The organism is Alteromonas sp. G4i35, from assembly GCF_054960375.1.
In genome coordinates this window covers 1-115,343 of record NZ_JBHNZD010000012.1, presented here as the reverse complement: position 1 = coordinate 115,343, position 115,343 = coordinate 1, and the positions used below count along the sequence as shown (strand labels likewise).

Below are 115,343 nucleotides of genomic sequence, written 5' to 3'. Positions count from 1 at the left end.
GACCGAGTAATCGTAATGGGTGACCTAAATGCTTATGCGAAAGAAGATCCAATTCTTGCTCTCGAAGACGCTGGTTTCAGCAACTTGGTGAACCTCTTCCACGGCGAAAGTGCTTATTCTTATAGCTTTGGCGGCGAAATGGGCTACTTAGATCACGCGCTATCAAGCTCAACTTTGACTGAGTATGTGGCAGACGCAACGGTTTGGCATATCAATGCCGATGAGCCTCGTGTCTTCGACTACAACGTTGAATATAAGTCAGAAACACAGCTTTCTAGCTATTACGGGGCTGATGCTTATCGTTCGTCAGATCACGATCCAGTAATTGTTGTGCTGGATTTCCCTGAAACGAGTGAGCCGGAGCCAGTAATTGGTGATTTTGATGGCGATAGTGACATAGACAACACCGATATTGTGGCGTTCTACACCTTGCTTCTGCAACGTCAAGCGACGGTTGAAGAGCACGACTTTAACAATGACGGCAGATTAAATATCTACGATTTATACGCGTTAATGTCTATGTGTACACGTACCGCATGTGCAGTTCAGTAGTTGGAAAGAAAATGAAAAAAATTATTTTAATGGTATTGGCAATTGCTACTTTTAATGCAAATGCCGCAATAATTGAAATCTCTACGGATAAATCAATTTATCAAGTAGGAGAAACTATCACGGCGACGGTAAGCTTTTCTAATGAAGATGCTTTTTTAGGTATCGTACCGTTTCCTCAACCGTTTGATGTATATAACACGACAATTGGTTTTAACGATTCGCTCTTGAGTTTTATTGGCGCTTCTACGTTAAATCCTTTTGGCTCAGTTAGCAGCTTGGGGAACCCAGTGTTAGAGATGTTTCTACCTCCTTTTCTACCGGGGGGAATTTTAGAGATAGGTTCACTAGCTTACTTGGAACAAATTGATTTGTTCTATCAACTGCAGACACCAGTGATTGGTTTATACACCGTGCAATTTATCGCACAGTCTGTTGGTGACATTACAATTGATGGGTTGTCAGGTTCTTACATTTTTCAAGGCACTCAAGGGGGGCAGCTGACGCCTATACAGGTGAGTAGCGCAAGTTTCAGTATTGCAGAAGTACCTGCACCAGGTACCTTCGCGCTATCGCTTCTGGCTTTAGGTGGTATGTTTTTCGCCCGCAAACGTGTGAAGTCATAAACCTTAATGGCTAAAAGTTTAAGCCCAGCCGCGTGCTGGGCTTTTTTATTTCTATTGCTATTTACATACGGCTTTAAATAAACCACACTGAATAAAAATACAATAAGTGCGCACCATGTTAGAAACCATTTCTTTTTCTCAACGCCAACGACTGGCGTATATCGACTTCTGCCTTTTGTTTAAAGGGGCTATCCATCGCCAAGACTTAATAAATCGCTTTGAAGTGGGACTATCGGCTGGTTCTCGTGACTTTACACTATACAAAGAGCTCGCCCCTGATAACTTAGTCTACGATCCAAGGGAAAAACGTTACTTTCAAACAGAAAGCTTTATTCCGGTTTTTGAACACGATGCAAAGCGAACCCTTGTGAAGCTTGCCAACGACATATCAGATGGATTTGATGCGATCGGTGACATACATTTCCCTGTTGAAAGTGCATCTTCACTTAATATTCCTGATATTTTTGTGGTGGCGAAAGTGGTACAAGCCATCGTGAACAAAAAGGCGATGAGCGTAATCTATACGTCGCTTTCAAGCGGCAGTGGTGCAAGAGAGTTAGTGCCTCATAGTATTGTTGATAATGGTCAACGCTGGCATGTTCGCGCATTCGACAGAAAATCACAAAGTTTTAGAGATTTTGTGCTAACTCGAATTAGTAAGGTAACGGTTAAAGCAGAACCTGAAATCCATGAATGCATAGATTGTGATGAAGAGTGGGGAAGACTTATCTCACTTGAAATTGTGCCGCATCCTAAGAATATTAAATATGCCACCGCAATAGAGCTTGATTACGCCATGGAAGAAGGCGTGCTTACATTGGAAGTACGGGCTGCCATGGCGGGATACCTGCTTAGACGTTGGAATGTTGATTGTACAAAACATGCAAGCTTACGTACCGGAGAGTATCAACTTTGGCTTAGGAATCAGCAGAGCCTTGCGAATACCGACAATTTAGCCATCGCGCCAGGGTACATTGCAGAGCAAGAACCCTATACCGTATAAAATGTGGAAGTGGCCTGCCAAACAGCTCCTTGTTGAGTGTTAGTACATGCAGCTAACCGATATATTTCTTGATACAAACCAGTAGCGTGTCTTTGTCTAAAGGCTTGGCTAAAAAGTCAGTCATGCCGGCAGCCAAGCACTCTTCTTTGTCTTCTGCGAAAGCGTTTGCAGTGAGCGCAACAATTGGTGTATCAACCTCCAATGCTTTGCGTAATATTGTTGATGCCTCAATTCCTCCCATGGCGGGCATATTGCAGTCCATCAAAATAAGGTCGAATTGATGTCGCTTGCCCACATCTACGGCATCTTTTCCGTTCTTAACATGTAGGAACTTATAGCCTTCTGACTGCAATATAGTCTTCACGATTTCGGCATTGATTTCGTTGTCTTCAGCTAGCAGTATGCGTTTCTTCTTATTGCCTTCTTTAACATCATTATGAGATACGGGTTTTGTCTCAATTAACCTTCCTAAATCATGCTCAAGTTCTCGACGATTAATGGGCTTAGCATGCGTACGCCAGATAAGTTCAGAAACATCATTTTCATCTTCTAGTCGTTCCAGTTCAGCAGAGATAAGAATGATTTTAGGAAATTTATCTGGGTTCATCGCCTTCAACTGTTCTAGCAAATCGACCCCGCTCATCTCTGGCATAGACAAATCAAGAATAATAACGTCGAAAGCCAGTGGGCTGTCTGATAGGTAGGCTTTTGCACTATCATAACTTTGGGGCACAATCGACATGGAGGTAACGACATGCTCAAAATATTCGCGGCTGGTTTGTAAGTCATCAACTATCGCACAGCGCAAATTAGCACTGGGTTCAACGTTAATGTCAGGCAGCTGAGATTCTTCCGCTGCCATGGTAAAACTGAAGGTGCTTCCTTGGCCTACAAATGAGGTTACATTGATGTCGCCGAGCATGAGTTTCGCCAACTGCTTCGCAATACTTAACCCTAGCCCTGTGCCCCCGTACTCACGGGTGGTGGATTGGTCGGCTTGCTCAAATTTCTTAAAGATATTATCAAGCTTAGATGACTCGATACCAATGCCGGTATCAATAACATCGAAGCTTAAATAATTGCCGTTTGGGCGTTTGGTATAGGTGACCTTTAACGTGACAGAACCTTGTTCAGTAAACTTAATTGCATTACTTAACAAGTTGTGCAGAATTTGCGAAATACGAGTGATATCGCCTTTAATGACGTGAGGTAAGTCAGGGTCTTTTAAGTAATGAAATTCAAGGCCTTTTCTTTGGCAGTAAACCCGCTGTAACGACACCACATCGTCCAAGACTTGTAATAGGTCGACTGGCGCCTGTTCAATTTTGATTTTGCCTGCTTCAATTTTTGATATATCGAGAATATCGTTGATTAACACAAGGAGTTGCCTACCAGCAGTTTTGGCTTTTTTAAGGTAAATGTTGCTTTTGTCAGGGTTGTCTATGGCCAACTCGATCATGCCAAACAGGCCGTTCATTGGTGTGCGAAGTTCGTGACTCATGCTTGAAAGAAACTCTGATTTTGCTTTGCTTGCTCTACGAGCCTCATCAGCCGAACTTTCCGCTTGCTCTTTCAAGCTCGTTAGTTTGGCAAATGACCGTTTAACGGTGCGCTCCATAGGGGAAAAGATGAATGCTGCCTCGATACATAATAGAGCGAGTGTGGCTAGCCATAAGTAAACTTCAATCGAAAGAACCACATCTACTCTAGCAGTGGCGTCTTGCTCGAACCGCGCGACGACATAATCAAGCTGTTGTAATAGCGATGTCAGCGCTTGAATATCTAAAAGCGTAGTGGGCTGACACTGTGCTGCATCTAAAATTTGATCGGCGCTTTGTATGTATCGGTTTACTTTGTTGTCGAGCTGGCCTTCGTTAAAGTAAGTATTAGAGATAGAGGCGGGAAGGTTATCGAGTGACACAAGCTGTTGATGATTTTGTTTGAAACGTGCTAACGATTGCGCCAAATACCTTTGCTCTTCACTGTCTTCGCAAATGTTTGGTGTAGAGGTGAGCAACGCAATACGCTGTGAAAGCATGCGTTGCTGACCCGCGATATTGATAATTTCAGCATCTTTCTTCTGATCACTGATTAATTCGTACAGAACAATAAAAGAAAGAGTGACGAGTGTAGCGGTTAGCAATAACGCAACGATATAACGAACACGTATAGACATAAGGGTAGTAGTGGCACAGTGATAACTAAAAGATAATAGATACCAAGTGGTTACGCAATGTGCCGAGCAATTTACTTACGCTTATGTTGCTCTATTTAATATCTTTCGGGATGTTATTAGGCACCCAGCCTCGCAATACCGCCTCTTTAGTGTAAAAAGCCGCGTTTTTATCATTCAGAAAATGAGAGTTTATTGCTGGTGAGGAGACTGCTTTAGGTGCACCTTCTCCATGAGATTGGTACTCGGAAAATCTTGCTTCTGTATGGGGATTAAATGGTCTCTTTGTACCTGATGGCGTAGTTCCACCCATAGTAGTCCAGCGCTTTTGGATGATATGACCTGCCATATAGGTGTTGATAAACGTGGTTTTACCTACAGCGTAAGGGTTTGCATATCGGCCATCTGAAAAGGTGGTTGTAGGATGCCAAGGCCTTCCCAGTGCCACGCTTTCATTTGGAACGCCGTGTTCTCTTTCAAGCCTACAGTTATTGAACGTTAACCCATAAGGACGCTGTAAATGAGTGCTTGGGGCGGTGATGTAGCCTGTTAGTCCTTCGCTATCACCGCCAGAAAAACGTGTACGGGAAACAATAGAAACGCTTTCAAAAAACGCGGTGCCCTCACCAAAAATAAAGTCAATATGTCCTGCTATTGTTCCGCCTTCAATCAGAGCGCGGTCACCTTTTAAATAGAGGGTATCTTGGTAACCCCAGAGTGCGACATTTTTAAGGTAAGTGCGATCTGAGTTCACATCGGTTTTAAGCGCTACTGCCTGCGTACCTGATAATCGAGTAGGGTCGTCTTTTGCTTTGACCTCGTTACCGGGATAATCAAAATCATTGGTGATAGTGATATTTTCCAGAGTGATATTATCACCTAAAATCTCCACAGTGGCAGTGCGACGAGTTCCCCATTTTTCTTGAGAATTCTCTGCGACTTGTTGACCTGCATACCGATTGAAAACGATAGTCGTTGTTTCTTGCGACTGGCCCACAAAGTGAACATTATCAACGTTTATGACGACACGCTCTCGATAAATGCCTTCGCTAATAAAGACGGTCCATACTTTATCTTTTTGTGGCTTGTGAGACGCGATATAAGCAACAGCTTGGGACACAGAGTTAAAATGAGGTAAAGCGCCCTTACTTACGTCACTGTCATCGTCACTGTCATGTGATTTAGCTACCACTACATCCGTCGTTGCTGGCATTGCCGCGCTTAATCCACTGAAAAGTATACCTGCCAGCAACACAAAGGCTAAACTAAGACTGACACGTGCTTTATTAAATTCCATAGTATTTATTCTTCTACAGCCCGTGCTTGTTAAATGGTTGGCTATTAATAAACACATTGTTTATTGAAAGATGCGCTACGTTTTCGATAACGGCATCTTTAAGCGCACGTTTTATCGTTATGTTATTCAACGTCAACCCAGAAATAGGCGTATGGTCATACCCGCGAAGCACAAAGGCCCGGTTAGCTGACGCAACGTTTAAGTTCTCTATAGTGATATCTTCCAGTAGTGGAGGGAAGTTACCGGCATCACCTTCTTCGTAGAAGAAATTCACGACAACAGCGTCTTTCACCGTCCCAATATCGATATTGCGATAGTTTAGATTTTTTAGGTGACCACCCCGAATACTGTTGGTTTTAATTCTAATGCCGCGGTCTAAATCAGGGCTACTCATGGTGCAATGCTGAGCATAGAGATTCTCTACACCGCCGGATATTTCACTGCCGATTACAACACCGCCATGGCCAGCCTTCATCTCGCAATGTTCTATGACGATATTACTGCAGGGAACGTTGACCCTTCTGCCGTCTGCATTGCGTCCAGATTTAATGGCAATGCAATCGTCCCCTGTATCAAATGTACAGTTAGAGATAAGAACGTTCGTGCAGCTTTCAGGGTCGCACCCGTCCGAATTTGGGCCGAAACTTTTACAGTACACGTCGTTAACGGTGACGTTCTTGCAAAGCACAGGGTTAACTAACCAAAATGGAGAGCGCAGGATGGTAACACCCTCGATAAGTACATTTTCACAGCGGTAAGGTTGTATAAACGGAGGGCGCAGGTAATTATTTTCAAAAACGCGGTCACTAACGGGTGTCCCGTTTTCTACCATTACTTGCAGCGTGTCTCTGGTATATTTTTGGTTCTCAACCGGATCATCACCCCATGTTGAAGCCTTCCACTTACCTTTCCATGGCCACCAGTTGTCTTTCGCCGCGCTACCGTCAAGCGTACCTTTGCCGGTAATTGCGATATTAGTTTGCTCAAAAGCATAAATAAGAGGGGAGTAACCCATTAACTCCATACCTTCCCAGCGAGTAAAAACGTATGGTTTGTAATCATCAGGATTGGTAGAAAATCGAATTGTTGCGCCTGCCTCAATATGCAAGTTTATATTCGACTGTAAGTGAATTGGGCCGGTGCATAGCCAGTCGCCTTTTGGCACAACCACTTTGCCACCACCTTGGCGTGCGACTTGGTCGATAGCTGCATGTAACGCTTGCTTAAAGTCACTGCCATTTTCATTTAAAAAGTCGGTAACATTAGCTTCGCGCTTTGCAAAGGTGGGGCGCTTTATCATCCCTTTAATAAGGTTTGCTTCGGCGTCCCACTGGCGTTGAGTCCTTCCCGTTTCGGTCACATTTGCACATCCGGATAGGAATGTAGGAACACCTACAGCCATCCCAGAAGCTGCAACAGTGGTGGCGAGACCAGACTTTAAGAAGTGACGTCTGGCATTCGGTGAGTTAGGTCGGACCATCATATACCCCTTTTATTTATAATTTAGCGCTTTTTACTTATTCAAATAATGTGCAGCCAGAATGAATGGGCCTACACCTTTCGCGTCGTTTGCTCTGATTGGCTCACTCATGTAGTAGTCGAATGAACCATCTCTATATGGATTTCCACCAAGACCAGCAACAGCGCAAACTTGCTCAAGGCTGATAACGTTAGTTTCTGGATTAACCGAAATCATTTGATCAAGAAGTCCAGCAAACCCTTTTTCTGCGTGAGCTTTGTATTCCTCAGGAAGAAACTTAAGGCTTGCACCTTTAGCCATAGCGTAGGTCAACATTGCTGTACCTGATGCTTCAAGGTAGTTTCCTTCACGGCTTCCCAAGTCAGTAACCTGATACCAGGTGCCTGAATTATGTTGATAGGTAAGCGTAGCGTCGATAAACGCTTTAAAGCGCCCTTGTAGCCACGGTGTTTTTGGGTGTTCGGCAGGAACAACTTCTAGCACATCCACCATTGCCATAGCATACCAACCTAGCGAACGTGACCAGTGATGTTGAGAAAGACCTGTTTCTTTATCAGCCCACTTTTGCTTTTTAGATGCGTCCCAGCCATGTAAGGGGAGGCCTGTTTTTTCGTCGTAAAGGTGCTCTTCAATGAGTTCAAATTGCAAAAATACATCGTCTAGCTCTTTCATATCGCCGTACTTAACAATGTATTCAGCGTAGAAGGGAGCCCCCATGTATAGACCATCAAGCCACATTTGGTCTGGATAGCGTTTCTTATGCCAAAAGCCACCTTGCTCGGTACGTGGGTGAGTAGTAAGCTGCGTTCTAAGTAGGTCAGCGGCTTTTTTGTACTTAGGGTTGCCGGTTTCTTCATAGAGGAAAAACAGCACTTTACCAGGGTTAACCATATCAATATTAAACTTATTGATATCATAGGTTTTGATACTTCCGTCTTGTTGAACCAACATGTCGTAGTAACCTTTTACATAAGACAGGAGACGGGGATCTTTAGTCTCTTGATAGACTTCTGTTATGGCAAGAAGGTTGAGACCGTGAACGTAATCCCATTGTGGCTTCTCATCCCAATCGATTTGCCAAGCTTCTGGGAAACGCACCATCTCAGACTCTATCATTCTCATAGACCATGATTGTGTGTTGTCGAGAGGCATTTGTACCCAATCATTTGCATTAGCAGCGGAAGAAACAAACGCCGTGCAAGCTACAACGGAAGCTGCGCGTAGAATACCTTTTAGCATAACAAACCCTTATTTTTATAACATTGTAAATACACTCTGTGCTACCGGTAGCATAATGGTTTTTATTTGCTCATATGTCAACGGATTTATTTACATTTTTTAACTTTTATTTTACGCATCTAAAAAGTGTTCAATGTGACGTAAATAACTGTATTTAAATGTTTTAATTAAAGCGTTTATTCTGCTTTGGTTGGTTTCTATAGTCTCTTCTTCTTTCATCATTGCATATCAAATTTCTACTTATTGTAAATTTTTTCAACAAAATTGTTGCCACCGGTAGCATAACTGTTTAGGATGTAAACCAAATGTAAAGCTTGAGTGTTGTTTTCGGGGTTTACATTATTGCCGAAGAGAAGTTTTGCTCTAATTAAAATATACAGCTGTACCCTGCAACTCTTCTTATTCAAGGTTTCGGTGATTGACGAAATCACTGTAGAGAATGAATTAGATTTGACGCGTTTTCGCTTCCTTAACAGCCAAGACGTGCTATTGGATAAATGTAAAACATAGGCGGTATTTCATACCGAAATGTTATCCGGTGGCATAAAAGGAAGTGAGATGATTAAATACGAAAAATGTTTAAATTGTGTAAACTTAAAGAGTTTATACACGCTTCACAGGCATTTTTATCGTTAGTCAGTATGCGCGTCTCTTATAAATATAAAAACCGGAGAAACAACAATGTTACCAAAGAAAAAGCAACTCGCTGTTCTTGTTACGCTAGCGTTGTCAGGCGCACACATTCATGCGCAAGAAGCCACAGACGAACAAACCAGTGAAACCGAAGCGCAAAATATGGAAGTCATCGAAGTATCAGGCTTTCGTGGCTCACTTAATAAATCACTGATGGAAAAGCGAACGTCAGTAAACAGCAAAGAATCAATTGTTGCGCAAGACATTGGTAAATTCCCGGACTTAAACATTGCAGAGTCTATTCAACGTGTACCCGGTGTAGCGATTTCTCGTGAAGGTGGGGAAGGGCGTCAAATTACCTTACGTGGTTTAAGCCCTTCGTTTACCCGCACAACACTTAACGGCATGGAAGTACCAGCTAGTACAGACGGGACAGATTCAGGTGGCGGCGTAAACGGCGGCCGCGGCTTCGACTTTAATATTTTTGCTTCTGAATTATTTAATCGTGTCGATATTCAAAAGTCTCCTACAGCTTCAATGGAGGAAGGCGGTATTGCAGGTACAGTTGATCTGTACTCAGCAAAGCCCTTCGATTACGACGGTTTCAAATTCGTTTCATCTCTTCAAGGCGGCTATAACAGTATCACTGAAGAGACTGACCCTCGTGCAGCATTCATGATCAGCAATCGCTTTGCTGACGACAAAGTTGGTGTACTTTTCTCGGCTGCGTTCTCTGAGCGCACAGTAAGACAGGAAGGCTTTGGTACCGTTCGTTGGACTACACCGGTTCGCGATGGCGGTGGCATTTACGGCGATACATCTAACACTGTTGTTACCGGCACGCCTGATGTAGACGATTGTCAGTATGAGGGTGAATCGGTAGATCCTATCAACTGTTTGTGGACCCCTCGTCTGCCTAGACCTGACTACTTCGGTAATGATCAAGAGCGTGTGGGTTTCACCGGTTCAATTCAGTGGGCTGCAACAGACAACTTCACACTAACGTTAGACGGTTTAGTGTCCAAGCTTGATAACACCCGTACCATGTATAACTTCTTCCATATGTTCAGAAGTACATTTGAAGAAATTACGCCAACCTCTATTACTGTTCATCCTAATGGTCAACAGGTATTGGCTGGTACTTACGACGGTATCAAATCGCGTATCGAGAGCCGTTTACAGGAATCTACCACTGACTTTAGCCAATTTGTTATTTCTGGCGAGTGGTTTATTGGTGAAAACCTGAAACTTGACATGATGGCTGGCACTGCAGAGTCTGACGCACGTTCAGAGCAATATCGCTACAATATGACGCTGTTGGAAGAAACAAGCTACGGCTTTGATTTTAGCAACAACAGCAACGCGCCTGAAGTGACCTACGGTTATGACGTTAATGACGCAAGTAATTACAACCTTAGCGATGGTCGTTTACGTGCCACTGATGTATTGCGTGAAAACGACACAGTCAAATTTGATGCGACATACTTAGGTGATGAAGTCACGATTAAGGCGGGCTTTGCCTACAACGACCGTGTCGTCACTTATAGTGAAGAGCAAATAAATGGCTTCCCAGATCAAGATTCGGCTGTAGGTTTTGCTGAAATGATGCCGGTAGACGATTTCGGAAGTGGCTTTGATGGCCCTCTTGACCCCTTCCTTGTTGCTGACTTTGACGCCATTAATAGCCAACTGTTAGATGTTGTTTGGACACCGCGTTCTGCACAAAGCTGGCAAGTAGGCGAAGAAACATCGGCCATGTACCTTGAGCTTGATACGAGCTATGAAATTGCCGACATGTTACTTCGTGCTAATTACGGTGTGCGTTATGTGAAAACAACCACAACCTCTGAAGGCTTTATTCAAGGTGAAACGGTACAAATCGAAAACGAGTACAATAACTTTTTACCAGCAGTTAACTTAGCGCTTGAAGCAACCGATGACGTTGTTGTTCGCCTTGGCTTAACGCAGTCAATGACACGCCCGAGTTTGAACTCGTTGAACCCTGGTAATCCTAGCTTCGACTATATTAACGGCTCAGTGAGTGTAGGTAACCCGTTCCTTGACCCGTTTACGTCAAACAACGTTGATTTTGGCGTTGAATGGTACTTCGATGACGAAGCGCTACTAGCAGCAACCGTGTTCTACAAAGACATTGATAACTGGATTGTTCGCGCATCAGAAGAGCGTTTAGTCGACAGTGCTTACTACGACTTTATCGACAACGATGCACAGTTTGACCCTGTAATTGCGCTAGACCCTCGCACTATCCCATACGAGCATAGCAGTCCAATTAACGCTGAAGACAGAAGTGTAAGCGGTTATGAGTTAATTTATCAGCAGCCGCTAAGTTTCTTACCAGGACTGTTCGAAAACATGGGTATCGTGTCGAACTACACTCACGTTAACGCTGACGACATCGAAGGTATGAGTGAAACATCGTACAACTTTACGGTGTATTACGAAACAGACCAATACGGTGCGCGTGTGTCAGTTAACAAACGCGACGATTACCTGACAGACTTTACTGGCAGCAATGGTAACGTTGCACACGGCACGACTGGCCCAACGCAGGTAGATTTCTCGTCATTTTATAACGTAAACGACGAGCTAACGTTGACCTTTGAAGTCATTAACCTTACCGACGAGTACGAGCGCTTGTTTACCACGGGTGATGGCTCTTTGAACTTGGTACGTGAGTACAACCACACGGGCCGTCAGTTCTTCCTTGGCGCTCGTTATACTATGTAAAAAAACAGGCCGACCAATTATGTTGGCCGGCCGGAGATAATAATTAAATGTTGTGTTCCGTGAAGACGGGTGTGTTTGGCCATCGTAATGATGGCCTTTTTTATGTGCGACATGGCGACATTGCGGACTGTTCCTGAATGCGTCTATCTGCTTTATCACTTAACTGGAGCGCAACTCTACTAATGTCGAGAAGGAGAAAAGGTGTGAGAAATTCAAGTAAACCCGCCACAGGGAAAATATTCAACGCGCTTCGCTACAGTTTTGCAAGCGTCATTGCTGTATCGAGTACTCTTGCATTGGCAGGCCAAGAAAGTACGTCGGTTCTTCAAAGCAGCTACGTGTCTCATTCAAGCACTTTTGTTCTCGCTAGCTCAAATGCTCACTTTGCTAAGGAACAAAGTGCTGGAATTGCAGAGAACGAAGGGAGTGTAAAAGCTCCACCCTACAAAAAGCCGGTTACCCTACATTTGGTTGGCGATTCAACCATGTCAGACAAGCCAATGTTGTCATATCCAGAACGTGGTTGGGGGCAATTACTTCCTGAATTCATGCTTCCAAATATAAATATTAAAAACCACGCAGCTAACGGCAGAAGCACAAAGCGATTTGTGGACGAAGGGCGTTGGCAAGTGCTGTTATCTGATCTTTCTGAAGGTGACTTTGTGGTAATTCAGTTTGGTCACAACGATCAAAAACAGTCGGACCCCGCTCGCTATGCCGACCCGGAAAATGCCTATCCTGCTTATTTGAAACAGTTTGTGCAAGACGTTGAAGCGAGAGGCGCATCAGTTATTATTGCAAGTAGTATTTGCAGGCGTCATTTCACCGAGGAAGGCGTGTTGAAACGCACGTTGTTGGCGTATGCCGATGCTGCGAAGAAAGTAGCACTGCAAGCTAACGTGCCATTTATTCCTATGAATACACTAACCTGTGACTTTCTTGCTCAGATTGGCGAACCTAAAAGTAACCATTACTTCATTAAGGTGCCTGCCGACTTATATACGCGCTACCCTGAAGGTAAGAACGACGACACTCACTTGAATGTAGTCGGTGCTGCAAAAATGGCGCAGATATTCGTTCGAGAGCTAAAAGCAACAGCGCATCCGCTGGCAAAATACGTTTATCGAGACACTCTATAAATCAAACTAAACAAAGTGGTGCGCCGCGCCTATTTAAACTAACGCACAGCAACCTATCTTAGCTAACTTGCTGAGGCATCGTTATCAATTGTGTATGTGGCGAGCGATTAGTGAGGAAGAGGGAAGAGAAAAGAAAAAAGGGAAGGTCACATACCGACTATAAGGACGGTATGTGATTAGTGAAGGCATCACCAGATATAATGGCACCGGGGTAGGTTATTACCGTGGCTGCCACCTTTGCCCCATAGCTTGCGCTTTCAACAGGCTTTCTACCTGCAAGTCGAGCGGCCATATAACCGCCATTAAATGCATCGCCAGCAGCTGTGGTATCCACCACCTGTTCAACACGTTCTACCGGCACTATACATTGCTCTTGTTGGCGGAGTATATGAACGCCAACAGCACCGTTTTTCATTACGATTTCTTCAATCTGTTTGTCGGCTAAATAGCTAAATATTTCATCAGCATTGGTGTGGCCAAACAGCATTAAATGGTCGTCTGCGCCAGGGAACGCTAAGTCTGCTTCAGCATAAGCCTTACCCGTCCAGTATTTGGCATCTTCTTGAGACGACCAAAGGCGTGCTCGATAGTTAGGATCAAAGGCAATCTTACTGCCTTTGGCCTTGAGGGACGAAATCAGTTCGAATAGTGTAGCACGCTGTTCGTCGTCTAAAATGGCAATAGAGATACCGCTCAAATAAAACCAGTCACACGCAAACTCGGCGCCCTTCATGATGTTGAGCGTCTGTGTTGCCGCAGACTGGTTACGCCAATATGCAAAGGTTCTTTCACCTTCGTTGTCGTTGCGGATCATATACAGACCAAGATTGCGCGACGACGAGCGAAACACTAAATCAGTGTTAATTTCGTGCTCACCCATTTTAAACAGCAGCTCATCGCTTAAAAAGTCAGCACCTATCGCTGTTAAGTAGCTAATGGAAGATGAAGGCAAGCAGCGCTTTAGATAAACCGCAGTGTTGTAGGTGTCGCCAGCAAAGCTTTTCGCCATAAGGTTATTATCTGTGTTGTCATCACACGTACTAATTGATGATTCACGCTGAGTGCTTCGAAGCTCTACCATGCACTCGCCAAAAATAACCATTCTTTGGTTGGTATCAACTATGCTCATGCCGCAGCCTCATCAAACAATGTTAGGCTTTGTTGACATGCCAAAGTTATAGCTTGCCAATTTTTTGCTTCAATGGCTGCCTTTGGCATCATCCATGTACCGCCTACTGCTCGAACATTGCCAAGCGAGAGATACTCATTCGCGTTGTCGCCATTAATGCCGCCGGTAGGGCAGAAGGAAACATCGCTAAATACGCTTGAAATCGCTTTAAGAAAAGGTGTTCCGCCGCTAAGACTCGCAGGAAAGAACTTCATTTCGCGAATGCCTTTTTGGTGCGCCAAAAGAATATCGGCAGGTGTAGCGACACCTGGCAAAAAGGGTGCATTTGAAGCGATCAGTGTATCGAGCAATACCTCTGAACTGGTTGGCGTTATCAAAAATTGCGCGCCCGCATCTAACGCTTCGAATACGTGGGTGCGATTTAACAATGTACCCATGCCCACTACAAGCTCAGGAAACTGTTTTCTAATCGCTGACAGAGCTTCAAATGCTGCGTCGCTGCGTTTCACTACTTCTATGTTGCACAGGCCGCTATTTGCAATTGCTTCTGCCAGGTGAAGCCCCTCGTCTACAGATTTAGGCTGAATAATAGGGAGTAATGGGGCGCCTTTAAGCATGGAAAAAGTACTTTTCATCACGCGGTTCCTTTTAGTGAATCTAGCGAACTTTCTGTTAACATAGTGGTAGCAGAGCCTTGCTTACTTTCGTTGCTATTTTCGTGCGATAAAATATCAAGTAGCTGATTAACTTTCTCGAGCACCTTTTCCTTAAACGTATTATTTACCGACAGTTCGGCGAACATGGTATCGAGTGATAGCAATTTTTTAGCAAGTTCTATCGCCTGAAAGTCTACCGATTTCGCTGTAGCCCTTAACGTACTATCTAGCGGGTCGGTAATGGTTTCGTTTAAGCACGCCTTGCTGTTCACAAATAGACACCACGCCGCAACAGCACTACAGAGCAAATCGATGTTTCGTTTTGCTTTTAGGTTATCGCGTACTGTGTCGAGAATTCGAAATGGGATTTTCTGTGACCCGTCCCAGGCAATTTGCGACAACAGGTGGCGAATATGCTTATTCTCGTAGCGCTTAACAATATCTTGTGCGTAAGCATTCAGGTCGAAGTCTTGTGTACCGCGATCCGCATTCTCGTTTTCACTGGAAAGAGAGGGAACAATTTCTTCTTTCAACATGGTTTGAATCAATTGCTTTATGGCTGGGGTACGCATTGCGTCGTATACGGTTTCCTTGCCAAGCAATAACCCTATGTAGGCTAACGTTGTGTGTGTGCCGTTCAAAATGCGAAGCTTTGCTTTTTCAAAAAAGCTCACATCATGAGTAAACGTAACGCCTACTTTATCCCATGCGGGTCGTGGGCCAGAAAAATTATCTTCAACCACCCATTGCGTAAAAGCCTCACGCTGAATAGGCCAGTTATCAGTTAAACCCAACTCATTGGTAACGTTGGCTTTAAAGCTGTCTTCAGTTGCTGGCGTGATACTGTCGACCATAGTGCAGGGGAAGGCGATATTCTCGGTTATCCACTGGCCTAATGATTCATCCGTTTTATTGGCGAACTCGGTCACCGCTTTTTGCAGCTTTTTACCGTTGTCTGAGACGTTGTCGCAGCTGATAATAGTAATATCGGCATAACCTGCCTGCTTACGTTGTGCCAGCGCTTGCACAATAAGGCCAACTGCACTTACCGGTGTTTCTGGTGTGACTAAATCAGCTTTAATATCCGGATGATCAGTATCTAGATGACCTTGTGCATTAAGGCAATAGCCCTTTTCTGTCACGGTAAGCGTAACAATTTTAGTTTGTTTATTTACCAGCGCAGCAACAATGTCATCACGGTCATGTGCCAATGTAGAAAGGGTTTTAATTGCACCAATAATATGGGTTTCAGGCTCGTTATCAACAATACACAACGCATAGAGATTGTCTTGTGTACTCAACGCTTCCTTAAGTGATGCACTGCGCATTGATACACCGTGAATACGCCAGTCACCACCGTAAGCCAACGCTTTCTCGGTGTAATACGCTTGGTGCGCACGGTGAAAGGCTCCTGGGCCAATATGCACAATGCCACAACCGGTAGCTTCCAGATCGTAATTTGGTTTACTTACGCTGTCACTTAAAAGAGGTAGCGTTGAAATTGATAACGGCTTTGTCATGATTACCCCAGTTTGTACGCTTGTTTAGCAAAATCATAAGTCAGTTTTCTGGCAATACTAGCCGCTTCTGTTTCACTGATGCGGTGCTCCACAACTAGCTGTGCAAGGAAGCGACAATCAATGCGTCTGGCAACATCATGACGTGCTGGAATAGACAAGAACGCGCGCGTATCGTCGTTAAAACCAACCGTATTGAAGAAACCTGCGGTTTCTGTCACTTGATGTCTAAAGCGCAACATGCCTTCAGGGCTATCATGGAACCACCAAGAAGGACCGAGTTTCAGGCAAGGGTAGTGGCCTGCAAGTGGCGCTAATTCGCGGCTGTACGTGGTTTCATCTAATGTGAACAAAATTATGTCGAGGTTAGGCTCGTTACCGTATTTACCGAGTAACGGGCGAAGCGCTTTAACAAAATCTGTTTGCATTGGAATGTCGTGGCCTTTATCGCGACCAAACTGTGTAAACAGCTGACTATTGTGGTTTCTAAACGAACCAGGGTGAATTTGCATCACCATGCCGTCTTCTACGCTCATTCCTGCTAATTCGGTAAGCATTTGGGCTCTAAATAGCTCTTGCTCTTCAGCGTTACTGTTTCCGCTTCTCACTTTATCGAATAAAGCAATGCACTCTGCTTCACTTAAATCAGCAGTGTTTGCTGTTGGGTGTCCGTGATCTGTTGCTGTCGCACCGTGCTCTCTAAAGACGGCACGTCGTGCACGAATTGCGTTCAGGTAGCCCTGCCAGGTTGCCGTGTCTTCACCGGTGAGCTCACCAAGTTTCTCAATGTTTGAAACAATATCTTCGCGTGAAGCATCGACTACATCATCAGGTCTAAAGGTGGTAATAACCCGCTTTGCCCACGGTGTATCTTTAATCGCTGCGTGATGGGGAAGGGCATCAAGCGCACCTTCAGTGGTAGCAATCACTTCAATATTGAAGCGGTCCATCAGTGCTCGGGGTTTAAAGTCATCCCCTTGAAGCTGCGCAGTGATGTGGTCGTAATAATGCGTGGCGTTGTCGCTACACAACATTTCTCGTAAGCCAAACACATCGTGAAATACGGTGTCTAACCACAAACGGGACGGTGTGGCAGCAAATAGATGGTAGTTATCTGCCAGAAGTTTCCAGATTTTACGTGGATCCTTTTCCGTTTCGCCGCCGTCCCAACGTGGTACACCAATATCAGTTAATTTAATACCTTGGCTATACAGCATTCTGAACACATAGTGATCAGGGGTGATAAATAGCTCGGTTGCATTGGTGAAATTGTTGTTTTGTGCAAACCAACGTGGGTCAGTATGGCCATGTGGACTTATGATAGGGAGATCTCGAATTTCCTTATACAGCGCCTTTGCAACACTTCGGGTTGCTTCATCGGCAGGAAAAAGTCTATCTTCATGTAATAATATCGATTCCATAACGCTCTCTTTTAGAGGGTGACGCCACGTTTCCAAATAGCAATCTCATGGCTGCCATTCTTCTCGTTGCAGGTTTGTTGACCAGATGCCACTGCCAAACAATGTTGGAGTAGCGCTTCGGCACACTTATCGATAGATACGCCTTCCAGAACTTGTCCAGCGTTAAAATCTATCCAATGTGGCTTCTTATTAGCGATATCTGAATTTGACGATATCTTGACTGTGGGTACAGGAAAACCAAGGGGCGTGCCTCGGCCTGTGGTGAATAAAACGATATGTGCCCCCGATGCTGCCAACGCCGTTGAACTAACGGCATCGTTACCAGGTGCTTGTAATAAACTTAAGCCTTTATCTTGCTTGGGCTCGCCATACTGCAAGATAGACTGAATAGTAGACGTTCCACCTTTTTGAACCGCGCCGAGAGACTTTTCCTCTAGTGTGGTTAAACCGCCTGCCTTATTGCCTGGAGACGGGTTTTCGTAAATAGGTTGGTTGTGGGCGATAAAGTAGTTCTTAAACTCATCAATCAGCGAGTTAAACGCCTCAAATACGTCTTTGTTTTTAGCGCGATTCATTAAGAGCTGTTCGGCACCAAACATTTCTGGCGTTTCGGTTAAAATGACCGAGCCACCTAGATTACACATTAAATCGGTAACACGCCCTACTGTTGGGTTGGCAGTAATACCGCTAAAAGCATCGCTACCACCGCACTTCATGCCTAAGGTTAATTCGCTAGCGTCGATAGGCTCACGTTTGTCATTAGCCATTACTTTTAACAAGTCATAAACTGCGTTTACGCCTTCTTCTAACTCATCTACCACTTCTTGTGCGTTGTAGAAGCGAACCCGATTTGCCGGTTTATCAACGTGAGGCAGTAAACTCTTAAGCTGATTGTTTTCGCAACCCAAGCCTACAATTAACACCGCACCAGCGTTCGGGTGAGATGCGAGAGAGGCTAAGATAGTGCGCGTGTCATCTAAATCATCGCCCAGCTGAGAACAGCCAAAAGGGTGGGTAAATGCGCGGAACCCGTCGCACTCGCTAGCGAAACGGCGATTACATTCGTTAGCAATACGGTCTGCTGTTCTATTTACGCAGCCTACGGTATTGATGATCCATACTTCATTGCGAATACCCACTTTTCCATTTTCTCTTCTGTAGCCCATGAACTGTAACCCAGAAGTAAGATGGTTTTGTTTTGAAGCGGTATTTGACGGCGCGTAAACGTATTGTTCAGTGCCTTTTAACTTAGTCTTTGCGTTATGGCTGTGAACATGTTCACCAGCATTAATTTGGCTTGTTGCAGCACCAATGCTGAAACCATATTTTACGATGTCGCCACCGTCTGACAGGGTAACTAAGGCAACTTTATGGCCAGCAGGAATGTCTTGGCTAACTGTAATGTCATATTCAGCGATGTAAGTGCCAGCCACGATAGGGCAGGTTGCAACCGCAACGTTATCGTTATTATGCACTTTAACTAGTTGTGTTTTAACGTCCATTACAAGTCCTGCTATATCTTTACGGCTTATTTAACCGCTAAGCGTTGTTAAATAAGCACTGTGTATTTAAAAAGAGCGATAGATTAGAAAACGTTGCTTTTTACGCTCTGTTTACAAATTGTTTATTTTTAACATTCTTTTTTATTGTCGTGCCACCGGTGGCATAATAGGTCGAAAAAGAAGTGTTAGCAACACTTCATTGTAAAAAATCACACTTTTTTGATTGAATCGCGAATAATTAGGTGAGGTTTGACCAGATACGTTTCGGTTTCACTAACTTCACTGCCTTCGATGTGCGCGATGATTTTACGCGCTGCAATGGCTGCCATATCGCCAACGGGACGTTGAACAGTAGTAAGGGCAGGGATTACACGGGCAGCAAGTAGGTTGTCATCGAACCCCGCGACGGATAGTTCGTCAGGTACGGTTATTCCCATTTCATGAGCCACTTTCAATACGCCTGCTGCCATTTCATCGTTGTTTGCAAAAATAGCTTTAACTCGTGGTGACTGAATAAGCAATTGACGCGCGCATTCTATACCGCTTTCGAAGCTGTTTTTACCCTCAATTACCCTGTTTTTAGGTACATCGACACCCAGGCCGTTAAGCGTTTCAACAAAGCCTTCCAAACGCTCTTTTGAGGAATAATACTGTTGCGGACCGCTGATGATACCAATGTCTTTATGACCTAGTGAAACCATATAGCGCGCTAAGTCACTTAAAGCAGCTCTGTCGTCACTCACTACGATATTTTGATGGTCATCTAAATCTACTGACGCCATTCGCACATAGTTAATGCTCTTTTGTTGCAGCGCGTCGGCTAATAACTTCGATTCGGATACCGGTGGCAATATGATGACACCATCTATGTTTGAACGACGCACAAAGTTAATACAGTCTTCTACAAAACCTTCGGCATTATAACTACAAGGGTGTACAACTAACTCATAACCCTTTTGAGAACATATGCTTAACACGCCTCTTTGCACTTGGTCGATATACAAGGCATCGGGGTTGTCGTAAATTAGGCCTATCAAGTATGAGCGGCTAGTACTTAAACCACGCGCTTGCTTGTCAGGGGCAAACCCCGTTTCTTGAATGACCGCTTCAATGCGCTCACGTGTTGCTTTTCCCACATTGGTCGCACCGTTAATGACGCGTGACACGGTACGCTTTGAAACACCTGCTAGGGCTGCAACATCATTGATAGTCGGGCGCTTGTTCATAATTCTCTGTTTTTCCGCGCTATTATGTCGTTACTTCCGATATTACCACACAAATACGGGCAATATGTTTTTGTTACTCAAAAGTGAAAGTTCGTGTGATCAAACTCCGCCTGACCACACCTTTCAGTTTTGATGATTCTACCTTACTAAAATCCTAGTGCACGTGGCAGCGCTTCGCTGAACCATGCGACATACGTAACTAGCATAAGAACGACAAACATAGCCACATATAAAGGTATTAGCGGTCGAATGATGTTCTCAAGTTTGGTTTTGGCAATGGCACAGGTAATGAAAAGTACGGCGCCGACGGGCGGTGAGCACAATCCAATAGACAAGTTGAGTACGAGCATGATGCCGAATTGCAGTTCGCTCATTCCAAGTTCTAAGGCCACCGGCAAAAATATGGGCGTAAAAATAAGTACGGCAGGTGTCATATCCAAGAATGCACCAACTACGATAAGCAATAGGTTGATTAAGAGAAGAATAAGTAATGGGTTATCGCTTATCGACAACAGTGCGTTACTTAAGGTTTGCGGAATGTTCTCAAACGACAATAGCCAAGACATCGCTGTTGAGGCCGCGATAAGCAGCATTACAATTGCCGTCGTTTCTGCCGCCTTCAAGAAAATATCAGGTAGGGCTTTCGCATCCACTTCTTTATAAAACACCACAGCTAACAGCAATGAGTAAACCACCGCAATGGCACCAGCTTCGGTAGCGGTAAAAACGCCGCCCACAATGCCGCCAATCACTAAGAATATGAGGAATAGGGAAGGGAGTGCTGCGATAGTTTTTTCGACAACTACTTTAATAGGAAGCCGCGGCGATAGGGGGTATCCCTTCATTTTTGCGTAGATAAAGCACACCAGCATGAGCGCTAGACCCACCATAATGCCTGGAATATAGCCAGCCATAAAGAGGGCAGCGATGGATACGCCACCGCTAGCGATTGCGTATACAATTAGGATATTACTTGGTGGAATTAACATTCCCGTAGTTGATGCTGCGGCAGTGACCGCTGCGCTAAAATTCGGCTCGTAGCCCGCTTTTTTCATTTCGGGCAACATGAAGCTGCCAATTGCAGATGTAGTCGCTACCGCAGACCCTGAAATTGCACCAAACAGCATGCAGGAAACAACATTCACTAAGGCTAAGCCACCGGGAAGGGCACCAATAAGCGCCATTGCACATTCAATTAATCGCTTGGCTATCCCGCCGCGTCCCATGATAAGGCCAGATAAAACAAAAAATGGGATTGCCAAGAGCGCAAAGCTATTAAGACCACCTGCCATACGCTGGGCAATAGTAATGGTAGCCGGAGCAATGTCCATGCTCATTATCATAGCAAGCAGCGTGGCTACACCAATGCTGATTGAAATGGGAACATTTAAAAGAAGGAGTACAAAAAAGGCGACGACTAAGATAATACCGGTCAGTTCCATTACGCTGACTCCTTATTGTTGTTTCGCCAAAGTGCAGTAATGTTAACCAGTGCATAGGCAATGATAAGGCCTCCAGATAAGGGAAGCACGCTATAGATAAAGCCCATTTTCACACCTAGCGCTGCTGAGATTTGCTCTAGCTCTAATGTAAGAGACACTAGTTCAGCGCCGCCGTAAACCATCACCAAAACACAGAAGATAATGACAATGACTTCAACGGAGGTAAGTAGAAGGCGTTTCACTTTACGAGACTGACGCTCAACAATTAAGTTGAACCCCAAATGCGCGTTTTGGCGATAGGCGTAGGCCGCACCTAAGATGCCAATCCAAATAAGTATGAACCTAGACAACTCTTCGGTGACCGAAGCAGGGTCTTTAAGTACGTAACGTGAGACCACTTGCCAAATTACGGTAAGTAAAATACTTACCATGGCAATAATAAGGGTGCCGGCTAAGGCTTTATCGATGAGGCGTATTATTGTCATTGTTACATCGCTTTTATTTGCGTAATTAAGTCGCCAATTGGCGTGTTTTCAAAGCTCTTATGAAAAGGCTTTACCGCTTCAACGAAAGGCGCTTTATCAGGCGTAATAACTGTGACGCCTTCGGCTTTTACCTTTTCTAAAGAGGCTTGCGTAGATGTTTTCCAAAGTTCGCGTTGGTATTCAACAGAGTCTTCCATTGCTTTGGTTAGCCACGTTCGCTGCTGTTCATTCAAACTTTCCCATACCGGCAGCGATGCCAGCATGACGTCTGGAACACTGGTATGCTCGTCAAGGCTGTAGTAACGGGCAATTTCATAATGACGTGAAAGGTAGTAGCTGGGCGGGTTATTCTCTGCGCCGTCTACAACGCCTTGCTGAAGCGCAGTGTACAGTTCTCCCCAGGCAACGGGGGTTGCAGCTCCTCCAAGTGCGCGAACTGTTGCTACTGCAGTAGGGCTGTTCAATACGCGAATTTTGAGCCCGTTCAGATCGCTTGGTGTTTCTATTGGTTTGTCGTTGGTGTAAAAACTGCGGCTTCCCGCATCGTAATAGCCGAGACCTTTAAGTCGGAAGTCTTCAACACCAGATAGCAGCTCATCGCCTAAATCGCTGTTTAATACACGCCAGAAGTGTTCGTTATCGCGGAAAATGTAGGGAATGCTAAAAATCTTCATTTCGGGAGCAAACCCTTCCAAAGGACTTGCCGACACCTTAGTCATGGCGAGTGAGCCAATCTGCAGCAGTTCTACCATCTCCCTCTCGGTTCCCAGCTGGCTGCTCGGGTAAATAACCACACTCATTGTACCGTCAGAATAGTAATCTAGGCGCTCGCCAAGATATTCCATTGCTTTATGTACTGAGTGTTGAGTGTCTAACGTATGCCCCAAGCGCAATACGGTGACTTCGCCTTTCAGTTCATTTTGCGAACACGCCGAGGCTAGCAACAGGGCCGTGGCTGACAGTGTGAGTTTTATATACCGCAACATAATCATTACACCTATTTAGAGCAGGGCTGCTTAACGCAACTGTGAAGGCGGAAACTTATCCATATCATCGTAATCCAGGTTTTCACCTGCCATTCCCCAGATAAATGCATAGCTTCCAGTACCTACACCACAATGAATGGACCAAGGTGGCGATACCACGGCTTCTTCATTTGCTACAAAAATATGGCGAGTTTCGTGAGGTTCGCCCATGAAGTGACATACGCGGCTTTCGCTATCCATATCAAAGTAAAAGTACACTTCATTGCGTCGGTCATGTTGATGAGCTGGCATGGTGTTCCAGACGGAGCCTGTGTGCAGACGCGTTAGTCCCATTTGAAGCTGACAAGTATCGACAACAGTATTGATAAGTAACTGTTTGATATCACGCTTGTTGGAGGTTTCCTGACTGCCTAAGTGAAGGATGTTTGCATCTGTGCTGCCTATTTTTTTGCAGGGATAGGCGTGGTGAGCCGGCGCCGAGTTTAAGTAATATTTGGCAGGATTGGACGCATTGTCCGACTCAAAAATGACTTCTTCATTGCCTTGTCCGATGTACAAGGCCTCTTCATTATCTAGGTGATAAGTGGTGCCTGAAACAGTAATGGTTCCAGGCCCGCCGATATTAATTACACCGACTTCGCGACGGGCGGTAAAGAACGGCATCTTTAACTGATCTTCAATGGTTTCTAGCGTTAGCGCTGACGTTGTCGGTACGGCACTTCCAAGCATAAAGCGTTCGTAGTGGGTGTATATCCATACGACTTCACCTTGTGTCATTAGGGTGTCGACTAAAAATGCGTCACGCAATTCTTGCGTGTTGTAAGCATTGGCCTCTTTACGACCGATAGCATATCGGGTGTCTATTTTCTTGCTCATGTCTTTTCTATCGCTCATGCTTTTTTTGTCGCTCATGGCTGTATCCCCCGTTTATTAGTTAACGTGCCAGAAAGCCGCCGTCGACGGCAAGGATGTGGCCGTTAACGTAATTGCTGGCTGCGCTCGCAAGAAATACCGCCGCACCTGCTAAATCATCACTTTCCCCCCAGCGATTAGCTGGAATGCGGGCACAAATTTCAGCACTGCGCTTTTCATCATCTTGTAGTGCTTGGGTGTTATCAGTTTTAATGTAACCGGGCGCAATCGCGTTCACCTGCACATTGTATTGGCCCCATTCGTTTGCAAGCGCTTTGGTAAGACCTGCAATGGCATGTTTACTTGCAGTGTAAGCAGGAACAGTAATGCCACCTGTGTAACTCAACATTGATGCAATGTTGATGATCTTACCTTGACCACGTTCTACCATTGTCTTGCCAATAGTTTGGCTAAGTAGGAAAGCTGAATCGATGTTGACAGCAAGCACGTTTCTCCACTCGTCAAAAGGAAAGTCGGTAGCTGGTGCTCTGAAAATAGTGCCGCCGTTATTCAGCAGGATGTCGATGTGTCCTTTAATGCTTAATGCATCTTCAGCAAGTTTAACTACCGCGTCGGCATCAGCGAGGTCGGCATCTAATGCCATGGCTTGACCACCTTCACTTTGAATTTTACGTAGTGTCTCGTCACATCCACCTGGTCGAGAACTGGCGCAGATGACGAAGGCGCCAGAAGTGGCGAGTGCTAAAGCAAGCGCTTGGCCTATACCTCGACTTGCTCCGGTCACTAATGCGGTTTTACCTTCTAGGCTAAAGTTGACCATGTAATTTACCTTTCACTAAATGGTTCATGGGTATGACGAATTTTATCGACATACTAAATTGAAAAATCTCGTTAACAAAATTTAAAATAATTGCCACCGGTGGCATTTGTCAATATATTGTTTATAAATATCGTTAATTAGTTAAATGCGTTAACAACCGATGGAGAGCATAAAAGTGATGAAATTTAGTAAGATAGGTCTAATTTTGGTGCCATTATTGGCAAGTTGCTCACAAGGGGATATAAATTCGGCTTTGTCTGTTAAGGTGAAAAATTCGGCAGACGGTGGTAGTGGCGATCAAATTTTTGAAGTATCTCTGCCCCCGCAATATTCGGGGTGGAAGTTAAAGCAATATCCGTCAGAATGGATTGAGAATAGCGAAGGGCAAGCGGTGTTACTAGGTGCAGCATCCATTGCGCCAGGAAGTAGTGCGTCATTGGAACTTATGCCACCTGAGCAAGCTACGAATGTTAACCTCCAAGACCGGGCGCACGCTGAACTTTCCGTAAGAACAGGAGGAGAGTGGCAAGACGCAGTATATAGCGCTGAGGGTTTTTCTTTTGAAGAAGTTACCTCATTCACATCGCCTCCGCAATTGACCGATCATTCTTACTTTTTGCGTTACGAAGGACCAGGCTGGGAGTCTGATCAAATGGGCTATCGCCTTTATCTTGATTGGCGTAACGCTATTGATGTCTTTGTTAAAGCGAACGACAGTGTAGTATTACCTGAGGTGGGGCAAGACGGCTACGATAGTTATCATAATTTATCTTCGTGGGGTGGAGACGCGCTTAAAGTTGGTAAATCGTTGGGCGTGGGTGCGCTAGGTCGATTAACAGAACAAGAAACCCAAGACTCCTCAACGCAGACAGTTATGCACTTTCAGCATGTAGAGAATACACAATACCAATTAGTCTCGAACTCTCAGTTGCGGGCTGAGTTCGAGGTTGGCTACGAAGGGTGGTCATCGTCTGATGCGAAAGCGGACAGCATCGACGTTACCACGCACTATCGAATTGATGCGTTTGACCCCACCACCCACATCAGCGTTTCTGTATCAGAGCCATCGGATAATATTGTCGCAGGTCTAGTGGCGCATGATGGAATGCAGGTGATTAAAGCCGAGCGTGGTGAGTGGGGCGTTGTAGCGACTTGGGGAACGCAAAGTATCTTGGCAGATAATGACAACTTAGGATTGGCCGTTGTTTATCGATTAGATCAGGTCGAAAAGGTATTCGAGGGTGAACATGACCACCTTGTATTGTTCAAACCTTTAACCGCTTTAGATTATAAAATTCTCGCGGTTTGGCCTAAGCGCAGTAGTGATGTACAAACTGCAAAGCAGTTTGAAGATTATCTGGTTAATAAATTAAAGATGTATAATCATCCTCTTACCGTCTTAAACTAAGTATTACTTAGCGACCAGGCTAGCGGGCCGTAGCGAAATGCGTAGCCCGTTAGCTTATACCATGCCTTTCTCTAATTGCCTTCTCCAACTACCCTCTTTTTCCATTTTAGCCCATCCAACTTTCAAGCAGTTATGTCCTGTTGTGTTCACGGGCACAAAGCTCTGACCAGTATTGTGAAACAAATAATTCATAAACTGACTGAGTGGTTTAGGTTTTCTTGATTGAGCATTCAATAATCCCAATGATTACAGCGCCTTCGTAAATCTTCGCATTTGTTTTATTCGTTTTTTCAGACCCTTGTGTCAACAAAGCTTCATTTTGGTGTCAATTCACTGTCACCGGAATGTCACAAATGTCCTCCAGACTTTCGCCCGCTAAGACCGTTTACTGAGGTGAGTCTTCTGCTTACCTCCACTCAACATCGAAAACAAGTATAAGCAAGGAACTATAATGAAAAGCGAAACTCTTCGTGGAATTAAGTATTCAGCGATAGCACTGGCTGTAACACTAGGGATGACTGCCTGTTCACTGGAAGGTGACGATGGCGAAGACGGTGTACAAGGCCCTGTAGGTGAGCAAGGCCCAGTAGGAGATCAAGGCCCGGTGGGCGACCAAGGTCCTCAAGGTGATAGTGCAGGTACGCTAACACGTATCGCTACGGTTCCACTTGGTGCAGAAGTGACCGGTATATTCTTAACAGACGAAGGCGATTTATTTTTTAACGTTCAGCACCCGTCTGGCACTAATGCGGCGACAACCAGTGTAAATGCAATGCCTATCAACACCGGCACAGTGGGCGTGCTTGCAGGTGCTAATTTCAACAATCTGCCAGTAACATTACCAAATTCACCTGTACCAAGCTCAGATGAAGAAAAAGAGCTGGTGGTTTCTGCCATTGGTCAATATCAAGTACTCGGACAAACGGGCGACACTTTCGGTACTGACCTACCAGAAGGCTTAGGTCACATCTACACATTGGATGGCGAAGAGTTGGTTCTTGAAAATGACATGCCTGATTTTAACGGCTTCATCTCAACCGCCGAAGGCGAAGGTTACCTTTTCTCGAACTGGGAAGAGCTTCCTGGCGGTATGAGCCGCATGAAAGTTGAAAAAGACGAGTTCGGTATGTGGGAAGTAACTGAAGCCATGATGCTGGACTTCTCGCCAGTATGGGGAACGGCGGCAAACTGCTTTGGTTCAATGTCACCTTGGGGTACACCGCTTACTTCAGAAGAGTGGGTGGTTGATTCGGCGGTGGATACGACAACATCACCAAGCTGGAATAACCCAGAGGCCGTTTCTACAGATGCGCGCTTAAGTCGTATGTGGCAAATGACGGCGCCAGATGCGCCAAACCCTTACAACTATGGCTACATTGCGGAAGTAACAGAGCCGTTGGCTGATGAGCCGGTTATTGTTAAGCATTTTGCCATGGGCCGTTACGAGCATGAGAACTCAACGGTCATGCCTGACGGCAAAACGGTTTACCTTTCTCAAGATGATACGGGTGGCGTACTGTTTAAGTTTGTCGCAGACACAGCTGAAGACTTATCGGCAGGTACACTCTACGGCGCTAAGCTCACTCAGGATGCAGGTCAGAATGATCCTGCGACAACTGGTTTTGCGGTTGAATGGGTGGAATTAGCTAGCGGTGATAACCTGACTATTCGCGCGTGGATTGATGAATACAATGGTATTGGCACCGACGATTACGTGGATGGACAAAGTTCTTACATTACTATGGCCGACGTTCAAGCATGGGCTGATGGCGATGCGACCTATCCAACGGTAGAGGAAGGTGGCTCTAGCGTAACAGCAGGACAGCCAATGGATAACCGCGTAGCGTTCTTAGAGAGTCGCGCAGCGGCCCGTCTTAAAGGGGCTACCGCAGAGTGGAGAAAACTGGAAGGTATCTCAATCAACCAGAAACGCGCAAAGGAAGCGGTTGAAGGTGTAGATACTATCGAAGGTGAAGTGATACAGAATGCATACCTTTACATCGGCATCGCTGATATCGACAACACAATGATTGACGGTGAAGGCGATATGCAGCTTTCAGCCCGCGTTAAAGACTGTGGTGGCGTTTATCGTGCCAAGCTTGAAGAAGGCTATAACATCTCTCGTATTGAACCTGTGGTGATGGGCGGTACGTACCGTTCAAGCCTAACTGGCGCCGAGCGTTGTGACGTTGAACAGCTTTCTCAACCAGATAACGTAGTGGTGATGAACGACGGCCGCATTCTTATCGGTGAAGACGGTTTCCAAGAAAACAATACGCTGTGGATGTATGAGCCAGCAGATAAGTAAGTTTTCTTTTTAATTTAAAAATACTCCGGGCACTTATGTGCCCGGATTTTTCCGTTGTGACGATTATGAAAATGTTAAAAATAACTTCAGGTGTAAGCATTCTGCTTTCACTACTTATCAGTGTAGGATGCACTGATAACACGGGTACTGACGTGAACAATCAGTCAAACTATGAGCAAAACTCAACAAGCTTTACAGTTGACACACAACTGCCTACTTCTACTCACGAAAAGACCGACAGCACCCACGCTTATCCTTATCGAGAAGGCGATGCTATTCCCGCTCTGGCATATATTGAACACGATGAAGTGTATAACCCTGAATCGGTTATTCCTCCCCAGTGTTACACCAAAACAGAAGGTGTTAACAACCCATGTTATGCATGCCACCAAAGTTACGATTCAATGGAAAAGCGTCCTAATCAAATGGGCGATGGTACGTTACAGGGCAACTACGAATTTTCTGACGTAGGGTTAACAAACAGCTGGAAAAACCTGTTTATTGACCGTACATCACTAATTGCGGGCATTGATGATGCCACGATTAAAAAATATATAGCGCAAGACAACTATACCGCTTCGCTTAACAATGACGCCATGCCAGACTACATGCGTATTGAAAATTTGAGCGCCGCTGACAAGGCATTTGATGGCGACGGTTTTGCTAAAGATGGCAGTGGATGGGTGTCGTATAATTACAAGCCTTTCCCAAGTACTTTTTGGCCGACTAACGGGTCAACCGGCGATGCTATGATCAGACTTCCTGAAAGCTTTCAAAGGCTAAATAGCAAGTATAATAAGGCTATCTATATATTGAACCTAAGCTTGGTTGAAATGGCGCTTAAAGAGCTGGATACGTTAACTGTGGCGCCGGTCAACGAATTAGCGTTGAACCTTGACGTAAACCAAGACGGAAAACTTACCAATTCAGTGACTGAAATCGCTCGTTTGTCGCATTATGTTGGCGACGCAAGCGATGTTCCGCTAGCGCACATGCTTTACCCCGAAGGTACAGAATTCTTACATACCGTGCGCTACATTGGCGTGGATGAAAACGGGAATATTTATAACGCGCCGCGTATGAAGGAAGTGCGCTACATGAAAAAGCATATGTTCAGAAGCAGAGAAAGCTTAGCATCTGCCTATTATGCGGAAGCAAAAGATAAGCATTTTGAAAAGCTGCCCCAAACCCGCTACCTAGGTGAAAAAGGGATAGACAACGGCTTTGGCTGGACAATTAATGGCTTCATTGAAAATGAGCAGGGCGAACTTCGTGCACAGCACGATCAAGAGCTTGCGTTTTGTAACGGCTGTCACAAAACAGTAGGGTCAACCTTCGACCAAACATTTTCATTTGCACGGAAAGTTCCCGGACAAGCAGGGTGGGGCTATATAGACCTGCGTGAAATTGAAGATGTGCCAAATATTAACGAGGAGAAAGGCGAGTTCCTTACTTATATGGAGCGCGTGGGCGGTGGCGATGAGTTCCGTCAAAACGGAGAAATGCTGGCCAAATGGTTTGATGAAAAAGGCATGGTCAAGGTGGAAGAAGTGCAACGTGCCAAGTCAGTGTACGACATCATTACTCCTTCACCAGAGCGCGCGTATGCGTTGAACAAAGCGTATTTGACCATAGTGAAAGAGCAAAGCTATTTGTTCGGTCGCGACGCAACGCTGACTAAGGCGACTAACGTGTTAAGCACTATTGATGCCGAACAGCCACCGCTTAAGCCTGAACATCGTTTCAAGTGGGATATGCGACTTAACTGGCAACAAGAAAAGCCAAGCGCCATTGCAGAAGCTCGGTAGCGCTTGTTTATTTAGAAGATAACGCTCGCGGCTAGATGTTAGCCGCGGGTAAAATTTCAAACTGAATCGGTTTGTAACGGAAGTTATTTGACTCGCCCGCTGAACACGCGGTTAACCCTACGATTAGATCCATCATTGCTTCAAATATTGTGTAATCACCGGCATTAGACTTAGGAGGAAGAACAGATATTTTACCCTTGGCGTCTACCTCCACATTCATAAAGGTATTGAATGTGGTACAAACGTGATGCTCTGGGATGTCAAACTCTGAAAAAGCCGCGACTAAATTGCCGTGGCACCCAGGTACAGGCTCTTCATTGGGATAAAAATGCTTAAACGTGTCAACACTGCAAGGAGTCAAAAGAAAGTCATGGTCTTCTACAGTGTCTTCAATAATTTCGAGCATCACGTTACTTTGATTAGAGTATAGCAAGCTGCCTTTTTTGAATTGGATGCTTTCATTGTAATCTAAACTTCGTCCTGAAGAGATAAACTCATTTTTATCGTGTTCATTGAACGCATAGAGGTCGGCCACTTGTTCACCTTCTGGATCAATAACTTTAAGTCTTTCCCCTTTTTTCATAGTAAATGCAGTGCCGCTTCTTGGCTGTATAGTTTGTAACATTATGTGACTTGTCCCTTTTATTTAGGTTTAGTGCTTAATCCGCTTGAACGGGCATTCCCAGTTTTCGGAATGTTTTACACCACTATATTGATATACCTCTGAGCTATCACCATGGTTTGCGAGTAGCTCATTTTTACTTCCGCAGTACGCGGTATCTCGTTTACGAATGTGGTCTTTGAATGCTTCAAAACGCTTCTGCTTTCTCAACATGTCAAATTGCTCGTGTAAATTAAACACGATGGCAGGGTAGGGAAATCGACGGCTTTTTCTTGATGCATTTGGATGCAGTCCAACTACAAAGAAACCCTTTCCGCCTAAACTCAAGCTAAACTGAGCGTTATGAGGGTCACTTGATACTTTACTATCCCAAGGTTTTAAACAGGCGTCAATCTCGTGTAAACGCTGCAATTTTTCCCATAAAACCCGATCAAATTCAGTTTCGCTTATCGTATCTGGAAGCTCAAAAGTTGCGACCAAAGAGGAGTACATGTCCCGTTCAAGATCAAACGACTCTACAAATTGGTGAATTGACGCCAACATATCTGTCTCGTTGAGAGGACAGCGAATATCGTCGTATTGATTCACATGAATTTGGCTTTTATTGAGGGCTGTTTTGGCTCCGACGCAGGGGAAATCGGCTTCCCCTACAAACGACAAAAAGCGCTCGGTTAGATTCGGTTTCAATAAAGACATTCCATATCTCCCTGAAAGCGTTTTATGCGGTCGTGCTTAAAAGGTCAGAGCCTTTCTCCGGCGAATGAAAAGACGTAAATTCAACATTGTTTTGGGCGTTGGTTACCGTTAATTGCTCAACCGGCGCGTCCGCCTTGTCTTCCTCTACCTGCTGGGGGAGGTGCTTGATCTTAATGCCGTTTTGCTTGAAGTCAGCATTAATAAAACCTTGGTCTGCATACGCGTTCAATACATTGACGCATGGGTAAAATCCCCACTTCGAGTGAAAACGCTGCGCATTATGAACAAAGTCTAAAAGGTGATTTATCGGGCATTGATAATTAGGCCGGTGTGGTGCAAATGTTCGCGTGGGCAATTGCTCTAACGAAATCCCTAATGCCCTACAGTTAGTGAAGAAATCTTCGTCGTTTAGTCCGAAACCCGCGTAGCCTTCATCGAAGCCGCCGGTTTTCTGAAAGTCTGCCTTACGAATAAAAAACACTGTAGAACAAATACTATCGTCACTAAACTTTCCATGATTAATTTCCTGATCTCTTGAAGGTATTTCGTTATTGTCGTCTTCGGGTAACGTGTCGTCATTACTTGCTAAATAACCGATTTCTTTTTCATCTTTTGAAATTTGTCGGTAGGGCTTACAACAGCGCTCGTTGGGTAAAAACACCACTGATGTGAACACTACGGTGTTGTCACGAAGCGCAAGCAAGCCATCTCTAAAAAGCGATGGGGCAATAACTGCGTCTACGTTTAGGTAAGCTAAATTCGCGTGCTTGGCCGCTGACATACCCTTGTTGCGCGCTTTCGCTATCGGAAGAGCATCTTGAGTCACAAACTTGTGAACAATGTCGAATTTGTCACTGCGTACGAGTGACAAATCAGAAGGAGGTGCCATCCAAACAATGACTAGCTCATCTGGCGTTGGAGAGCATTGCTCTAACTGAGTAATCAAATTGGCCAGTTTCTCAGTTCTGCTCTTAACAATAGTTACTGCACTTATTGGTGAACGCATACTCTTCCTCCCTTTCTAATTTGTTGAACCTGTAATAACGACGACATGAAACGTTGAACGTTATACTTTCGTATAAGCAAAGAGTGTTCCTGTTTTGTAAATTATTGATTGTTGGTTAAAAAGCTTAATTTTAAGTTCTGTTTTCGAGAATTTTCAGCAATGGTTGAGCGCCAAGGCAAGCAAGAGGTGCAAAGTGAGAGAAAAATTTACAAACGAATGTATGGAGGCCAACAGCAGTTTTTTATGTTAGTTCTTGGTGGTCTGTTCTAATTTGCAGATTAACATGACGCTTCTTTTCATAAGTCTTGTTTTACTGTGCATCTAGCGCGTAATTGCTTTGCCGTTCCCACATATTTTGATATGCTTGGTGAGTAGGTTAAACATTACAATTCAATAGTTTAAATATTCCTACAAATATTGCTTAACACGTTTTCTTTCGAGTAGAACTAATCTCATGTTATTGGTTTTTACTCACTCAGAGTGTAGGTAAATCTTCAGCCTTACTTGTAACGTATTAATTTCTGAATTTCGTATTTTTTCTGGTGGACAAAGGCTGTGGAATCACAATCGTCTGTATTCATTCGACACTATGACAAACAATCATTAAAGGTGGTTGATGTTATATCTGGTATCTCACCAAATGCTATGCGCAGAGTATTTGGCGGCTGGATATTTTTCGCAGCTGTTGTCGGCGTTATTGTAAGCGTAGCACCAGATTTGAGCGCTCAATTTATCGGTTTAACACTTTTCGTTCTTGTTGCCTTTACACTCGTAATGTTTGGACAGAGCAGAATAACGGAAGGCTGGCCAGCTATAATTTGCGACAACAACTACATCGGCGTGGTGAGAGACCCTGTTAAGAGAGAGTATATTTGTGTGAACTCTGCTCTGGTCAAAGAAGCTAACCCCACATTAATAAAACCCAACAAAAAAGCGGTTGAGATTGTGTTAGATAGCGAACAACTATCGGCAGAAGATCAAGAGGTGCTAAACCAAGCGGTTTGGCCTCGGGATAACAAGCTAATAGGGCTAGCCCATTTTAAAAAGCGTGAAGAGGCGTGTGATAGCCTCATGTGGTGTGTCAAACACCGTAGCTCTCATTAGATTTACAGTCTTGAGTATTACTCCTTGTCCGTGATTAGCGCTAGTTCGGTATAAAGCGGGTAGTGGTCTGAGCCTATGCTTTCAAGCTTCTCTATATTGACCAATGCAAAATGTTCCGAGTGAAATACGTGGTCTAACGGCCATTTCACTAAAGGATATTTCGCGTGAAATGTATTGAAAAAACCGCGCCCCTCTCGTGGGTCTAAAAGTCCGCTTATTTTCTTGAACTTTCTGGTAGTAGGTGACCAAGCCACATCGTTAAGATCGCCAGCGACGACAATAGGGCCCTCTGTTTTAGCTATTTCTTCCCCCACAACAGTAAGTTCTACGTCTCTGGGCTTTGCATACGTGTTTTCTGTTGGGCTTGGTGGTTTTGGATGAAGAAAATATAGCATGACATCTTGTCCGTGGTGATTGATTTTAACTTTCATAGACGGCACATCTTCTTCTATTAGAAATCGCAATGAGACCTCTTCAAAGGGAAGCTTACTATAAAGATGCATACCGTAGAGGTTTTCGAGTGGGCAAAATTTACGATACGGGTATTCAGATTCAATTTCACTGATGCCTTTCTGCCACTTCTCATTAGATTCCAACGTTACGAGAAAATCAGGTTGCTTATTACGTACATGTTCAATGAGCTTGCGAAAATCGTCATTAGGCATATACACATTGCTTGATAAAACACTTAGCTTTTGGCTCGCACTCTCAACCTCGACGTGCCTAACTTCTCTTTTATACAGAGGGGTATAAGGAATGATCCAGATAACCTGATAAATAAGGCTGACTGTTAATCCAGCGACAATAATTACTGCTAGGCTATCTATCTGTGCGTAATAGGTTGATTCAAAAATATGCCCAGCAATTAACAAAGAAATGATAGCTGCTATTTGTAGTCGCGGAAATTCCCACACTCTTACTAACCAATGAGAAGAAGGAAGCAAAGGGGCCCAGCTTACGGCTATAAATAAGACTGAAACAGCAGTAAGTGCAGTATCCATGTCTAGTTGGTCCTTGAGTTTAATTAACGAAAAACACTCCACCTGTTGCTTCTGTCTGCAAAACTAAATTGATGACTATAGCTAGTGAAGCGACACAAATCGTTATAACTACGGCAGCTTTGTGAAATAAGTTTAACCTAAGTATCACTGTAACTTAGCGGCGGCCAACGACAAAAAGTTATCCCCTAGTACAATTGATAGGTGCTTTTCTTAAGTGAAGTTGACGAGTTTTGGGCATTAACAAAATTAAGTAAAAAGTTCTCAAACAAAGGCAAAGTTTGCAAAACAAAACTTACTTAACTAGCCCTGGATATTAATATTTATCATATAAAACAATGTCTTATTTTGTTGGCAAGGAATTGGCATGACTATCTACGAGTTTCGACAAAGGAGAAATGTTATGAAACGTTCACTTATTTCTATGATTGTTGCTACAACTTTGACTACAGCTGCATATGCAGGTGACATGGACACAGACAACAAATGGGAGAAAGGTGCCAAAGACGCATGGATTGATGGCAAAGCAGAGGCAACGCTGTTGTTCAATGGTAACCTTGATTCATTCGACATTAACACTGACGTTAAAAACGGTAATGTCGTTCTTACTGGTAAGGTTGAGAACTCTGTTGATAGAAAGCTAGCGGAAGAGCTAGTAGCGAATATTGACGGTGTAACGTCTGTAGACAACAAGCTAACGGTTGTTTCTGACAAAGATATGGAAGGCGACATGTCAGATGACATGGAAGATACTGTTGACGAAGGCACAAGCGAGTTAACTGACGCCAAAATCGCCACAGTAATCAAAACCCGTCTTCTTATGGATACCGATATTTCAGGTTTCGACATCGATGTTGACGTAGAAAACGGTGTAGTAACACTGACTGGCGACGTTGATTCTGATGCTGAGCGTGATCTAGCTGTGGAAATTGCCAAGAATGCATCTGACGTAAAAGATGTTGAAAGCAACCTTCGTGTAGTTACTGAAACTGCGATGAACTAATATCATTGTTGCTTTATACAAAAAAGGGGCCTCGGCCCCTTTTTTTGGTCACGTTTTACAGAGCTTTCCAAATCGCAATAAACAAAGGAAGCACAGCTGCTAATATTTGTCAGGAGAACTTATTCACCATTCTCCACCTTTTTTCCATTTAGTATCATCCTACGTGCTCTAGCATCCGAGTGGCGTATCATATCGTTAATAAGCGACGTCTCAGGCATATTCTTCCAGTATTTTTTGGGCATTGAACTTAACATTGCCTTTGTTTTTACGCGGGCAGGATTAAATATATTTGCATAATACGTAAGCCAGTATTTTTCAATTCTGTCATCATTTGGAATGATACTAGGGTCAGGATTATCTTCCAAAACAAGTGTTTTAGTATTCCAATGCGCAGCTCGATAAGGGGTAAGTATTGACCAACACATATTTTTAAAACGAGTCTGAAAAAAATCGAGCTTCATTTCCAAGCTGAAGTGTTCTGGTTCATACCACGCAATAAAATGCTCTTGTCCGTCAACTACGACTTCTCGAAATCTCAAAAAAGCACTTATCTTATATGCATCGCGTTTTACTGCTTTAGCCAGCATGGTGAGACGCAACACATCTTCGTCAGTTTTTAAGTGAATAAGGTTTCTGTTTTCGAAAACTACTCGCCATAAAACGCGGTAACATAAAGCGAAACGATCGGGGGCTTGGTGGCATAACGCATACTTCAACAGCGTTAAAACTGATCTGGGAATTCTGTAATTCGTTTGGCTTTCACCAATAGCGTTGGCCGAATCGGTCACGGCAAACAAGTCGTCTTGGTTAGATTGCGAAGTTTGCCATGTAACGTTCTCGGGAGGTATGTGTTGGGCTAGACATTCTCTCGATGCTTTTCGCCATTCGTCGTATCCGGGCACTGATGAAATTGTTACTTTTTTCATTGTGGTACCAATTAGATTAAGCGCTGAACAATTCAAACTGTTTTGGTTGTTTAAATTGCTGTTCAAAGTTACTGCTATCGAGCAAATGGATAGCGGGGGAATAATCACTAACAGTAATGAACGGTTTTAATTTTTGTAAGGGCAAACGCATTTTTGTGAGATCGAACCAGCTAAGCTTTGTGTAACGTCGAATAGCCAGAATTTTTTGTACTGTGCGTGCTCCCAGTCCAGGAACTCGCAATAAAAGTAGCTTGTCAGCTTTGTTTAAATCGATGGGAAATATGTGGCGATTGCGTAGCGCCCACGCAAGCTTGGGGTCGTGCTCCATATCTAGCATGTCGTTGTGTACGATTTCATCTAAACCAAATCCATAAAAGCGCAGGAGCCAATCGGCCTGATAAAGTCGGTGTTCACGGATAAGTGGCGCCGGTTTAAGAGGCAAGACTTCAGACGCATCTGGGATAGGCGAAAATGCAGAATAGTAAACGCGCCGCAATTTTTGTTGACCATACAGTTTGACACTCGTGCCAAGGATAACTTTATCATTTGAGTCATCGGCTCCTATGATCATCTGAGTGGACTGTCCGCCAGGAGCAAAGCGAGGTGGGCGTTTACCCGAGAAGGTTTTATCTACTTTGTGTTCATTTATTTTGTTTTTCAATGTATTCATTGAACCGTGAATTTCACCAAGGTCTTTTTCCGGGGCGTATTTGTTCAACGAATTTTGTGTCGGCATTTCGATGTTTATACTTAGCCTATCGGCATATAAGCCAGCTTCAGCCTGTAGTTCAGGAGATGCATTCGGAATGGTCTTAAGATGAATGTACCCTTTAAATCCGTGATCAATGCGAAGAGACTTCGCGATGCGTACCATGCTCTCCATAGTCAGGTCGGGAGAGCCGACAATACCGGAACTTAAAAATAATCCCTCAATGTAGTTACGCTTATAAAAATTAAGCGTTAAATCAACCGTTTCTTTAACGGTAAAACGCGCTCGTTGAACGTTGCTAGACACCCTATTGATGCAGTAATGGCAATCGTATATGCAATAGTTGGTCATTAGGATCTTAAGTAATGATACGCATCGACCATCAGGGGTAAAGCTGTGACATATCCCTGACCCTCCTGTGAGCGATCCTATTCCTTTTTTGTCAGTTTTACCTGCTTTTCGTTTACCGGCGGAGCCACTTGCGCAAGAAGCGTCATACTTAGCGGCATCTGAAAGAATTTCGAGTTTTTGAATGAGTTTGTCATGCATCGCAAATGGTCACTTTCTCTAGGCAAATGTACGTGGTAGACGGTCTGAAAAAAAACAAGATTCCATACCAGTACTTTGCTTGTTGTGGTATATCTCAATACTGTATAAGTGTACAGTATTGAGGGAAGTGAGTTTATTAAATTTGAAAGGAAAATTTTATCTTGCTGTGTGTAGAAAGTACCTTATACAACTTTAGTATAAGTTTTGGGTTGATCTAAATTACTGAAAAATAAAGATTAACTATATGGTGCGGAAGGTGCATATGGTTAAGTAGATATGAGTGAATTACTTGATGTATTGAATAGACGAAAGTTTGTATTGTCAGGCAGAAAACATCTGCTGCAACGTGAAAGCTAGAAACTTAAATAGTCGAATGACTCAATACATTGGTGATAAATACTTCTAATTAAGTGGATTGTAGCGAGCTTATCGATACAAGTGCAAAATCGTTCAAGGAGTGGGGCATGAACTTTTTAAAGTGGGTTTATTCAGGCTTAGTGGTATCAGCAATCATTGTTATAGTCGGTGTAATTGGGCAAGGAAAGCTATCCGTAAGCCAAGCATCAGCTGATGACGAACAGCGCCCCGTTCACATGGATATTCAAAAAGTACAGCGCAACTTCTCATTGGTAGAATTTGATTTGTCGAAAAAGGCACATCTATTGAGAAAAACGCGTCTAGAGCACTACATTGCACAGGCTAAGCAAGCCGATTTAAGAGGTTGGAAATTTAAGCGTGATGAGTTTGTTGAGCGCGCCGAAAATATTCTAAATCATCATCTTACTCAATACGCGAATGATGTTAGTCAAGATGCGGAAACTTATACCGCTCAAGCAATCTAATACAAAGGCTATACATGAAAACGCGCCTTACATTCTTGCAATGTAGGGCGCGTTTTTCGTTTGAGTGTTTTCCAAATTTATTCCGACAGCGCAGAAATATAAGCTCTTACCACTTTTTCAACAAAGGCCTGACAATCTTTGGCCGTGGTTGGGTCATATTCACCATGGTTGGTAATATTGTTCGACAATACGCGAATACCTAAAAAGGGAACGTGGTAGGCATGTGCAATCTGCGCTGCAGAAGCGGTTTCCATTTCTTCCACACTCGTTCCCATATTCTTATGGAGCCATGCTATTCGATCTAACTCGTTATTCCAAAAGTTACCGCTGCCAATCGTTCCTTTAACGACGTTCCCGCGTTTGTACTGCTTGGATAGCGATAGAGCTAGGTTGATGAGCTGTTTGTCTCCTAAATAAAAACGCAACTTTTCTGCGTCCTTAGCGCTACTCCCTTCTCCCGCGCTGCCTTCTGACGCCATAAGATCCATCGGCAGCCAATTAAACGGTTGAGAACCTTCTCCTTGAGCCAGCTTGGGCGTTTTAAAATTGGATGCATTAATACTGCGTTCGCCAAGAACAATATCACCAACTTTTAAGGAAGGATCGTGGCCACCTGATGTTCCCTGATTGATGATAAGGCGAGGGTGGTATCTCTCTATGCCAATAGCGGTGGCGGCCGCAGTATTTTCTAAACCCTTACCGGTTTTAGCTACCACAATGGGGTACCCGTTTAGTGTCCCTTTATAGAATACGGCATTACCTGAATACTCTGTTGAAGTGTTATCCAAAAGCGCAGCAAAGTATTCAGCTTCAATGGGCATGGGGCCTTGAATCATTATTGGCTGTAATGGAGCGTTCTGTGAAGCTACTTCTACACGCTTCATGGTGTGTACGTGCTGTGTATTTGCCCATACGCTATGAGTGAAAAGTGCCAAGAGCGTTATAATTGCTGAAAAACGTGTGTAGCGATTGAAAATGAGCTGCATATCTATCCTTATTTTTGTCGTTGTTGTCCCGAGGAGTGTTAACGAATTCTCGTTGTTTGGTTGGATATGTTTTTTGTAATTTTGATAATGACTTAGTTGAGTGTTCTTATTATAAGCGTCAGCTTACCACTGCTTTAGTAAATTACAGGCAAAAAAAAGCGAAGCATTTGCTTCGCTTTAATAGTGTATTCGTTGCTATTCGACTTCTACGATTTTAAGGGTATTGGTCGCGCCCACTTTTTCCATTTCATCGCCGTAAGTCAGGATGATACTGTCGCCGCTTTTCACTAATCCTTTCTCTTTAAGTGATGCAATAACATCGTACTTCAATTTGCCAGGTTCACTGTTTGAAGAGTCAAAGAAAACCGGCTTAACGCCGCGGCAAAGCGCCATTGTGTTAAGCGTTGATTCGTGACGAGACATCGCAATAATTGGCAGAGATGTAGTAATGCGAGACATTAACGTTGGTGTAGTTCCACTTTCAGTTAAACCTACAATCGCTTTAACACTAGGCAAGTGGTTCGCAGCGTAAACCGCTGACAGAGCAATTGACTCGCTAGTAGAAGAAAACTGCTGATCCATGCGGTGCTTGGAAATTTTAACGCTTGGATGTGTTTCCGCGCCTTCACAAACACGAGCCATAGCTGCAACTGTTTCAATAGGGAAATTACCCGCCGCTGTTTCAGCTGAAAGCATTACCGCGTCAGTGCCATCTAGTACAGCGTTTGCAACGTCCATTACTTCTGCACGTGTAGGCATAGGGCTGTCAATCATCGACTCCATCATTTGCGTCGCGGTGATCACAACCTTGTTGAGCTGGCGAGAACGGGCAATCAGTTTCTTTTGAACACCAACAAGTTCCGCATCGCCAATTTCTACACCCAAGTCACCACGAGCAACCATTACCGCATCTGAAGCGCTGATGATATCCGTCATGGCTTCGTCAGACGCCACCGTTTCAGCACGCTCGACCTTTGCACAAATTTTTGCATAGCAGCCAGCTGCTTCGGCAAGTTCTCGCGCGTAGTTCAAGTCTGCGCCGCTGCGAGGAAATGACACTGCAAGATAATCAACACCAATTTTCGCAGCGGTTTTAATGTCTTCTTTGTCTTTTTCGGTAAGTGCATCTGCAGAAAGACCACCGCCTTGACGGTTAATGCCTTTATTGTTTGAAAGCTTGCCGCCTACTGTTACTTCAGTAATCACTTTGCGGCCTTCAACGCCAGTTACTCGAAGCTGAATACGACCGTCATCAAGAAGCAGAATATCGCCTGCTGATACATCATCAGGAAGCGCTTTGTAATCAATACCTACTTGATTAATATCACCTTCGTCGCGGCCTAATTCAGCGTCTAGAATGAATTTTGCGCCAACCTCTAAACGAACTGCACCTTCGGCAAAACGAGCAACACGGATTTTAGGGCCCTGAAGATCACCTAAAATCGCTACGTATTTACCTAGGTTCTTTGCTGCCTGACGAACGCGCTTTGCACGTTCAATGTGGTCTTCGGCTTGTCCGTGTGAAAAGTTCATGCGCACAGTGTTTGCGCCTGCGGCAATAAGTGCCTGAATCTTTTCAAGTGAGTCGGTTGCAGGTCCTAGGGTGGCAAGAATTTTCGTTCTTCTGGTCATGTGATTCCGTCGCTGTTTCTAAGTTAGAAAAGACAAAGAGTGATAGGCTACGCGTTTATACGGTATGCCTGTAATCGCTTTACGTAATTTTATTACAGAATAATAGTTGAATTTGACAAAAATGTGAATGAAATAAACAAAAACGCCTAACTGGCTCGACCAGTTAGGCGTTTTCGCTGATTTATTGAACCAATATTGCTACGGTAGGTGGTTCTTATTTGATCACGTGGGAAGAAAATTACTCACCACGCTTTTCATAACGTGAACCACGCAGCGTATCCTTTACTCGCTTCAGATTCTCTCTGAACTTGTTGCCGCGGCGCAGTGTAAAGCCGGTTGCCAGGACATCAATTAGCGTGAGTTGCGCGATGCGAGAGGCCATAGGCATATACATATCAGTATCTTCCGGCACTTCCAGCGATAACACGTAACTGCATTCCTGTGCCAGCGGACTATCTGCTGAGGTAATTCCTACTACAGTAGCGTCGTTCATACGGGCAATTTGCGCTATTTCTACTAAGCTTTTAGTTCGGCCCGTATGGCTAATCAATACAACAACATCGCCATCAGAACAGTTCATGCAGCTCATGCGCTGCATCAGGATATCTTCAAAGTAGACCACTGGAACATTGAAGCGGAAAAATTTATTTAGTGCATCGTGTGCCACTGAAGCTGAAGCGCCTAAACCGAAAAATGAAATTTTCTGTGCCTGTGTAAGTAAATCAACAACGCGATTTACCACGTTCACATCCACAGATTGGCGCGCCACTTCCAGGGACGCCATGGTCGATTCGAATATCTTATTGGTATATTCGTCTGGGCTGTCGTTTTCATCAACATGGCGGTTTACATAAGGCGTGCCGTTAGCCAGGCTCTGCGCTAAATGCAGTTTAAAGTCTGGGAAGCCTTTAGTATCAAGTCTTCGGCAGAAACGGTTTACGGTAGGCTCACTAACATCCGACATCTTAGCGAGGGTTGCTATACTCGAATGAATGGCCGTTTGTGGGTTAGCTAGAATTACTTCAGCTACCTTTTTCTCAGATTTACTGAATGCCGCTTGGTTTTGTGTGATTTTTTCTAAAATGTTCATACAGATATAGCAATTAGTTAGCACAATTTATTGTAAGGTACACCCGTAATAGTACCCAATGTGACGTCTGTGACAAGAAAAATGTAATTTTTTGACAATTTTTGTTATTTCAATCGGGTTAAATGAGGGTAAACTGAGGGAAACAGTAAAGATTCAGATCCTATAGTTGGTACAAGTTGTAATTTTACTACATTTGGTGTTAACTATACGGTAAAAATAGTCGTTAGTGTTGTAAATAACTGTACAATACGCCGCGGACACATACATTTAAAAGGTCGACGAATATGGTATTGGATAATTCCTACGAACCCTGTGATTTTGTACTTTTCGGTACACTGGGAGATCTTTCACGACGCAAGTTGTTGCCTTCTTTATATCAGCTTGAAAAAGCAAACTTGATGCACCCAGACACCACTATTGTGGGTGTTGCGCGTCAAGAAATGGAGCTGGATGCCTATATTGAAGAAGTTCATGCCAACCTAATCAAGTTTGGCGAGAAGAACTTGTGTGAAGCCACTTGGGAAAAAATGAAAGCGCGTTTGCACTATGCATGCGTAGACATGAAGGACGTTGAAAGCTATTGCGTATTAGACGACCACGTTGACCCAAGCCGCACCATGGTGTGTTATTTAGCGACGCCACCGGCGATATACGGTGATATCTGTCGTGGCCTGCATAGCTGCAAAATTATCGACTCAAGCGTTCGCGTTGTGCTAGAAAAGCCAATTGGTCACGATTTGGCATCGTCAAAAGTGATCAATGAGCAAGTTGCAGAATACTTCGACGAAAAGCAAATTTACCGCATTGACCATTACCTTGGTAAAGAGACAGTACTAAACCTAGTATCACTGCGTTTTGCCAATTCTATTTTTGCTACTAACTGGGACCACAACTGCATTGACCATGTTCAAATCTCAGTTGCAGAGTCAGTGGGTATTGAAGGGCGTTGGGGTTACTTTGACGACGCGGGTCAAATGCGAGATATGGTGCAAAACCACTTGCTACAAATTCTAAGCTTGGTAGCGATGGAGCCTCCGACAACGCTCGACGCTGACAGCATTCGTGACGAAAAATTGAAAGTGCTTAAAGCGCTTCGTCCGATTAACTCGTTTAATATTAATGACAGCACAGTACGCGGTCAGTATACCTCTGGTTTCGTGAAGGGCGAAGAAGTGCCTGGGTACCTTGAAGAAGAAGGTGCTAATACGCAAAGTAAAACCGAAACCTTTGTTGCTATTAAAGCGGAAATTGACAACTGGCGTTGGGCTGGTGTGCCGTTCTACCTACGCACAGGTAAGCGCATGCCAACTAAGGTGAGTGAAGTTGTTATTTACTTCAAGCGTCAGCCACACAACTTGTTCGGTGACAGCTTCAAGAATCTCCCACCCAATAAGCTCGTTATTCGTCTACAGCCAGACGAAGGTGTAGAAATCACCGTAATGAATAAAGTACCTGGCTTAACCAGCTCAGGCTCTATGGATCTACAAAAATCCAAGTTAAACCTAAGTTTCTCTGAAGCGTTTGCCGATGAGCGTATTCCTGACGCATACGAAAAACTCCTTCTTGAAGTTATGTTGGGTAATCAGGCGCTATTCGTTCGTCGTGACGAAATTGAGCAAGCTTGGACGTGGGTAGACTCAATTCTTGAAGCGTGGAAGCAATCGAGCGAGCCGCCAGAACCGTATCAAGCAGGTACGTGGGGGCCGGTAGACTCTATAGGTCTTCTTGCTCGCGAAAATCGCAGCTGGTACGAGAGCAAAACAGGGAAGAAAAAGTAATATGGCGTTAACAACTCTATCATTTGAAACACCTGATGCGCTGACTGATGCATTTGCGCAAGACTTAGTCAGCATTTTAAAAACAGGTATTAAAACTCGCGGTCGAGCTTCGCTTGTCGTTAGTGGTGGTCGTACACCGCTGGCGCTTTTTAAACAATTAAGTGAAACCGAACTTGAGTGGGATAAGGTTGATATCACCCTTGCCGACGAGCGCTGGGTTGAAGAGGGCCACGAGGCCAGCAACACCAGCCTAGTCAAAAATAATCTAATTCAAAATAAAGCCGCAGCAGCTCGTTTTATCGAATTGAAAAGCGATGCTAATGATGCAAACGAAGGCGTAAATGCCGCAGAGTCAAATCTGGCTAGCATGTCACAACCTTTTGATGCATTGATTCTTGGCATGGGGGAAGATGGTCACACTGCATCGCTTTTCCCTTGCTCTGAACAAGTACTTGACGGCTTAGATATGAGCAGCGGCAGAACCTGCATCGCTGTTCAACCTACAACAGCACCTCATCAACGTATTTCATTAACGCTACCAGCGTTACTCAATAGCCGTAATATCTTTTTGCATTTAACAGGCGAGAAGAAAAAACAAGTCTTACTTGATGCTATTGAAAATGCCACCGAAGCGCAAAAGCCCATCACCGCCGTAGTTAACCGCGCGCCGGTTACTTTGATGTGGGCGCCATAGGAGACAAACATGAATCCAAAAATTGCTGAAGTTACGCAACGAATTATCGAGCGTAGTAAAGAAACGCGTAAGGCGTATCTAGAAAAAATTGAGAGTGCACGACGTCAAGGACCACACCGTGGTGTGTTGTCATGCGGTAACCTTGCTCACGGCTTTGCAGCATGTGGAACAAGCGAAAAATCAGATCTTCGTTCAATGACCAAAGCCAACGTGGCAATTGTGTCTGCGTATAACGATATGCTTTCAGCGCACCAGCCTTACGAGACGTATCCTGCGCTCATTAAGGATGCAGTGAAAGAAGTAGGCAGCGTAGCCCAGTTCGCAGGTGGTGTACCTGCTATGTGTGATGGTGTTACGCAAGGCCAGTCTGGCATGGACTTAAGCCTAATGAGCCGTGATAACATTGCTCAGGGTGCTGCCATTGCGCTTTCTCACAATATGTTCGATAGCGCACTGATGCTAGGTATCTGCGACAAAATCGTTCCTGGGCTTCTAATGGGCGCACTAACGTTCGGTCATTTGCCTACGGTTTTTGTGCCAGCAGGTCCAATGCCATCGGGTCTTCCAAACAAAGAAAAAGCCCGTGTTCGTCAAGAATTTGCCGAAGGTAAAGTAGGGCGTGACGCGCTGCTTGAAGCTGAATCTCAATCTTACCACTCTGCAGGTACCTGTACGTTCTACGGAACGGCAAACTCGAACCAACTAGTGGTTGAAATGATGGGCTTGCACCTTCCTGGTTCGTCGTTTGTTAATCCGGGCACTCCTTTGCGCGACGCGCTAACTAAAGCGGCTGCGGTTCAAGCAACACGCTTAACTGACCTTGGCGACAACTATACGCCAATTGGTCATATTGTAGATGCAAAAGCCATTGTGAACGGCCTTGTAGGTCTTCTTGCTACGGGTGGTTCTACTAACCACACCATGCACCTTATTGCGGTAGCACGCGCTGCAGGTTACATCGTAAATTGGGACGACTTCTCAGATATCTCTAATGCTGTGCCTCTTCTTACTCGCATTTACCCGAATGGCTCAGCTGACATTAACCACTTTGTTGCAGCAGGTGGTATGTCATTGCTAATTAGACAGTTGCTTGATGCGGGTCTACTACATAACGATGTTAAGACCATTTGTGGTGAAGGCTTAGACTTCTACACTAAAGAGCCTGTGCTTAAAGACGGCGAATTAGAATGGCGAGACGGCCCAACGGAATCCCTTGATAAAGAAGTGCTAGCAACTGTTGACGCACCGTTTAAGCCAGATGGTGGTTTGAGTGTGCTTGACGGCAATCTTGGTCGTGGTGTTATTAAAACCTCAGCACTTCGCACGCCTCACTGTAATATCAAAGCACCAGCAGTTGTGTTTGAAGACCAGTTTGAACTCGATGACGCGTTTAAGTCTGGCAAGTTAGACAAAGACTGCATTGTAGTTGTTCGCTTCCAAGGTCCTTCAGCGATTGGTATGCCAGAACTTCACCGCTTAACGCCACCTCTTGGGGTGCTTCAAGATCGCGGCTTTAAAGTGGCGCTAGTTACTGACGGTCGTATGTCTGGTGCATCAGGTAAAGTTCCTGCAGCTATCCACGTGACTCCAGAAGCTTATAAAGGCGGTCTACTTGCTAAAGTGCAAGAGGGCGACATTATTGAGCTAAACACACAAACTGGTGCACTAACACTGCATGTGGACGATGAAACACTGGCTGCACGTGAAGCAGCGCCAGCGAACTTAGCTAAGCATCACGTTGGAATGGGACGTGAAATGTTTGCGGGTATGCGCGCTATTCTGACGGGTGCAGAAGAGGGTGCATGTTCACTGTTTTACACGCAGGAGCAAGCATAATGAGCCAGAAGTTTGTGGCTGATGTTGGCGGTACGAATATTCGTGTTGCAAGGGTAACCGAGTCAGGTGTAGCCGACATCAAAAAATATATGTGTAATGATTTCGCCAGCATAGACCTTGCTATTGCACAATACTTTAGCGACATGCCGGAATACAGCTTTTCGCAAGGTTGTATTGCAATTGCATGTCCAGTATTGGGCGATCAAGTCGAGATGACGAATCACAGCTGGGCATTTTCTCAAAATGCACTTCGCTCTCAGCTTAAACTAGACGCGTTGTTCGTTATCAATGACTTCACTGCCGTAGCGCACTCTTTGCCTGTATTGGGCGAAGAGCAAGTGGTACAAATTGGCGAAGGCACTGCGAAAGAAAATGGCAATATCGCTGTTTTTGGACCTGGTACAGGATTGGGTGTTGAGCATATTACAATGACCTCAACTGGCTGGCAGACGCTGGACGGTGAAGGTGGTCATGTAGACTTTGCACCGGTAGATGAAACCGATGTTGTCGTATGGCGTCACCTTCAATCTACCTTAGGACGTGCTTCTGCTGAAGAAGTAATGTCTGGACGCGGTCTGCATAATATTTACACCGCGCTAGCAAACCACGCATCAGCACCAGTTGTATTTACCGAGCCGGCTCAAATCACTGACGCTGCGCTGAACGGTACCTGTAAAATTGCTGAAGCGACGCTTACCCAATTCTGCCGAATTATGGGAAGCTTTGCGGGTAATTTAGCACTTAACATGGCGACCACGGGCGGCATCTTCATTGGTGGTGGTATTGCTAACCGTTTCCCTGAATTTATTCAAAATAGCGATTTTAGAGCGCGTTTTGAAGCGAAAGGGCAAATGAAGCACTACGTGAAAGACATTCCCACCTATTTAATTGCAGAGCCTGATCATGGTTTATTGGGTGCGGCTGCATATCTGAATCAAAATACAGCGAGCTAAATTATGACAACGAAATGGAAATACTCTCCAGAGGAAATTTTTGCGGCCGGTCCAGTTGTACCTGTTTTGGTAATCAATGACGTAGAAAAAGCGGTTCCTCTGGCAAAAGCGCTGATGGAAGGTGGTATTAAAGTACTGGAAGTAACGCTACGTACCCCTGCTGCTATTGACGTGATTAAGCGAATTGCACAAGAAGTGCCTGACTCGCTAATTGGTGCTGGAACCGTGACTAACGCCCAGCAGCTTAAAGCGGTAGTTGAAGCTGGCGCTAAGTTCGCAATTAGCCCAGGTATGACGGCTGATTTGCTAAAAGCGGGTATGGACTCAGAAATTCCACTTATCCCTGGTATCTCTTCAACTTCTGATTTGATGAAGGGTAAAGATGCGGGTTATACCCACATGAAATTCTTCCCAGCAGAGGCTTCAGGTGGCGTTAAAGCCATTAAGTCAATCAGTGGTCCTTTCCCTGATGTGACGTTTTGCCCAACGGGTGGCATTGGTCCAAACAACTACAATGACTATTTAGCGCTTAACAACGTTAAATGTGTAGGTGGTTCGTGGCTTGCCCCTGACGACGCAATTGAATCAGGTGACTGGGCGCGTATTACGCAGCTAGCAAAAGAAGCTGTTGCGGGTGCTAAACAGTAATTTGCTGAACCTTTAAATGAAAAAACCTGCTCATTGGCAGGTTTTTTTATATCTCTTGATCGTGAACTGCGACTGTCTACCTTCCAAAGTGTCAGCGAAATTGCGCTTGCACTTCAAATAATTTACTTCGGAACAATAGTTTGTTTCAGTATGTGGCTAGCACCGGGGGACAGTGTCTTTCCCTGAGTTAGCGATGTTTCTACGCACAACATATGCTTATAGCCAAATGGGTCCATGTCTGAAATAGACGCGGCGCCTAACCACGGGTTCCACACTACCAAAGAGTCATTGCCGTCGGATACCACTTCCGTGAACGCGTTGCCTTCGACTTCAATTTCTGCCGTTTTAATCGGCGCAACATGAATGCGATCCGTTTCGCCTGTGATGGTGTAAGGACTCGGTGTCGTCTTAAGTCCCCAGTCGTCAAGTTTGTCTTTATATTGACCTTCAATTCCAGTTATTTGGGTATGTTGAATGTGATCAACGTGGAAATATGTATGTAGCGCACAGTTAAATTCGAATGGTACAACACCCGTATTTTCTGTAGTTAACGCAACGTCCATCGTCTCACCAACGGTAATTACCATGGTCACGTTACAATCATTCTCAAACCCTTCTGCTCGGGTAAAGCTTGGCGAAAGCGTAATCGTTGTTCCGCTTTCTGTATCTTCTGAATGAATCAGCTTCCACACTTGTGTTCTCAAAAAGCCGTGAGCGGGGAGGGCACCTTTTTCTCGACCGTGATCATCGCTAAACCAAGGCCAGCACACCGGAATACCACCGCGAATAGGTCGCTCTCCGTTCAAGTAAGCATGGGGGCTTACCCAAAGACGCTCTCTGCCATCGCTTTTAGGCACATATGACAAGATATGACCGCCAAATAGGCTAATACGCGCAGAGGCAAACGCATTATCTACGTCTAAAAAGGTAAGTCCATTAGACTCACTAACGGTAACTGAACTCACAGGTGGCATAAGCCCTCCTTGGACTAATAAGAAAACAACAAAGGGTAAGCGACGGGAAAGCGTATGTCGCTGGAATATCGTTATTATGCGTGTTTACGACCACGAAAAACAAAAAAGGTGCAAACGCCGTGTTTACACCTTTAGATTAACTCAACTTTAGCGTGAATAGTTTAACTATTTTAGCTTAATACCGTTAATTACTTAGAAATGTGAGCCACAAGGTCTAGAACCTTGTTTGAGTAGCCCCATTCGTTGTCGTACCAAGAAACGAGTTTAACGAATGTATCAGTAAGTGCGATACCTGCAGTGGCGTCAAATACCGATGTGCGAGCGTCGCCAAGGAAGTCGTTAGACACAACCGCATCTTCTGTGTAACCCATGATACCTTTAAGCTCGCCTTCTGAAGCTTCTTTCATTGCTGCACAAATTTCATCGTAGCTAGCAGGCTTCGCAAGGTTTACAGTAAGGTCTACTACTGAAACGTTTGGCGTAGGTACACGGAAAGCCATACCTGTTAACTTGCCGTTAAGCTCAGGGATAACTTTACCTACTGCTTTTGCTGCACCGGTTGATGATGGAATGATGTTCTGACCAGCACCACGACCACCACGCCAGTCTTTCATTGAAGGACCGTCTACCGTTTTCTGTGTTGCAGTTGTTGCGTGAACCGTTGTCATCAAACCGTCTACAATGCCAAATTTATCGTTAAGCACTTTGGCAAGTGGAGCAAGACAGTTAGTTGTACAAGACGCGTTTGAAACAATAGTTTCGCCAGCGTAGCTTTCTTGGTTAACACCCATAACGAACATAGGCGTGTCATCTTTAGAAGGTGCAGACATAACAACTTTTTTCGCGCCAGCTTCGATATGCTTCGCGGCAGTTTCTTTAGTCAGGAACAAACCTGTTGATTCAACAACTACGTCAACGTCTACTTCATCCCACTTAAGTGCAGCTGGATCTCTTTCAGATGTAATGCGGATAGTTTTGCCGTTTACAACTAGGCTATTGTTATCTACTGTAACTTCACCGTCGAATAAACCGTGAGTCGAGTCGTATTTCAATAGATAAGCAATGTAGTCCGTGTCTAGTAAGTCGTTTATTGCAACAACTTCGATGTCGTTGCGCTCTGCTGCTGCGCGCATTACTAGGCGTCCAATACGGCCAAAACCATTGATACCGATGCGAATTGTCATAACGTACCCCGATTATTTAAATAAAATGAAAATAAATTACGTAAAGTATGGATCAAAATGCCATAATTAGCAAAATAAAAAGCCAAAGTGTTGCAAAATTACGAATAAGTGCTATTGCAATCGTATTCAGATATCGCCAAGCCCTTGTTTCTAGAATAATGTTAAAAATTTGTTTGTAGACGCACTATGCTTAATTTGCTTTGCGTCTTTTACCGAATAACAGGAATGACACACCATGACACAACAACTTCTGCAACAACTGGTTGAAATGCGGGGAATTGAAACCCAATACGTCGACGCATGGGGAAAGCCAGCAACCATCGCAGAATCAAGTAAAGCAAAACTGCTTAACACACTTGGCTATGACACCAGCAGTGATGAAAAAATTCAGTCACAAATTACACAAGATATAAAGTCGGTATGGTTGTCGCCGTTAAATCCTGTTCAAGTAGTTCGCAATACCCAAGAAATTAATCTAGCAGTTCGTTTACCTATCGAGTTAGTGAACGATGATCACACGCTCACGGTGACCTGTGAAAATGGTGACGTGCTCACTCATCAATTTACGCCAGTTGACCAAGAAATGACGACGATGGCGCATATCGACGATGTAGAGTTTCATGAATACGTAGTAACACTGCCTTTAGATTTGCCCCTTGGTTATCACGATGTAGCCTTAAGCGCTGATGACGATGAGTTTGCGCGTTCTCGCTTAATTGTGGCTCCAGAAGCGTGCTACACGCCAAACGAAATTAAAGAAGGCAAAAAAATATGGGGCTTAAGCGTTCAACTTTACTGCGTTCGCAGTGAAAAGAACTGGGGGATTGGTGATTTTTCTGATTTAGCTCTGCTTATTGAAAAAGCCGCTGGTGTGGGCGCAGACTTTATCGGACTTAATCCTATTCATGCGCTTTACCCTGCAAATCCCAACGCGTGCTCGCCTTATGGGCCAAGCTCACGTCGCTGGCTTAATTATTTGTATATCGATGTGACTGCCATTGACGGCTATGACGATGCATCAGTACAAGCGGTAGTGAGCAGTGATGAGTTTAAAGCCACGCTTGAACATGCACGTAACGTAGAACATGTAGACTACGAGGCAGTCGCCCATGTGAAATTGGCTGCGCTTAAAGCAGTATTTGATGTTTACGATGCCAAATACCTTCGTAAAAGCACAAAGCAAAATAAAGCGTTTAAAGCCTTCGTAGAAGCGGGCGGTGAAAGCTTAGACATGTTAGCGGTGTACGACGCCCTGCAATCGCACCTAAAAGCTGAAGGTAAAGACAGCTGGGGATGGCCGGTATTCCCACAAGAATACAAAGACTATTACAATCCAGCCGTGGCTAAGTTTAAGAGTGCAAACGAACAAGACGTCAAATTTTACTTGTTCCTACAGTGGATTGCCGCCCAACAGCTTGAGCTTGCAAGCAACAAAGCTACTGATGCAGGCATGACCATTGGTCTTTATCGGGACTTGGCGGTAGGCGTTAGTGAAGGCAGTGCGGAAATTTGGGGTAACAAAGACCTATACTGCACAGGCGCAAGTGTAGGTGCTCCACCGGATATCTTGGGCCCACTAGGCCAGAACTGGGGGCTGCCGCCTATGGACCCTCGTAAGCTGTATGAACAGGGTTACCAGCCCATTATTGACCTGTTTGCGTCTAACATGGCGTCGTCAGGCTCATTGCGTATCGATCACGTCATGGCGTTGCTGCGTTTATGGTGGGTTGTGAAAGGTGATAACGCTAAAGATGGCGGCTATGTTTATTATCCTGTAGACGATTTACTCGGTATTCTAGCGCTAGAAAGTCACCGCAATCAGAGCCTGGTTATCGGTGAAGACTTGGGTACTGTACCCGAAGAAATTCGCAGCAAGCTTGCTGATAATGGCGTGTACTCATACCGCGTATTTTTCTTCGAACAAGCGGAAGACGGTGGTTTCTTCTCACCTAGCCATTACCCTGTTCAGTCTATGTCAACGTTGACTACTCACGATATGCCAACGCTGATTGGTTACTGGCACTGTTTAGATTTAGAGCTAGGCAAAGAAATAGGGCTTTATCCAACAGAAGAAATCCTTCAAACGCTTTTTGCGGATCGTCATGAAAATAAACAGGCAATACTTGATACGTTGCACGGCCACGGTTCAATTGGCGATAATGTAGGCCGCGATGTTAATCATACGGGTATGAATCGCGAACTGAATAACGGTATGCAAGTGCATATGGCAGGTGGCTCAAGCGCATTATTGAGCCTGCAATTGGAAGACTGGTTAGAAATGGATAAGCCGGTCAATATTCCTGGTACTTTTGACGAATATCCAAACTGGCGAAGAAAACTCACAGAGAATATCGAGTCGATGTTCGATAGACATGATATAAATGAGTTGGCGTCTAAACTTACTCATGCCAGAAAGCAAGCAAGCCAAGGTTAATTGCGATTATCAAAGAAATGATAATAGGCGGTTGCCTGGGTAACTTAAACGAGTAAGATAAAGTACCAAGACGGTACTTGATAGAGCTTAAATGTATACAACGCATTTAAGCTCACAATTCAACCCGCTGCCATGCGGGTTTTTACTAGGAGTAGCGAATGCAATTAGCGCAGCAGTTTGAACAGGTATTATGTTCTCAGCCGTTTTCCCATTTAGGTGTAGTTAAAAATCAGCAGAAGTCGGTACTTCGCGTTTGGCATCCTAATGTCAGCAAGATAACGATTAAATGGGAGAATGCAGCGCTAGCAAATGTAACCGTTACCTCCAAAAATGGCCTTTTTGAAACACCGCTGCCTAAAGAATATCAGGGTGAGGTTTATCGCGTTATCGCCGAAGGCTTGTATGACGATAAGGGCTATATCGATCCTTATCAATTCTCCGAGCAGGCGTATCATGCGGTACACTACATCGATAGCAAGCCTTCAAACTTGTATGAGCAAGCGGGCGCGCAACTTTTAACACTCACTTCTTCAAAAGGCGATGCGATAAAAGGTGTCAGGTTTTGCGTTTTCGCGCCCAATGCAAGCACGGTGTCGCTCATTGGCGATTTCAATCAGTGGGATGGCCGCACGCATCCTATGGAAAAGACCTCTATGGGATACTGGGTACTGTTTGTGCCAGAACTCGCAGAGGGAGAGCGCTACAAGTATCACATTAAAGATGCACACGGCCACGACCTACCTCACAAGGCTGACCCACTTGGCTTCAGTGCAGAGCAGTATCCTTCTCATGCTTCGAAAATTTACAACCACAATAACTATGAGTGGAATGATAGTGCATGGATGGAAAAGCGAAAGGGGAACAAATACAACAGCCCAATGAGCATTTATGAAGTGCACCTTGGCTCTTGGAAGCGCCCGGGTATTGAAACTGATGCGCGCTATCTTACTTATAAAGCGCTGGCCGATGACTTAATAAGCTACGTCAGCGATATGGGTTACACTCACGTTGAATTGCTGCCTATTTCCGAGTTTCCTTTCGATGGGTCATGGGGCTATCAGCCCGTGGGAATGTTCGCACCAACGAGTAGATTTGGAAACCCAGATGAATTTAAATACTTTGTTGATAAGGCTCACCAAGCAGGTATAGGCGTAATTATCGACTGGGTACCTGCACATTTCCCGGAAGACGGCCATGGCTTGGCGCGATTTGATGGTTCTTGTGTTTATGAATATGAAGATCCGAGGAAAGGTTGGCATCCGGATTGGAATTCTTGCATTTACGATTTCGGCAAAGACACAGTTCGTCAGTTTTTAGTTGCAAACGCACTGTTTTGGCTAGACAAATTTCACGTTGATGGACTCAGGGTTGATGCAGTGGCATCCATGCTTTATCTCGACTATTCACGCAATGACGGAGAGTGGATCCCGAATGTGGATGGTGGCAACGAAAACTACGAAGCCATCAGCTTACTGAAATGGATGAATGAAGAAGTGTACAAGCACTTCCCAGACGCCATGACAATTGCCGAAGAATCAACGTCGTTTCCCAAGGTTTCTCGCCCAGTATTTGATGGTGGTTTGGGCTTTGGCTTTAAGTGGAACATGGGGTGGATGCACGACTCATTACACTACATCGCTAAAGACCCCGCCTATCGCAACTATCACCATGGCGATATTACCTTCAGCATGGTTTACGCGTTTGACGAAAACTTTGTGCTGCCTATCTCGCACGATGAAGTGGTACACGGCAAAGGCAGTATGCTGCATAAAATGCCTGGCGATGAATGGCAGCAAGCTGCTAACCTGCGTTGTTACGCGGGCTTTATGTACGGTCACCCCGGCAAGAAGCTTAACTTTATGGGGAACGAGCTTGCGCAGGCACGAGAATGGAACCATGATAGTAGTTTAGACTGGCACTTGCTCGATTACGAAAAACACAAAGGCATTCAAGCGCTTTATAAGGCGCTCAACAACCTCTATACGTCTACGCCAGCGCTTTACGAGCAAGACCACGAACCAGGGGGCTTTGCTTGGCTGGACCACAATAATGCAGACCAAAGCGTGGTTTCATTTGTTCGTATGTCAAAAGATGCGAAGCAAAAAGTATATGTGGTATCTAATTTTACGCCTGTGCCACGTCAGAACTTCAGAATAGGCGTAGATGATGCATGCACGCTAACGCTAGCACTAAACACTGATGATGGTGCATATTGGGGTAGTGACTACGACGTTGCTTCTACTGTAAATACGCAACCCATACCTTGGAATGAGCGTACTCACTCTGCAGAAATCACGTTACCGCCGCTAGCCACGGTATTTTATGTTACCAATGTGGATTAATCCGACTAGAGCGAAACGCCCTAGTGAAGAGATAAATTGAGAACCAAGTGAACGAAATTCGAGACACCGCACTAATTGTAGAAAGTGGAATAGGAAAGGCATATCCACTTGGCGCAACAGTTACACAAGATGGTTGTAATTTTGCCGTATACGCGCCCGATGCGAAGGCGGTCGTGTTGTGTTTTTTCAATAGTGACACAGAAGAGGCGGTGAGTGAGCATCCATTGCCTGAGAAAACTGGTGATGTTTGGCACGGTCGTTACAACGGCGTTAGCGCAGGACAATACTATGGTTATCGCGTAGAACGCGGTGAGGGAGGGTTACATGCGGTACCCACCGACAAACTGCTAATCGACCCTTACGCCAAGAAAATTAGTCGCGCAATAAAATGGGACGCTAGGCAATACAAACACGACTCTCAGTTTATGATCCCAAAGTGCATAGTAATTGATCAAAATGACTATGCGCCGAGTCATGTTAGCGCGCCTGTTATACCGAAACACAAGCGAGTAGTTTACGAAGCACATATTAAAGGGCTCACAAAACTCCATCCCGATGTACCTAAAGAACACCGTGGCAAATTTATCGGTGCTGCCCATCCGAGTGTCATCAAGCATCTCAAAGCATTAGGCATAACCACGGTGCAATTTATGCCGTTGTGTTCATTCATGCCTGAACCATTTATTACAGAGAAAGGCTTAACCAATTATTGGGGATATAACCCGGTTAACTTCTTTGCACCTGAACCACGCTACGGTGTGTCAGATGCGCTTGCTGAACTGAAGTCTATGGTAGATGCTTATCATACTGCCGGACTTGAGGTTATTGTTGATGTGGTATTTAACCATACAGCAGAGGCAGGCAATGGCGGTCCTATTCTTTCTTATAAGGGGTTTTGCCCTTACCAAGCGTACTTATTAGAGCAAACGAAAAACGGAGAATTGGTTTATTCCAACCACTCTGGCTGTGGTAACACGGTAAATACCGCGCAGCCATTTATGATGGGACTTATTTTAGATGCCATGCGCCACTGGGTATCCGTAATTGGCGTTGACGGCTTTCGTTTCGATTTAGCAGTATGCTTGGGAAGAGAGCCACAAGAATATAGTAAAAAATCTGGGCTGCTGAGAGCCATTAGTAGCGACCCTGTTCTAAAAGAGAGGGTATTGCTTGCCGAACCCTGGGATATTGGGCCTGGCGGCTACCAAGTGGGTAACTTTCCGTCCCCGTGGTTAGAGGTGAATGATAAATACCGCGATACGGTGCGCGCCTTCTGGCGTGGAGACGATGGCGTTACCGCGGACTTTGCTACCCGTTTAATGGGCTCACGAGATATATTTCACAAAGGCCATCGACATATCAGTACGTCGGTAAATAACGTGACATATCACGATGGGTTCACGCTGCACGATATGGTGACCTACGCCGAACGTCACAATCTCGATAACTTAGAAGAAAATCGAGATGGCCATGGACACAACCTGTCTGCCAATTATGGTATTGAAGGGGAAACGAATGACGAGCAGATACTCGCTATGCGTGAGCGTCAAAAGCGCAATCTCTTTGCAACGCTGATCTTCTCGCAAGGTACACCGCATATTCTTGGTGGCGATGAATTAAGCCGCACCCAAAATGGCAATAATAATGCCTATTGTCAGGATAATCCTATTAGCTGGATGAATTGGGAATTAAACAAGCGCAAGCAAGATTTTCTTAGCTTCTGCCAATATGTGATCCGTTTGCGTCAGTCCTCTTCACTGTTAAGCGAACTAAAGCTGCACGATGATACTTTTACGCTCTCACGAAATGTAAAAGAAATAAATTGGTATAAGCCCGATGGTTCTGACAAAGCGTCTGAAGACTGGAATGCGCATCATAACAAAGCGTTTGGTGTGGAAATAAAAGGTTGTGTAACGGGCGACCAGAAGCCAGAGCACTGGTTTTTGTGTGTTAATGCAAGTGAAAGCGACGTGCGTTTTCACCTACCTTCTGTCATACCCAGGGGAGGGTGGACCATGCACTTGGATACGCGCTACAGCTCTCTTGAAGAACAGCCTTCAATTTGCATTCAGAAGGTGTTTTTACAGGCCAGCAAATCGCTAACGTTGTTCAGTTTTTCTCAGTTCTCTGGATAGAATAATGGCTTACAATACGACCTTATACTTGGTTAAGGATGCCTTCAAAGAATTTAAGAGTACCGCTAAACGGCTCTAAACTCAGTGCACGTTAGCTGAATAAGAAACAGAGTCTTTACCTTTGTGTGAATTTCATACAGCATGGGCGAGAGCGCGTAACACAGGTGCTGAATGCGTGCCAAAATCTCGGCTAAACTAGCTTACAAAACCCGTTAATGTTTACCGCTGGTGACAATTACACCACTGCGCACTAAATTGTTAGCTTAGACTGTTCTTTATTCTTTCAGGTGGTATCATGCGCAGCCATCTGAAATGTGAGGGTGTTCCTATGCAAAAGAAAGGTGGTAATTCGCACGAAGACAAGTCGTGTGATATTGGTTTTATCGGTTTAGGGGTGATGGGTAGTAACCTAACCATGAACCTAGTGGACCATGGCTATCGTGTAGCGTGTTTCGATTTAGACCAAAACAAAGTTGAGTCTATTCTTGCAAAAGACGCAAGCGAAAGAGCTGAAAATACTGAGCCTCGTGTTGAAGGCTGCAGTTCTTACACCGAGCTTTTAAGCAAGTTAAAAGCCCCGCATCTTATTATTATCTCTGTGCCTGCTGGCGATCCTGTTGACCACGTTTGCAATCATCTTATTGACGCCGGAATTCACGCTGACGATATCGTGGTTGATACTGGCAACAGTTTGTGGACAGACTCTGTAGCACGTGAAGAGCAGTACAAAGGTAAATTTATCTTCTTCTCTACCGCCGTGTCAGGTGGTGAAGTAGGCGCTCGTTTCGGGCCATCTCTTATGCCTTCAGGCAACCCTTATGCATGGACACGCATTGAGCCTGTTCTTAAAGCGATTGCTGCAAAGGTTGACCCAGAAACAGGTAAACCATTAGAAAGCCATACGCCAGGTCAACCAGTGTTGGAAGGCGAACCATGTGCGACCTACATCGGTCCGGTTGGAGCCGGGCACTATGTAAAAATGGTGCACAACGGTATCGAATACGCCGACATGCAGCTTATCTGCGAAACTTACCATGTTATGCGCGAAGCGCTACATATGGCGCCAGCTGAAATAGCAGAGGTGTTTCGTCGCTGGAACGAAGGCAAGTTGAATAGCTACCTGATGGAAATTAGTGCTGAAGTTCTTGAGCAAATGGATCCAGAAACACAGCAGCCGTTGGTTGATGTGATCTTAGATAGAGCAGGTCAAAAAGGTACAGGCCTTTGGACTGCAGTAAGCGCATTACAGGTAGGTAGTCCGGCACAGACCATCACTTCTGCGGTATTCGCGCGCAGTATTTCTAGTTTGAAAGACGAGCGTGTAGCTGCGAGCAAGGTTCTTGCTGGCCCTGATGCGCCATCGTTCAGCGATGATGAGAAAATGTCGATCATTAACAAGCTAGAGCAAGCGCTTTATTGCTCTAAAATCTGTGCGTACGCACAGGGCTTCCAGTTAATGGCTATGGCAGGCAAAGAACACGGCTGGACACTGGAGTTTGGTGAAATAGCGAAAATATGGCGTGCAGGCTGTATTATTCGCGCCGTATTTCTTCAGTCTATTTCTCAGGCTTACGAGAATAACGAAGACTTAGCCAACTTGCTATTGGACCCGTTCTTTGCGGAACAAATTACGCAGTATCAAGCTGACTGGCGTGAGTCAATTGCACAGGCGACACTGGCTGGCGTGCCTTGCCCTGCAATGATGTCGGCTCTTAGCTATTATGATTCGTATCGCACAGCCGTGCTACCTGCTAATTTGCTGCAAGGCCAGCGCGATTATTTTGGCGCACATACTTATCAGCGTGTAGATAAGCCAGCAGGCAAAAAGTATCACATCGAGTGGAGTGATCCTGCACGTCCGCAAACCGCTATCAAAAAATAGTATGAACTAAATAGTGTTACACGCGCTCATAATTGAGCGTAAACTATCGAAAGGTGTATTTGTTTTCAAATACACCTTTTTTGTTTTAAGAGGTAAGTTATGTCGACAGATGAAAAAGCAAACGCATCAGTAGCTAAAAAAGACTGGAAAACTGAGCTCACTGACGAGGAATATTATGTATGCCGCGAAGCGGGTACTGAGCGACCTTTCACTGGAGTATTGCTAGACGAGCAGCGAGATGGATTGTACGTGTGTAAGTGCTGCGAAGCGCCACTTTTCCCCTCAGATACTAAATTTGATGCTGGTTGTGGATGGCCTTCTTTCTATAAGCAGCTTGATGACGGTAATGTAGATTACAGAGAAGACTTGAGTCACGGTATGCGTAGGGTTGAGATTTTTTGTAAGCAGTGTGGCTCGCACTTAGGCCATGTATTTCCAGATGGTCCTGCGCCAACGGGTCAACGCTACTGCGTAAATTCGCTATCTATGACCTTTAAAGGCGAAGATGATACACAAATTAAAGGTTAAAAAGCCCTAGGTGAGCGCTTGATTAAGGTAAACATCTGATTAAATTTTGACCTCATGTGGAAAGTAGAGAGATCCAATCATAAAAAACCGCCCATAAACGGCGGTTTTTTTAATTATTTACCAATGAAATTGTGTAATTGAGTTTCAAAAAATCAGAGCTTATCCAGTTTCAATGAATCTGCGTTGAAGGTCGCGCTATTCAAGTTACTGACTATTTCATCAACAATGTTATCTAGAATGCCTACTGGAAGGGCATAGCGTTGTCCAAGTTGAACACGCTGAGTGTCGTTAAGTCTCTCATCGAAGGCTTCAGCCACACCATACCAAACATAGGCAAGGCGATAGTTGTCCATATCCATTCCCATTGAAGCAAGCGAGTAGAAAATGCTGACATCAATGTCGTCGCTATCTGTATATAAACTTAGCGCGCGATATAAGGTTTCAATAGTACGCTTTTGGTCTGTTTTAATCTGAACAGAGGCCAGTGCGACCAGCAGCTTTGGATCGCTTACGCGGTTGCTGGCAGCGTAGCGCTCAAAGCGATGAAAAGCCTCTTTGTCGTTATATCGTGTCCAATGATAGTAAGAAAGGTAAGGATCAAGGGAGTCTTTCGTCTCGCGGCTTAGGCGTTTAATTTCACGCTGAGCAGTAATAACGCCTTTTAGCCGTGTCGCTTCCTTGCCTTTGCGTTTAACGTGTTCGATATGTTGCACTTCTTCGACGCAGGTTAGATACTCTTCGAAGTTTAGAAGAAGAGGATACTTGTAAGCGTCGTCTTTTGAATCTTGATTGTAGTAACGCAAGCGAATAATCTCAGCTCGCTCGCCGCGACAACGGGCATCCAAACTCAAATCTAAGCAAATCTCGCTGTGAGATTCACAAATTTCACTGATAGTAGGTTCAAAAAGATCGCCACAACCCGTCAGTGTTGTCGCTGCTGCCAGCCACACCGTCGTTACATAACCTTTTGTTGGAAACTTACTAAATAAACTCTCTGTTATACGAGTTTTCATAGAGGTTTTGAAACTTATCAACAATTTGGTCTTCCTTGCTTGTTTATTTAAGATACTGCTCGTCACCGTCAGGCGAAAACTCACCTAGTGTACCCTAAAAATAATAAAAAGCTGACGCGTAATTAGGATTAGTTGTACGTGTTTGTGCCACAAAAAAAAATTGGCCGCGCATACAACAATGACAACACCGTTAAATTAATATCGATGAAGGCAGAAGCATGAATCAACAGTTTGAGCAGGAATTACAAAGCAGCTGGCAAGAGCGTCAGGAATACGCAGAAATGATGTTGCCCCTTATTGGTAAATTGTATCGCAATAAGGCAGTTGAAATTTCGGTTTATGGACGCTCGCTACTGAACGCCAGTGCTATTGATGTTATTAAAGCGCACCGCAAAGTGCGTCTGCACGAAGGTATTAAGCTACGCCTACGCGAAAGCTATCCAATCTTAGAAGCCTTGAGCAACATGAAGCTTGCTCCTGCACAAATTGATATTGGTAAATTGGCTTTTGATTTTCACTACGGTTCTGCGGTCGACAACAACGACCTTACGGCCTACCTTAACGAAAAACTAAACGACGTTGCCGATAAAGAGGACGATCAGAAACCTCAGGACGTTGTACTATATGGTTTTGGCCGTATAGGTCGTTTACTTGCTCGCTTGCTTATTGAACGCCAAGGTAAAAACAATAAGCTTCGCTTACGTGCCATTGTGGTTCGTGGCGGGCGCGATGGCGACCTAGAAAAACGCGCAAGCTTGCTGCGCCGCGATTCAGTGCATGGGCCATTCAACGGCAGCATCACAGTTGACCACGAGCGTAACGCGCTAAAAGCAAACGGTTCATACATTCAAGTCATTTATGCCAACAGCCCAGATGAAGTGGATTACACGCAATATGGTATCGATAACGCTATCATCGTAGACAACACGGGTATTTGGCGTGACCGCGATGGCCTTGGCCTACACCTTAAAGCTAAGGGTGCAGCGAAAGCTATCCTTACTGCCCCGGGTAAAGGTGACATCAAGAACATCGTACACGGTGTAAATGACGAAGAAGTAACACCAGAAGACACAATTGTATCTGCTGCAAGCTGCACAACTAACGCAATAACGCCGGTACTTAAAGCGCTAGACGAAGAATATGGCATTGAAAACGGTCACGTTGAAACCGTTCACTCTTACACTAACGACCAAAACCTTATCGATAACTACCACAAAGGTGATCGTCGTGGACGTAGTGCGCCACTTAATATGGTTATTACCGAAACGGGCGCTGCGAAAGCCGTTGCCAAAGCGTACCCGAAACTAGCAGGTAAACTTACCGGTAATGCTATCCGCGTACCTACACCTAATGTGTCGCTAGCGATTTTGAACCTAAATCTTAAAACGCCGGTGGATCGCATTGCAGTTAACGAGTTCTTGCGCGATACCGCGTTGTTCTCAAAGCTTCAACACCAAATTGACTACACGGCAAGTAAAGAGATTGTATCAACAGACTTAGTCGGCTCTCGCGCTGCGTCTGTTGTTGACTCTCAGGCGACCATTGCCGCAGATAACCGCCTGACACTATACGTGTGGTATGACAACGAGTTTGGTTACAGCTGTCAGGTACTACGTGTAGTCCGTGATATGGCAGGGCTTAGTTTCCCTACGTTGCCGCTTTAAGCAACACGCAGTTTAATTAACTGTATAAAAAACCGACCTAAGTGGTCGGTTTTTTGATGGTGTAAACATTTTGTATACTTTCGATAGTACAAAACCCGCTGTGTGCGTGGAATTTGTGTTTACGTCTATGCTAAATTAGCGCTCAAATAATGAGGAAAACGACAGTCTATGCATATTTCCAGTCAATTCGACAGCGGTAACATTGAAGTTGTTAGCGCACAATCACCAGACGATATCCGTCTAACCATTCCCAACGACAACCAATCTGAATTTGCTCAGTGGTTCCATTTTCGTTTAGTGGGCGAAACTTTTGTAACTCACACAATGACGATTGGTAATCTGGCTAAGTCAGCGTATCCAGAAGGTTGGAAGGGATATAACGTTCTAGCGTCTTACGACCGTCAAACTTGGTTTAGAATTCCTAGCGAATTTGACGGTGACAATCTTACGTTCTCACTAACGCTAGAACAGCCAAGTGTTTACTTCGCGTATTTCATTCCTTTTAGCTACGAACGTCACCTTGACCTTGTACACGACGCGCAGATGTCACTACTGTGCGAGCACAAATTCCTAGGCCTTACCCTTGATGGCCGTGATATGTCTATGCTGGTTATCGGTGAAGAAACACCAGAAAAGAAAAAAGTCTGGATCACGGCACGTCAACACCCTGGCGAAACCATGGCCGAGTGGTGTGCCGAAGGTATTATTTATCGTCTGCTCGACGAGCAAGATGGTTTGGCGCGACAGTTGCTTGATAATGCTGTTTTCTACATTGTGCCAAACATGAACCCAGACGGCAGCGCACGCGGTCATCTGCGTACCAACGCTGTAGGAACCAATCTAAACCGTGAGTGGGCAACGCCTTCGCAAGAAAAAAGCCCAGAAGTACTTTACGTACTGAATGCAATGAGCGAAATTGGTGTAGACATGTATCTTGATTTGCACGGTGATGAGGCATTGCCGTACAACTTTGTCGCAGGAAGTGAAGGTAACCCTAGCTACAATGACACCATCAAAATGCTTGAAAATACGTTTAAAGATGCGCTGTTGAACGCTACGCCAGAGTTTCAAGATGAATTTGGTTACGATAAAGATGAGCCAGGCAAGGCTAATTTAACCGTAGCGTCAAATGCGGTGGGCGAGAAATTCAAATGTATGGCATATACGGTGGAAATGCCATTTAAAGACAATGCAGATGTACCGGACGATATCTACGGTTGGTCGGTACAGCGTAGCCGTCAATTAGGTGAAGATTTACTTATTGGTGTGAATGCAGTTGTTAAAAAGCTTAAAGCATCAGAGCAATAAAATAAAAATAAGGAAGCGAAAGTTTCCGCAAAAAGGCCTCGACAAAAAGAGGCCTTTTAATTATTAAAATAAAACAACAATTAAACATAATAAAAAAGGGGAATAACGTTGGAAGGGTTATATGGTTTTCTAACTATGCTCGATGGATTCTTAGGAGGCGCGTTCTGGTTTCCTTATGTACTGTTAGGCGTAGGTCTTTTCTTTACGGTTTATCTTAAATTTCCGCAAATTCGTTTCTTTAAACATGCTTGGCAGGTTGTTACCGGTAAGTTTGATAAAGAAAGCGATCCAGGCGACACCACCCATTTTCGCGCGCTAACTACCGCACTGTCTGGTACCGTAGGTACAGGTAACATCTCAGGTGTTGCATTCGCTATTTTCCTTGGTGGCCCCGCTGCACTATTTTGGATGTGGGTAACCGCCTTTTTAGGTATGACTACAAAATTCGTTGAAGTTACTCTGTCGCACAAATATCGCGTAAAGACAGAAGACGGCACCATGGCCGGTGGCCCTATGTATTACATGGACCGTCGCCTAAACATGAAGTGGTTAGCGGTTGCATTTGCTGTTGCAACGGTAGTCAGCTCATTTGGTACCGGAAACCTTCCTCAAAGTAATGGTATCGCGCAAAGTATCGAAGCAACATTTGGCTTCGAACCTTGGATGGTAGGTAGTGTACTGGGTATTCTCCTAGCCTTGGTAATTCTTGGTGGTATCCAACGCATTGCCGCGTTTACAGCGCGTGTTGTTCCAGTTATGGCTGTTATCTACCTTATCGGTGCGCTAGCGGTAATTCTCGCTAATCTAGACAACATTGGGCCTTCGTTTGCCGCAGTTATCGGTGATGCGTTTACTGGTTCAGCTGCCGCAGGTGGTTTCTTGGGGGCTTCATTAGCTTATGCGTTTAACCGTGGGGTTAACCGAGGCTTGTTTTCAAACGAAGCGGGTCAAGGCTCTGCACCTATCGCTCACGCAGCGGCAAAAACGAAAGAGCCTGCGTCAGAAGGTATGGTGTCACTGCTTGAACCCTTTATCGACACTATTCTAATTTGTACCGTAACGGGTTTGGTTATTTTGTCGTCTGGCGTGTGGAAAGAAAAACACGAAAACGTATTCGATCGTTCAGACATGTACTTTGTTGCAGGTCAATACGACGACTCGAATCAGGATGACGTAAACAAACTATATGGTTACTTGAATGAAATTGAAGGTAACAATGTACAGCCTTACACTGGCTCAATTACCGTTGTTAACGGCACGGCGGTAAGCGATGGTTTTACACTGCTTAACGCTAGGTCTGTAGCAGAAGACGTGAAGTATGCAGTAGGTAGTGAAGATTTGTTCACCGGCACGCTTAAGATTGTTGACGGAAAGCCGGTTAAAGAGAACCTTGAAGTAAGCGGTAAGTCACTGGTTCACTCGGCAGCGCTCACCACCATTGCCTTTACTCGCGGTTTCTTTGGCGATTTCGGTCAATATATCGTGTCAATTGGGCTTATGCTGTTTGCGTTCTCAACCGCCATCGCTTGGTCATATTATGGTGATCGCGCTATGACATATTTGTTCGGTCCTCGCTCCGTAATGCCGTATCGCGTCATCTACGTCGCCGGTTTCGTTTGGGCTGCATTCTCTGACACCACATTAGTTTGGGCACTTTCAGCTGTGGCTATCGTGGTAATGACCTTGCCAAACTTGTTCGGCATCATGTTGCTTTGTAAAGAGATGAAAGAAACGGTTAACGACTACTGGTCTCGACATAAAAAATAAGGTGAGTATTGCCTAAAGCATCGCCCCCTCTTGAGTTTCACTGAAGGGAAATGCAACTTGGCTATCAGGTAAAAATGCGTAGCGGTGAACTTTGTATAAAAGTTAACACCCTGCGCATTTTTGTTTTATAGCGATAAGGTTAATCCACAGAATCGACTTCATTGTTGTGATGAACTTAAGTATGATACCCATCCGCGTATAAATGCGTCTTCGCTCAATAGCGAGTTGCGCATTTCCATTTCGCACCCAATAAACAGGAGCAACATATGGCATTAGTTGACTGTCCTTCGTGTAATAAAAAAACGTCTGACAAAGCGAAGACGTGTCCTCACTGTGACTTTAAAATCGGTGATGCGACCTCTGAAGATATAGAGCGCAAACAAAGCTTACAAAGATTTAAAAAGTTAGCCAGTATCCAGAACCAATCCCTTCTTGCTATGCTGATATTCGTTGCGAGTTTTGGCTTCATGTATTGGGGCGGAACACGCCCAGGTGATTTGCAACATAATTTAGCTATTTTGGGCGCAGTGGTTGGCTTTGTTTGGTACTTAGTAAACCGCGCGCGTATTGTTTACATAAAGCGTTTTTCCTAAATGAATATAGAAGCACTTTTAGCCAGCATGACGCCGGAGATTTACGAGCGTCTGCGTCAGGCTGTTGAAACCGGTAAGTGGCCAGATGGCACGCCTTTAAACGAAGAGCAAAAAGCAAGCAGTATGCAGGCTGTTATGCTGTATCAAGCAAAAATAGAAAAGTCCTCTGAGCATATGACAGTAGGTGAAAGCGGCGAAATTGTACATAAAAGTAAAGCCGACTTTAAACGCTCGTTACGCGATGAGCAGGATGATAATAATACAATAGCGCGGTTTAAACAGGATGATATTTAGTCGTATATTTGCGCCTTCACACCAAAGCCCAAAGCCTGAAAAACGGATGCAGGCAATCGAGAGTCTCTCTCCCGAAAAGGCACAGGAAAAAACAATTCTTCACGAACTGGCATTTAATGACGAAGATGCAAATGTCAGTTTAGCAGCACTCGAAAAGCTTAATAGCTTTGTGCTGTGGCTTAAAATGTCACAAATTGCCAAGCAGTCTCGCGTTAAAAAAGCGGCGGAGAAAAAGGTAAACGCCGCTTTGTTAGGCGAGGGGGATGTCACACTCTCCCGCCAAGAGATATTCTCTTTTTTAACTGAAACAGCCAACGCCGATTTGGTAGTGCAGTTAGTACCACAAATGTTGAAGAAAGAGCCTATGCTCTTACAAGATGATGCGCTAGCTAGCGCGCTAATCGAAAAAGTAGCGAAGCCATCTTTCACCCAGTTTGTTTTTTTAGAAGGCGCAAGTCCCCAACTGCAGACTCAACTAGTCAACGCACATTCAGACGTATCAGATCTGCAAAAGCTTGCTAAGAAAGTGTCAGATGATGCCCTTGTTACGAAAATTAATGCGCGGATAGATGCTATCAAAGAGGCTGCAAAGCGCCCAGTGGAGCTTAAAAAGCAGCTCACTCTGGGACTTTCAAAATATCAGGCTTTACTCGACAAATCAGATGTAGAAACCATTGATGAAAAGCGCAACGAACTTGAGAGCGAATTGACAGGGCTATTTGCTCAAATTGATTTACTCACTTCAGAAGAACGCGCTGATTATGAAGAAAAGCGCGCGCGTATTGGTGAGCAGCTCGAGCGATATTTAAGCCGTATACGCCCGGCATGGGAAGAGAAGCAACAAGCGTCGCAACGTGCCAATACCAAAGCATTGTGCGAACAGCAGCTTACTCATGCCAAGGAGCAGGTAGCTTGGTTGTACAATAACAGGCTTTGTGAAGCGACGCTTGCTGATGTTGCTACGGTTAATGAAAGCGTGCGCGGTGTTGAAGCAACGCTCGAACAGCTAGCGCGTCTCGATGATGAATCTGCAACTGATAAGCGAATTACACAGATTAAGCACTCTGTCGACGAACTAAACGAGCAGCTTGATCGCTTCTCTATGCAGCAGCAATACGGCCAAAAGCTACTGATAAAACTTCAGTCGCTCGAAGACATTGCCGCTAAGATCGTTTCGGCAAGCGATAGCGAGTCGGGTAAAGATACCCGTGATGTGAGCGTTGAAGAAGCTAGCGCATCGACTGAGAATTTGAGTCAGGTAAATGGTGGCGACGCATTACAAAGCAGTAGTGTAGTGGCTCTTAAAGCGGAGTTTGACGAAGCACGTCAAGCGTATAAAGCGCTTAGTCGCGAAATCGATGCCATTCCTAAGGCGTTGTCTAAACGTTTCAACGCAGCGACAAGCAGTGTAAATGCCAAAGAGCGTGCTCAAAAATCCAAAGAAAATGAGCAAGTAAAACACATTAGAAAGCACATTAGCGTTATCGATAACTTAATTGCTCAGGGTAAATTCCGCGTTGCTATTTCAAAATTTGCAAAGCTTCAGGAAAGTTATGCTGCGCTTCCTGGTTCAGCGAAAAAGTATGTAGAGAAGCGTTTTGAAAAGACCGCTGGTGATGTGTCGCGCTTAGAAGGATGGCAGGATTACCTTGCTGCGCCGCGCAAACCCGCTCTTGTAGAAGAAGCAAAAGCGTTAGCCAGCGCTGATGCAGAAAATATTAAGCAAAGAAGTGAGGCCATTAAGTATCTGCGTAAGCAATGGTTATCACTAACACCGTCATCGTCAACGAGTGAAGAAAGTAGTGATGACGCGTTGTTACAGCAGCAATTTGATGATGCACTTGAAAAGGCCTTCGAGCCTTGTAGAGCGCATTACGCGAAGTTAGATGCACAGCGGGCTGCTGCGCGTGAACAGCGTATGTCGATTATCGCTACCGTTAAGGCAATGGACATTAACATGCCGGAAGCGGAGTTAGTGAAAGTTTTCGATAGAGTGTCTAAACAGTGGCACGCTGCAGGTCAGGTTGAACGTGAAATTTATGAACAGCTGAAGCAAGAATGGAAGGCGGTATCATCGCCCATTCAGGCTAAAGTAAATAAATGGCAAAGCGACAACCAAGCCCAAAAGCGTGCGTTAGTCACCCAAGCTTGTCAACTTGCTACGGAAGAAGATGTTGCTGGCGCTGCCGACAAAGCTCAGCAATTGCAAAGCCAGTGGAAGCAAATAGGCCATGCAGGTAAACGTGAAGAGAGTAAGTTGTGGGCAGAATTTAAAGCTGCCAATGACACCGTATTTGAACGTTTAAAAGCCGAGCGGAAAGTACAGAATAATGCATTTAACGCGTTAGTAGATTCGCTACTCAAGCAAGTGGAAGCTGTTGACATCAACAGCGATGATGTAACGTTCAGTCAATCAATAAGCGACGTTCGCGCTCAGTTAACCGACTTGCCTAAAGCGCAACGTACGAAAGTAGATAAAAAGATTGATTCACTTGAAAGTAAGCGCGCGGCGCAAGCGAAAAATGCACAATCTCAAGCCCGATTGGCGCGAGCTCAGGCTCTGATTTCTTTACTACAGCTAAGTGTAGGTGAGGGAAGTGGTGATGAGCAATCTCTAGCGGAAACGTTAGGGAAGCGTTGGTCAAGCGTATTGGGTCAGTCAACTGGAAATAAAACAACTCAGCACGATAGACAATGGTTGACGGTAGCATTAGAAGTCGCAACTGGTATGCCAAGCCCAGATGCAGACGCATCTATACGCTCTAGCGTACAGCTACAAATGATGACATCTAAGTTGGAACAAGGCGAAGCGGCAACAGCTCCCGACATTCTTGCTGACTGGTTATCATACGACTCGATAAGCGAAGAAGATAACCATTTGCTGCAACGAGTTGTTTCAGTTATTGATACTCATCCTGAAATTGTTGCTTAAACGGAAAGCCTAAATGGAAAACAGTGTTGAGTTTCAATTTGAAACAGAAATGTCTGCCTATCGCTTTTTGAATACCGTGAAGCATATTGACGCAGAAGGGTTAAGAGTGAAGTTCGGGCGTACGGATCATCACGTGAGTGTAAAATACCGTTACGGCGTAGGTGAATTTGATTCGACGCTATCTACACTAGACGATCTTGCTCGTGAGTTAGGTGGTGAAGAAGTGTCTTAACTAACCAGTTAGGTCAAACCACGTCGACTGTAAACACAAAAAGGGCCAGACAATTGTCTGGCCCTTTTTTGATAAAAACGTGATTAACAGTCTTTATCTTCAGCGTCTACGCCTTCTTTCACATCTTCACAAGCGTCTTCAACGGCATTACCTGCATCGGTAACAATTTCGTCTAGCTCTTCGCCTGCGTCTTCCGCTTCACCGTCACCGCAAGCTGCTAGTGATAGTGCAAATGCTGATGCTACTAGTACCTTTGATAAGTTTTTAAATGAAAACATATCCTTACTCCTTTTTCCTATTAAAATACTTCTAACTCTTAGGCTCTTGGTGCTCTACCACGTAACGCATTTGCGATAAGTGAGATTACGAGCAACGCGATAAACACAAAGAAAAGAAACTGTGCGATACCTGTTGCTGCACCTGCTATGCCTCCAAAACCAAAAACTGCTGCAATAATGGCGATGATAAAAAATGTGATTGCCCAACCTAACATAACTAAATCCTCGTATTGCTTCCGTTACTTTCACTTTAACTAATGCTATCTTTGTGCCTGTTTTTTAAGTTGTTGAAATATATTGATATAATTTAATTTTTCTCTGGTTTTCAGGCCGTAACTGCAGGCAATTAACGTCACGATTACACGTACGAATGCATTTTTTACATGATCGAGTAAGGCCCTAGTCACCCAACTTTACTCTTTGTGTGTTAAGGGCCTTTGGCTGGAGTTATTCTTTGATCCTTACCAGCTTCCGAAGAACGTGAGTGCAAGGTTGTGGTTTGTTATGGCGTCTGAATTGGCGCCTGGCGACGCAATATGATTATGTAAGTATCCCATCTCAACGCGCCATTTCTTGTTGAGGTGATAGGCCGGTCCCACATAAAGTCTATTTTGATCAAACCCGCTATTTTGGCCCCAGTCTGTGTCGTTCAAAGCCCAAAATACCTCGTCCCAAACGACCATTGACCATTGCTCATTTAAAGGTTTCGACCACCGTATAAATTGTCTGAACCTATAGCCTGTATCACCGCCTTCATCGCTCCTGAATCGCTGCTCCAAACGACTTCTACCTGAAATGGTACCGCCCATAAATTTGCTTAATGAATACGTAGCTTGCTGCCACACCCTGTCTTCTTCAATTGAACCGTTGTCTGAGTCTATCGTTACTCTTGCAACACCCAGCCACAAGGTCGTATCGCTTGATAGTTTGTAGCCGACACCGGGACGAACGATAGAAACGCCTAGGCGAGATGCGTCGTCTTTAAAGCGTAAATGACCGTCAAACCAAAATTGCCATTTACCTTTATCATCGGCATCTCCAGTGAGTGCGAGGGCGTTCCAAGATTGAAAATCTGACTCGGCGTGTGACTTAATGCCGGCTGTCATCGCCATCACAAGTAGTAAGACGCAACGCGTCATAATTCGTTTTGCGCACATAGTTTTTCTCGTTGAAAATAAAAAAGAGGCAAAGCGAAAGGGAAGGGACGCCTTGCCTGCAAAGGGAGAGTGTTTCGCCCCTCACACTTCCTAAGAATGGAGGGGCAATGGCCTATTTAGTTACCGTTTGGGTTGTAAGGTAACGAAGATTGGTGAGCAACAATACGCAGGTCGCCGTCACTATCTTTGACATAGGCAAACGTGTATTCCACCTTCGTTTCGCCACCTTTTGTATCGGTAAAGAAGTAGTTGCCCATCGCCACGGCCATGCGACAGCTGTTGTTGATAATACCCACATTATCGAATTTCACATTTGTGTATGGCTTTATAGCAAAGCCTTTGTCCTCTTCGTAAGCGTCATTACCGCCAACAAAGTATGAAAGCGCAGCATCGAAGCTTGAACGGAACTGGTCGTTAGCTGCAAGCGTTGGTTTAAACAGTACGCTGCTTAAATCGTAACCATACATAGCTTGGATGAAATCTGCGGCTTCGCCAGAGTAATCACCATCATTGCTAAATACTGCACCAATTCGCACTATGCCGTCGCCCCACATCTTTTGTGCCGTTACCACTTCTCGCTCAGTAATACATTCGTCGGAATAAAGTAATGCGTTGTCGAGTGCTTTAGCTTTTAACGCCGGAACATTCGAACTAGCTGAATGCTCCATCTGCGGTTTTGCCACTGCACTGCAACCAGTCACCAACATTACTGTAGCTGCTACAAGAGTAGTTTTTGTCATTAACGTGCTTAGCTTTCTCATCGCCTGACTCCTTAGTCATTTGCAAAATAAATATGTGCTATTACCTGATTCAATTGCTTAGAGCAGTACCGCTACAACGTTGTTGCTAGAGGTTTATAAATCTGCTCTGCAGTTCATGGGTTTAATGATAGCTAGCTATGATGACGGAGACTTTTGTACAACATTAATAGAAGATTAACGGGCCATTAAAAATCCAGGAAGCACTTCAGGAGAATGGATAACAGCTATAAATTAGAAAAAAGAGCTGTGATAGCAGCAGTGTCATCGACTTTTTCAAGAAGAAACGAATATGACACCGGTCAAGTTTGTAGAAAAGTGAAGAATGCAGTTAGCCAGTGGTCTGTTAGCCACAACAGAAAAGTAATAAAGACTAGTGCACAGGTTGTTGGCTTTAATACACATTACGGTTTTGCTCATGTGTTTGAGCGATGCTTTTCAATAATTGCAACTAGGGCCTGAAAAGCATTTCTATTAAAACTGATGTTTTAGAGCATAAGTGAGCGGCAAAACGCTCAGCTAGTTGCCATTTTTTGGCTCAAGAGGCTCTGATAGTACCTCTAAGACAGTAAAAGCATTTTTACCTAGACGGGTTTTATCATTCGCCATCATTACATTAATAGTAAAGTAGATGTCGTTAATTTGAGTTTTCACAACGTCGTTTGAGCTTGGGACGGCCATAGGCTGTGCCACTTCATCGCAGCCTGACATAGTGCACTGCCTGTCTGTTTGAAATGCCACGGGCTCTTCCTTGTTCGCCATAACTTCTCGCGCAACAACTGGCTTTTTATCCACGTTGGTTTTAACAATAGCTAAATAGGTAAAGCCTTGCTTTTCAGCAATTTCCGCTGCTCTGTAAAGGGCATATTGCTGTACTTTATCAGCAGGAGTTTTGTCTGTTGCCTTAAAAAGAACCTTGTATTCGTTCTCAGAAATTTTTTCGCTCGAATAGCCGTAGGCAGCTTTGGAACTCGCTGACTTATAAGGGGTAGGGGCTGCTACAGGGGTCGATGAACAACCTACTATTGCAAGGCTAAACGCCACACCAACACAGGCAAGCGTCAAACGACTTTTCTTCATATTTTTTTTGTTGTTCATCTCACATATTCCTTAATACTGTGATCATTGAAATAACGACAATAGCGCAGTCCTACTTATTGCCATTAGGGCTTGATTGCGTTTTGCTTTGGGTTTTGCATCTACCGCACCCTTGTATGCGCCAAGGGTTGCGATGCCAAGCAACGTTTCAGGCTTTCCCATCATCAGTTTACATTGCCTCTTTGCTTGTGTAAGTGCAACATCTGCATGATGTTTTTGCGAAAAATAAGCATGCTCTTTCTGTGCTATATCTTTCATATTCGATTTTAAAAAAATGTTCATCGCTTTTCCTCACTATTGGCGGTGGCTTTTTACGCAATGGTAAGCATTTTCACTATCCGAAAACCCGTCGCCACGTTTGTATGAGTCTGCTAAAGCTCAGGTAATTGAATGCATTTTGTGCAAGCTTAAATAAACAAAAGGCCGCAATGCTGTTGAACACCAACAACAGGAGTGGAACTACCACATAGCTAACGCCCACACTATGAAGTATAGCGCCAATGGCGATGTTTAAAATGAGCCAACATACAGTGCCCACTGCAAATGCCGCTAGACATGCAAAGACTGTAACAAAGAAACTCTTTTTAATGAGCATCAATTCACTGTTAGTGAGCTCTAGAAATGCCAAACCCTGCGCTTTTCGCTGGGTCAATGCTTCGGAGAATGCCGAGAAGATATCCGAAAACGATGGGTCGGGGTAATTCTGTTGCGTTGACTTGTTCTGTTGTGTTGACTTGTATTGTGCAGAGTGTTCAGAGGTTGCTGATGCAGCGTTAGCATTGTCACCGTTGCTCGTAACATTAGGATTCGCCTGCGCCGCGGGCGGCGTCAGGCGAAAAGGATTTTCTGTGCACAAATTGAAATTTGCTCTTCGAAAATCTGGTACAGTCATCGTATTACTTCTTACGTAAAAGTGACGTCACTAACATTCCTGCTGCGAAAGCGATACCCGCTGTCGCTACTGGGTTCTCAATGGCATATCTACGTACTTTCGACGCCTGCCATTTTTGCTGTGCCAGACGCTTTCTCGCTGACATGTTCTCTGCAGACGATGTCGCAGTGCGACGAATGTTTTCCTCTGCAATGCCTGCACTGTCTGCTAACTTGTCTACTGACGCATGAAGAGAATCTTTCAGTTGATCCGTTACTGGGTGACTCGGCTCAGCCACGCCGTTTGTACCGTTACGTTTAACTGTTTGCGATTTAGCTGAAGCTTGTGTAGCCATAATACTCTCCTTAATATTTTGGGTTCACATAGATAGCTGCAACTGGTATACCAAACTATTATCTTACTGTTTTATATAGCTTAATTTTATTTTTCTATTGTTGCGTGAGGTACTTATGTGCAAGTCTCACACACTGTTGTGTCTTACGTCTGTAATATTTTCTTGGTCTTGATGATGCGCTGCTCAACCTCCGACATTCGGTACAGGTTGGCAGCGATAAAATTAACTTTTCAGCCCACTACCGAGGCTAAATCGTCTTTGGTGACAGGTTTGAGCAATGCACTGTTGATCCCTATGGTTGTCATCGCTTCGGAGTCCGCTTCGTGACCGCTTACAATAGTAAGAATGGCATCTGGTAGCTTTTGCTTGAGCTCACTCGCTAAGTCGTAACCGTTATAATCGGGAAGGGTAAGGTCCATAAGAATGTGATCGAAACTTTGATTTTCTGCAGCCTGTAATGCTTCAGCACCGCTGTACTGAGTAGTGACCGTATGACCTAAGTGGGAAAGAAACAATTGCAGTAACTCCGCCGCATCCTCATCGTCTTCAATCACAAGTATGTGCTTATTGGCAGGCTGATCTGAATTACCATTTGAATCAGTAGACTGGATTTTCTGCTCTGCTTGCCCAGGGTTTGCAAGCCCTCGATAAGCGGTCTCTTCCTCTGGAGCATACGGCTTGTTCATTGGCATGTCTGCAACTTGGGCTTCCACGTTGGTAAATGTTACGTGATTACCTGGCGGAAGGTATTGCGAAAGCAAGTTAGCCAGTGCAAACCGGTCAATGGGCTTTCCAATTACGTCGTTAAACCCTTCGCGAATTAACGATTCTCTTAAGCCTTTGCGGCTTGCTGCTGTCACGGCAATCACTGGGATATCCTGCCCATGTCGTCTAATCGCATGTAGGGCTTCTATGCCATTCATCACTGGCATATGAATATCCATTAAAACGAGATCGAAGGGCTGGTTGTGTTCATCCGCCTGCAAAACGGCTTCTAGTGCTTTTACGCCATTTTCAGCGTAGCTAATGTCAGCTTGAGATTGACTCACAAGGTGGCCAGTTAGGCGTCGAATTTCTCGCAAGTCATCAACAATTAATACGCGTCCAGTTACGTTTAAATTGATGCTACTAGACTCGACAGGTTGAATTTGGCCTAATTCAAGATCTACACGAGGCTGCTCGCAAACATCGCCAGGGTTTATATCAAATGTAAACGTGCTGCCTTCTCCCAAACGAGACTTAACATCAATGTCGCCGCCCAATTTAGTGACAAGCTCTTTACAAATGGCAAGTCCCAGTCCTGCTCCGCCATGATTGGCACGCATCACATCTTCTATTTGTTCGAAAGGCTGAAAAATATTGATGAGCTTATCAGGCGGCATGCCGATACCTGTATCATCTACAGAAAACCGCAGCAGTGTTTGACTCGAATCGTTTTCAGACGGCTCGTCGAGAGAGATGGTAAGCGTGATACTGCCCTTATCAGTAAATTTCACGGCATTCGAAATAAGGTTCAATAATACCTGACGCAGGCGGGTAGGATCTGTGTGTATAAACTCTGGTATTTTTGTTTTTGAAACAACGTTAAGGCTTAGTCCTTTGTCTTTGGCATTTAAACGCATTAATGAGTGAATATCCGTCAAAAACGCGCTTAAGTTCACTTCTTTAATGTTGAGTTCAAGTTTCTCTGCCATTATCCGCGACATGTCTAGCAAATCATTGAGTAGGCTTAACAGGTGCTTGCCATTAGAGTGAATAATAGATAACTCTTGTTGAAAAGGGCTGTTTCTCGCATCGTCTAAAAGCAGTTCGGTGTAGCCAAGAATAGAGGTGAGGGGGGTGCGCAGTTCATGCCCTAAATGCGCAAGGAACTTATCTTTGGCCTTGTTCTTTTGCTCTACTTTGTTTCGCTCAATTCGCTCGTTCTCGATGTCACGGCGAACCATGGCGTATCTAATCGTGCGCATAAACCGCGGTGATTCAATTTCAGATTTTTGTAAATAGTCTGCGGCACCTGCTCGCATGACCATTTCATCCACCGTAGCATCCGACTGTCCGGTAAGTATCACCACGGGTAAATTGAATTGGTTAGATTTTAAAACACCCAGTACATCAATCGCGTTCTCAGCACCCAGTAAGTAATCTAACAAACACAGGTCGAAACTTTGTGTCTTTAGTACCTCTACTGCGTCTAAGCTATTCGTCACCCACGTCAACTCAAACGTAGGTGACTCGCACTGTGCTAGATAGTCAGAGGTTAAGAAGTAATCATCTTCATCATCCTCTACCAATAAAATTTTTATTACCTCTGACATCTAGTACCTCGTTTACCGATGCGGTATTTTTGAAATTTTATTGAGTAACATGTTTGGGTTGTCAAAAATTCAACTAACCCTTATTTGTTTACTCGTGTGGTAATTCTACGAACTCTATCCAGTAACGTCCGAGCGCGCGCATTAGTTCAACCAATCCTTCAAAGTTCACTGGTTTTGTAATGTAAGATGCGCAACCTAGATCATAACCGCGAAGCATATCTTCCTCTTCTTTAGAGGTGGTGAGAATTACCACTGGGATACTGCGAAGCTTGGGGTCGTTTTTCAGTTCTTGCAGCGCCTCTCTACCGTCTTTTCTTGGCATATTTAAATCCAGTAAAATAAGACTAGGTCGCGGTGCCGATGCAGGATCTGTATATTTACCTTCATGTCGAAGAAACTCTAATAATTCAACGCCATCTTCAACACAAAACAGATTGTTTAGAACGCGGCTCTCTTTGAGCGCGTCAACCGTAAGTAGGCGGTCGTCTTCGTCATCGTCCGCCATAAGTATATTGATAGGCTGAGTTTGTTTACGCGTCATTGTGTGCTTCTCCATTATTGTTGCTAGAACCAAACGGTTCACTATTTTTGGGTATTATTATCGAGAACGTTGCCCCTTTTCCGGGAGAACTAACTGCGGTTATTTGACCGTTGTGCCGTTCTACAATACGACGACAAACGGCAAGCCCAATCCCCGTACCTTTGTATTCACTTCTACCGTGAAGGCGTTGGAAAGGGGCAAATATTTTTTCAGCAAACGATTGCTCGAACCCTATACCGTTGTCTGATACGGTGATTTTTGTCCAGTCATATTCTTCAGCAAGCAGAATGTCTTTCGTTTCTTCTTCCGTCGCGTCCCTTGCAGATATCGTTACTTCTGGCCTCACGCCCTCGCTCTGAAATTTCAGTGCGTTAGACACTAAGTTTAAAAACAGCTGCTCTAATTGCGATTTGTCACCGCGAATAGTCGGCATATCGCTAACATGTATTTGCGCAGACTTTTCATCGATAGCGATTTCCAAATCGCCCATGATGCTATCCACTACGGTGTCTAGATTAACGTCGTCAAACTCTTTACCTCGTGTGGAAACGCGAGAAAAGGCGAGAAGGTCTGAAATAAGCATGGACATCCGCTCTGCTGCATTGAGCATGCGCGCAAGATAATCTTTGCCTCGTTCGTCTATCACGTCGTTGTAGCCCGATTCTAAGCGGTTACCAAATGCCCGAATTTTTCTTAATGGTTCTTGAAGATCGTGTGACGCCACAAAGGCAAAATCTTCCAACTCTCTATTACTTCGTGCTAATTCGTCTGAATAAACACTTAACTCTTGCGTTCTATCTGCTATCCGAGATTCTAGATCTTCGTTAACAGACTCTAGATCAGCTTGGTATTTCTCATGCTCACGGGAATTTATTTTGAGCAATAAAAATACCGTAATAATCAGTAGCAGAGTCGTTGCAGAGGAAATGATCAGCGTATTAACGGAGTCCCTTCTTAGGCTCATTAAGTTGGCCAAATGCGTGCCTTGCATATCCCGTTCTGAACCGTCGATTTCTCTAAATAAGGTTTCAAACTGTTTGTAGAGTTTTATACCCTTATCACTATTCACTAAAATGACAGCTTGTTGCTCTTTCCCTTCTTTATACAGCTCAACTACTTCAATGACTTCATTGATTTTTGCTTTGGTTAAAGACAAAAGTTCTTCGATGCGAATGGACTGGTCGTTAATATCTGAAGAGAAGGAGCTTACTTCTACCTCATCCATTAATTCGCCGATTACGCTTAACGTTTCGGTGTAGTCGGTAAGATATTCTTCATCGCCAGTTAGCATATAGCCGCGCTGACCAGACTCCACGCGAAGTACAGCAACGTGAAGGCGGTTAACTGCATTGATAACCCGGTTCGTAGTGAACAGCCGCGCTTCCAGAGCAGAAAGGTCATTCAATGTACTAACTACGTAAAATGAATTAGCAGTTATTACAATAATGACCAGAACAACTAAAATTATCCAACTGTATAGTGAAGACAATACTTTAGTAATCATTTACTTAATCCGAAACATTGCCACTTAACTCTGATGTCATTTCAGCAAGAGTATGGCTGCAGTCTTTAGCACTGCTTATTATTTTATCCAACGCCACCAATGCCTTTTGAGGTGGAACGTCACCGTTTAATGCCATTTTTACTAGCTCAGCTTGCATTGATATTCTGTTTAATGGTTTGCGTGCATCATGCACATAAACACTTAGTCGAGAAAATTCTTCGCTAGTCATGCCGAATACCTCTTACTTAGTCGTCTTTACTTAAGTCACCATATGCATGAAGACGGTTGTAAAGCGTTTTCGTACTAATTCCCAGCATTTCTGCTGCGGTGGTCTTATTGCCATTCACTTTTTCCAACGTGGCATAAATTAGCTCTTTTTCCACGTCTTCAATGGTTCTACCGGCTTGAAGTGCCGGTGTCGTACTCTGTTTTTGAGCAAATGGTGACTCAATGGTTTTTGGTAATTCAATCTCACTCTTTTCAGGGTCGCTCATAATGGCAGCGCGATGCACAAAGTGTCTTAGTTCACGCACGTTACCGGGCCAGTCGTAGGCTTGTAACGTATCGAGTTGACTATCTTCCCACTTAAATTGCGAGCCATTATCTTTATTGAATTCAGCAATAAAGGTTTTTGCTAGTAATGGAATATCTTCCTTTCTTTCACGTAGCGGAGGAATGGTGATTGGGAACACCGCAAGTCTGAAGTAGATGTCTTCGCGCAGTACTTTGCTTTGCGCAATCTCTTCCATTGTTCGGTTCGTGGCAGATACAACGCGGCAGCTCACCGGGATGGTCTTCGTTCCGCCCACACGAATAACAACCTTGTTTTCTAAAACGCGGAGTAAGTTGGGCTGCATATCAATGGGCATTTCTGTGATTTCGTCCAAAAAGAGCGTGCCGCCCTCAGCTTGTTCGAAAACACCTTCTTTACGTCCTACAGCGCCGGTAAATGCTCCTTTTTCGTGACCGAAAAGTTCGCTACCTATTAGTTCTTTTGAGAATGCACCACAGTTGGTTGCAATATAGGGACCTTCACTTTCTGAAGCACGATGAATTGCGGCAGCCACCACTTCTTTACCTACACCGCTTTCACCAAGCAGCATTACGTTAGCGCTGGTTTTACTCACTCTAGAAATCAGCTTGTAGAGCTCTTTCATAATTGGTGATTCACCAATCAGCAAGTCAAAATGTTTCTCTATTTTTTCTTGTGCAGGTGCTTTTTCTTTTGGCTTTTGACTTAATACGGCCTCTATTTCCTCCCGTTGAATTGGCTTAACAAGGTAGTCGACCGTGGGGCCACACAGACCCTTTATCACGCTTTTCACAGAAGGGTGACCCGTTATCAAAGTAACGCGAGGGCGCTTAGGAAGTGCATCTAATTCATTGAACAAGTGCGCGCCGCTTCCATCGGGTAGCATGAAATCAAGCAGTACATGGTCAAAGGTTTCTTTCTCTAACCAGTCGCGGGCTTCTTTGAGTGTGGCAGCGGTAAGTACTTCGTGGCCAAGAAATTCGATGATAGTACAAGCTACTTCTGTGAACTCGGCGTCGTCATCAACTAAAAGTACGGTAAGCACGTGGATGTCCCTCTCTTCTTTCGTTTCCTATTCAGAAAAAATATGGAATAGAATCAATGTTATAGTTTTATCATACGCTATTAACAACTGAATGCTAAAGCGCATATTTAAAGTTTATTTGTACGCTGGTTTAAATTGATAAGGCGTAAGCGCATCGGAAAATATCTAAACGCTTCAAGCAACCCGGAAATCTTGAACATTTGCCTAGATGCCAGGGATAGTCGGTTGCGCTACGTTCTTCTAATTTATCAACTCTTTGCGATCAGCGGTACACATCGCACTAAAGTACAGAATGTCTATATCTGTCTTTGTTTTATTAGGTGATTTTATTCTACTTATCAGGGGCATTTGCAAAAAGTATTCCTGTCTTCAACACACCGTCACATGCAATCGATGGCATATTTTTCGCACGATTTGCCTGTCTAAGGTTACTTGCAATCTCACTATGGCAAATCGAGTAGGTGCAAGAAATGTATATTAATTAGGCGAGGAGCCCGTCTGATTAATGCGACGTTCGCTGGTAATGTGATATCAAAGGAATTGAAGATGTGGGGAAAAACAGCTGTAAGATCAATGACCTTGTACGAGTTGTTGGGGAAAATGCAGCCGCGAGCAAGACAAGATACGTTCGAGTTTGCTGAGTTTTGGGATGTGATGGAGAAAAGAGGCTTTGGACCAATGTTGGCGCTGCCATCTTTTATCGCTTGCACACCGATTGGGGCCATCCCTGGGATCCCATCTTTAGCGGGTGGGACAATTTTACTCATCGCGTTGCAAATTTTACTCGGTCGTAGGCATCCTTGGTTACCGCAAAAAGTGATGCAACTAAACTGTGACGCCGATCAGCTTCGCTACATTGTCGAAAAGGTTAAACCGTATGCAGTACGCGTAGACCGCTTTTTAGTTCCTCGGTGTTTTTTCATGCGCCAGCCTGTGTTCAGATCACTCATCGCATTATGTTGTGCAGGTTGCGGACTTGTAATGATTCCTCTGGAGCTTATTCCCTTTATGGGCCTTATTCCCGCTTTTGCTGTTTTTATTATGGCAATAGGCATGGCCACAGACGATGGTGCTGTGGCGTTAGTTGGTGTTTCATTATCGCTATTTGGCTTTATACTTGGATTTGAACGCCTTGCAGTCGCTCTAAGCTGATGGACAAACTACTCAGTACACGAATCGAGCATAAAATCTGACGATGGAAGGTTCATTGTTTGATATCGTAGCTCACCAATAAAAGCACGGGCAGCTGGCCCCAACGTATCGCCGTCTTCAAAAGACAGATAAAGGAGCGCCTTACGCAATGCTGCATTATTATCCAGGGGAAGGGGAACGAGTGTACCGTCTTCAAGCTCATCTTTAATTATTGCTATAGGCAGCCACGCAAAACCCAACCCCTGAGCAATAATATCTAATGACGTTCTAACGTGGCTTACGGTCCAGCGTTGCTCTGCACCTAACCAGCCCACATCAGCTTTACGTTCCGCGGATGAATCCCTTACCACAATTTGACGATGCGCTTTTAAGTCTTCCAGTGTGAGCGTTCTATCTAATTGGTGTAGTGGATGGTCGGCGTGAGCGACAGCTGCAAACTCAATTTCGCACAAGTCTTCGCTAAAACCATTTGGAAATACGAAAGGAGAGATGCCTAAATCAACTTTACCATTGCTCAAAAGTGAATTTGCGCCACTGAGCACAGTTTCTTCTATCTCGATACGAAGCAGCGGAAACTCAGCAGAAACTTTCGCTAGCACGTTATAAAGCAATTCAGACGGAAAAATAATATCCACCGCTATGCGTAAAGTTGTTTCTGTGCCAGATTGAAGGCTATTGGCAACGGCCTCGAGCTTGTGTGCTTCGCTCAGCAAAAAAGAGGCACGGCGATACATAAGTTCGCCTTGCGGCGAAAGCTGGACTTTACGTCCAATATTCTCAAACAACGACACACCAATGGCGTTTTCAAGCTTTTGAACCGCGTGGTGAACGCTCGATTGACTTTTGTGAACTTCAGCAGCAGCTTGATTAAAGCCGCCTGCATCGACGACGGCTTTGAACATTCGCCATTGTTCTAACGTAGATTTCAGCATACAGCGCCTTAAAACTCTTAATTAACGATACTTATAGCATACACGTGGTTAAGAAGTCATTTTCGGTTTGCTTGGTTTATCGTGGGTACAGGGCATGTCACAACCGAAACGTTCTCATAGCCCATTTTTATAAGTTGCTCTGCTGCTAGTTTTGCTCGAATGCCCGACGCACAGTGAATATAAAGTGGCGCTGAAGCATCTTTAAACTGTTCCAGTGCCTTCATTTCGAGCACGCCGCGTGGTATGTGAAGCGCAGAAGGTACGGGCTGATTGGCAACTTCGGCACTCTCCCGTACATCAATCAGTATACCGCTATTGTTTCGGCACTCACTGGCCGCTTGCTCCGCAGATACAGTGCGTAAGTTATCGTCTATGTTTTCTATTCGAGTCTTCATATCTATAAGCATACTTTTCCTTTTTGCCTAAACTTGGTTAAAATAAGTAAAATCTAATATATTGATGTCAGCGTAATAAAACAATGTAAAATACAGGGATTCGTCGCATAAATTGGCAGGTCGGCAAAATGTCTTATACTTTAGTATAGTAAATGGCTAAATTGGTGCCGAAATACTTTACAGATAGAGAGTGCTTATGTCCGAGGATATGGTAATAGGTTCAGATGATATAATGGAACACGCTGCGGAAGCCGAGATCTTCCTAAAGCAATTCGCGAATAAAACACGCCTTATGGTACTTTGTTCGTTGCTGAAAGAGGAAAAATCGGTAACCGAACTTCTCGAAGTTGTTAGCGTCTCGCAGCCAGTGATTTCTCAGCATCTTGCTTTATTGCGAGAATCAAAAATGGTGGCCACAAGAAGGGAAGGTCAAACTATTTACTACCGCTTAGCAGACGAGCGCGTCAAGCGTTTGATTGCTTTGATGTACGAATTTTTCTGCGAGTAATCTTCTTTTTGTATCCTAAGCTACAATGTCCGCCTTCAACAACGGACATTGTAAAGTTCCTAACTAAAAATCGCCAACAGTGACATTCTTCGGTTATTAATTTCCGTTTTTATTCAGTTGCTCGCAAAGCATAGGCACATAGCCTTCTTCAGATATTTTTTCACTTTCCACTTCAGGTCTATCAACCAATTCGTCGTGACTTAAATTGACTACTACGCTGTGCGCCGCCCAGTCGATACTTTCGATATCGCTAGGTAGAAGTGCGAGATGTTTGCCACCCGGAAGCCAGTTGTTGGTATCTACCACTAGCATGATTATCTTCCAGCTCTCGGTGTCAATGACGAAGTTACTGATGTGGCCCACGTTATCAGTGGTTGTAGCAACTTCATACCCACCAACTTCGCCCACTGCTCTTAGGTGGTTGGTGCTCTTTTTCGGGTTTTCAGTTTCAGACTCTTCAGCGCGCTGTAATTCGACCAGTTCATTTGGATGTGCGAACTCCCCCCAAGCTCCTGGTCCAATCCAATAGTATCCGTAACCAAAATATTTGAAGAGATTTTCTTCGTATTCACGTGACACAGGCTTATGTTCGTCAATAGAGGGGCTGTTTTTTAATGTATCAACTGTCATATTGATATGAACAGACTCACTATCTTCATCTAACTGTTTGACAGATATAGGTGATATCACCACTTTACGGCTAAGCGGTAGCCAAGTATTGGTATCTGCGACCAAGTAGCGAACAGTGAAGGTTTCGTCATCGAAAAGGATATCGCGGATGCCGCCCACTTTGTCATCAAGGGCATGTATAGAAAAGTGAGTAAGCTGTTTTGAACTAATGATCATCGTTGCGCCTCCTTTGCATTGGCTCGTTTTTCAGAATGAAATGCATGATTCACTGCACATCACTCTGTATTACTACTAAGTGTAGACAGTCCTTAATGTTTCTTCATTTTGTTCTTGTCTGAAGTTGATTGAGATCATTTGTTCAATAACAAAAAAGCTCGCCGGAGCGAGCTTTTTAGTAATGCTGTAGCATTATGCTACATCGAATTCTTCATCAGAGTAGTCTTCATCATAGTCTGATTGGTTACTCGCACTGCTGTGAAGGGTGTAGAAGTGCTTTTTGCCCCTTGCTAATCTGACGTATTTCGCCCAGGCTTTTTCTAGGTTATTGCTAGCTTCAACTTTACCTGTAACGAATTCGACGAAATGTCTCTCATCATCACTTTCAGGCGACAACTCGCCACTTTCAAGTCCTAGCAGTGTTTTGCCGTAGTGGGTTAGAAGATCGGCTTCAGTAATACTGAAGTCACCTGATTTACGAAAACCGTATGGAAACTTCTGACGGTCAATATAAGGTTTTGCAGATTGTCGAATAGCTAAACTTTTCATGTTGTACCCAACGTAATGTTTTGTTCAGCGCACTTTTAAGATAATTAAAAACGAAGATAAAACAAAAGATTTTTCTCTTATCAATAAAAAATTTTTAACGGTATAAAATCTAACACTAAATTTTAGATTACGTTTGAAAAGTATACAGAAAGTGCGAGGGGATAACCTCAAGCGTGATATGTCTAAGCTTTTGAAATTAAGGTGAAATGTAAGTTTTTATTTATTGGCCCTGCAATGGGTGTCGCTATTACACGAGCGTAAATGAGTCGGACGTTAAAAGTCTATGAAAATCACTGATGGGAATAATCAAAAATTCTTGTCGCTACGATGATTAAAATTCGTTTTCTATTTTGTCGCTTAAGATAATAATTGAGGTGTGTTAACAACCCAGAGAAGTCAATGAGTAAAGACTATCGTTACCAGCGTGATGAATGGGACTCGGTAGAAGAGGAAGATTTTCACGCTAAAAAGCCAAATTCCAAACGTCAAAGTACTGTAAAGGAAAAGCAGAAGCGTGACCTGCAACGCCGTGACAAACAGCGTCGCCTGCACCAAGAAGAGTATTAATTCAGCGAGTTGGTGAAATTTTAATAAAGCGTACCGTTTATAGCGGTGCGCTTCTGTGCTTTTGTGTTTACTTGCCGTATTATCTGTGTCAATTTAGACCCACTTTGATTCGGTTGTACAATAAGCATGGATATACGCTTTCTCACCACCTTTATAGAGGTGGCAAAAACTCGTCACTTTGGTAAAGCGGCTGAAAACCTTTACCTTACTCAATCTGCAGTCAGTGCGCGCATAAAGCTACTTGAAGAGTATTTTCATACCACGCTTTTTATTAGGCAACGCAACAGTATACAGCTCACTCAATCTGGTGAGAAACTTCTGCCTTACGCTAGGCAATTATGCGCAACGCTAAACGAAGCAAAACAAGAGCTCCAAATTCAATCCTCTGAATATGTTGTTTGCGGCGCAACACAGCTGGCGAGCGAGCTGTTATTGCCTCAGATGCTCAGTCACCTACACAACTCGTTTCCCGATTGGTCAGTAAAGGCTGAAGTTCTTACGTTAGATACCCTTTCGCGACAATTGCACGAAAGGGTGACAGACTTATCATTCTCCACTGAACCGTTGAAATCTGAAGAAGTAAACAGTGATGTATTGCTAGAGCAGGATTTGGCGCTATATAGAATTGGACAAGCGTCTGAGACTATTGATGCAGCAGATTTTGTGGCTATTGATTGGGGAACTAAGGCAAGAGACTGGTTGCTTACTGCTTACCCTCAACTTCGCGATGCAAAGTTAAGAACCAATTCGTTGAATCTTGCGCTCAACAATTTACAGAGCGAAGGTGGTATTGCCGTATTACCGACCAACGTTGAGAGTCAGTTACCCGGTAGTGTGATAGTGACCAGAATTGAAACGTTAGAAAACGTATCGTTTAAGGTGTATGTGCACAGCATGAAGCAAGTCAGACGAGTGGGTCTAGCAGAGATAATAGAAAGCGTGTCTAAAGCGTGTTAACCGCTGCCAATAAATTTACCCACGGTGCCTAATTTAAAGGCATGTGAATCGCAGAATTAAAGAGAGAAACTTATGTCACAATTACATCCTTTATTGGAAAAAAACGCATTTCAACGACTAGAAGCAAGCCTTGCAACAATTAAAGCGGAAGAGAAACTCTTCATTCTTAAAGATGAGCACGGCTGCGTAATGCTAACTACTGATGAAGAAGATGGTGTTCCGGTTTGGCCTGATGCTGAGTTAGCACTGTTGTGGGCAACCGAAGACTGGGCACACTGTGAAGCGATGGAATTAAGCACCGAAGAGTTTTTGACTAAGTGGGTGCCGGGCATGACGCAAGATGAATTAATGGTCATTGTATGTCCTGTACCTGCTGAAGAAGGAGAGGTGATTACGCCAGAAGAGTTCGCTGACTACCTTTAAGATGTGATCTCAAGGGGAAGACAAAGGGTAATTATCCAGTAAGCAAATGGGGCATAAAAAAGTTAGTTGGGTACAACGTATCTGGCGTTTATTGTGCCCTTAATTGATAACCCAAGGAGGCGTTATGTTTACTGAGCAACCCACAATGAATAGTCTATTCAGCCAACTAGGTTTAGGAAGTTCAGACGAAGAAATTGCTGAATTTTTTGAAACACATCGAGGGCTGAATAAGAGCCAACATCTTCATGAAGCGCCTTATTGGAATGAAAGTCAGTCTGCATTTTTGAAAGATGCCATTGTTGAAGACGCTGCGTGGGCCGAAGTGATAGACCAACTTAATGCTGAATTGCACGAATGATGGCTCTGCGCTCATAGATTTAAACGTCAAACTAATATTCAATGCTCTGAGAAAAGGTAATAGCCGTTTTGTTGCACCCATCTGCTGATGATTTGTGGTTTCTTCCGTTAGGCGGAACGGGCGAAATTGGGATGAACCTCAATTTGTATGGTCACGATGGTCAATGGTTAATGGTTGACTGTGGGGTTTCTTTTGATGAGCCTCTCGTACCTGCCTACAAAGGCGTCAGCCAAGCGTCTAACCAGAATACCTTCAAAGCCACTACGCATCGCGTTGTGGCTCCGAACCCTTCATTTATTGCTAAACAAAAAGAAGCACTGGCTGGCATTGTCATTACCCACGCCCATGAAGATCATGTAGGCGCAATTCCTTACCTTTGGGAACGTTTCCAAAAGCCAATTTATACTACGTCTTTTACCGCCGAAGTGTTAAGGCGAAAGCTTGCAAGGAGCAAATTGGCTAATCGTATTGCCATTAATGAAGTCGATGCAGGCGATACCAAGCAAATTGGGCCTTTTAGCGTTAACTGGCTAGCCATTACTCATTCGCTTCCAGAACCCTTCGCACTAAAAATCAATACACCAGTAGGCACAGTATTGCATACAGCAGACTGGAAAATTGATGCCAACCCCATAACAGGTTTACCTTTTGACGTTAGCCTTTACAAGCGACTAGGCAGTGAGAATATTCTTGCCATGGTTGGCGACTCTACCAATGCAACAAAACCGGGCTTTTCAATTTCAGAGAGAAATTGTTACGACGGCCTATTAAGCACTATCGCGCCGTTAAAGGGGAGAGCGGTGGTAGGATGCTTTGGTAGCAATATAGCACGGCTAATTTCGCTGGCTAAAGTCGCGAAGAAAACTAAGCGCTACATGGCGCTGTACGGTCGTTCGTTAATGAACATGTACGGCATTGCCAAGCAACAGGGCATTTGGCCAGACGATTTACCTGTGACCGATCCCCAACATTTAGGTTATCTTCCCCCCCATGAAGTTTTAGCCGTAGCGACAGGCAGCCAGGGCGAGAAAAATACCGCGCTGGCGCGTTTTGCAAAAGACACTCACCCTCACCTTAGTTTAGACAAAGGGGATACTGTGCTATTTTCTTCGATAGTTATTCCTGGAAATGAAGAAAGTGTAGGCCGACTAAGTAAAGCGCTGCAGGAAAAGGGAGTAACGGTTATTCACAGTGAAGATAGCACGCTGCCAATTCATGCCAGCGGTCACCCCTGTGAAGAAGAATTAAAGCTCATGTATCATTGGGTAAAACCTACCATAGCTATTCCGGTTCACGGCGAGCATCAACACCTTCAAGCACATGCAAATATTGCTAAAGCGTGCGGTATTAAAAAGACCTATGTAGGCCAGAACGGTGATTTGTACAGGCTAGCGCCACAGCCAAGCATTCGCAGACAGGTTGTTTCAGTTGGTCGCATTCCTGTACAGCAAGAGTAAAATAAAAATATCGAAATAGCCCTAAGTGTATTTAGTCGGACGCGCCTTTTGCTTTTGTTCATATTGTACGCTTTAGAAAAATTAATATTTATTTATCAATGCGATAGATGTTTCCTTCACGTTTATAAAAACCTCATTTTAGAAGCTGCCCAAGTTTAAAACATTCTGTTACACTTGGGTTTATAATAAAAATTTAAAACGTGCGACCCATTTTTGATGAGATATTTCAACTATCTTTTACTGCTGGTTTTAGTTGTAAGCCTACAAGCGGTGGCCTCACCGCGATTATCTAATCCCGTCTTTCAGTCTTTATCGACCAAAAATGGCCTTCCGCAAGATATCGTCAACGACATTGTTATAAACGAAGATGGCTTTGTGTGGATAGCCACAGAAGGTGGTTTGGTTCGTTGGGATGGAGTAAGAACTAAACGAGTAGCAGGTCCAGACAATTCTCTTATAGACTCATCCATTTATCGACTTGCCCTTCAAGGTACTGAAGCGTTGTGGTTTAGCGTGTACGGCAGAGGAGTTTATTATCTCGATTTAGCCACTCAGGATGTGGTGCAATTAGAGCCAACGTACTACCACGACTTTGAAGGTTTTGTGCAACATGCGGAAACCTTTCATTGGCAAGATGACACGCACCTTATCATTGCACTGACAGAAGAAGTGCATAAATTTAACACGCAAACTAAAACCCTTGAGCGAATAGCAAAGCTCCCTGAGCCGCTGTTGGGTAATAGCCAAAGCATCCGGGCGGCAATCACCGTTGAAGACACCTTACTGGTAGCCACTACCTCGGGGGTGTACGTCAAAAATATCAACAATTTAGAACAGCCTTTACGTCGACTTGATTACCTGGGGGATATTCCCGAAAACCTCGATAACGGCAATGCAAAGTTTCTACTTTTAGACGATAAGGATAGGGTGTGGATTTCAACGGTTTTGGGCGTATTTGTTGCTCAGAAACAAGATTTTCTCAAGCAGGTACAAGGCGAAAAAGAACATGTCTTTACACAGGTCGTATCCGACAGAAACGTGTGGACGTTGGTTCAGTACAAAGACAACGCTTTTTGGATGGGCACTAATAAAGGGCTATATCAGCTGAGTAAAAAAGCAGGTGGTTGGGAATACGAACACATCTTAGAACCGCATAACGGTTTCACCGAAATTTCAAACAAAAAAATTATCGCCATTGCCAAAGATGAATCTGACAACCTCTGGTTAAGTTCAGTCTATGCTGGCGCGCTGTATTTCGGTGTGAAAAGTGCGGATATTTTTGCCATCCAGAATGAACGAGCAGGTGAGGCTAGTGTTTTGACTAGCCATGTGGTGTGGTCGTTTGCCGAGACTGAGCCTAATAAAATTTGGATAGGTACAGAAAATGGGCTTAATCACTATGATTTCACGACAAAAAAGTCTGAGAAGTATCTGTATTCAAAAAGTGAAAGAGCGATTATTGGTGAAGGAGCCGTAGACAAAATTGTTCCAACCCAAAGTGGCGAATTGTTTCTCAATACGTACAACGGAATACGGTTGTTTGATATGGAAACAGGGGAGGCTAACCGGCCAGAGGTATTAAAAGGTGGCGATGACACCATATTTGATGCGTATGGCACGGGAATGATGCTTTCAGATAAAGGGGATTTGTACTTTATTGGCAACGAAGGTTTTGTAAAGTATGACGTGGACGAAAAAGAAATTTCCTCTTTAGAGCTGGACCCTCGTGTTTTTGACATAAATTTTTCATTGGGTTTCTTGGGGCAGTCTCATTACCACAATGATCGATTATTTTTTGCTACCGAAGGTGGTTTGTGGTTAATCGACCCAGAGACGTTTCAGCATGAATTGGTCTATCGATTCTCAGAGCTACAGCGTGGCCGAGATCGCTCTATATCGTCGTGGGTTATCGACGATATGGGGGTGCTGTGGCTTGCATACAGTGGCGTAGGGTTGGTTGGTATAGACGCAGACACGTTTGAGCCGTTGTACAACCTAAACGAATCGAATATTTTATTATCAAACATTGTTTACGGGCTGCAAAAAGACGAAGCAGGCAATATCTGGTTTAGTTCGCACAAAGGGTTACACAATTACGATCCGTCTACCGGCCAAATCAAGAACTTTATCTACGGACGAGAGCTAAGTGTTTCTGAGTTTAACCAGGGGGCTTCGCTAAAGCTTAAGGACGGTCGACTGGCTTACGGTTCGACGAGCGGCGCTGTGGTTTTCTCTGCATCGCAATTGGAAAGCTTGGAAGTTGGAAGAAGTTTGCTCAGTAAGCAAACTGCTATAACGGAAGTTGCCGTAGACAATAGGGTGCTTAATCAGCCGCTTAAAAACCTAAGTGGACATCATTTCGATCTCGATTACGAAGATTATGGGTTAACAATCCATTTTTCGTCATTAGCGATGTCAGGCATAGGAAAAGTAAAGTACTACTACAAGCTGTTGAACGGTGATCGCGTCGTTACAGAAGGCGTGACTGACGATGCAAAAATAACCTTTACCAACATAGAACCGGGAGACTACGTTTTTTCTGTTGCCCCTACGCCAGGTAGTTTCGACTATAACGTGCTACCGGCTGAAATTACGCTTTATATGCCACATGCGCCTCTGCGTTCACCGCTTGCATATACTATTTACGCAGCGCTCATCGTAAGTTTATTCGTAGCATATTTACTCTCCCGTCAACGCCAACTGTTTAGACTACAAAAAGCTCAGCAGCAGGTAACGCTATTCAGTGACGCTTTTAGACAAACTCGAGACTGGGTTTTAATTTTTGATAAAGAAAAGCGTTTAGTTGCCGCGAACCCAGCTTTTGAACACGTGTTCGGCTTTAATAATAAAGAGCCGTTACCCAAGCAGTTGGCACGACTTTATTTGCGTTACCCAACGTTGAATAGACACCTTTCTGGCAAATTACCGGAAATGCAGGGAGGGGATTTTTGGAAAGACGAGGCCGTGATCGATGGTGCTGATGGCAAGCGCTACGACGTGCTTATTGATATAACAGCGGTAAGTGGCGAAAGTAATACTGCAGAGCATTACCTAATTGTTATTTCCGACATCACAGAACAAAAAAATGCTGAGCGCAAACTTCTGAAAATCGCGACCTACGATGGCTTAACAGGCTTGGTCAACAGAACATTGCTGCTAGACAGACTGGAGCATGCTATTGGGCTTGCCCGTCATCATGAGCATCGTGTGGCGGTGATGTTTGTTGACTTGGATAGATTTAAAGGTATTAACGACTCACTTGGGCATGACTACGGTGACAAACTGCTGCGCATTGTAGCCAACCGAATGCGAAACCTTGTGGCTGAGTCGGGCACCGTTGCGCGATTAGGCGGCGATGAATTCGTTATTGTTATTGAGGAAGTTAATGCCAATGACGACTTGAGCTCATTCGTGGCACAAATCATTGAATCAGTAGAAACGCCTATATCGTTAGCAGAGGAAGTGCTTCGTGTTTCGTGCAGTATTGGTGTGGCGTTTTATCCCGAAGACGCCTCTGAGCCTGCTGAGCTTATCAAGCAGGCTGATGTGGCTATGTATACGGCGAAGAAGGACGCATTAAGCGGCTTTACCTACTTTACGACAGACATGAATGAACGTGCCAAAACGCGTTTACAGCTTGAAAATAAAGTAAAACGAGCCTATTCAGATGACTGCTTCTTCAATCACTACCAGCCAATTATAGATGCCAGAACCAATACCACTATTGGGGTTGAGTTACTGCTGCGAGGAAAACTGGATAACGAGCCTCTTTTCCCCGATCAGTTCATTCCGGTACTTGAAGAATTGAAGTACATAATAGAAGTTACACGACAGGCAATGCGAAGAGCGGCAGAGGACTTGTCGTCCTGGTACAGCCAAGGCTTCACGGGGTTTGTCTCTATTAATCTATCTGCACTTCACTTCAAAACCGAATTCGACTTAACCGGTGTGCTAACCCTGCTTGATGAGTTCAATCTACCCAAAGAAGCGTTTCGATTCGAGATTACCGAAGGCGTATTGATGGATGACAGTGACAATGCGTTAAGACAGATTAATCGGTTTGTGAAAGAAGGTTTTGTATTAGCCCTTGACGATTTTGGTACAGGTTACTCGTCTTTAAGCTATTTAAAGCGTTATCCGTTGTCGGTATTAAAAATCGACAAGAGCTTCGTTAACGAAATGGCGCCGGGTAATGCAAACGAAGCGCTGGTAACAACAACCATTACGTTAGCGAATAACTTGAATATGAGTTGTGTTGCGGAAGGCGTTGAAACAAAAGCGCAAGCAGAAGAATTGATTGGAAAAGCGTGTTATTTCCACCAAGGCTATTTCTACGCCAAGCCTTGTACCGCCGAGGAAGTTGTACCGCTGTTATTTAAAGCGTGGTAAAACGTCGATATTTACCGCGTTTTTCTAACAGATAAGACCATAAAGATTCAAAAGCCAAATCTATAAGAAAACTAAATTTAGCCTCTAAAGCCTTGTTATTCGTCGCATAGAATGTAAACGCTTGTTTAAAAAGCTTGTTTTTCAATAAAAAATAGGGCTTATTAGAAGTCTGTGAAATCATTGTAAAAATGAGCTACATTATAACAACATATGAGTGACTTATGCCGCTAGACATGACAGCAAACGCAAATACCACGGAAGTAATAACATCGCCATTAAGTATGTTGTACCACTGGGAACAGAGCCGTGGGAACGACGTATTTCTTACGCAGCCTATTAACGGTGAATACCACGACTACACATGGAAGCAAGTCGCCGAACAAGCCAGAAAAGTGGCAGCACGTTTACGTGAATTCGATTTCCCGCAAGGCAGCCGTATAGGTATCTTTTCAAAAAACTGTGCTGAGTGGTTTATCGCTGATCTGGGCATTATGATGGCAGGTCACGTGTCGGTACCTATTTTCTCAACAGCCGGTCCAGACACAGTCCAGTATGTATTGAAACATGCTGACGTACAGCTATTGTTCGTTGGAAAACTAGATAATACTGCGGAACAAGTTGCCTCTATTCCTTCAGAATATTTAACGGTTGCCTTTCCTTATCCAAACATTGCTACTAAGCAACAGTGGAAAGCGTTTATGGATATCGCGCCCATAACAGACTCGCCTGTACCTGATATGGATGATTTGATGACAATCATTTATACGTCTGGTAGTACTGGTCAGCCTAAAGGGGTGGTGCACAGTTACAATACAGCTTGTTGGGCAGCGCGTCGCTCGCTCGATCAATTGGGTATTAACCAAAACGATCGCACAATGAGCTACTTACCACTTGCGCATATTACAGAGCGTGTACTGGTCGAGCTTTCAAGCTACTACAGTGGTGGCAAAATTCACTTTGTAGAAGATTTAACTACCTTCCAACGGGATGTAGGTCACTGTCAGCCAACGCTATTTATTTCGGTACCGCGTTTATGGACAAAGTTCCAGATGGGCGTGTTAGCGAAAATGCCGCAGAAGAAACTGGATACGCTGCTTAAAATTCCAATTTTGAACAAAATTGTTGCGAAGAAAATTCGCGATGGCTTGGGCATTAATAACGCACGTTTGTGGGCAAGTGGTTCGGCGCCACTTGCACCAGCAGTCATTGAATGGTTCGCGAAAATTGGTATCTACATTTCTGAGGGATGGGGAATGACCGAAAACAGTGCCTATGGTACCGGCAGTGTACCTTTCCGTCATGATAAAATCGGCTGTATCGGCAAGCCATACGACGGCGTAGACATTCGCACGTCAGAAGAAGGTGAGATTCAAGTTAAGTCGCCGTGCAACATGCTGGAATACTACTTGGAACCACAAAAAACGGCTGAAGTCTTTACTGAGGATGGTTATCTGCGCACTGGCGATAAAGGGGTCATTGATGCTGATGGCTACGTTAAAATTACTGGTCGTTTAAAAGACATCTTTAAAACCGCGAAGGGTAAGTATGTTACGCCAGCGCCGATTGAAGCAAAATTCATGGAAAACCCTATTGTTGAGCAAGTGTGTGTAACGGGGACTAATTTGCCTCAACCTGTGGCTTTGCTAGTGCTTAGTGAAGAAGCGCAGAAAAAAGACAAAGCGGGCATTGAAGCAAGCCTTAAGAAAACATTCGAAGCTATCAACGCAAAACTGGAAAGCCATCAAGTTATGGATCGCGTTATCATTATGAAAAACGAATGGAGCATCGAAAACGACTTGCTGACTCCGACGCTCAAAGTAAAGCGTCATGTTTTAGAAGACCGCTTTGTTGATATTATCCAAGGTAGCTATCGCGACAAATTAGTTTGGGTTGACGCGTAAAATCCTCGTTGAGTCTTTTGCTTTGGCACTAATTGAAAAAGCTCTGTCCATGACAGAGCTTTTTTGTTATTAGCAGGAGGCGCAATAAGCATTGAAACTGTGTTGGGCTATAAGCATTACAGCGGCGCTAAATTGCGTCAAACGAAACGCAATGGTCGCTTTAAGAAGGGTAGCGAGAGCGTAACCCTTCATACACTAAGTCGCTAAACTCTGGCTTCGTTAAATCTAGGGCATCCATTACTTCTACCAGGTGCTCGTTGTCTTCACGACCTTCCCACACCTTTATGTAAGTGCCTTCTTTATAGCCGTTATCTTGGCGGAAAAAATTGAGCACATTTTTACCTACGTACTGACGATAAAGTTCGTCAGCTGACATTTCACACTGGCTTACGATGAACATGAATAGTGGCACGCTAAAGCGTTTGGCGGCGCAAAGGCCCGTCATGAGCTCTAAATTATCAAGAAGCGACAGATTTGACGCGTCGTAGTCCTTTCCATCGAAGGTTACTAGCGTTTTGCCACTTGCTAATTCAGAAGCAATACTTTTTGCAGATTCAGCGATATCGCCTTTATATTCAATAATGCAGGCACTTAGTGCAAAGTGCCAGATATCCACCAATTCCATTTGAAGCTGTGGCAAGTCTTTTTGCTGTGCTTTCCACCATTTCCAGCCGTGATGTTCAATTGCTTCAACTGACTCTACCATTGCTGCACGCAAGTATCCGTAACCAGCATTTAGCCAGTCTGGGTTTACTTTGGCGTTCATTTTATCCTGAAGAGAAAGCATAGTGGCGAGTTGTTGCGCGGTTAACATTGTTGCTCCTGACCGTGAAATTGTGTTGCGTTTCGTAAAGGCGAAATTGTACTTGAATGACGCTTCGGGAGAAACTGCTAAATTTACGGCAGCGAGAGTAAAGCGCTTTCTTTAATGTCTGCTTGCTCGTGGTGCACTTGCACCACGGTAAAACTATGACTTATTGGTCATGTTTTCTCGTTTCGTGTAAGTTGTTGATACTTAATGATTAAAAAGTTGGCATTCAACCTGCTAAACATAAAGCGTTAACAGTGCTGCTCAGTAGCGCTAACGTGAATGAGTGCCAGGCAACGCTTATTCACGTTGTTACTGAGTAGACCGTAAACCTTACCCATACAGATTTTTCGTGTCCTGAGGTCTGTGTGGGTTTTTTTTGTCTGAAAATCGCCCACACGCTTCTTTGTACTCTTTCGCTCCGCCATATCTTTGTATCACTTCGTTAATGAATTATTCGGAGGTTGTTTTCGCCATGCCCCTCGGTATTTGTTCTATTATCAAAAGACATTTGCTTATCTAAATTTTGGAGAAATAACTTAACTACTGAGCACAATGCGATACACTAAATTATAAGGTCGACGATACCTGTACAGTCTTTGCACAGTATCTAAAAGCACGTTCTACAAAGGATTTTTCGATTGCTTGCGCTATATCCCTCTAATAAATTAGAACACTTAAGTTTTCTTCTCACCACGCTTTTACGTCAGCAGCCCATGGGTGTGTTTACGCCAGAAACCATCTTGGTTGAAAGCCCGGGAATGCAGCACTGGGTCAGCATGCAGCTTGCCATAGAACACGACGTGGCAATGAATATTGATTACCCTTTACCAGTGCGCTTTATGTGGAATACAGCACGTACGGTATTAGGACAGGACAAAGTACCCAAGCAATCTCCCTATCGTCGTGAAGTACTGACATGGCGAATCGACAATATTCTCCAAGATGGCTCGCTGATGAGCGCAGAAGCCTTCGAGCAAGTTAACCGGTATTGGCAAAGCGCCGGTAGTGAACAAGAGCAAGGGTTACAGCGCCTTCAGCTAGCTACCGCTCTGGCCGACGTGTACGAGCAATACTTGTTGTACCGCCCAGACTGGTTGTTTAAATGGGAAGCTAACGAACGCGCTGTATTTGATGACATGGAGATATGGCAAAGCGAAATTTGGCGCATATTGGTCAAAGAGCAGCCGTTGCATCCTGCACGTTTGCATCAAATGACGCTCGATGCGTTGGAAGCTGGTCATTTACCAAGCGAACCAACGAACAAGTTGCCTGATCGTGTGATAGTGTTTGCTATTAATACTATGGCCCCACAGCTTATTGCATTTTTTGACGCCCTCGCGCAGCACATTGATATTCATATATTTCATTTAAATCCTAGCGTTAATTATTGGGGTGAAGCGAAAAGCAGTAGTGAACAGGCGAAGCTATTGCGCTTAGAAGGCCTTAAGAAATGGATGGAAGAAGATCAGTCAAACCCGCTGCTTGGCAACTTAGGTAAACAGGGCAGAGAGCTATTCAACTTAATTACTGAGCTAGATACCTTTGAGATTAGTGCGTTTGATTCACCGGATTTTGAAGAGGCTTCTAACAGTGGTGAGAACGTTCACCGTTATGGTCTACTCGAATATATTCACAACGATATATTGCAAGCCGCTCAACCGAAGCCACTTACTCATGATTTAAGAGAAAAAGACGATAGCGTTACTATCATGTGTACCCATTCCGCACTACGCGAAGTGCAGGTTTTACACGACCACTTGTTACACTGGTTATCTCAAGATAAAACGCGCACCCCATCTGATATTCTGGTGATGTGCCCCGCCATCGAAAACTACGCGCCATTTGTTGATGCTGTATTTCACAGAGTAGGCACAAAGGCTTTGGCTGGCAGAGGGCAGGTTAGGCTTCCGTGTACCATTGCAGATAGAAGCCCAATGGATGCAGAGCCGTTGATTGCGGCGTTTATGGCGCTGTTACAGCTGCCCGATAGCCGCTTTGGTGTGTCGGACATTATGGATTATCTGCAGCTAGATTCAGTGCAAAAGCGTTTCTCAGTGTCACAAGATGATATCGAGCAAATGGTGGTTTGGCTAAAACAAGCTCATATTCATTGGGGTCTTAATAGCGCCCATAAAACGGCCGTTTCAGAAGGTGTTGATCTAGACGACGCTTACAGCTGGTGGTGGGGAATACGCCGATTACTTATGGGCATGCTGGCACCAGATAGTGAAGTCATTGTGAGTGACTTACTTACTATTCCCGACGTTGAAGGACAAAGTGCGCTTACGCTAGGCAAGCTTATCGACGTTGTGGCGCTGTTAGGTGAGTTTGCCCAAGTATTGACAGCCCCAAGGACGGCCGCGCAGTGGTCTAAAGCCTTAATATCGCTTAGAGATGCGTGTTTTATGCCGATAAAAGAGCAGCAGCAAAGTTGGGATCTTATTGCCAAAGTTGCTGCCGATCTTGCTGCACGGTGCGAAGAGGCAGGTTATGAACACGAACTCACCCTTCGTCAGGTTCGCGACCTGCTACTCAATCGATTCTCGTCGCCAGATGCCGGTAACCACTTTATGACCGGTCAGGTTACGGTGTGTTCAATGCTGCCAATGCGAAGCATTCCATTTAAAAAAGTATGCATTTTGGGGCTGAACGACAGTGAATTCCCCAGAAAATCAAGCCCGCTGGGCCTCGACTTAATGGCGGGCGCTGGCCGCCAAATCGGTGACCGCTCACGACGTTTGGAGGACAGATATTTATTCCTCGAAGCCATTATTTCCACCAGAGACAGCTTATATTTAAGCTACCAAGGAAACGACGTTACTAATAATAGTGAGCGACAACCCAGTCTGGTATTGGCTGAGTTCATGGATATGCTAGAAAACAGCTACGCACTGGATTTATCAAAGTACAGCGTTAATGCGCCGCTACACCCGTTCAGTGAAGAAGGCTTTACGGGAACCTTGCCGAGCTACGAAACAGGGTGGTTACGGTTAGCTGACGCGTTACAAAAAACGAAATTAAATACCGATGAAGCAGATAATGAATCTGCCAACGATGCGGATACGGCAACGTTAGCGCCATCATCTGACGCACTATCAACGCAATCGCTTCGTTTATCAGGTATTCAAATTGCGAGAGCATTCAAAGATCCGCTGGAGTATTTTTCCGTACAACGCCTTGGTGTGAATCTGTCTCAATCGTTTACGCTACTCGAAAACAGCGAGCCGTTTGAAACCAATGCGCTGCTGCGCTACCAGGTGCTCGACGCTATCTTTTCGTCTGCAGAGCGCGTTGTGCCAGAGAAAGATGATGTCACTTCGCTTTCCTATAGTGAACAAGTGATCACGTTTGCTTCGCTTAGAGGGGATATTCCCAATAATCCCGTTGCCAGAGATGAAGTTGACATGTGGAAAGAAGGGGCATTGGCATTAAGTCAAGCCATGGGCCCTCACGACGCGGAACCTAAAAAAGCACACTTTCAAGGCAAGTACATTACCTTTACTTCGTCCGCTTTATTAGGCAGTGACGCGCTAGTGGAGCTTTGTGCTGGTAAGATTGACGCACACCGCGCTTTGGGTTTCTTCATCTCACAATTAGTTTTTTCAAGCAGCGATGAAGAAACCAGCTACAACAACTATCCGCTGGATATCTATTCCTGTGCCTGGGAAAAGGGCGAAACCATTTTGAAAAAGCAGCGCTTCCCCGCTTACGACCGAGAAACTGCTGTGCGTTTACTTTTGTTTATTGAACAGCTTTATATGGCAGTTTACACGGCGCCGACACCAGTTCATTTAAGTTTGTTCGGTACTTTTATGCCCGGGACCAGAAATTCAGACACTAAGCCTGTAGTGGAAAGCATAAAGCCTGAGATGTTTACCGACATTCTGCATGCGCTACTAGAGAGTGCGGACGGGACTAGTGAAACCGACAAAGCGATACTTAGCCAAGTTCAACATGCAATTGACGAGATGTGCCCGTTCACTGATAAAGACAACGCTGTAGCTAGCGAAACGACAAGTGAAAAACACGAAAAAGCAAAACAGGCGGTGGACCAAGCCGCTGCACTTTTTGACACGATAGAATTACAGCGAGCATTAGCCGACTGGCAGCAAAGTAGCGGGCAGTTCAGCGCCGATATGGCAAGCAACCCTTACTTAAATTGGTTGTTTCCGCAGGGCGTTAGTTGGAACGATGTGCCGTATTTAAGTGCTTTTGTGCTGCTCGCCATGGTCAACAATGCGTCTCAGGAGGAGAAGCTATGAGTTATAATACAACATCCTCTGACAATCCCATGAGCAAGCACATTCAGCTGCAAACCGACGACCACAGCGGCACTGAAGCGCAATTACTCGATGTCGTCGCTATGCCGTTAAAAGGGCGCCACCTTATTGAGGCCAGCGCTGGCACAGGTAAAACCTTTAATATTACGCGCTTGTACCTGCGTCTATTGCTTGAAAAAAAGCTCACCGTCAAAGAAATATTGGTGATGACCTTCACCAAAGCCGCGACCGAAGAAATAAAGGGGCGTATTGCGGCAACACTAAGAGAAGCTCTACTTATTTGGCAGCAAGCCAAAGATAACGGCAATGAAATAGACAGTGGCTGTGACCCGGTTTATCAGTATTTATTTAACAACTGTGATATTGACGAGAGTCTGGCCCTTTTAAAAGCGGCGCAGCTAGAGCTTGATGAAGCCTCGGTGTTTACTATTCACGGCTTCTGTCAGCATGTTATCACCCAGTTAGCGTTTAACAGCGGCTTTGCCATGTCGCTTAACTTGGGCAATGACACCAGCGATTTATATCTTGAAGCTGCCGAAGACTTCATTCGAAAAATTAGCAAAAGTGAGGACGAGTTTAGACTACTGGCAGAGTCAGGCTGGCATACACCTGACAGACTGTTGCGAGAGTTTAACGCCAGCATTAAAAGTACTCTGACCCCAATATTGCTTAGTGAAGAGGATATTGAGGCAGCGTGTAAAAAGCAGTTAGATGAAGCGCCGCACACGTCTTTAGCCTACGTGAAGTCTCTACTTCAAAGCGTAGAGGATAATGAAGGGCTATTGGTAGAACAGCTCATCAAAACACCGGCCCATAAAAAAGAGCGGCCGCAGGAATTGGCTGCACTTAAAGCTTGGTTGCGTTCTTGCGTGGATGAACAAAGTTATGATCTTCCGCCGCCCGAAGCGGAAGCCTTTGTTAAAGGTAACCGATATGCGCGAAATTCATCTGGTGTAAAAGAGATCTTAACGCCTATAAAAGATTTTGCAGGGGCGCTTAAAAAAGCATTTAGTGAGAAAGACAAAGCGCTTGGTAAGGTGCTTGTATTCAAGCTGGTGGTTGAAGCCATTGCGTTCATCAAATCCCGCGTTGAAAAGCAGAAAAAGCAGCTTGGCGTTATCGACTTCGACGACCTTATTCGCATGCTCGCCGACGAAGTGGTGAAGCCGAACAATACCCTTGTGCCTGAGCTTCGTAAGAAGTTTCCCGTAGCGCTTATTGACGAATTTCAAGATACCGATGCAAAGCAGTACGCTATTTTAGACGCAGTTTATCCCAATCTTGAGAATGCTAACGAAAGTGCGTTATTAATGATAGGTGACCCCAAGCAGGCGATTTATCGCTTTCGCGGTGGCGATATTTTTACCTATTTAAAGGCGGGCAGGCAGGCTGATTACCGCTGGGTAATGAATACCAACTGGCGCTCGGTAGAGGGCATGGTTAAAGCCTATAATCGATTATTCTACGGTGCGCCTGTAGCATCAAATAAACCCGCCGATGTGTTTGGCTTTAACATCAAATACAACCCTGTGGAATTTACGCCTAAAGCAGCCGCGGCAAAAACGCCACTTATCGACCCTGCCGAACAAGACAATGTAATGAAAAGTGCTGTAATGAAGAGCGGTGTAATGAAAAGTGCTGTAACGAAACGCAGCGCAATGAACTACGTTAGCATGTGTTTGGACGACAAAGAAAACGCCCACATTATGCGTCGCAAAATGGCTCAGTGGATTGCGCAAGAGATTTACCGCTTATTGAACGAAGCGCACTTTCAAACCGCCAATGGTGGCACCGCGCCTGTTAAGCCTCAGGATATCGCTATCTTGGTGAAAGACAGGACCGAAGCTGGCGCTATCAAAAGTGTACTGCAGCAAAAAGGCTTGGCATGTGTTTATTTAAGCGATCGCAGTAACTTATTTGCCAGTGCCGAAGCCAAAGATGTACTGCGGTTACTCAACGGTATTTGGCATGCTAACGACACCAGTAAAGTGGCGTCGAGCTTGGCGTCACCGCTTTGGGGTTATAGTGCCCAAACACTTATTGAACTGTTGTACCATGAAGATGACGCGCAGTGGGATGCGGCTATCGACAAGGTATTGTCGCTGCGCGATATGTGGCTGCAAAAAGGGTGCATGAGTGTGCTGCTGTATTTAATGCAAGATAGCTATCAACCTCATGCTGACAGCGTGGAACGCGCCCTTACTAACTATCAGCATTTGGCCGAAGTGCTGGAAAAAGCTAGCACTACTCACCAGCGCCCAGAGCAGCTACTCGACTGGTTGAATAAGCAAATTCATAAGCCTGAAAGCGATGAAGAGCTTACTTTGCGCCTTGAAAGTGACAGCCAACTTATTCGACTTATTACTCAACACGGCTCGAAAGGGCTAGAGTACCCCATCGTGTTTGTTCCTTTTGCCACCGGCTACAGAGACGCCGCTAAAAACGGCAACACTACATCGCAAATATTTACCTATTACGACGAGGAAAAACAAGATTTACAAATGCAGCTTGGGCAGACGCCACAGGCCATAGCTCGCGTTCAAAGCGAGAGCGAAGCGGAAGACATGCGACTGGCCTATGTGGCGGTAACACGAGCTGCCCATCGCTGTTACATGGGCGTTGTACCGCTGACTAACAATGAAAGAAGTGCATTAGCACGAGCACTCGGTGTAGGTGGCGACGGCAGCAACAACGATTGGTCGAGTGTGTTAAACCGTGTTGCTGAAGAAGATGCGTCCCATGCCAGCCATATCGACGGTGATGAGTTTGAGGAAGTGTATACTGGCTTTGAACAAGAAGATGAGTTACCTCAGCTTACCGCGTTGCAATTTACCGGCACGGCAAGCGAAGAATGGCGACTGTATTCATTCTCAGCAATGAGCCGTTTAACCACGGTTGGTGCTAACCAAAGCGTTGAAACAGGCACAGCAGCAGAGTCCGGCGCAACAACAGAGCCCTTGAGTCAACCCCTTCCTAGTGTGCCCGTACTTCAAACCATTCGAGATGAAGAAGTGTATGCAAGCGACCCCCTTATGGGTGAGATGGGCTCAATTGATGCAGACATCAATTCCTCGGCAGGTATTGAAAGTACGGTAAGTAAAAGTGATCTGCGTTTTACCCTAGAGAAAGGTGCGAGCGCAGGTAATTTACTTCACGATATTCTAGAGCACAGTGACTTTAGTGCGCCCGATTGGGAAGAAACGGGTAAGGAACTGGTTAACCGCTTCGGGTTAGATGAAAAGCGAACGCCGCTACTTTATGAATGGTTAGAAGAAGCGCTACAGACGCCTCTGTATCCCAATATGCAGCTAAGTATGAGTGATTTGCCCTTAGTGCAAACCCTGCGCGAAGCCGAATTCTATTTTCCAATGAACGACACGCAATGGACTCAGCTTCGTGAAGTACTCGCTACCCATAGGCAAAACGTAGCTGACGTTATTGGTGGCGAGATGGAAACAGCGCCTCAATTAATCACAGCTAAATTACAGGGAATGATGCACGGGTTTATTGATTTGATTTTTGAACATGACGGTCAGTTTTATGTAGCAGACTACAAATCAACCTGGCTTGGCGATACCCTTGATAGCTACACGCCAACAGCGCTGTTTCACAATAACCAGCATCACCTTTACGACCTTCAGTACTTAATTTACTGCTTGGCGCTACATCGCTATTTAAAGAATACGCTGCCTAACTATGACCCAGATATGAATTTTGGTGGAGTGTATTACTTGTATCTACGCGGTATGCACCCAGAAAACGAGCGCGGGGAAGGGGTATTTTATACTGATGTTCCATCGTCTGTACTCAATCGATTAGACGGGATATTTGCGAGCAAAGACGATGCCCAGCAAGGCAATAGTTCTTCGAATGCAGGCAGCTCTCACCAGCCTTTGGAACAAACGTCTTCGGGTCAGCAGCAGTTTAGTTTCGATGACGAGTAGTCAACATCATAGAGGCTAAAGCAAAGGAAAATAATGAAAAGCAATCAACACTCTGTACCGTCATTTTTTGATAACTTGTTTGGCATCGAGGCGATCGACAAATTTGTCGCAAAAGAATTTGGCTTTATTGATGAACTGGAGCAAGAAGAACAGTTTATTTGGGCTGGGATCTTAGCATACTTGTCGTATATGCAGCGCAATGGCCACAGCTGTATCTATCTAAAAGACATAGCGGGTACGACGCTTTTTAAAGAGGTAGTAGCAGAACAAGAAGCAGTCTTGGCGGCCGAAACAAATGTGCATAGCAATAACGGAGCGGTTGGGGCATCTAAGTCGCCGGTAGAACAAACAGAGCAGGAAAAAGCGCCCAAAGCAGGTGTTGACGTGCCACAACTAACGCCGTTACTTAGAATTGTAAAAAGCGCACTGGTTAACGAGCAGGTGGCTCAACTATTTGTCTATAGCAACGGCAAGCTGTACAGCCGTCGCTACTATGAGTTTGAACAAGAAGTGGCGCGCAATGTTGTAAAACGAGCTGCGCTTACGCCGTTAAGTGATGACGCAAGCGAAAAAGTAAAACAACTTTGGCCCGCAATCTTTCCTACCGAAACAACCGATCAGCAAGATTGGCAGCAAATTGCAGTGGCCAAAAGCCTAATGCAGCGCTTTTGCGTTATAAACGGTGGGCCAGGAACAGGTAAGACCTATACTGTATTGCGCTTATTACTGGCGCTACAGGCTTGCGATGAAAACTTAAAAATTGTGCTGGCAGCGCCTACAGGTAAAGCGCAACAGCGTATGACCGAATCTATCATGAACAGCATAGACGGGCTTCGCGGCAAGTTGGACGACACAGTGCTTAACAACGTGCCTACCGATGCTGTGACGCTACATAGATTACTAGGATTGCGCGAGCACGGTGTATCGACTAAGTTCAATCAGCACAATCAATTGGCAGCAGATGTACTCATTGTCGATGAAGCAAGTATGGTCGACTTAGCGCTAATGACGCGCATCGTACGAGCGTTACCAGACCATGCGCGACTCTATTTTATCGGTGATGCCGATCAGCTTCCAGCAGTTGAGCTTGGCAACGTGTTAGAGCAGCTAGTTAGTACCGAGGCAGCAAGTTTTGACGAAAATGCGAATGTGCCAAATGGTACAAATAGCTTAAACAGCAATGACAACGCGTTTTCTTTAGATGGCGTGCCATCGTTAATGCGTCAGCACATCGCTACGCTGTGCCCGCATTTGCCTCTGTTACCTGTTGATGAGCAGGCAAAAAGCTATGTAGCAACTCTGCAAGCACCGCAGCGCTTCAAAGGGCAGGTGGCAAAAGTTGCAACGGCCATACAGCGAGGTGATGCAAGCGGTGCACTTGCCGCTATTACCGACAAGGCTAGTGACAATGATGAAACTGCTGGCCTCAACTCAAATATCGATTCAACTCTTGTTTCAAAGACTGCATCACGCCTACAATCTGGCGTTCACCTATGGCCAGAGCACCAGGTTAGCGGCCGTGATTTACACCAGTTGGCCAAAGAAAGCTTCCTGCCTATTTTTGATGCTGGCAGTGCCGAAGAGGCGCTTAATCGTCTGAATGTGGTTAGGTGGCTAACCCCGGTCCGCAAGGGCGGAATGGGCGTAGAAGGCCTGAATAATTTGGTGTTCGATGCTATCAAGCACAAAATCAGAAAGCGGGAAGGCCATTTCTATCAAGGTCAGCCCATTATGATTGTAAAGAATCATCATCCTCAACGACTATCAAACGGTGAGGTTGGTGTAATCTGGCCTGACAGCAAAGGAAAGCTATATGCGTGGTTTTACCAGGATAGCCAAGCTTCGGGTCAAAACGGTTCAAGTCAGAAAGCTTCGGCAAATGCGGGAGACAGTGCTGACAATACGCTAGAGCAAAAGCAAGCGTTGCGCAGCATATCGCTATCAAGAGTACCGCAGTTTGAAACTGTGTACGCCATGACCATACATAAATCTCAGGGCTCTGAGTTTAATCATGTTGTGCTTATTTTACCTAAGCCTGATAGCGAAAAAGCCGCCAACTTATTTCATCGAGGCCTAGTGTACACAGGGTTAACCCGTGCCAAAGACGGCTGCTTAATCATTTCTGACAACGCAACATTTACCCACATGGTTCAACGGGTAGATAAGCGTTATTCCGGGCTGTCTGAAGCGATTAGCCTGCAACTAGAGAGTACATCAAACGCCACCCCAGAGACTGAATAGAAATAAATGTACTCTGACCCCAAAATTTTGGGGTCAGAGTACATTTCTGGGTCGTTATTTTACTGGCGTAAAAAGGCACAGGCCGCGTTTGTTAATATCAATTGGGGTTTTGCTGATTAGATAAATGCGAGTGGGGGCAGTTACACGCAAAATTCCGCCTTCGGCATTTAAAAACTGTGAAGGCAAAAGTGCAGACGTGTCTTCACTTTCTGAATTGTCGGTCTCGGCTTTCACTGCAAAGTGTGACAAACCGCAGTGATCTAGCCAACCTAATATATTATCTGGCGTTGCCACAAAATTATCGTGCCTCAATACGCTGCTATGTAGCGTAATATTCGCACCGAAGACGGGCTTATTCTCTATCGCCATTTGCGTGTTAGGCTTTAAATGCAGACGGTATAGTCCGTGTGCTTCAGGCACAATGTCATCATTCGCATCTGTATTATTCACTAACGTAAGCATACAAAGTTTCACAGGTTAGTTTGGATGGTTTTATTTTGGTGGACTTACGGCTAGCCTGCGTTGATGTGGATCAACTGCCCTTGGGTTTACGCACTTTGTATAAAAAATTAGGCTTCTTGTGCAACAAGCATCTCACCAAGACGCTGAATAGCTTCGGTGCGCGCAGCCTGCGTACTATCAATGAAATTAAAACGCAGGCAATGTCGATACTTACCTGTTGCCGAAAATAGCTGCCCTGGCGCGACATAAATTCCTTTTTGCTTGGCTTCGTCAGCCAGCTTCACGGAGTCATAACGGCTGTTTAGCTCTACCCAAAGCACATAGCCCCCTTGAGGGTAGCTAATACAGGTGTCGGCGGGAAAGTAACGCTTAATGTCTGAACGTAGTGCGTCTCGTGCACTTAGGTAATGGTGACGCATAGCCCGAATATGTTTGTCATAACCGCCTTGCTCAATGAAACTGGCTATAGCTAATTGGGGTAGAGTAGGACACATAGAGCTACTGACATATTTAACGTGGAGCACTTTATTCCTATAGCTTCCCGGCGCTATCCAACCCACGCGAAAACCAGGCGCTAGCGTTTTTGAAAACGAGGAGCACAGTAAAACGCGCCCATCTTTATCGAACGATTTAATGGTTTTTGGACGAGGGTAGGCGTAGGCAATATCGCCGTAAATGTCGTCCTCTATAATGGCTACATCGTACTCTCTGGCCAATTCATATAACGCTTTCTTTTTCGCCTCAGGCATAACGAATCCTTGAGGGTTATTTACCGTTGGGGCGACTAAAATGGCCTTGATCGGCCATTGATCAAGCGCTAGCTTTAATGCCTCTAAACTCAGTCCTGTTTCAGAGTCGGTGGGGATCTCTAATGCTTTTAATTCAGCGCCTTTTATAGCTTGCATAGCACCGTAGAATCCGGGGGATTCTACCGCTATCACATCGCCGGCGCTCGTCACTGCGCGAAGGCAAACAGATAAGGCTTCCTGGCAGCCAGAAGTCACAATGAATTCGTCGCTTTGCAACACACAGCCAGATGCTGCGGCCAATCGGCTTAGCTGTTTTCGCAGAGTTTCATCACCTTTTACGTCACCGTATATCATGCCGTCCAAGGCTCGATGTTTGGTGAGTTCATGCAGGCGTTTTATAAGCGGTTTAAGGGTTTTGGCAGTCATGTTGGGCATGGCATGCTGAAACTGGCACAGGGTTTTAGCGTCATGATCTTTATTAAAGGTATTCAGCAAAGTGTCTAGCACATCTTCCCATTGAGACACATCCATAGGGCGTTGCGGAGGCTTCGTCATGCTAGGGGTGTTATCTATTAATATACTACGGGCGACAAAATAACCTGATTTAGGTTTTGCCTCTACCAGTTGCTGCGCTTCTAACACTCGATATGCTTCCTGCACGGTAGCTATACTTACTTTATGCTCCGTTGACAGCTGCCTAACCGAAGGTAACTTGTTCCCCACCTCAAAAACACCACGCTCGATTTGGGCTTTAAGTTCATTGGCTAATGTTTCGTAAAGCGTCATCGCAATATTTATTCTTATGAAGTCATCTGCATACAGATAACTATATCTTAATTGGCAGGAGCTTTTAACCATACAGATTGGTGAAATAACTGCCATACAGACGTTATCATGACTAAACTGTATGGCTGTTTTTAAGTGTATTTGGGTATGATGCATACAAAAATATGATTGTATTGTGTTGGTGAAAAACAAGCGTTTGGTTAACCGACCCCCTTTCTTTTAAAGAAACGCATTGCTCACCTCAACACATAAGGACTGTCATGGAAACATCTTTACTCATCGCGCTTGCGACATTCGCGTTCATCAGTACGGTAACGCCTGGCCCGAATAATATGATGCTATTGGCTTCTGGGGCACAATACGGTTATAAACGTTCGCTGCCGCACATGCTGGGTATTGTAATTGGTGTTGCAGGTCTAATGATAAGCACACTGCTGGGCATTGGTGCGCTGTTCAACATATTTCCCGTACTGTACAGTGTGCTAAAAGTGCTTGGCGTGGGATATCTGTTATGGTTAGCGTTCAAAATTGCCACTGGCCCCGTAGATGAGCCAGTAGGCCTAGTAGAAAACAAAATTAAGTCGACCAAACGCCAAGGGCCGCTCAAGTGGTGGGAAGGGGCATTATTTCAGTTAATTAACCCTAAAGCATGGATGATGGCCTTAGCCAGCGTAGGCACGTTTTCAATGCCTGGCGAGTACTACACCCAATCTGGTATTGCGATTGTTACCGCTTTTGCCGTGATTGGTTTTCCAAGCATCTCGCTTTGGGCAGCGGTAGGCGCAAAAATACGCGTGTGGTTGAGTTCGCCAACTCGAAGACGGCAGTTTAACCTTACAATGGGCGCGGCCACAGCAGCCACGTTATTTTTGATAGTGTAACGGTTATATTAACTGGACGCTGGCCTTTTGGGTGTAAACCGATTGGCTGGTGTCTTTTAAAAAACTGATAAAGGGAACACGTAAAATGGAGTGGGTCGAAGTCTTTATTCAATACTTAAGCGCCTATGAACAAAAGGACCTAGACAGTGTTTCCGATATGTTTGCGGATGACATTGCATTAAGGGACTGGAAAATTTCTGTAAAAGGTAAACGGTTAGCCGTTGATGAAACACGTAAGAACTTTGAGAATGCTGACTCGATAGAAATAGATGTGCTGTCTACTATGGTAAATGAGAAGATGGTGTCTGGTGAGCTCAAAATTGTGGTGGATAAGTCTGAAACACTGTTCGTTGTTGATGTCTTGAAATTTAATGAAAACGGTAAAATCATAGCTATTCATGCTTATCTAGGACGCGACGATTAAATCTAGCGCAAACAATACAAATACAAGGAGCAGGTCTTCATGGAATTGAACCAAGTCACGTTACCCGTTACTAATATGGTCGAAGCGGTGGAGTTTTACCTTACACTTGGGTTCACTCAAATTGTAGATACACCGCATTATGCCAGATTCACCTGTCCTGAAGGCTCGTCCACTTTTTCGCTCTCTTTAGAAAGCGAAAGTGCTCAAAATCACAGTGTGATCTATTTTGAACACGAGGCGCTAGAAGAGTTGTATACCTCTCTTGTGGAAAAAGGTATTCGTTTTGAGCAGCCGCCAACGCAGCAGCGCTACCTTTGGAAAGAGGCCATTTTAAGAGATCCATCTGGCAACAAAATAAAGCTGTACTGGGCAGGAGAGAATAGAGTGAACCCGCCTTGGAAAGTTGAAATAAAGCAGTAGCCATTTAGATAAACTTCAAGAAAAACCGAGATAACCAGTGACAGACTCCCAAACTAGCGTGCACTTTCGCTTAACAAAATTAGATGCCATGCAGGCGTATACGCTAAAACGAGAAATTGAAGGCGCTTACTTTAGTAAGCGTGAAGAATTTGTAGATGAAAAAGGCTCAGGTGCGTTCATTGGCATGGTGCCTTTAAAAGAAAGCCTGTTCGACGAACTCAACGATTACGTTATTCGCCAGCAAATTCAATATGATGACTGCGATATTTATGTTGAATCAAAAATTGCTAACGGTGATATTGCCGTGCCAATGGTGGTAAACAAATTGCTCAAATACATCGACTGCAAGCTGACTTTCGCTTTTGCGAAGTAGTTTCAATTGAGGTGCGCTACTTAAGCGTGAACCGCCAAGGCAAGGTTGTGTCATCCCGTGCACCTAGCTTACCGGTTTGATCGTCAATTGCGTAGTCTATGCCAATGCGATGCGAACTAGTGATATGTTTACTAGCAATGGCATGGTTACTTTGCTCAATCCAAATCAGAGTGTTATTTAACACAGGCTCACCATTAAGCGCAGGTGTTATCGCAAGAGCTTGTGTCAGCTTAGCTGGACCGTCACATAGATTACGCAATGATGTCTTCATGCCGCGACGTTCGCGCATTTTGTCTACACCTTCTGTAGGCTTAATTTTTCGGATCAGAACTGAATCAGTGTGGTCAGCGTCATTTGTAACAATATTCAACATACTGTGAGAACCATAAATGGTGTAGATGTAAGCAACGCCGCCTTGCTTTTTAAGTGTTGTTATCGAAGAAGGGCGCCGCAACAGGTGTTTCTCCATGGCAAGATCATGATGTCCACGGTAGGCTTCCGTTTCTGTTATCGTTCCCCCGGTTAGTACGCCGTCGACGTTACTAAACAGGAAGTTACCAATGAGCGACTTCGCTATATTGACGACATCGCTATCAGTGAAAAAAGAACGCTGCATTTTTCGTTTAGGTTTATTAATCAACAAACTAAGACGACTTCGTAATTTCGCTGTGAGATTTTAGCACTTTGCTACCGTCGTCCTGTTCAATGAGATATGCTGGGTCGCTGTCGCTAGCCTCTCGTTTTACCGACGAACCCTTAATCGTGCGCTCTACATCATTGGTAAATTTTTCTCTGATATTTCCCGTTGCACTACCGTTTCCCCATTCCCATTCTACTTCTGTGTTTACCGCATAATGTTTCATAATTATTCCCTAAGCCACTAAATTAACTATTAACTTAATTTGTTTAACGAAAAGAATAAGACCTGAGTTCAAAAAGGGGGAAATAAGGATGGTAAAAAAGTACAGAAAGTTTGAAACCCTAGGGCCTGTTGACCTTTGCTGTACATTTTTGCAGCGGTCTGTGTGCCATCTAGACAAGGCGGATGTTTGACGGTTTAGTGGTTCTAAATCGAAAACATTCAACGCAGTATAGATGGCACAAAGGCGCTGCCCGAAGGGGTCGTTATGGAAGCCTTTTACTCTTTGTCACAGTCCTTTAACTTAGCTCGCTAGGCTTGCAGGACTGTTTCGCGATTAAAAGGCTTCCATTTAGACCAAAATTCGTACACCAAAGGTCAACAGGCCCTAGGAAAGGGTTTCAATTTGTTTTTGTTTGGGTAGTTGTTTTTGCGTAGCTGAACTCCCGGCGGTAGCAATAACGACTAAAGCCACTGCAAACCATTGTGAAAGCGTGAGGGTTTCATCAATAATGATGAACGCCGCTATGGCTGCAACGGCAGGCTCAACACTCATCATAATGCTGAAGGTTTGCTTAGGCATATTGCGCATTGCACTCATTTCTAACGTATACGGGATAGCCGACGAGAATACGCCTACAGCGAACCCGATGAAAATAGCTTGTGGCGAGAGTAAGGCGATACCTTGACTTGCAACGCCAATAGGCACTACACAGATAGCGGCCACTAGCATGCCTAATGTTACCGTAACACCGCCAGAACCTTCGTTGCCTGTTTTGTTTCCAAATACGATATAACCGGCCCAAAACGCTCCGGCTGTAAGGGCAAGAATAACGCCGACGGGATCTAAGCTCTCGGCCGACGCGCCGCCAATATCGGGAAGCAGCAAACAAACGCCTGCAACGGCTAAAATAGCCCAAGCAAAGTCTCGCTTTTTTCTGGCACTAAAAAATGCCACAGCCAATGGCCCGGTGAACTCAAGCGCAACACCTATGCCAAGGGGAATACGCTCAATCGCAAGATAGAAGATGATATTCATTGCGCCTAAGCAAGCGCCGTAGAAAATAACGTTGCGCCATCCTTTCGCGCTCAAGCGCGCTCTCCAAGGCCTAAAAATTATTGTTAACACCAACGCGGCGAAAAACGCACGAAGAGCACTGGTGCCTTCAGGACCGACGATAGGAAAGAGTTGCTTCGCAAACGATGCACCAGACTGTATGGTTACCATCGCCAGAAGCACTGCGACTATGGCAAGTAAAAAACGTTGATTCACAATATATTGCAACCTGGATGAGACAAAACAGGATTATATTTGTTCTAAAACTGAAATGCTCGTTGATAAGGGAAAGTATTGAAAATTAAAGTCTAATAATCAAAACGCTATGGCAGCGGTCGCGAACACCGTCTATGCAACCCGCTGCAAACGCTTACGATTTATGATGGCCAAATGAGCAAAATGACTCAGCGCACTACAGTTTAAAATACGACATCAAGCTTCGCAGAGTAGGATCGAATTGATCAGGAACGCGTTCAATTGTCATGTGGTACTCAGCTACGTTCCAAAATGTACCGCCTAGAAGAAGCGCTATAAGCACCTGGGTAGTCATTGTAAACTTGATATAAGGTTTGTCTTCAGTAGGCTCAAACAATGTATTTATTTGAACGCGTTCATTTTTCATGTCTATCTTGGCGTAGATTGGGCATTGCAAGCCAGCTTGCAGTTGCTCTACCGGCTTAATGTGTAAAACCACATCAGTATCTGGGAATGTAGATAACCTTTCTTGCGCGCTCCATACGTTTGCTCTGGCCTTAAAAATTAAGCTATTGATTGGCATCATAAGCCCGTCAGGCCAAGTTATTCTGTGAAGCTCGCAAGGAAAATCAGCTAGAGACTCAGCGTAGTTTATTCTGTCTTGCTGAGTAAAATTCCTATCTAGCGCGAGAGGCGAGTGCTCTGTCGAACGGGAAGCTAAGTCCAGAGCGTCACCGGTCGATAACATGACCAGCTTATTCTCGTTAAGATTGTGATTACGCCAGGCCGATTCTATTTCCTCAGGGCATGCTTGATGTTGATACTGCGCGTATTGATAACCTGTTCCTGCTATCACAAAAGATCCAGCTGCTGGAATATTGAAATCTGCATCAATAATTTCCGCAAGTTGGCAAAACTTCTGTAATCGAGAGGCTTTTAACTGTGCTACGCGAGTGTGTTTCTCATCATCGCTATAATGAGAAAAAACAAAGGGGTAAATACTTGCGCCACTGTAAGCAAGAATTGCAGCATCAAGCTTACCGAAGGTCGCCTTAATTTGCTCTGCGTGCCTAATTTGCATCGGGTTGTCTACAGCAAAAAATACCTTGTACCCGTTTCCATCTTCAAGATATATCGACGAATCAACAGGTATGTTTGTTTCATTCACGATATCGTCAGAAGACCCTGAAAACTCTTTTATAATGGTTATACTGTGCTCGCAAAGTTCCCAAGGTTTGTCAAAGGTACATTCCCTAATATTCGTAAACCCTAATTGCTGTAAAGCTAAGCGAAGGGCAGGGGTCGGAAACTTACCGATCAATATTGGGATGTCTTTATCAAAATGAGATAGCGTAAAAGGATTAAAGTGGTCACCGTGAATGTGACTAATATATAAATAGTCGGGCTTTAAATTTAGATAGCGTGTGCGCTGCTTTTCATGCATAGGAGGGTAATTGAAAAGAAGGCCATGGTAAATGCCGTCTTCATACCAAGGATCGGTTAAAACCGTTGTTCCGTCACTGAAAGTAAACAAAAAACTCGCATTCGTTATATATTCAATTTTCATTAACAATCCTAAGGCTTTCGCGCGATAACAATGGCTTCTCTTCCTAAGTTTAGGTTAGAAAAAGCGCGATAAATATCTTGTCGTAAGTGGCTTAACCCCGCATTTTCCATGAACCATTCAAAGTTGACACGTTTCAGGTGACATTCTCGGCCCACGTTTGGAGTTTCAATGTAGTTGTCGCCCATTGCTAGAAACAGGTCTAGCGGGAAGCTGGAAAAACGGCTTAAAGGATTAAATCCACATTTTGAAACGAGTGCTTCTAGCGAGTCAAAATCAAAGTAATTAAGGTGGTGTGGGACAGCAACCCACCAAGGTTTGTAGTCTTGTGTTTTTCTTAAGCCTTCTTGCAGAGGGTTGAAGTCATTAGGGACACCCACAACTAAAACGCCACCACTGGCAAGTTTGTCGAAAGCCACATTGATAAGAGAGAATGGGTCGGGAACATGTTCTAGAATATTGCGCATGTGAACCACTTTAATGTTTTTTGGAAGGCTGGTTAGGTCAGCATCGAAGCTGCTATTAATGATATCTAAGCCTTTATCACGGCAATGGTTTGCCGCTATTGTACTTATTTCGACACCAACTGTATTCCACCCTTCCTCTTTGGCTGCTTCCAAAAAAAGGCCTGCACCGCAGCCAATATCAACCAGAGTATTATCATCATTAGGCGAGATAAATTGAGCTATTTCGCTAAGCACGTCGCGATAGCTCATGAGCCACCAGTCACGGTCTCGCTCATAGTAATTTAGCCTATCTCGTTCGCCGTCATCATAATGGCTGTCACGATAAAGAGTCTCATTTTCGAGCTTGTCTGGAAGTGGCGTAACATGTTTGAATCCGCACGTTTCGCAGTCAATAACATCGTAACCATCACCTGAAATAACGACGTTTCCTGAATGTGCCATGGTGTGTCCTAATTTTGTTCTTTATTTTGAGAGGCGTTTTTCATTTTATCAAAAACTGAATCAAGAAACGTACCATTAAGAGTGAAACTTAAGGTAAGGTGTTAAAGTCATTCTGCTGGAACATGGTTTGTCTGAAACCGTTTGCTTAGACTAACTTTCTGTATGCTTAACAATTAGGACGTTGTATGAACGTAAGGAACCTCTCTTCACCGATAGATATTAAAGGCTTTTCGGTGATTACCAATAATCACACTGAATTCTCACCACAGGGAAAGATACCCACACTTTGGCAAAGGTTTGATAATTCGATAGCTGTTGACTATAAAGGCGGCGAGCGAGTGTATGGCGTGTATTTCAACTACGAATCCGATCATTCCGGTGACTTTTCCGTGTTGGCTGGGTTTGACGGTGACTCAGTGCCCGAACATTTAAAGGTTGAGCACATCACTATTCCCGCAGGAAAGTATCTCGTTTTTTCGCGACAAGGTGAAATGCCGCAAATTGCCATTGATGCATGGAGCGATATTTGGCGCTATTTCACAGAAGGAGGTGCCGAGTATGAAAGGACGTTTTCAATAGACTTCGAGCACTATGTGAGTGGCAACCATATAGACGTTTATATAGCAATAAAATGACGTCATGTTAACTTTATAATAAAAAAACGGCGCTAATAAGCGCC

General features: G+C 44.6%; 97 protein-coding genes (1 of these 97 running past the window's edge). 45 read left to right on the top strand and 52 right to left on the bottom strand.

Annotated elements, in window-relative coordinates:
- The 3 genes from ACFI6L_RS09590 to ACFI6L_RS09580 all read left to right on the top strand — a co-directional run.
- Window positions 1-552, top strand: the 3' portion of a protein-coding gene (locus ACFI6L_RS09590; protein WP_202285797.1) for an ExeM/NucH family extracellular endonuclease. It extends 3,474 nt beyond the left edge of the window; the window shows 552 of its 4,026 coding nt (coding positions 3,475-4,026); the start codon falls outside the window, past its left edge; its stop codon occupies window positions 550-552.
- Between the two features lie 11 nt (window positions 553-563).
- Window positions 564-1,175 (top strand): PEP-CTERM sorting domain-containing protein, encoded by a 612-nt coding sequence (locus ACFI6L_RS09585; protein ID WP_014976845.1) that lies wholly within the window; start codon window positions 564-566, stop codon window positions 1,173-1,175.
- A gap of 115 nt (window positions 1,176-1,290) precedes the next feature.
- Entirely contained in the window at window positions 1,291-2,178 is an 888-nt protein-coding gene (locus ACFI6L_RS09580; RefSeq protein WP_202285799.1) for a WYL domain-containing protein, read from the top strand.
- Window positions 2,179-2,230: 52 nt separating this feature from the next.
- On the opposite strand, the gene ACFI6L_RS09575 is transcribed toward ACFI6L_RS09580, so the two are convergent.
- The 4 genes from ACFI6L_RS09575 to ACFI6L_RS09560 all read right to left on the bottom strand — a co-directional run bounded on the left by ACFI6L_RS09575 (window position 2,231) and on the right by ACFI6L_RS09560 (window position 8,367).
- A complete protein-coding gene (locus tag ACFI6L_RS09575) occupies window positions 2,231-4,354 on the bottom strand; it encodes a response regulator (RefSeq protein ID WP_202285801.1) in 2,124 nt (707 codons plus the stop codon).
- A 91-nt stretch (window positions 4,355-4,445) separates the two neighbouring features.
- Window positions 4,446-5,648, bottom strand: a complete 1,203-nt coding sequence (locus tag ACFI6L_RS09570) for a pectinesterase family protein (protein ID WP_202285803.1) — start codon at window positions 5,646-5,648, stop codon at window positions 4,446-4,448.
- A gap of 13 nt (window positions 5,649-5,661) precedes the next feature.
- Window positions 5,662-7,128 (bottom strand): glycoside hydrolase family 28 protein, encoded by a 1,467-nt coding sequence (locus ACFI6L_RS09565; RefSeq protein WP_202285805.1) that lies wholly within the window; start codon window positions 7,126-7,128, stop codon window positions 5,662-5,664.
- A 33-nt stretch (window positions 7,129-7,161) separates the two neighbouring features.
- Window positions 7,162-8,367, bottom strand: a complete 1,206-nt coding sequence (locus tag ACFI6L_RS09560) for a glycoside hydrolase family 88/105 protein (protein ID WP_202285807.1) — start codon at window positions 8,365-8,367, stop codon at window positions 7,162-7,164.
- Window positions 8,368-9,048: 681 nt separating this feature from the next.
- Here ACFI6L_RS09560 and ACFI6L_RS09555 point away from each other — a divergent pair.
- Both ACFI6L_RS09555 and ACFI6L_RS09550 read left to right on the top strand, forming a co-directional pair.
- Window positions 9,049-11,748, top strand: a complete 2,700-nt coding sequence (locus ACFI6L_RS09555; protein WP_462573874.1) for a TonB-dependent receptor — start codon at window positions 9,049-9,051, stop codon at window positions 11,746-11,748.
- Window positions 11,749-11,951: 203 nt separating this feature from the next.
- Complete coding sequence (locus tag ACFI6L_RS09550) at window positions 11,952-12,887, top strand: rhamnogalacturonan acetylesterase (protein WP_462573872.1); 936 nt, start codon at window positions 11,952-11,954, stop codon at window positions 12,885-12,887.
- Window positions 12,888-13,044: 157 nt separating this feature from the next.
- Here ACFI6L_RS09550 and ACFI6L_RS09545 read toward each other — a convergent pair whose 3' ends face one another.
- The 11 genes from ACFI6L_RS09545 to kduD all read right to left on the bottom strand — a co-directional run bounded on the left by ACFI6L_RS09545 (window position 13,045) and on the right by kduD (window position 24,944).
- Entirely contained in the window at window positions 13,045-14,016 is a 972-nt protein-coding gene (locus ACFI6L_RS09545; RefSeq protein ID WP_462573871.1) for a sugar kinase, read from the bottom strand.
- Window positions 14,013-14,651: a bifunctional 4-hydroxy-2-oxoglutarate aldolase/2-dehydro-3-deoxy-phosphogluconate aldolase gene (gene eda, locus ACFI6L_RS09540; protein WP_462573870.1), complete on the bottom strand. Its 639-nt coding sequence runs from the start codon at window positions 14,649-14,651 to the stop codon at window positions 14,013-14,015. Before eda ends, ACFI6L_RS09545 begins: the two co-directional genes overlap by 4 nt.
- The gene (locus ACFI6L_RS09535; RefSeq protein ID WP_462573869.1) at window positions 14,651-16,192 is read right to left on the bottom strand and encodes a mannitol dehydrogenase family protein; all 1,542 of its coding nucleotides are present in this window, start codon (window positions 16,190-16,192) and stop codon (window positions 14,651-14,653) included. Before ACFI6L_RS09535 ends, eda begins: the two co-directional genes overlap by 1 nt.
- A 2-nt stretch (window positions 16,193-16,194) precedes the next feature.
- Window positions 16,195-17,610, bottom strand: a complete 1,416-nt coding sequence (uxaC, locus tag ACFI6L_RS09530; protein ID WP_039225321.1) for a glucuronate isomerase — start codon at window positions 17,608-17,610, stop codon at window positions 16,195-16,197.
- 11 nt (window positions 17,611-17,621) lie between these two features.
- Window positions 17,622-19,112, bottom strand: coding sequence for a UxaA family hydrolase (locus ACFI6L_RS09525; protein WP_014949875.1), 1,491 nt, complete (start codon window positions 19,110-19,112; stop codon window positions 17,622-17,624).
- A gap of 209 nt (window positions 19,113-19,321) precedes the next feature.
- The gene (locus tag ACFI6L_RS09520) at window positions 19,322-20,338 is read right to left on the bottom strand and encodes a LacI family DNA-binding transcriptional regulator (protein WP_014949874.1); all 1,017 of its coding nucleotides are present in this window, start codon (window positions 20,336-20,338) and stop codon (window positions 19,322-19,324) included.
- Between the two features lie 146 nt (window positions 20,339-20,484).
- The gene (locus ACFI6L_RS09515) at window positions 20,485-21,780 is read right to left on the bottom strand and encodes a TRAP transporter large permease (protein ID WP_423088934.1); all 1,296 of its coding nucleotides are present in this window, start codon (window positions 21,778-21,780) and stop codon (window positions 20,485-20,487) included.
- The gene (locus tag ACFI6L_RS09510; RefSeq protein ID WP_156078508.1) at window positions 21,780-22,265 is read right to left on the bottom strand and encodes a TRAP transporter small permease; all 486 of its coding nucleotides are present in this window, start codon (window positions 22,263-22,265) and stop codon (window positions 21,780-21,782) included. The genes ACFI6L_RS09515 and ACFI6L_RS09510 overlap by 1 nt, the downstream gene beginning before the upstream one ends.
- Window positions 22,266-22,267: 2 nt before the next feature.
- Window positions 22,268-23,251, bottom strand: a complete 984-nt coding sequence (locus tag ACFI6L_RS09505; protein WP_239301887.1) for a TRAP transporter substrate-binding protein — start codon at window positions 23,249-23,251, stop codon at window positions 22,268-22,270.
- Window positions 23,252-23,281: 30 nt separating this feature from the next.
- Window positions 23,282-24,127 (bottom strand): 5-dehydro-4-deoxy-D-glucuronate isomerase, encoded by an 846-nt coding sequence (gene kduI, locus ACFI6L_RS09500; protein WP_039225580.1) that lies wholly within the window; start codon window positions 24,125-24,127, stop codon window positions 23,282-23,284.
- Window positions 24,128-24,185: 58 nt separating this feature from the next.
- Complete coding sequence (kduD, locus tag ACFI6L_RS09495; protein WP_462573867.1) at window positions 24,186-24,944, bottom strand: 2-dehydro-3-deoxy-D-gluconate 5-dehydrogenase KduD; 759 nt, start codon at window positions 24,942-24,944, stop codon at window positions 24,186-24,188.
- Window positions 24,945-25,122: 178 nt separating this feature from the next.
- Here kduD and ACFI6L_RS09490 point away from each other — a divergent pair, with 178 nt between their 5' ends.
- From ACFI6L_RS09490 to ACFI6L_RS09480, 3 genes are all read left to right on the top strand, one after another.
- Complete coding sequence (locus ACFI6L_RS09490) at window positions 25,123-26,352, top strand: DUF4861 family protein (protein ID WP_156079121.1); 1,230 nt, start codon at window positions 25,123-25,125, stop codon at window positions 26,350-26,352.
- Between the two features lie 451 nt (window positions 26,353-26,803).
- On the top strand, window positions 26,804-28,660 hold the full coding sequence (locus ACFI6L_RS09485) for an alkaline phosphatase PhoX (RefSeq protein ID WP_462573865.1): 1,857 nt from the start codon (window positions 26,804-26,806) through the stop codon (window positions 28,658-28,660).
- Between the two features lie 65 nt (window positions 28,661-28,725).
- The gene (locus tag ACFI6L_RS09480; protein ID WP_462573864.1) at window positions 28,726-30,468 is read left to right on the top strand and encodes a hypothetical protein; all 1,743 of its coding nucleotides are present in this window, start codon (window positions 28,726-28,728) and stop codon (window positions 30,466-30,468) included.
- Between the two features lie 31 nt (window positions 30,469-30,499).
- Here ACFI6L_RS09480 and ACFI6L_RS09475 read toward each other — a convergent pair whose 3' ends face one another.
- From ACFI6L_RS09475 to ACFI6L_RS09465, 3 genes are read right to left on the bottom strand one after another with little or no spacing between them, the layout of a single operon-like run.
- Window positions 30,500-31,093, bottom strand: coding sequence for a DUF1989 domain-containing protein (locus ACFI6L_RS09475; RefSeq protein WP_462573862.1), 594 nt, complete (start codon window positions 31,091-31,093; stop codon window positions 30,500-30,502).
- A gap of 27 nt (window positions 31,094-31,120) precedes the next feature.
- Window positions 31,121-31,786, bottom strand: coding sequence for a guanitoxin biosynthesis heme-dependent pre-guanitoxin N-hydroxylase GntA (gene gntA / locus ACFI6L_RS09470; RefSeq protein WP_014949864.1), 666 nt, complete (start codon window positions 31,784-31,786; stop codon window positions 31,121-31,123).
- Window positions 31,787-31,808: 22 nt separating this feature from the next.
- A complete protein-coding gene (locus tag ACFI6L_RS09465) occupies window positions 31,809-32,792 on the bottom strand; it encodes a glycosyltransferase family 2 protein (RefSeq protein ID WP_462573861.1) in 984 nt (327 codons plus the stop codon).
- A 555-nt stretch (window positions 32,793-33,347) separates the two neighbouring features.
- On the opposite strand from ACFI6L_RS09465, the gene ACFI6L_RS09460 reads away from it, so the two are divergent.
- Window positions 33,348-33,896 carry a hypothetical protein gene (locus tag ACFI6L_RS09460; RefSeq protein WP_014949862.1) on the top strand — a complete coding sequence of 183 codons (549 nt, stop codon included), beginning with the start codon at window positions 33,348-33,350 and terminating at the stop codon, window positions 33,894-33,896.
- A gap of 17 nt (window positions 33,897-33,913) precedes the next feature.
- Here the strand turns inward: ACFI6L_RS09460 and ACFI6L_RS09455 are convergent, their stop codons facing one another.
- Complete coding sequence (locus ACFI6L_RS09455) at window positions 33,914-34,897, bottom strand: endonuclease/exonuclease/phosphatase family protein (RefSeq protein ID WP_462573860.1); 984 nt, start codon at window positions 34,895-34,897, stop codon at window positions 33,914-33,916.
- A 400-nt stretch (window positions 34,898-35,297) separates the two neighbouring features.
- On the opposite strand from ACFI6L_RS09455, the gene ACFI6L_RS09450 reads away from it, so the two are divergent.
- A complete protein-coding gene (locus tag ACFI6L_RS09450) occupies window positions 35,298-35,897 on the top strand; it encodes a BON domain-containing protein (protein ID WP_462573859.1) in 600 nt (199 codons plus the stop codon).
- Between the two features lie 119 nt (window positions 35,898-36,016).
- Here the strand turns inward: ACFI6L_RS09450 and ACFI6L_RS09445 are convergent, their stop codons facing one another.
- The gene (locus ACFI6L_RS09445) at window positions 36,017-36,823 is read right to left on the bottom strand and encodes a TIGR03915 family putative DNA repair protein (RefSeq protein WP_462573857.1); all 807 of its coding nucleotides are present in this window, start codon (window positions 36,821-36,823) and stop codon (window positions 36,017-36,019) included.
- 16 nt (window positions 36,824-36,839) lie between these two features.
- On the bottom strand, window positions 36,840-38,081 hold the full coding sequence (locus tag ACFI6L_RS09440) for a putative DNA modification/repair radical SAM protein (protein ID WP_462573856.1): 1,242 nt from the start codon (window positions 38,079-38,081) through the stop codon (window positions 36,840-36,842).
- 464 nt (window positions 38,082-38,545) lie between these two features.
- Between ACFI6L_RS09440 and ACFI6L_RS09435 the strand changes: the two genes are divergently transcribed.
- Window positions 38,546-38,923, top strand: a complete 378-nt coding sequence (locus ACFI6L_RS09435; protein ID WP_014949857.1) for a hypothetical protein — start codon at window positions 38,546-38,548, stop codon at window positions 38,921-38,923.
- Window positions 38,924-39,000: 77 nt separating this feature from the next.
- Here ACFI6L_RS09435 and ACFI6L_RS09430 read toward each other — a convergent pair whose 3' ends face one another.
- The 3 genes from ACFI6L_RS09430 to ACFI6L_RS09420 all read right to left on the bottom strand — a co-directional run bounded on the left by ACFI6L_RS09430 (window position 39,001) and on the right by ACFI6L_RS09420 (window position 42,631).
- Complete coding sequence (locus tag ACFI6L_RS09430) at window positions 39,001-39,909, bottom strand: 5'-methylthioadenosine/S-adenosylhomocysteine nucleosidase (RefSeq protein WP_462573854.1); 909 nt, start codon at window positions 39,907-39,909, stop codon at window positions 39,001-39,003.
- Window positions 39,910-40,104: 195 nt separating this feature from the next.
- Window positions 40,105-41,541 carry a pyruvate kinase gene (gene pyk, locus ACFI6L_RS09425; protein WP_014949855.1) on the bottom strand — a complete coding sequence of 479 codons (1,437 nt, stop codon included), beginning with the start codon at window positions 41,539-41,541 and terminating at the stop codon, window positions 40,105-40,107.
- Window positions 41,542-41,779: 238 nt separating this feature from the next.
- Window positions 41,780-42,631 (bottom strand): MurR/RpiR family transcriptional regulator, encoded by an 852-nt coding sequence (locus ACFI6L_RS09420; protein WP_014949854.1) that lies wholly within the window; start codon window positions 42,629-42,631, stop codon window positions 41,780-41,782.
- 284 nt (window positions 42,632-42,915) lie between these two features.
- On the opposite strand from ACFI6L_RS09420, the gene zwf reads away from it, so the two are divergent.
- From zwf to ACFI6L_RS09395, 5 genes are read left to right on the top strand one after another with little or no spacing between them, the layout of a single operon-like run.
- Window positions 42,916-44,409 (top strand): glucose-6-phosphate dehydrogenase, encoded by a 1,494-nt coding sequence (gene zwf / locus ACFI6L_RS09415; protein ID WP_014949853.1) that lies wholly within the window; start codon window positions 42,916-42,918, stop codon window positions 44,407-44,409.
- A 1-nt stretch (window position 44,410) separates the two neighbouring features.
- Window positions 44,411-45,103 carry a 6-phosphogluconolactonase gene (gene pgl, locus ACFI6L_RS09410; protein ID WP_069944511.1) on the top strand — a complete coding sequence of 231 codons (693 nt, stop codon included), beginning with the start codon at window positions 44,411-44,413 and terminating at the stop codon, window positions 45,101-45,103.
- Window positions 45,104-45,112: 9 nt separating this feature from the next.
- Window positions 45,113-46,939, top strand: a complete 1,827-nt coding sequence (gene edd, locus ACFI6L_RS09405; protein WP_014949851.1) for a phosphogluconate dehydratase — start codon at window positions 45,113-45,115, stop codon at window positions 46,937-46,939.
- Window positions 46,939-47,892 carry a glucokinase gene (locus ACFI6L_RS09400; protein ID WP_014949850.1) on the top strand — a complete coding sequence of 318 codons (954 nt, stop codon included), beginning with the start codon at window positions 46,939-46,941 and terminating at the stop codon, window positions 47,890-47,892. The genes edd and ACFI6L_RS09400 overlap by 1 nt, the downstream gene beginning before the upstream one ends.
- 3 nt (window positions 47,893-47,895) lie before the next feature.
- The gene (locus ACFI6L_RS09395) at window positions 47,896-48,540 is read left to right on the top strand and encodes a bifunctional 4-hydroxy-2-oxoglutarate aldolase/2-dehydro-3-deoxy-phosphogluconate aldolase (RefSeq protein ID WP_014949849.1); all 645 of its coding nucleotides are present in this window, start codon (window positions 47,896-47,898) and stop codon (window positions 48,538-48,540) included.
- Window positions 48,541-48,662: 122 nt separating this feature from the next.
- Here the strand turns inward: ACFI6L_RS09395 and ACFI6L_RS09390 are convergent, their stop codons facing one another.
- Together ACFI6L_RS09390 and gap are read right to left on the bottom strand one after the other, a co-directional pair.
- Window positions 48,663-49,514, bottom strand: a complete 852-nt coding sequence (locus ACFI6L_RS09390; protein ID WP_338851598.1) for a D-hexose-6-phosphate mutarotase — start codon at window positions 49,512-49,514, stop codon at window positions 48,663-48,665.
- A gap of 188 nt (window positions 49,515-49,702) precedes the next feature.
- Window positions 49,703-50,698: a type I glyceraldehyde-3-phosphate dehydrogenase gene (gene gap / locus ACFI6L_RS09385; protein WP_014976817.1), complete on the bottom strand. Its 996-nt coding sequence runs from the start codon at window positions 50,696-50,698 to the stop codon at window positions 49,703-49,705.
- Between the two features lie 235 nt (window positions 50,699-50,933).
- Between gap and malQ the strand changes: the two genes are divergently transcribed.
- The 5 genes from malQ (at window position 50,934) to msrB (ending at window position 60,019) form a co-directional block, all read left to right on the top strand.
- Entirely contained in the window at window positions 50,934-53,132 is a 2,199-nt protein-coding gene (malQ, locus tag ACFI6L_RS09380; protein WP_338851596.1) for a 4-alpha-glucanotransferase, read from the top strand.
- Window positions 53,133-53,290: 158 nt separating this feature from the next.
- The gene (gene glgB / locus ACFI6L_RS09375; RefSeq protein ID WP_338851595.1) at window positions 53,291-55,474 is read left to right on the top strand and encodes a 1,4-alpha-glucan branching protein GlgB; all 2,184 of its coding nucleotides are present in this window, start codon (window positions 53,291-53,293) and stop codon (window positions 55,472-55,474) included.
- A 47-nt stretch (window positions 55,475-55,521) separates the two neighbouring features.
- Window positions 55,522-57,609, top strand: a complete 2,088-nt coding sequence (gene glgX, locus ACFI6L_RS09370; RefSeq protein ID WP_338851593.1) for a glycogen debranching protein GlgX — start codon at window positions 55,522-55,524, stop codon at window positions 57,607-57,609.
- Window positions 57,610-57,937: 328 nt separating this feature from the next.
- Window positions 57,938-59,491 carry an NADP-dependent phosphogluconate dehydrogenase gene (gene gndA / locus ACFI6L_RS09365; protein WP_014949843.1) on the top strand — a complete coding sequence of 518 codons (1,554 nt, stop codon included), beginning with the start codon at window positions 57,938-57,940 and terminating at the stop codon, window positions 59,489-59,491.
- A 99-nt stretch (window positions 59,492-59,590) separates the two neighbouring features.
- Window positions 59,591-60,019, top strand: a complete 429-nt coding sequence (gene msrB / locus ACFI6L_RS09360) for a peptide-methionine (R)-S-oxide reductase MsrB (protein ID WP_014949842.1) — start codon at window positions 59,591-59,593, stop codon at window positions 60,017-60,019.
- 152 nt (window positions 60,020-60,171) lie between these two features.
- Here the strand turns inward: msrB and ACFI6L_RS09355 are convergent, their stop codons facing one another.
- Window positions 60,172-61,056, bottom strand: a complete 885-nt coding sequence (locus ACFI6L_RS09355) for a DUF2989 domain-containing protein (protein ID WP_014976811.1) — start codon at window positions 61,054-61,056, stop codon at window positions 60,172-60,174.
- Window positions 61,057-61,250: 194 nt separating this feature from the next.
- Here ACFI6L_RS09355 and ACFI6L_RS09350 point away from each other — a divergent pair, with 194 nt between their 5' ends.
- From ACFI6L_RS09350 to ACFI6L_RS09320, 7 genes are all read left to right on the top strand, one after another.
- Entirely contained in the window at window positions 61,251-62,696 is a 1,446-nt protein-coding gene (locus tag ACFI6L_RS09350) for a glyceraldehyde-3-phosphate dehydrogenase (RefSeq protein ID WP_014979588.1), read from the top strand.
- Window positions 62,697-62,864: 168 nt separating this feature from the next.
- Window positions 62,865-64,004: a M14 family metallopeptidase gene (locus ACFI6L_RS09345; RefSeq protein WP_014949839.1), complete on the top strand. Its 1,140-nt coding sequence runs from the start codon at window positions 62,865-62,867 to the stop codon at window positions 64,002-64,004.
- A gap of 108 nt (window positions 64,005-64,112) precedes the next feature.
- Complete coding sequence (locus ACFI6L_RS09340; RefSeq protein ID WP_039234847.1) at window positions 64,113-65,771, top strand: alanine/glycine:cation symporter family protein; 1,659 nt, start codon at window positions 64,113-64,115, stop codon at window positions 65,769-65,771.
- Window positions 65,772-66,037: 266 nt separating this feature from the next.
- A complete protein-coding gene (locus tag ACFI6L_RS09335; protein WP_014949837.1) occupies window positions 66,038-66,364 on the top strand; it encodes a zinc ribbon domain-containing protein in 327 nt (108 codons plus the stop codon).
- The gene (locus ACFI6L_RS09330) at window positions 66,365-66,658 is read left to right on the top strand and encodes a YeaC family protein (protein ID WP_014949836.1); all 294 of its coding nucleotides are present in this window, start codon (window positions 66,365-66,367) and stop codon (window positions 66,656-66,658) included.
- The gene (locus ACFI6L_RS09325; RefSeq protein WP_156086536.1) at window positions 66,648-69,590 is read left to right on the top strand and encodes a DUF349 domain-containing protein; all 2,943 of its coding nucleotides are present in this window, start codon (window positions 66,648-66,650) and stop codon (window positions 69,588-69,590) included. Before ACFI6L_RS09330 ends, ACFI6L_RS09325 begins: the two co-directional genes overlap by 11 nt.
- 13 nt (window positions 69,591-69,603) lie before the next feature.
- The gene (locus ACFI6L_RS09320; RefSeq protein WP_014949834.1) at window positions 69,604-69,822 is read left to right on the top strand and encodes a hypothetical protein; all 219 of its coding nucleotides are present in this window, start codon (window positions 69,604-69,606) and stop codon (window positions 69,820-69,822) included.
- Window positions 69,823-69,905: 83 nt separating this feature from the next.
- Here ACFI6L_RS09320 and ACFI6L_RS09315 read toward each other — a convergent pair whose 3' ends face one another.
- From ACFI6L_RS09315 to ACFI6L_RS09255, 13 genes are all read right to left on the bottom strand, one after another.
- The gene (locus ACFI6L_RS09315; protein ID WP_014949833.1) at window positions 69,906-70,100 is read right to left on the bottom strand and encodes a hypothetical protein; all 195 of its coding nucleotides are present in this window, start codon (window positions 70,098-70,100) and stop codon (window positions 69,906-69,908) included.
- Window positions 70,101-70,138: 38 nt separating this feature from the next.
- Entirely contained in the window at window positions 70,139-70,315 is a 177-nt protein-coding gene (locus tag ACFI6L_RS09310; protein WP_014949832.1) for a DUF1328 domain-containing protein, read from the bottom strand.
- 246 nt (window positions 70,316-70,561) lie between these two features.
- A complete protein-coding gene (locus ACFI6L_RS09305) occupies window positions 70,562-71,257 on the bottom strand; it encodes a DUF2490 domain-containing protein (protein ID WP_462558028.1) in 696 nt (231 codons plus the stop codon).
- Between the two features lie 116 nt (window positions 71,258-71,373).
- Window positions 71,374-72,018, bottom strand: coding sequence for a hypothetical protein (locus ACFI6L_RS09300; RefSeq protein ID WP_014949830.1), 645 nt, complete (start codon window positions 72,016-72,018; stop codon window positions 71,374-71,376).
- A gap of 516 nt (window positions 72,019-72,534) precedes the next feature.
- Entirely contained in the window at window positions 72,535-73,113 is a 579-nt protein-coding gene (locus tag ACFI6L_RS09295; RefSeq protein WP_014949828.1) for a CC0125/CC1285 family lipoprotein, read from the bottom strand.
- Window positions 73,114-73,137: 24 nt separating this feature from the next.
- Window positions 73,138-73,395 carry a hypothetical protein gene (locus ACFI6L_RS09290; RefSeq protein ID WP_014949827.1) on the bottom strand — a complete coding sequence of 86 codons (258 nt, stop codon included), beginning with the start codon at window positions 73,393-73,395 and terminating at the stop codon, window positions 73,138-73,140.
- Window positions 73,396-73,447: 52 nt separating this feature from the next.
- The gene (locus tag ACFI6L_RS09285) at window positions 73,448-74,005 is read right to left on the bottom strand and encodes a hypothetical protein (protein WP_014949826.1); all 558 of its coding nucleotides are present in this window, start codon (window positions 74,003-74,005) and stop codon (window positions 73,448-73,450) included.
- 4 nt (window positions 74,006-74,009) lie between these two features.
- Window positions 74,010-74,339: a hypothetical protein gene (locus tag ACFI6L_RS09280; RefSeq protein ID WP_014949825.1), complete on the bottom strand. Its 330-nt coding sequence runs from the start codon at window positions 74,337-74,339 to the stop codon at window positions 74,010-74,012.
- Between the two features lie 230 nt (window positions 74,340-74,569).
- Entirely contained in the window at window positions 74,570-76,654 is a 2,085-nt protein-coding gene (locus ACFI6L_RS09275) for a response regulator (protein ID WP_014949824.1), read from the bottom strand.
- A gap of 88 nt (window positions 76,655-76,742) precedes the next feature.
- Window positions 76,743-77,195 (bottom strand): response regulator, encoded by a 453-nt coding sequence (locus ACFI6L_RS09270; protein ID WP_014949823.1) that lies wholly within the window; start codon window positions 77,193-77,195, stop codon window positions 76,743-76,745.
- Window positions 77,185-78,699, bottom strand: a complete 1,515-nt coding sequence (locus tag ACFI6L_RS09265; protein WP_014949822.1) for a sensor histidine kinase — start codon at window positions 78,697-78,699, stop codon at window positions 77,185-77,187. Before ACFI6L_RS09265 ends, ACFI6L_RS09270 begins: the two co-directional genes overlap by 11 nt.
- Before the next feature lie 4 nt (window positions 78,700-78,703).
- Complete coding sequence (locus tag ACFI6L_RS09260; protein ID WP_014976804.1) at window positions 78,704-78,928, bottom strand: hypothetical protein; 225 nt, start codon at window positions 78,926-78,928, stop codon at window positions 78,704-78,706.
- A 16-nt stretch (window positions 78,929-78,944) separates the two neighbouring features.
- Window positions 78,945-80,276 carry a sigma-54-dependent transcriptional regulator gene (locus ACFI6L_RS09255; RefSeq protein ID WP_014949820.1) on the bottom strand — a complete coding sequence of 444 codons (1,332 nt, stop codon included), beginning with the start codon at window positions 80,274-80,276 and terminating at the stop codon, window positions 78,945-78,947.
- Between the two features lie 546 nt (window positions 80,277-80,822).
- Between ACFI6L_RS09255 and ACFI6L_RS09250 the strand changes: the two genes are divergently transcribed.
- On the top strand, window positions 80,823-81,428 hold the full coding sequence (locus tag ACFI6L_RS09250) for an exopolysaccharide biosynthesis protein (protein ID WP_014976802.1): 606 nt from the start codon (window positions 80,823-80,825) through the stop codon (window positions 81,426-81,428).
- 8 nt (window positions 81,429-81,436) lie between these two features.
- On the opposite strand, the gene ACFI6L_RS09245 is transcribed toward ACFI6L_RS09250, so the two are convergent.
- Window positions 81,437-82,360, bottom strand: coding sequence for a LysR family transcriptional regulator (locus ACFI6L_RS09245; protein WP_014976801.1), 924 nt, complete (start codon window positions 82,358-82,360; stop codon window positions 81,437-81,439).
- A gap of 56 nt (window positions 82,361-82,416) precedes the next feature.
- Entirely contained in the window at window positions 82,417-82,767 is a 351-nt protein-coding gene (locus tag ACFI6L_RS09240; protein ID WP_014949817.1) for a rhodanese-like domain-containing protein, read from the bottom strand.
- Window positions 82,768-82,951: 184 nt separating this feature from the next.
- On the opposite strand from ACFI6L_RS09240, the gene ACFI6L_RS09235 reads away from it, so the two are divergent.
- Complete coding sequence (locus ACFI6L_RS09235) at window positions 82,952-83,263, top strand: ArsR/SmtB family transcription factor (RefSeq protein ID WP_014949816.1); 312 nt, start codon at window positions 82,952-82,954, stop codon at window positions 83,261-83,263.
- Between the two features lie 96 nt (window positions 83,264-83,359).
- On the opposite strand, the gene ACFI6L_RS09230 is transcribed toward ACFI6L_RS09235, so the two are convergent.
- Window positions 83,360-84,109, bottom strand: a complete 750-nt coding sequence (locus tag ACFI6L_RS09230) for a PRC-barrel domain-containing protein (protein ID WP_014949815.1) — start codon at window positions 84,107-84,109, stop codon at window positions 83,360-83,362.
- 192 nt (window positions 84,110-84,301) lie between these two features.
- On the bottom strand, window positions 84,302-84,658 hold the full coding sequence (locus ACFI6L_RS09225) for a MaoP family protein (RefSeq protein ID WP_014949814.1): 357 nt from the start codon (window positions 84,656-84,658) through the stop codon (window positions 84,302-84,304).
- A 399-nt stretch (window positions 84,659-85,057) separates the two neighbouring features.
- Here ACFI6L_RS09225 and ACFI6L_RS09220 point away from each other — a divergent pair, with 399 nt between their 5' ends.
- From ACFI6L_RS09220 to ACFI6L_RS09190, 7 genes are all read left to right on the top strand, one after another.
- Window positions 85,058-85,225, top strand: a complete 168-nt coding sequence (locus tag ACFI6L_RS09220) for a hypothetical protein (RefSeq protein ID WP_014949813.1) — start codon at window positions 85,058-85,060, stop codon at window positions 85,223-85,225.
- A 126-nt stretch (window positions 85,226-85,351) separates the two neighbouring features.
- Window positions 85,352-86,182, top strand: a complete 831-nt coding sequence (locus ACFI6L_RS09215; protein WP_014949812.1) for a LysR family transcriptional regulator — start codon at window positions 85,352-85,354, stop codon at window positions 86,180-86,182.
- Between the two features lie 72 nt (window positions 86,183-86,254).
- On the top strand, window positions 86,255-86,605 hold the full coding sequence (locus ACFI6L_RS09210) for a DUF2750 domain-containing protein (RefSeq protein ID WP_014949811.1): 351 nt from the start codon (window positions 86,255-86,257) through the stop codon (window positions 86,603-86,605).
- A gap of 124 nt (window positions 86,606-86,729) precedes the next feature.
- Window positions 86,730-86,963: a DUF2789 domain-containing protein gene (locus ACFI6L_RS09205; protein ID WP_014949810.1), complete on the top strand. Its 234-nt coding sequence runs from the start codon at window positions 86,730-86,732 to the stop codon at window positions 86,961-86,963.
- Window positions 86,964-87,031: 68 nt separating this feature from the next.
- A complete protein-coding gene (locus ACFI6L_RS09200; RefSeq protein WP_462573850.1) occupies window positions 87,032-88,420 on the top strand; it encodes a ribonuclease J in 1,389 nt (462 codons plus the stop codon).
- Window positions 88,421-88,636: 216 nt separating this feature from the next.
- On the top strand, window positions 88,637-92,809 hold the full coding sequence (locus ACFI6L_RS09195) for an EAL domain-containing protein (protein WP_014949808.1): 4,173 nt from the start codon (window positions 88,637-88,639) through the stop codon (window positions 92,807-92,809).
- Between the two features lie 221 nt (window positions 92,810-93,030).
- Entirely contained in the window at window positions 93,031-94,710 is a 1,680-nt protein-coding gene (locus ACFI6L_RS09190; RefSeq protein ID WP_462573849.1) for an AMP-binding protein, read from the top strand.
- A gap of 160 nt (window positions 94,711-94,870) precedes the next feature.
- Here the strand turns inward: ACFI6L_RS09190 and ACFI6L_RS09185 are convergent, their stop codons facing one another.
- Window positions 94,871-95,524 (bottom strand): dUTP diphosphatase, encoded by a 654-nt coding sequence (locus tag ACFI6L_RS09185; RefSeq protein ID WP_014949805.1) that lies wholly within the window; start codon window positions 95,522-95,524, stop codon window positions 94,871-94,873.
- A gap of 635 nt (window positions 95,525-96,159) precedes the next feature.
- Between ACFI6L_RS09185 and recC the strand changes: the two genes are divergently transcribed.
- The 3 genes from recC to recD are packed head-to-tail and all read left to right on the top strand — an operon-like array spanning window position 96,160 to window position 105,986.
- The gene (gene recC / locus ACFI6L_RS09180; protein WP_462573847.1) at window positions 96,160-99,783 is read left to right on the top strand and encodes an exodeoxyribonuclease V subunit gamma; all 3,624 of its coding nucleotides are present in this window, start codon (window positions 96,160-96,162) and stop codon (window positions 99,781-99,783) included.
- Window positions 99,780-103,745 carry an exodeoxyribonuclease V subunit beta gene (gene recB / locus ACFI6L_RS09175; protein WP_462573846.1) on the top strand — a complete coding sequence of 1,322 codons (3,966 nt, stop codon included), beginning with the start codon at window positions 99,780-99,782 and terminating at the stop codon, window positions 103,743-103,745. The genes recC and recB overlap by 4 nt, the downstream gene beginning before the upstream one ends.
- A 33-nt stretch (window positions 103,746-103,778) precedes the next feature.
- Window positions 103,779-105,986 carry an exodeoxyribonuclease V subunit alpha gene (gene recD, locus ACFI6L_RS09170; RefSeq protein WP_462573845.1) on the top strand — a complete coding sequence of 736 codons (2,208 nt, stop codon included), beginning with the start codon at window positions 103,779-103,781 and terminating at the stop codon, window positions 105,984-105,986.
- 54 nt (window positions 105,987-106,040) lie between these two features.
- Here recD and ACFI6L_RS09165 read toward each other — a convergent pair whose 3' ends face one another.
- Together ACFI6L_RS09165 and ACFI6L_RS09160 are read right to left on the bottom strand one after the other, a co-directional pair.
- Window positions 106,041-106,448, bottom strand: coding sequence for a hypothetical protein (locus ACFI6L_RS09165; RefSeq protein ID WP_462573844.1), 408 nt, complete (start codon window positions 106,446-106,448; stop codon window positions 106,041-106,043).
- A gap of 107 nt (window positions 106,449-106,555) precedes the next feature.
- Window positions 106,556-107,983, bottom strand: a complete 1,428-nt coding sequence (locus tag ACFI6L_RS09160; protein WP_462573843.1) for an aminotransferase-like domain-containing protein — start codon at window positions 107,981-107,983, stop codon at window positions 106,556-106,558.
- Window positions 107,984-108,243: 260 nt separating this feature from the next.
- Between ACFI6L_RS09160 and ACFI6L_RS09155 the strand changes: the two genes are divergently transcribed.
- The 4 genes from ACFI6L_RS09155 (at window position 108,244) to ACFI6L_RS09140 (ending at window position 110,081) form a co-directional block, all read left to right on the top strand.
- Window positions 108,244-108,864, top strand: a complete 621-nt coding sequence (locus ACFI6L_RS09155) for a LysE family translocator (protein ID WP_462573842.1) — start codon at window positions 108,244-108,246, stop codon at window positions 108,862-108,864.
- A gap of 85 nt (window positions 108,865-108,949) precedes the next feature.
- On the top strand, window positions 108,950-109,288 hold the full coding sequence (locus tag ACFI6L_RS09150; RefSeq protein WP_278343477.1) for a nuclear transport factor 2 family protein: 339 nt from the start codon (window positions 108,950-108,952) through the stop codon (window positions 109,286-109,288).
- A gap of 39 nt (window positions 109,289-109,327) precedes the next feature.
- Window positions 109,328-109,708: a VOC family protein gene (locus tag ACFI6L_RS09145; RefSeq protein ID WP_014976792.1), complete on the top strand. Its 381-nt coding sequence runs from the start codon at window positions 109,328-109,330 to the stop codon at window positions 109,706-109,708.
- A 37-nt stretch (window positions 109,709-109,745) separates the two neighbouring features.
- Window positions 109,746-110,081, top strand: coding sequence for a hypothetical protein (locus ACFI6L_RS09140; RefSeq protein ID WP_462573841.1), 336 nt, complete (start codon window positions 109,746-109,748; stop codon window positions 110,079-110,081).
- Window positions 110,082-110,097: 16 nt separating this feature from the next.
- Here ACFI6L_RS09140 and ACFI6L_RS09135 read toward each other — a convergent pair whose 3' ends face one another.
- From ACFI6L_RS09135 to ACFI6L_RS09115, 5 genes are all read right to left on the bottom strand, one after another.
- Complete coding sequence (locus ACFI6L_RS09135; RefSeq protein WP_462573840.1) at window positions 110,098-110,697, bottom strand: DNA-3-methyladenine glycosylase; 600 nt, start codon at window positions 110,695-110,697, stop codon at window positions 110,098-110,100.
- A 28-nt stretch (window positions 110,698-110,725) separates the two neighbouring features.
- The gene (locus ACFI6L_RS09130) at window positions 110,726-110,944 is read right to left on the bottom strand and encodes a hypervirulence associated TUDOR domain-containing protein (protein WP_014949794.1); all 219 of its coding nucleotides are present in this window, start codon (window positions 110,942-110,944) and stop codon (window positions 110,726-110,728) included.
- 384 nt (window positions 110,945-111,328) lie between these two features.
- Window positions 111,329-112,213 carry an EamA family transporter gene (locus ACFI6L_RS09125; RefSeq protein ID WP_171338728.1) on the bottom strand — a complete coding sequence of 295 codons (885 nt, stop codon included), beginning with the start codon at window positions 112,211-112,213 and terminating at the stop codon, window positions 111,329-111,331.
- Between the two features lie 196 nt (window positions 112,214-112,409).
- Window positions 112,410-113,759, bottom strand: a complete 1,350-nt coding sequence (locus tag ACFI6L_RS09120) for an MBL fold metallo-hydrolase (protein WP_462573838.1) — start codon at window positions 113,757-113,759, stop codon at window positions 112,410-112,412.
- 8 nt (window positions 113,760-113,767) lie between these two features.
- Window positions 113,768-114,664, bottom strand: coding sequence for a class I SAM-dependent methyltransferase (locus tag ACFI6L_RS09115; protein ID WP_101564895.1), 897 nt, complete (start codon window positions 114,662-114,664; stop codon window positions 113,768-113,770).
- A gap of 185 nt (window positions 114,665-114,849) precedes the next feature.
- Here ACFI6L_RS09115 and ACFI6L_RS09110 point away from each other — a divergent pair, with 185 nt between their 5' ends.
- Window positions 114,850-115,299, top strand: coding sequence for a GyrI-like domain-containing protein (locus ACFI6L_RS09110; protein WP_462573837.1), 450 nt, complete (start codon window positions 114,850-114,852; stop codon window positions 115,297-115,299).
- Window positions 115,300-115,343 lie beyond the last annotated feature (44 nt).

Excerpts from the sequence above, each read along its gene's own strand:
- ACFI6L_RS09335 (WP_014949837.1), top strand. The coding sequence starts at position 66,038 with ATGGCATTAGTTGACTGTCCTTCGTGTAATAAAAAAACGTCTGACAAA.
- recD (WP_462573845.1), top strand. The coding sequence starts at position 103,779 with ATGAAAAGCAATCAACACTCTGTACCGTCATTTTTTGATAACTTGTTT.
- ACFI6L_RS09490 (WP_156079121.1), top strand. The coding sequence starts at position 25,123 with ATGAAATTTAGTAAGATAGGTCTAATTTTGGTGCCATTATTGGCAAGT.
- ACFI6L_RS09465 (WP_462573861.1), bottom strand. The coding sequence starts at position 32,792 with ATGCGTTCACCAATAAGTGCAGTAACTATTGTTAAGAGCAGAACTGAG.
- ACFI6L_RS09485 (WP_462573865.1), top strand. The coding sequence starts at position 26,804 with ATGAAAAGCGAAACTCTTCGTGGAATTAAGTATTCAGCGATAGCACTG.
- gndA (WP_014949843.1), top strand. The coding sequence starts at position 57,938 with ATGCAAAAGAAAGGTGGTAATTCGCACGAAGACAAGTCGTGTGATATT.
- ACFI6L_RS09280 (WP_014949825.1), bottom strand. The coding sequence starts at position 74,339 with ATGGCTACACAAGCTTCAGCTAAATCGCAAACAGTTAAACGTAACGGT.
- ACFI6L_RS09300 (WP_014949830.1), bottom strand. The coding sequence starts at position 72,018 with ATGAGAAAGCTAAGCACGTTAATGACAAAAACTACTCTTGTAGCAGCT.
- ACFI6L_RS09250 (WP_014976802.1), top strand. The coding sequence starts at position 80,823 with ATGTGGGGAAAAACAGCTGTAAGATCAATGACCTTGTACGAGTTGTTG.
- ACFI6L_RS09350 (WP_014979588.1), top strand. The coding sequence starts at position 61,251 with ATGAATCAACAGTTTGAGCAGGAATTACAAAGCAGCTGGCAAGAGCGT.
- ACFI6L_RS09345 (WP_014949839.1), top strand. The coding sequence starts at position 62,865 with ATGCATATTTCCAGTCAATTCGACAGCGGTAACATTGAAGTTGTTAGC.
- ACFI6L_RS09520 (WP_014949874.1), bottom strand. The coding sequence starts at position 20,338 with ATGAACAAGCGCCCGACTATCAATGATGTTGCAGCCCTAGCAGGTGTT.
- ACFI6L_RS09220 (WP_014949813.1), top strand. The coding sequence starts at position 85,058 with ATGAGTAAAGACTATCGTTACCAGCGTGATGAATGGGACTCGGTAGAA.
- ACFI6L_RS09285 (WP_014949826.1), bottom strand. The coding sequence starts at position 74,005 with ATGACTGTACCAGATTTTCGAAGAGCAAATTTCAATTTGTGCACAGAA.
- ACFI6L_RS09185 (WP_014949805.1), bottom strand. The coding sequence starts at position 95,524 with ATGTTAACCGCGCAACAACTCGCCACTATGCTTTCTCTTCAGGATAAA.
- ACFI6L_RS09390 (WP_338851598.1), bottom strand. The coding sequence starts at position 49,514 with ATGCCACCTGTGAGTTCAGTTACCGTTAGTGAGTCTAATGGACTTACC.
- ACFI6L_RS09230 (WP_014949815.1), bottom strand. The coding sequence starts at position 84,109 with ATGATCATTAGTTCAAAACAGCTTACTCACTTTTCTATACATGCCCTT.
- gap (WP_014976817.1), bottom strand. The coding sequence starts at position 50,698 with ATGACAATTCGCATCGGTATCAATGGTTTTGGCCGTATTGGACGCCTA.
- ACFI6L_RS09190 (WP_462573849.1), top strand. The coding sequence starts at position 93,031 with ATGCCGCTAGACATGACAGCAAACGCAAATACCACGGAAGTAATAACA.
- ACFI6L_RS09555 (WP_462573874.1), top strand. The coding sequence starts at position 9,049 with ATGTTACCAAAGAAAAAGCAACTCGCTGTTCTTGTTACGCTAGCGTTG.
- ACFI6L_RS09400 (WP_014949850.1), top strand. The coding sequence starts at position 46,939 with ATGAGCCAGAAGTTTGTGGCTGATGTTGGCGGTACGAATATTCGTGTT.
- ACFI6L_RS09420 (WP_014949854.1), bottom strand. The coding sequence starts at position 42,631 with ATGAACATTTTAGAAAAAATCACACAAAACCAAGCGGCATTCAGTAAA.
- ACFI6L_RS09235 (WP_014949816.1), top strand. The coding sequence starts at position 82,952 with ATGTCCGAGGATATGGTAATAGGTTCAGATGATATAATGGAACACGCT.
- ACFI6L_RS09435 (WP_014949857.1), top strand. The coding sequence starts at position 38,546 with ATGAACTTTTTAAAGTGGGTTTATTCAGGCTTAGTGGTATCAGCAATC.
- ACFI6L_RS09325 (WP_156086536.1), top strand. The coding sequence starts at position 66,648 with ATGATATTTAGTCGTATATTTGCGCCTTCACACCAAAGCCCAAAGCCT.
- ACFI6L_RS09155 (WP_462573842.1), top strand. The coding sequence starts at position 108,244 with ATGGAAACATCTTTACTCATCGCGCTTGCGACATTCGCGTTCATCAGT.
- ACFI6L_RS09430 (WP_462573854.1), bottom strand. The coding sequence starts at position 39,909 with ATGCAGCTCATTTTCAATCGCTACACACGTTTTTCAGCAATTATAACG.
- ACFI6L_RS09295 (WP_014949828.1), bottom strand. The coding sequence starts at position 73,113 with ATGAACAACAAAAAAAATATGAAGAAAAGTCGTTTGACGCTTGCCTGT.
- ACFI6L_RS09585 (WP_014976845.1), top strand. The coding sequence starts at position 564 with ATGAAAAAAATTATTTTAATGGTATTGGCAATTGCTACTTTTAATGCA.
- ACFI6L_RS09575 (WP_202285801.1), bottom strand. The coding sequence starts at position 4,354 with ATGTCTATACGTGTTCGTTATATCGTTGCGTTATTGCTAACCGCTACA.
- ACFI6L_RS09165 (WP_462573844.1), bottom strand. The coding sequence starts at position 106,448 with ATGCTTACGTTAGTGAATAATACAGATGCGAATGATGACATTGTGCCT.
- ACFI6L_RS09160 (WP_462573843.1), bottom strand. The coding sequence starts at position 107,983 with ATGACGCTTTACGAAACATTAGCCAATGAACTTAAAGCCCAAATCGAG.
- ACFI6L_RS09115 (WP_101564895.1), bottom strand. The coding sequence starts at position 114,664 with ATGGCACATTCAGGAAACGTCGTTATTTCAGGTGATGGTTACGATGTT.
- ACFI6L_RS09145 (WP_014976792.1), top strand. The coding sequence starts at position 109,328 with ATGGAATTGAACCAAGTCACGTTACCCGTTACTAATATGGTCGAAGCG.
- malQ (WP_338851596.1), top strand. The coding sequence starts at position 50,934 with ATGACACAACAACTTCTGCAACAACTGGTTGAAATGCGGGGAATTGAA.
- ACFI6L_RS09210 (WP_014949811.1), top strand. The coding sequence starts at position 86,255 with ATGTCACAATTACATCCTTTATTGGAAAAAAACGCATTTCAACGACTA.
- ACFI6L_RS09290 (WP_014949827.1), bottom strand. The coding sequence starts at position 73,395 with ATGAACATTTTTTTAAAATCGAATATGAAAGATATAGCACAGAAAGAG.
- ACFI6L_RS09535 (WP_462573869.1), bottom strand. The coding sequence starts at position 16,192 with ATGACAAAGCCGTTATCAATTTCAACGCTACCTCTTTTAAGTGACAGC.
- eda (WP_462573870.1), bottom strand. The coding sequence starts at position 14,651 with ATGAAAAGTACTTTTTCCATGCTTAAAGGCGCCCCATTACTCCCTATT.
- ACFI6L_RS09395 (WP_014949849.1), top strand. The coding sequence starts at position 47,896 with ATGACAACGAAATGGAAATACTCTCCAGAGGAAATTTTTGCGGCCGGT.
- gntA (WP_014949864.1), bottom strand. The coding sequence starts at position 31,786 with ATGTCTTTATTGAAACCGAATCTAACCGAGCGCTTTTTGTCGTTTGTA.
- kduI (WP_039225580.1), bottom strand. The coding sequence starts at position 24,127 with ATGAGCAAGAAAATAGACACCCGATATGCTATCGGTCGTAAAGAGGCC.
- ACFI6L_RS09330 (WP_014949836.1), top strand. The coding sequence starts at position 66,365 with ATGAATATAGAAGCACTTTTAGCCAGCATGACGCCGGAGATTTACGAG.
- ACFI6L_RS09150 (WP_278343477.1), top strand. The coding sequence starts at position 108,950 with ATGGAGTGGGTCGAAGTCTTTATTCAATACTTAAGCGCCTATGAACAA.
- ACFI6L_RS09310 (WP_014949832.1), bottom strand. The coding sequence starts at position 70,315 with ATGTTAGGTTGGGCAATCACATTTTTTATCATCGCCATTATTGCAGCA.
- ACFI6L_RS09130 (WP_014949794.1), bottom strand. The coding sequence starts at position 110,944 with ATGAAACATTATGCGGTAAACACAGAAGTAGAATGGGAATGGGGAAAC.
- glgB (WP_338851595.1), top strand. The coding sequence starts at position 53,291 with ATGCAATTAGCGCAGCAGTTTGAACAGGTATTATGTTCTCAGCCGTTT.
- ACFI6L_RS09565 (WP_202285805.1), bottom strand. The coding sequence starts at position 7,128 with ATGGTCCGACCTAACTCACCGAATGCCAGACGTCACTTCTTAAAGTCT.
- pyk (WP_014949855.1), bottom strand. The coding sequence starts at position 41,541 with ATGACCAGAAGAACGAAAATTCTTGCCACCCTAGGACCTGCAACCGAC.
- ACFI6L_RS09215 (WP_014949812.1), top strand. The coding sequence starts at position 85,352 with ATGGATATACGCTTTCTCACCACCTTTATAGAGGTGGCAAAAACTCGT.
- ACFI6L_RS09450 (WP_462573859.1), top strand. The coding sequence starts at position 35,298 with ATGAAACGTTCACTTATTTCTATGATTGTTGCTACAACTTTGACTACA.
- ACFI6L_RS09305 (WP_462558028.1), bottom strand. The coding sequence starts at position 71,257 with ATGTGCGCAAAACGAATTATGACGCGTTGCGTCTTACTACTTGTGATG.
- ACFI6L_RS09455 (WP_462573860.1), bottom strand. The coding sequence starts at position 34,897 with ATGGATACTGCACTTACTGCTGTTTCAGTCTTATTTATAGCCGTAAGC.
- ACFI6L_RS09505 (WP_239301887.1), bottom strand. The coding sequence starts at position 23,251 with ATGTTGCGGTATATAAAACTCACACTGTCAGCCACGGCCCTGTTGCTA.
- ACFI6L_RS09315 (WP_014949833.1), bottom strand. The coding sequence starts at position 70,100 with ATGTTTTCATTTAAAAACTTATCAAAGGTACTAGTAGCATCAGCATTT.
- ACFI6L_RS09545 (WP_462573871.1), bottom strand. The coding sequence starts at position 14,016 with ATGAGCATAGTTGATACCAACCAAAGAATGGTTATTTTTGGCGAGTGC.
- ACFI6L_RS09510 (WP_156078508.1), bottom strand. The coding sequence starts at position 22,265 with ATGACAATAATACGCCTCATCGATAAAGCCTTAGCCGGCACCCTTATT.
- ACFI6L_RS09205 (WP_014949810.1), top strand. The coding sequence starts at position 86,730 with ATGTTTACTGAGCAACCCACAATGAATAGTCTATTCAGCCAACTAGGT.
- ACFI6L_RS09240 (WP_014949817.1), bottom strand. The coding sequence starts at position 82,767 with ATGCTTATAGATATGAAGACTCGAATAGAAAACATAGACGATAACTTA.
- ACFI6L_RS09475 (WP_462573862.1), bottom strand. The coding sequence starts at position 31,093 with ATGTTACAAACTATACAGCCAAGAAGCGGCACTGCATTTACTATGAAA.
- ACFI6L_RS09225 (WP_014949814.1), bottom strand. The coding sequence starts at position 84,658 with ATGAAAAGTTTAGCTATTCGACAATCTGCAAAACCTTATATTGACCGT.
- ACFI6L_RS09570 (WP_202285803.1), bottom strand. The coding sequence starts at position 5,648 with ATGGAATTTAATAAAGCACGTGTCAGTCTTAGTTTAGCCTTTGTGTTG.
- ACFI6L_RS09445 (WP_462573857.1), bottom strand. The coding sequence starts at position 36,823 with ATGAAAAAAGTAACAATTTCATCAGTGCCCGGATACGACGAATGGCGA.
- ACFI6L_RS09580 (WP_202285799.1), top strand. The coding sequence starts at position 1,291 with ATGTTAGAAACCATTTCTTTTTCTCAACGCCAACGACTGGCGTATATC.
- ACFI6L_RS09440 (WP_462573856.1), bottom strand. The coding sequence starts at position 38,081 with ATGCATGACAAACTCATTCAAAAACTCGAAATTCTTTCAGATGCCGCT.
- uxaC (WP_039225321.1), bottom strand. The coding sequence starts at position 17,610 with ATGGAATCGATATTATTACATGAAGATAGACTTTTTCCTGCCGATGAA.
- ACFI6L_RS09560 (WP_202285807.1), bottom strand. The coding sequence starts at position 8,367 with ATGCTAAAAGGTATTCTACGCGCAGCTTCCGTTGTAGCTTGCACGGCG.
- ACFI6L_RS09195 (WP_014949808.1), top strand. The coding sequence starts at position 88,637 with ATGAGATATTTCAACTATCTTTTACTGCTGGTTTTAGTTGTAAGCCTA.
- ACFI6L_RS09135 (WP_462573840.1), bottom strand. The coding sequence starts at position 110,697 with ATGCAGCGTTCTTTTTTCACTGATAGCGATGTCGTCAATATAGCGAAG.
- kduD (WP_462573867.1), bottom strand. The coding sequence starts at position 24,944 with ATGGTCAACTTTAGCCTAGAAGGTAAAACCGCATTAGTGACCGGAGCA.
- ACFI6L_RS09525 (WP_014949875.1), bottom strand. The coding sequence starts at position 19,112 with ATGGACGTTAAAACACAACTAGTTAAAGTGCATAATAACGATAACGTT.
- msrB (WP_014949842.1), top strand. The coding sequence starts at position 59,591 with ATGTCGACAGATGAAAAAGCAAACGCATCAGTAGCTAAAAAAGACTGG.
- ACFI6L_RS09260 (WP_014976804.1), bottom strand. The coding sequence starts at position 78,928 with ATGACTAGCGAAGAATTTTCTCGACTAAGTGTTTATGTGCATGATGCA.
- recB (WP_462573846.1), top strand. The coding sequence starts at position 99,780 with ATGAGTTATAATACAACATCCTCTGACAATCCCATGAGCAAGCACATT.
- ACFI6L_RS09320 (WP_014949834.1), top strand. The coding sequence starts at position 69,604 with ATGGAAAACAGTGTTGAGTTTCAATTTGAAACAGAAATGTCTGCCTAT.
- pgl (WP_069944511.1), top strand. The coding sequence starts at position 44,411 with ATGGCGTTAACAACTCTATCATTTGAAACACCTGATGCGCTGACTGAT.
- ACFI6L_RS09245 (WP_014976801.1), bottom strand. The coding sequence starts at position 82,360 with ATGCTGAAATCTACGTTAGAACAATGGCGAATGTTCAAAGCCGTCGTC.
- ACFI6L_RS09515 (WP_423088934.1), bottom strand. The coding sequence starts at position 21,780 with ATGGAACTGACCGGTATTATCTTAGTCGTCGCCTTTTTTGTACTCCTT.
- ACFI6L_RS09270 (WP_014949823.1), bottom strand. The coding sequence starts at position 77,195 with ATGACGCGTAAACAAACTCAGCCTATCAATATACTTATGGCGGACGAT.
- ACFI6L_RS09110 (WP_462573837.1), top strand. The coding sequence starts at position 114,850 with ATGAACGTAAGGAACCTCTCTTCACCGATAGATATTAAAGGCTTTTCG.
- ACFI6L_RS09265 (WP_014949822.1), bottom strand. The coding sequence starts at position 78,699 with ATGATTACTAAAGTATTGTCTTCACTATACAGTTGGATAATTTTAGTT.
- edd (WP_014949851.1), top strand. The coding sequence starts at position 45,113 with ATGAATCCAAAAATTGCTGAAGTTACGCAACGAATTATCGAGCGTAGT.
- ACFI6L_RS09480 (WP_462573864.1), top strand. The coding sequence starts at position 28,726 with ATGAAAATGTTAAAAATAACTTCAGGTGTAAGCATTCTGCTTTCACTA.
- ACFI6L_RS09275 (WP_014949824.1), bottom strand. The coding sequence starts at position 76,654 with ATGTCAGAGGTAATAAAAATTTTATTGGTAGAGGATGATGAAGATGAT.
- zwf (WP_014949853.1), top strand. The coding sequence starts at position 42,916 with ATGGTATTGGATAATTCCTACGAACCCTGTGATTTTGTACTTTTCGGT.
- ACFI6L_RS09120 (WP_462573838.1), bottom strand. The coding sequence starts at position 113,759 with ATGAAAATTGAATATATAACGAATGCGAGTTTTTTGTTTACTTTCAGT.